Origin of the sequence: Pedobacter sp. L105 (assembly GCF_009765875.1) — a bacterium.
Taxonomy (GTDB): Bacteria; Bacteroidota; Bacteroidia; order Sphingobacteriales; family Sphingobacteriaceae; genus Pedobacter.
Genome location: NZ_LMUP01000004.1, coordinates 524,056 through 639,398, shown reverse-complemented (window position 1 = coordinate 639,398; position 115,343 = coordinate 524,056). Strand labels below are relative to the sequence as shown.

At 40.5% G+C, this 115,343-nt stretch carries 105 protein-coding genes and 2 tRNA genes (1 of these 107 running past the window's edge); 63 read left to right on the top strand and 44 right to left on the bottom strand.

All coding sequences use genetic code 11. The features are described from left to right. Positions 1-303, bottom strand: partial view of a type I restriction enzyme HsdR N-terminal domain-containing protein gene (locus tag GSQ84_RS07930; RefSeq protein WP_158796708.1) — the 5' portion only. Its footprint begins 159 nt before the window's first position; 303 of the gene's 462 nt are visible here — the first part of the coding sequence; the start codon lies at positions 301-303; the stop codon falls past the left edge of the window. Positions 304-359: 56 nt separating this feature from the next. On the opposite strand from GSQ84_RS07930, the gene holA reads away from it, so the two are divergent. Together holA and GSQ84_RS07920 are read left to right on the top strand one after the other, a co-directional pair. Next, positions 360-1,385 carry a DNA polymerase III subunit delta gene (holA, locus tag GSQ84_RS07925; protein ID WP_158796707.1) on the top strand — a complete coding sequence of 342 codons (1,026 nt, stop codon included), beginning with the start codon at positions 360-362 and terminating at the stop codon, positions 1,383-1,385. A gap of 13 nt (positions 1,386-1,398) precedes the next feature. Continuing rightward, complete coding sequence (locus tag GSQ84_RS07920; protein ID WP_158796706.1) at positions 1,399-1,803, top strand: EVE domain-containing protein; 405 nt, start codon at positions 1,399-1,401, stop codon at positions 1,801-1,803. A gap of 9 nt (positions 1,804-1,812) precedes the next feature. Here GSQ84_RS07920 and GSQ84_RS07915 read toward each other — a convergent pair whose 3' ends face one another. Next, the gene (locus tag GSQ84_RS07915) at positions 1,813-2,334 is read right to left on the bottom strand and encodes an acyl-CoA thioesterase (protein ID WP_158796705.1); all 522 of its coding nucleotides are present in this window, start codon (positions 2,332-2,334) and stop codon (positions 1,813-1,815) included. Positions 2,335-2,416: 82 nt separating this feature from the next. Between GSQ84_RS07915 and GSQ84_RS07910 the strand changes: the two genes are divergently transcribed. Next, on the top strand, positions 2,417-3,907 hold the full coding sequence (locus GSQ84_RS07910; protein WP_158796704.1) for an alpha-amylase: 1,491 nt from the start codon (positions 2,417-2,419) through the stop codon (positions 3,905-3,907). 1 nt (position 3,908) lies between these two features. Here the strand turns inward: GSQ84_RS07910 and GSQ84_RS07905 are convergent, their stop codons facing one another. Both GSQ84_RS07905 and GSQ84_RS07900 read right to left on the bottom strand, forming a co-directional pair. After that, positions 3,909-5,126, bottom strand: a complete 1,218-nt coding sequence (locus tag GSQ84_RS07905; protein WP_254070806.1) for a DUF5103 domain-containing protein — start codon at positions 5,124-5,126, stop codon at positions 3,909-3,911. Between the two features lie 48 nt (positions 5,127-5,174). Further along, the gene (locus tag GSQ84_RS07900; RefSeq protein ID WP_158796702.1) at positions 5,175-7,091 is read right to left on the bottom strand and encodes an ABC-F family ATP-binding cassette domain-containing protein; all 1,917 of its coding nucleotides are present in this window, start codon (positions 7,089-7,091) and stop codon (positions 5,175-5,177) included. Between the two features lie 165 nt (positions 7,092-7,256). On the opposite strand from GSQ84_RS07900, the gene GSQ84_RS07895 reads away from it, so the two are divergent. Beyond that, a complete protein-coding gene (locus GSQ84_RS07895; protein WP_158796701.1) occupies positions 7,257-8,291 on the top strand; it encodes a quinone-dependent dihydroorotate dehydrogenase in 1,035 nt (344 codons plus the stop codon). A 76-nt stretch (positions 8,292-8,367) separates the two neighbouring features. On the opposite strand, the gene GSQ84_RS07890 is transcribed toward GSQ84_RS07895, so the two are convergent. The 3 genes from GSQ84_RS07890 to GSQ84_RS07880 form a co-directional block, all read right to left on the bottom strand. Then, positions 8,368-8,550 (bottom strand): spore protein, encoded by a 183-nt coding sequence (locus GSQ84_RS07890; protein WP_158796700.1) that lies wholly within the window; start codon positions 8,548-8,550, stop codon positions 8,368-8,370. 35 nt (positions 8,551-8,585) lie between these two features. Further along, a tRNA-Cys gene (locus GSQ84_RS07885) sits at positions 8,586-8,659 on the bottom strand. A 48-nt stretch (positions 8,660-8,707) separates the two neighbouring features. Further along, complete coding sequence (locus GSQ84_RS07880) at positions 8,708-9,457, bottom strand: RNA methyltransferase (protein WP_158796699.1); 750 nt, start codon at positions 9,455-9,457, stop codon at positions 8,708-8,710. Between GSQ84_RS07880 and GSQ84_RS07875 the strand changes: the two genes are divergently transcribed. After that, positions 9,448-11,802, top strand: coding sequence for a BamA/TamA family outer membrane protein (locus GSQ84_RS07875; RefSeq protein ID WP_158796698.1), 2,355 nt, complete (start codon positions 9,448-9,450; stop codon positions 11,800-11,802). The two genes, GSQ84_RS07880 and GSQ84_RS07875, sit on opposite strands and share 10 nt — an antisense overlap. Here GSQ84_RS07875 and GSQ84_RS07870 read toward each other — a convergent pair. The 3 genes from GSQ84_RS07870 to GSQ84_RS07860 are packed head-to-tail and all read right to left on the bottom strand — an operon-like array spanning position 11,799 to position 15,215. Further along, a complete protein-coding gene (locus tag GSQ84_RS07870) occupies positions 11,799-12,329 on the bottom strand; it encodes a hypothetical protein (protein ID WP_158796697.1) in 531 nt (176 codons plus the stop codon). The two genes, GSQ84_RS07875 and GSQ84_RS07870, sit on opposite strands and share 4 nt — an antisense overlap. A 40-nt stretch (positions 12,330-12,369) precedes the next feature. Further along, positions 12,370-14,697, bottom strand: coding sequence for a patatin-like phospholipase family protein (locus tag GSQ84_RS07865; RefSeq protein WP_254070805.1), 2,328 nt, complete (start codon positions 14,695-14,697; stop codon positions 12,370-12,372). Positions 14,698-14,720: 23 nt separating this feature from the next. Continuing rightward, entirely contained in the window at positions 14,721-15,215 is a 495-nt protein-coding gene (locus GSQ84_RS07860) for a TspO/MBR family protein (protein ID WP_158796696.1), read from the bottom strand. 96 nt (positions 15,216-15,311) lie between these two features. On the opposite strand from GSQ84_RS07860, the gene GSQ84_RS07855 reads away from it, so the two are divergent. Further along, positions 15,312-15,860 carry an acyl-CoA thioesterase gene (locus tag GSQ84_RS07855; RefSeq protein WP_158796695.1) on the top strand — a complete coding sequence of 183 codons (549 nt, stop codon included), beginning with the start codon at positions 15,312-15,314 and terminating at the stop codon, positions 15,858-15,860. Between the two features lie 300 nt (positions 15,861-16,160). On the opposite strand, the gene GSQ84_RS07850 is transcribed toward GSQ84_RS07855, so the two are convergent. Both GSQ84_RS07850 and GSQ84_RS07845 read right to left on the bottom strand, forming a co-directional pair. Next, positions 16,161-16,709, bottom strand: a complete 549-nt coding sequence (locus GSQ84_RS07850) for a hypothetical protein (RefSeq protein WP_158796694.1) — start codon at positions 16,707-16,709, stop codon at positions 16,161-16,163. A 437-nt stretch (positions 16,710-17,146) separates the two neighbouring features. Next, entirely contained in the window at positions 17,147-17,782 is a 636-nt protein-coding gene (locus GSQ84_RS07845; RefSeq protein ID WP_158796693.1) for a DUF4159 domain-containing protein, read from the bottom strand. Positions 17,783-17,940: 158 nt separating this feature from the next. On the opposite strand from GSQ84_RS07845, the gene GSQ84_RS07840 reads away from it, so the two are divergent. From GSQ84_RS07840 to GSQ84_RS07800, 9 genes are all read left to right on the top strand, one after another. Continuing rightward, a complete protein-coding gene (locus tag GSQ84_RS07840; protein ID WP_158796692.1) occupies positions 17,941-18,936 on the top strand; it encodes a MoxR family ATPase in 996 nt (331 codons plus the stop codon). Next, complete coding sequence (locus GSQ84_RS07835) at positions 18,933-19,820, top strand: DUF58 domain-containing protein (protein ID WP_254070804.1); 888 nt, start codon at positions 18,933-18,935, stop codon at positions 19,818-19,820. Before GSQ84_RS07840 ends, GSQ84_RS07835 begins: the two co-directional genes overlap by 4 nt. Position 19,821: 1 nt before the next feature. Then, a complete protein-coding gene (locus GSQ84_RS07830) occupies positions 19,822-21,231 on the top strand; it encodes a BatA domain-containing protein (RefSeq protein WP_158796691.1) in 1,410 nt (469 codons plus the stop codon). A gap of 5 nt (positions 21,232-21,236) precedes the next feature. Continuing rightward, the gene (locus GSQ84_RS07825) at positions 21,237-23,387 is read left to right on the top strand and encodes a DUF4175 family protein (RefSeq protein WP_158796690.1); all 2,151 of its coding nucleotides are present in this window, start codon (positions 21,237-21,239) and stop codon (positions 23,385-23,387) included. Between the two features lies 1 nt (position 23,388). After that, positions 23,389-25,170, top strand: coding sequence for a hypothetical protein (locus tag GSQ84_RS07820; RefSeq protein WP_158796689.1), 1,782 nt, complete (start codon positions 23,389-23,391; stop codon positions 25,168-25,170). Positions 25,171-25,223: 53 nt separating this feature from the next. Beyond that, positions 25,224-26,858 carry a TldD/PmbA family protein gene (locus tag GSQ84_RS07815; RefSeq protein WP_158796688.1) on the top strand — a complete coding sequence of 545 codons (1,635 nt, stop codon included), beginning with the start codon at positions 25,224-25,226 and terminating at the stop codon, positions 26,856-26,858. A 2-nt stretch (positions 26,859-26,860) separates the two neighbouring features. After that, a complete protein-coding gene (locus GSQ84_RS07810; protein ID WP_158796687.1) occupies positions 26,861-28,177 on the top strand; it encodes a TldD/PmbA family protein in 1,317 nt (438 codons plus the stop codon). Between the two features lie 75 nt (positions 28,178-28,252). Continuing rightward, the gene (locus tag GSQ84_RS07805; protein ID WP_158796686.1) at positions 28,253-29,890 is read left to right on the top strand and encodes a TldD/PmbA family protein; all 1,638 of its coding nucleotides are present in this window, start codon (positions 28,253-28,255) and stop codon (positions 29,888-29,890) included. Between the two features lie 5 nt (positions 29,891-29,895). Continuing rightward, complete coding sequence (locus GSQ84_RS07800; protein WP_216848894.1) at positions 29,896-31,233, top strand: TldD/PmbA family protein; 1,338 nt, start codon at positions 29,896-29,898, stop codon at positions 31,231-31,233. Positions 31,234-31,295: 62 nt separating this feature from the next. Here the strand turns inward: GSQ84_RS07800 and GSQ84_RS07795 are convergent, their stop codons facing one another. Next, complete coding sequence (locus GSQ84_RS07795) at positions 31,296-32,219, bottom strand: LysR family transcriptional regulator (protein WP_254070803.1); 924 nt, start codon at positions 32,217-32,219, stop codon at positions 31,296-31,298. Between the two features lie 130 nt (positions 32,220-32,349). On the opposite strand from GSQ84_RS07795, the gene GSQ84_RS07790 reads away from it, so the two are divergent. Then, positions 32,350-34,998, top strand: a complete 2,649-nt coding sequence (locus GSQ84_RS07790; RefSeq protein WP_158796685.1) for a TonB-dependent receptor — start codon at positions 32,350-32,352, stop codon at positions 34,996-34,998. A gap of 91 nt (positions 34,999-35,089) precedes the next feature. Here the strand turns inward: GSQ84_RS07790 and GSQ84_RS07785 are convergent, their stop codons facing one another. Then, the gene (locus GSQ84_RS07785; protein WP_158796684.1) at positions 35,090-36,043 is read right to left on the bottom strand and encodes a bifunctional helix-turn-helix transcriptional regulator/GNAT family N-acetyltransferase; all 954 of its coding nucleotides are present in this window, start codon (positions 36,041-36,043) and stop codon (positions 35,090-35,092) included. A gap of 75 nt (positions 36,044-36,118) precedes the next feature. Further along, entirely contained in the window at positions 36,119-36,904 is a 786-nt protein-coding gene (cysQ, locus tag GSQ84_RS07780) for a 3'(2'),5'-bisphosphate nucleotidase CysQ (protein WP_158796683.1), read from the bottom strand. A gap of 229 nt (positions 36,905-37,133) precedes the next feature. Between cysQ and GSQ84_RS07775 the strand changes: the two genes are divergently transcribed. The 10 genes from GSQ84_RS07775 (at position 37,134) to GSQ84_RS07730 (ending at position 56,221) form a co-directional block, all read left to right on the top strand. After that, the gene (locus tag GSQ84_RS07775) at positions 37,134-38,243 is read left to right on the top strand and encodes a substrate-binding domain-containing protein (RefSeq protein WP_158796682.1); all 1,110 of its coding nucleotides are present in this window, start codon (positions 37,134-37,136) and stop codon (positions 38,241-38,243) included. 701 nt (positions 38,244-38,944) lie between these two features. Beyond that, positions 38,945-41,941, top strand: coding sequence for a SusC/RagA family TonB-linked outer membrane protein (locus tag GSQ84_RS07770; protein WP_158796681.1), 2,997 nt, complete (start codon positions 38,945-38,947; stop codon positions 41,939-41,941). A 10-nt stretch (positions 41,942-41,951) separates the two neighbouring features. Next, entirely contained in the window at positions 41,952-43,466 is a 1,515-nt protein-coding gene (locus tag GSQ84_RS07765) for a RagB/SusD family nutrient uptake outer membrane protein (protein WP_158796680.1), read from the top strand. A 10-nt stretch (positions 43,467-43,476) separates the two neighbouring features. Next, positions 43,477-44,340 carry a PKD domain-containing protein gene (locus tag GSQ84_RS07760; RefSeq protein ID WP_158796679.1) on the top strand — a complete coding sequence of 288 codons (864 nt, stop codon included), beginning with the start codon at positions 43,477-43,479 and terminating at the stop codon, positions 44,338-44,340. A 5-nt stretch (positions 44,341-44,345) separates the two neighbouring features. Continuing rightward, complete coding sequence (locus GSQ84_RS07755) at positions 44,346-45,455, top strand: acyltransferase family protein (protein ID WP_158796678.1); 1,110 nt, start codon at positions 44,346-44,348, stop codon at positions 45,453-45,455. 4 nt (positions 45,456-45,459) lie between these two features. Continuing rightward, positions 45,460-47,079, top strand: coding sequence for a glycoside hydrolase family 31 protein (locus tag GSQ84_RS07750; RefSeq protein ID WP_158796677.1), 1,620 nt, complete (start codon positions 45,460-45,462; stop codon positions 47,077-47,079). 40 nt (positions 47,080-47,119) lie between these two features. Then, a complete protein-coding gene (locus GSQ84_RS07745; RefSeq protein ID WP_158796676.1) occupies positions 47,120-49,132 on the top strand; it encodes a hypothetical protein in 2,013 nt (670 codons plus the stop codon). A 35-nt stretch (positions 49,133-49,167) separates the two neighbouring features. After that, entirely contained in the window at positions 49,168-50,295 is a 1,128-nt protein-coding gene (locus GSQ84_RS07740; protein WP_254070802.1) for a phosphotransferase enzyme family protein, read from the top strand. Positions 50,296-50,487: 192 nt separating this feature from the next. After that, positions 50,488-54,084 (top strand): PAS domain S-box protein, encoded by a 3,597-nt coding sequence (locus tag GSQ84_RS07735; RefSeq protein WP_216848893.1) that lies wholly within the window; start codon positions 50,488-50,490, stop codon positions 54,082-54,084. 88 nt (positions 54,085-54,172) lie between these two features. Further along, entirely contained in the window at positions 54,173-56,221 is a 2,049-nt protein-coding gene (locus GSQ84_RS07730) for a M13 family metallopeptidase (RefSeq protein ID WP_158796675.1), read from the top strand. A 60-nt stretch (positions 56,222-56,281) separates the two neighbouring features. On the opposite strand, the gene GSQ84_RS07725 is transcribed toward GSQ84_RS07730, so the two are convergent. Beyond that, complete coding sequence (locus tag GSQ84_RS07725) at positions 56,282-56,692, bottom strand: nuclear transport factor 2 family protein (protein ID WP_158796674.1); 411 nt, start codon at positions 56,690-56,692, stop codon at positions 56,282-56,284. 16 nt (positions 56,693-56,708) lie between these two features. On the opposite strand from GSQ84_RS07725, the gene GSQ84_RS07720 reads away from it, so the two are divergent. Beyond that, on the top strand, positions 56,709-56,858 hold the full coding sequence (locus tag GSQ84_RS07720; protein WP_158796673.1) for a hypothetical protein: 150 nt from the start codon (positions 56,709-56,711) through the stop codon (positions 56,856-56,858). A gap of 128 nt (positions 56,859-56,986) precedes the next feature. Continuing rightward, entirely contained in the window at positions 56,987-57,142 is a 156-nt protein-coding gene (locus GSQ84_RS07715) for a hypothetical protein (protein WP_158796672.1), read from the top strand. On the opposite strand, the gene GSQ84_RS07710 is transcribed toward GSQ84_RS07715, so the two are convergent. Together GSQ84_RS07710 and GSQ84_RS07705 are read right to left on the bottom strand one after the other, a co-directional pair. Next, the gene (locus GSQ84_RS07710) at positions 57,125-57,619 is read right to left on the bottom strand and encodes a hypothetical protein (protein ID WP_158796671.1); all 495 of its coding nucleotides are present in this window, start codon (positions 57,617-57,619) and stop codon (positions 57,125-57,127) included. The two genes, GSQ84_RS07715 and GSQ84_RS07710, sit on opposite strands and share 18 nt — an antisense overlap. A gap of 120 nt (positions 57,620-57,739) precedes the next feature. Beyond that, the gene (locus GSQ84_RS07705; RefSeq protein ID WP_158796670.1) at positions 57,740-60,850 is read right to left on the bottom strand and encodes an AsmA family protein; all 3,111 of its coding nucleotides are present in this window, start codon (positions 60,848-60,850) and stop codon (positions 57,740-57,742) included. A gap of 705 nt (positions 60,851-61,555) precedes the next feature. Between GSQ84_RS07705 and GSQ84_RS07700 the strand changes: the two genes are divergently transcribed. Continuing rightward, entirely contained in the window at positions 61,556-61,765 is a 210-nt protein-coding gene (locus GSQ84_RS07700; RefSeq protein WP_158796669.1) for a hypothetical protein, read from the top strand. Positions 61,766-62,023: 258 nt separating this feature from the next. On the opposite strand, the gene GSQ84_RS07695 is transcribed toward GSQ84_RS07700, so the two are convergent. Then, positions 62,024-62,419, bottom strand: coding sequence for a MerC domain-containing protein (locus GSQ84_RS07695; protein ID WP_158796668.1), 396 nt, complete (start codon positions 62,417-62,419; stop codon positions 62,024-62,026). A 131-nt stretch (positions 62,420-62,550) separates the two neighbouring features. On the opposite strand from GSQ84_RS07695, the gene GSQ84_RS07690 reads away from it, so the two are divergent. Further along, on the top strand, positions 62,551-62,919 hold the full coding sequence (locus tag GSQ84_RS07690; protein ID WP_158796667.1) for a 6-carboxytetrahydropterin synthase: 369 nt from the start codon (positions 62,551-62,553) through the stop codon (positions 62,917-62,919). 18 nt (positions 62,920-62,937) lie between these two features. Further along, complete coding sequence (locus tag GSQ84_RS07685) at positions 62,938-63,336, top strand: hypothetical protein (protein ID WP_158796666.1); 399 nt, start codon at positions 62,938-62,940, stop codon at positions 63,334-63,336. Here the strand turns inward: GSQ84_RS07685 and GSQ84_RS07680 are convergent. Next, positions 63,324-63,908, bottom strand: coding sequence for a glycosyl hydrolase family 18 protein (locus tag GSQ84_RS07680; protein WP_158796665.1), 585 nt, complete (start codon positions 63,906-63,908; stop codon positions 63,324-63,326). The genes GSQ84_RS07685 and GSQ84_RS07680 overlap by 13 nt on opposite strands. 420 nt (positions 63,909-64,328) lie before the next feature. Here GSQ84_RS07680 and GSQ84_RS07675 point away from each other — a divergent pair, with 420 nt between their 5' ends. The 4 genes from GSQ84_RS07675 to GSQ84_RS07660 are packed head-to-tail and all read left to right on the top strand — an operon-like array spanning position 64,329 to position 66,840. After that, on the top strand, positions 64,329-64,745 hold the full coding sequence (locus GSQ84_RS07675; RefSeq protein WP_158796664.1) for a hypothetical protein: 417 nt from the start codon (positions 64,329-64,331) through the stop codon (positions 64,743-64,745). A 4-nt stretch (positions 64,746-64,749) separates the two neighbouring features. Continuing rightward, entirely contained in the window at positions 64,750-65,406 is a 657-nt protein-coding gene (locus GSQ84_RS07670) for a hypothetical protein (RefSeq protein ID WP_158796663.1), read from the top strand. Next, positions 65,390-66,193: a sensor histidine kinase gene (locus tag GSQ84_RS07665; RefSeq protein WP_158796662.1), complete on the top strand. Its 804-nt coding sequence runs from the start codon at positions 65,390-65,392 to the stop codon at positions 66,191-66,193. The genes GSQ84_RS07670 and GSQ84_RS07665 overlap by 17 nt, the downstream gene beginning before the upstream one ends. Then, entirely contained in the window at positions 66,193-66,840 is a 648-nt protein-coding gene (locus GSQ84_RS07660; protein WP_158796661.1) for a response regulator transcription factor, read from the top strand. The genes GSQ84_RS07665 and GSQ84_RS07660 overlap by 1 nt, the downstream gene beginning before the upstream one ends. A gap of 18 nt (positions 66,841-66,858) precedes the next feature. On the opposite strand, the gene GSQ84_RS07655 is transcribed toward GSQ84_RS07660, so the two are convergent. Then, positions 66,859-67,422, bottom strand: coding sequence for a Crp/Fnr family transcriptional regulator (locus GSQ84_RS07655; RefSeq protein ID WP_158796660.1), 564 nt, complete (start codon positions 67,420-67,422; stop codon positions 66,859-66,861). Positions 67,423-67,577: 155 nt separating this feature from the next. On the opposite strand from GSQ84_RS07655, the gene GSQ84_RS07650 reads away from it, so the two are divergent. Then, entirely contained in the window at positions 67,578-68,546 is a 969-nt protein-coding gene (locus GSQ84_RS07650) for a zinc-binding dehydrogenase (RefSeq protein WP_158796659.1), read from the top strand. A gap of 51 nt (positions 68,547-68,597) precedes the next feature. Here the strand turns inward: GSQ84_RS07650 and GSQ84_RS07645 are convergent, their stop codons facing one another. Further along, a complete protein-coding gene (locus GSQ84_RS07645; protein WP_158796658.1) occupies positions 68,598-70,085 on the bottom strand; it encodes a hypothetical protein in 1,488 nt (495 codons plus the stop codon). 294 nt (positions 70,086-70,379) lie between these two features. Between GSQ84_RS07645 and GSQ84_RS07640 the strand changes: the two genes are divergently transcribed. From GSQ84_RS07640 to GSQ84_RS07625, 4 genes are read left to right on the top strand one after another with little or no spacing between them, the layout of a single operon-like run. Further along, positions 70,380-71,222, top strand: a complete 843-nt coding sequence (locus GSQ84_RS07640) for a sialate O-acetylesterase (RefSeq protein WP_158796657.1) — start codon at positions 70,380-70,382, stop codon at positions 71,220-71,222. 8 nt (positions 71,223-71,230) lie between these two features. Continuing rightward, positions 71,231-71,806, top strand: a complete 576-nt coding sequence (locus tag GSQ84_RS07635; protein ID WP_158796656.1) for a Crp/Fnr family transcriptional regulator — start codon at positions 71,231-71,233, stop codon at positions 71,804-71,806. A 44-nt stretch (positions 71,807-71,850) separates the two neighbouring features. After that, on the top strand, positions 71,851-72,252 hold the full coding sequence (locus GSQ84_RS07630; RefSeq protein WP_158796655.1) for a 4-oxalocrotonate tautomerase: 402 nt from the start codon (positions 71,851-71,853) through the stop codon (positions 72,250-72,252). Between the two features lie 6 nt (positions 72,253-72,258). Beyond that, positions 72,259-72,795 carry a nuclear transport factor 2 family protein gene (locus GSQ84_RS07625; RefSeq protein ID WP_158796654.1) on the top strand — a complete coding sequence of 179 codons (537 nt, stop codon included), beginning with the start codon at positions 72,259-72,261 and terminating at the stop codon, positions 72,793-72,795. A gap of 81 nt (positions 72,796-72,876) precedes the next feature. Here the strand turns inward: GSQ84_RS07625 and GSQ84_RS07620 are convergent, their stop codons facing one another. After that, complete coding sequence (locus tag GSQ84_RS07620; RefSeq protein ID WP_158796653.1) at positions 72,877-73,818, bottom strand: ketopantoate reductase family protein; 942 nt, start codon at positions 73,816-73,818, stop codon at positions 72,877-72,879. 85 nt (positions 73,819-73,903) lie between these two features. On the opposite strand from GSQ84_RS07620, the gene GSQ84_RS07615 reads away from it, so the two are divergent. Then, the gene (locus GSQ84_RS07615; RefSeq protein ID WP_158796652.1) at positions 73,904-74,269 is read left to right on the top strand and encodes a helix-turn-helix domain-containing protein; all 366 of its coding nucleotides are present in this window, start codon (positions 73,904-73,906) and stop codon (positions 74,267-74,269) included. A 14-nt stretch (positions 74,270-74,283) separates the two neighbouring features. On the opposite strand, the gene GSQ84_RS07610 is transcribed toward GSQ84_RS07615, so the two are convergent. Then, the gene (locus tag GSQ84_RS07610) at positions 74,284-74,448 is read right to left on the bottom strand and encodes a hypothetical protein (protein WP_158796651.1); all 165 of its coding nucleotides are present in this window, start codon (positions 74,446-74,448) and stop codon (positions 74,284-74,286) included. 91 nt (positions 74,449-74,539) lie between these two features. On the opposite strand from GSQ84_RS07610, the gene GSQ84_RS07605 reads away from it, so the two are divergent. Next, complete coding sequence (locus tag GSQ84_RS07605; RefSeq protein ID WP_158796650.1) at positions 74,540-75,451, top strand: alpha/beta fold hydrolase; 912 nt, start codon at positions 74,540-74,542, stop codon at positions 75,449-75,451. Positions 75,452-75,457: 6 nt separating this feature from the next. Here the strand turns inward: GSQ84_RS07605 and GSQ84_RS07600 are convergent, their stop codons facing one another. Next, positions 75,458-76,639: a TlpA disulfide reductase family protein gene (locus GSQ84_RS07600; protein ID WP_158796649.1), complete on the bottom strand. Its 1,182-nt coding sequence runs from the start codon at positions 76,637-76,639 to the stop codon at positions 75,458-75,460. Positions 76,640-76,934: 295 nt separating this feature from the next. Here GSQ84_RS07600 and GSQ84_RS07595 point away from each other — a divergent pair, with 295 nt between their 5' ends. Beyond that, complete coding sequence (locus GSQ84_RS07595) at positions 76,935-78,134, top strand: serine hydrolase (RefSeq protein WP_158796648.1); 1,200 nt, start codon at positions 76,935-76,937, stop codon at positions 78,132-78,134. 151 nt (positions 78,135-78,285) lie between these two features. Here the strand turns inward: GSQ84_RS07595 and GSQ84_RS07590 are convergent, their stop codons facing one another. After that, complete coding sequence (locus GSQ84_RS07590; RefSeq protein WP_254070801.1) at positions 78,286-78,594, bottom strand: helix-turn-helix domain-containing protein; 309 nt, start codon at positions 78,592-78,594, stop codon at positions 78,286-78,288. A gap of 145 nt (positions 78,595-78,739) precedes the next feature. Between GSQ84_RS07590 and GSQ84_RS07585 the strand changes: the two genes are divergently transcribed. After that, a complete protein-coding gene (locus GSQ84_RS07585) occupies positions 78,740-79,483 on the top strand; it encodes an SDR family oxidoreductase (RefSeq protein WP_158796646.1) in 744 nt (247 codons plus the stop codon). Positions 79,484-79,701: 218 nt separating this feature from the next. Further along, on the top strand, positions 79,702-79,953 hold the full coding sequence (locus tag GSQ84_RS07580) for a hypothetical protein (RefSeq protein ID WP_158796645.1): 252 nt from the start codon (positions 79,702-79,704) through the stop codon (positions 79,951-79,953). 190 nt (positions 79,954-80,143) lie between these two features. Here GSQ84_RS07580 and GSQ84_RS07575 read toward each other — a convergent pair. The 5 genes from GSQ84_RS07575 to GSQ84_RS07555 all read right to left on the bottom strand — a co-directional run bounded on the left by GSQ84_RS07575 (position 80,144) and on the right by GSQ84_RS07555 (position 85,921). Next, positions 80,144-80,215, bottom strand: a tRNA-Arg gene (locus GSQ84_RS07575). A gap of 80 nt (positions 80,216-80,295) precedes the next feature. Continuing rightward, positions 80,296-80,823, bottom strand: coding sequence for a hypothetical protein (locus GSQ84_RS07570; protein WP_158796644.1), 528 nt, complete (start codon positions 80,821-80,823; stop codon positions 80,296-80,298). Positions 80,824-81,017: 194 nt separating this feature from the next. Then, on the bottom strand, positions 81,018-83,837 hold the full coding sequence (locus GSQ84_RS07565; RefSeq protein ID WP_158796643.1) for a lantibiotic dehydratase: 2,820 nt from the start codon (positions 83,835-83,837) through the stop codon (positions 81,018-81,020). Between the two features lie 71 nt (positions 83,838-83,908). Further along, entirely contained in the window at positions 83,909-84,781 is an 873-nt protein-coding gene (locus GSQ84_RS07560) for a sensor histidine kinase (protein ID WP_158796642.1), read from the bottom strand. Positions 84,782-85,201: 420 nt separating this feature from the next. Beyond that, positions 85,202-85,921 carry a LytTR family DNA-binding domain-containing protein gene (locus GSQ84_RS07555; protein ID WP_158796641.1) on the bottom strand — a complete coding sequence of 240 codons (720 nt, stop codon included), beginning with the start codon at positions 85,919-85,921 and terminating at the stop codon, positions 85,202-85,204. Between the two features lie 270 nt (positions 85,922-86,191). Between GSQ84_RS07555 and GSQ84_RS07550 the strand changes: the two genes are divergently transcribed. The 3 genes from GSQ84_RS07550 (at position 86,192) to GSQ84_RS07540 (ending at position 88,851) form a co-directional block, all read left to right on the top strand. Then, the gene (locus GSQ84_RS07550; protein WP_158796640.1) at positions 86,192-86,779 is read left to right on the top strand and encodes a TetR/AcrR family transcriptional regulator; all 588 of its coding nucleotides are present in this window, start codon (positions 86,192-86,194) and stop codon (positions 86,777-86,779) included. A gap of 122 nt (positions 86,780-86,901) precedes the next feature. Next, positions 86,902-88,275: a magnesium transporter gene (gene mgtE, locus GSQ84_RS07545; RefSeq protein ID WP_158796639.1), complete on the top strand. Its 1,374-nt coding sequence runs from the start codon at positions 86,902-86,904 to the stop codon at positions 88,273-88,275. Between the two features lie 75 nt (positions 88,276-88,350). Further along, complete coding sequence (locus GSQ84_RS07540) at positions 88,351-88,851, top strand: DinB family protein (RefSeq protein ID WP_158796638.1); 501 nt, start codon at positions 88,351-88,353, stop codon at positions 88,849-88,851. Between the two features lie 4 nt (positions 88,852-88,855). Here GSQ84_RS07540 and GSQ84_RS07535 read toward each other — a convergent pair whose 3' ends face one another. After that, positions 88,856-89,380 (bottom strand): YceI family protein, encoded by a 525-nt coding sequence (locus tag GSQ84_RS07535; RefSeq protein ID WP_158796637.1) that lies wholly within the window; start codon positions 89,378-89,380, stop codon positions 88,856-88,858. A gap of 531 nt (positions 89,381-89,911) precedes the next feature. Between GSQ84_RS07535 and GSQ84_RS28350 the strand changes: the two genes are divergently transcribed. Both GSQ84_RS28350 and GSQ84_RS07525 read left to right on the top strand, forming a co-directional pair. Then, positions 89,912-90,181 carry a nucleotidyltransferase domain-containing protein gene (locus tag GSQ84_RS28350; protein ID WP_174238649.1) on the top strand — a complete coding sequence of 90 codons (270 nt, stop codon included), beginning with the start codon at positions 89,912-89,914 and terminating at the stop codon, positions 90,179-90,181. Positions 90,182-90,222: 41 nt separating this feature from the next. Next, positions 90,223-90,483: a DUF86 domain-containing protein gene (locus tag GSQ84_RS07525; protein ID WP_216848891.1), complete on the top strand. Its 261-nt coding sequence runs from the start codon at positions 90,223-90,225 to the stop codon at positions 90,481-90,483. A 169-nt stretch (positions 90,484-90,652) separates the two neighbouring features. Here the strand turns inward: GSQ84_RS07525 and GSQ84_RS07520 are convergent, their stop codons facing one another. From GSQ84_RS07520 to ychF, 3 genes are all read right to left on the bottom strand, one after another. Beyond that, positions 90,653-91,318 (bottom strand): DUF6266 family protein, encoded by a 666-nt coding sequence (locus GSQ84_RS07520; protein ID WP_158796636.1) that lies wholly within the window; start codon positions 91,316-91,318, stop codon positions 90,653-90,655. Positions 91,319-91,320: 2 nt separating this feature from the next. Then, on the bottom strand, positions 91,321-91,968 hold the full coding sequence (locus tag GSQ84_RS07515) for a DUF6266 family protein (protein ID WP_158796635.1): 648 nt from the start codon (positions 91,966-91,968) through the stop codon (positions 91,321-91,323). 766 nt (positions 91,969-92,734) lie between these two features. Further along, a complete protein-coding gene (gene ychF, locus GSQ84_RS07510; RefSeq protein WP_158796634.1) occupies positions 92,735-93,829 on the bottom strand; it encodes a redox-regulated ATPase YchF in 1,095 nt (364 codons plus the stop codon). A 129-nt stretch (positions 93,830-93,958) separates the two neighbouring features. On the opposite strand from ychF, the gene GSQ84_RS07505 reads away from it, so the two are divergent. Beyond that, a complete protein-coding gene (locus tag GSQ84_RS07505) occupies positions 93,959-94,456 on the top strand; it encodes a DUF5362 family protein (protein ID WP_158796633.1) in 498 nt (165 codons plus the stop codon). A 17-nt stretch (positions 94,457-94,473) separates the two neighbouring features. Here GSQ84_RS07505 and GSQ84_RS07500 read toward each other — a convergent pair whose 3' ends face one another. Continuing rightward, a complete protein-coding gene (locus GSQ84_RS07500; RefSeq protein WP_158796632.1) occupies positions 94,474-95,166 on the bottom strand; it encodes a YgaP-like transmembrane domain in 693 nt (230 codons plus the stop codon). Further along, positions 95,166-95,411: a hypothetical protein gene (locus tag GSQ84_RS07495; protein WP_158796631.1), complete on the bottom strand. Its 246-nt coding sequence runs from the start codon at positions 95,409-95,411 to the stop codon at positions 95,166-95,168. Before GSQ84_RS07495 ends, GSQ84_RS07500 begins: the two co-directional genes overlap by 1 nt. Positions 95,412-95,631: 220 nt before the next feature. Between GSQ84_RS07495 and GSQ84_RS07490 the strand changes: the two genes are divergently transcribed. Both GSQ84_RS07490 and GSQ84_RS07485 read left to right on the top strand, forming a co-directional pair. Then, entirely contained in the window at positions 95,632-95,925 is a 294-nt protein-coding gene (locus tag GSQ84_RS07490; RefSeq protein WP_158796630.1) for a helix-turn-helix domain-containing protein, read from the top strand. Positions 95,926-95,928: 3 nt separating this feature from the next. Then, complete coding sequence (locus GSQ84_RS07485; protein WP_158796629.1) at positions 95,929-97,176, top strand: type II toxin-antitoxin system HipA family toxin; 1,248 nt, start codon at positions 95,929-95,931, stop codon at positions 97,174-97,176. 110 nt (positions 97,177-97,286) lie between these two features. On the opposite strand, the gene GSQ84_RS07480 is transcribed toward GSQ84_RS07485, so the two are convergent. The 6 genes from GSQ84_RS07480 to GSQ84_RS07455 form a co-directional block, all read right to left on the bottom strand. Further along, complete coding sequence (locus GSQ84_RS07480) at positions 97,287-100,439, bottom strand: efflux RND transporter permease subunit (RefSeq protein ID WP_158796628.1); 3,153 nt, start codon at positions 100,437-100,439, stop codon at positions 97,287-97,289. Positions 100,440-100,469: 30 nt separating this feature from the next. After that, a complete protein-coding gene (locus GSQ84_RS07475; protein WP_158796627.1) occupies positions 100,470-101,573 on the bottom strand; it encodes an efflux RND transporter periplasmic adaptor subunit in 1,104 nt (367 codons plus the stop codon). A gap of 7 nt (positions 101,574-101,580) precedes the next feature. Continuing rightward, entirely contained in the window at positions 101,581-102,873 is a 1,293-nt protein-coding gene (locus tag GSQ84_RS07470; protein WP_158796626.1) for a TolC family protein, read from the bottom strand. 114 nt (positions 102,874-102,987) lie between these two features. Further along, a complete protein-coding gene (locus GSQ84_RS07465) occupies positions 102,988-104,352 on the bottom strand; it encodes a HAMP domain-containing sensor histidine kinase (protein ID WP_158796625.1) in 1,365 nt (454 codons plus the stop codon). Further along, positions 104,353-105,084, bottom strand: coding sequence for a response regulator transcription factor (locus GSQ84_RS07460; RefSeq protein ID WP_371416354.1), 732 nt, complete (start codon positions 105,082-105,084; stop codon positions 104,353-104,355). Beyond that, the gene (locus GSQ84_RS07455; RefSeq protein WP_158796624.1) at positions 105,081-105,242 is read right to left on the bottom strand and encodes a twin-arginine translocase TatA/TatE family subunit; all 162 of its coding nucleotides are present in this window, start codon (positions 105,240-105,242) and stop codon (positions 105,081-105,083) included. The genes GSQ84_RS07460 and GSQ84_RS07455 overlap by 4 nt, the downstream gene beginning before the upstream one ends. Before the next feature lie 358 nt (positions 105,243-105,600). On the opposite strand from GSQ84_RS07455, the gene GSQ84_RS07450 reads away from it, so the two are divergent. The 8 genes from GSQ84_RS07450 (at position 105,601) to GSQ84_RS07420 (ending at position 112,734) form a co-directional block, all read left to right on the top strand. Further along, positions 105,601-106,044: a KTSC domain-containing protein gene (locus GSQ84_RS07450; RefSeq protein ID WP_158796623.1), complete on the top strand. Its 444-nt coding sequence runs from the start codon at positions 105,601-105,603 to the stop codon at positions 106,042-106,044. Positions 106,045-106,202: 158 nt separating this feature from the next. Next, positions 106,203-106,811 carry an alpha-ketoglutarate-dependent dioxygenase AlkB gene (locus GSQ84_RS07445; RefSeq protein WP_158796622.1) on the top strand — a complete coding sequence of 203 codons (609 nt, stop codon included), beginning with the start codon at positions 106,203-106,205 and terminating at the stop codon, positions 106,809-106,811. A gap of 77 nt (positions 106,812-106,888) precedes the next feature. Then, a complete protein-coding gene (locus tag GSQ84_RS07440; RefSeq protein ID WP_158796621.1) occupies positions 106,889-107,326 on the top strand; it encodes a DoxX family protein in 438 nt (145 codons plus the stop codon). 93 nt (positions 107,327-107,419) lie between these two features. Further along, positions 107,420-108,022, top strand: a complete 603-nt coding sequence (locus tag GSQ84_RS07435) for a hypothetical protein (RefSeq protein ID WP_158796620.1) — start codon at positions 107,420-107,422, stop codon at positions 108,020-108,022. Positions 108,023-108,101: 79 nt separating this feature from the next. Beyond that, complete coding sequence (locus tag GSQ84_RS07430) at positions 108,102-110,552, top strand: PIG-L family deacetylase (protein WP_158796619.1); 2,451 nt, start codon at positions 108,102-108,104, stop codon at positions 110,550-110,552. After that, positions 110,552-110,683 (top strand): hypothetical protein, encoded by a 132-nt coding sequence (locus GSQ84_RS28200; RefSeq protein ID WP_256377523.1) that lies wholly within the window; start codon positions 110,552-110,554, stop codon positions 110,681-110,683. The genes GSQ84_RS07430 and GSQ84_RS28200 overlap by 1 nt, the downstream gene beginning before the upstream one ends. Beyond that, positions 110,680-112,386, top strand: coding sequence for a sodium:solute symporter (locus GSQ84_RS07425; RefSeq protein ID WP_158796618.1), 1,707 nt, complete (start codon positions 110,680-110,682; stop codon positions 112,384-112,386). The genes GSQ84_RS28200 and GSQ84_RS07425 overlap by 4 nt, the downstream gene beginning before the upstream one ends. 129 nt (positions 112,387-112,515) lie before the next feature. After that, a complete protein-coding gene (locus tag GSQ84_RS07420; RefSeq protein WP_158796617.1) occupies positions 112,516-112,734 on the top strand; it encodes a hypothetical protein in 219 nt (72 codons plus the stop codon). Positions 112,735-112,924: 190 nt separating this feature from the next. Here GSQ84_RS07420 and GSQ84_RS07415 read toward each other — a convergent pair whose 3' ends face one another. After that, entirely contained in the window at positions 112,925-113,098 is a 174-nt protein-coding gene (locus GSQ84_RS07415; RefSeq protein ID WP_158796616.1) for a hypothetical protein, read from the bottom strand. Between the two features lie 242 nt (positions 113,099-113,340). On the opposite strand from GSQ84_RS07415, the gene GSQ84_RS07410 reads away from it, so the two are divergent. Further along, positions 113,341-114,597 (top strand): tyrosine-type recombinase/integrase, encoded by a 1,257-nt coding sequence (locus GSQ84_RS07410; protein ID WP_158796615.1) that lies wholly within the window; start codon positions 113,341-113,343, stop codon positions 114,595-114,597. Next, the coding region (locus GSQ84_RS07405; protein WP_216848890.1) for a tyrosine-type recombinase/integrase at positions 114,594-115,343 on the top strand (750 nt) is incomplete at its 3' end. The genes GSQ84_RS07410 and GSQ84_RS07405, both read left to right, overlap by 4 nt.

Sequence of the window (115,343 nt, the reverse complement as noted above, 5' to 3'; positions counted from 1 at the left end):
GATCTTAATGGCAGGAGCTTTACACTCAATCACCATAATTCTTTCTCCCAGATGATTAAAAATTACGATGTCTGTTCTTTTCTGGCGCTGGTTCAGGTTTAATCCCCCTTCAATCTGTATCAGCGATCGTGGGAATTTTTTCTCCAGAATGAGGTACTGGATGAAATGCTGCCTTACCCATTCTTCCGGTGTTAGCACCAGATGTTTTTTTCTCAGCTCATCAAAGATAAAATGCTGTTCTTCTTTCAGTGTAATTTTGAAAGGGTAGGGCGGTAGGTTTAATGCTGTGGGGGTAAAAGCCATTTGTGCAAAAATAACCTTTAATAATTAGTTTTTAGCGGTTACATTTGGATAATTATATGACTGCTTCCGATATTATAAAAGACCTCAAAGCTAAAAAGTTTAAGCCTGTTTACCTGCTGCATGGTGAAGAACCTTATTATATTGATCAGATCATCCATTACATGGAACAGCATGTACTGCGGGATGCAGAAAAAGGTTTTAACCAGACGGTATTGTATGGTAAGGATACCGATATGGCTACCCTTTTAAACGCTGCAAAGCGTTACCCGATGATGTCTGAATATCAGCTGATCGTAGTTAAGGAAGCGCAAGACCTGAAATGGTCTAAGGAAACTGAGGGCAGCAGTAAAGAGGCGGCATTTATCCAGAGCTATTTTGAAAATCCGCTGCCAAGTACGATACTGGTGCTGGGTTATAAATATGCCAATTTTGATAAGCGTAAAAAAATATTCAAATCGATTACCAAGAGTGGTCTTATCTTTCAGTCAGATCCGGTAAGGGATTATAAACTGGCACAGTGGATAGAAGACCTGGTTAGAGAAAAAGGGGCTAAGATTGCCCCGCAGGCTTCGGCATTGATGGCAGAATATCTGGGTGCCGACCTGTCCAAGATCTCTAATGAAATAGAAAAACTCCTGCTGAATATCAGTAAGGAAACCACGATTGATACCGATCTGGTACAAAGAAACATTGGGATCAGTAAAGAATACAATGTATTTGAATTACAGAAAGCATTGGCTGCAAGGAACGTGCTGAAGTCTAATCAGATCATTAATTACTTTGCGGATAATCCAAAGGCCAACCCTATGGTAATGGTGATGGCCAATTTAAACGCCTATTTTTCAAAGATCCTTAAATACCATTACCTGCAGAACAAACATGATGCAGCCAAAGAATTGGGGGTAAACCCTTACTTTGTGAAAGATTATGAAATGGCAGCACGTAATTATAGCTTGCCTAAAACATTTGATATCATCAGCCTGCTGAGAGAATATGACCTGAAAAGTAAAGGCGTAGACAGTACGGGAAATGTAACCGACGGAGAGTTGCTGAAAGAGCTGCTTTTTAAAATGATCCATTAATAAATAATATACAATGAACTATTTCTTAGTCAAGTCAGAACCTTTTAAATATAGCTGGGAACAATTTAATAAAGATGGGCGTACCTTTTGGGATGGCGTGCGCAATTACCAGGCCCGCAATAATATTAAACTAATGAAAGAAGGCGACCTGGTTCTTTTTTACCACAGTAACGAAGGTAAGAATGTAGTGGGCATTGCAAAGGTAGTAAGGGAGTTCTACCAGGACCCTACTACAGATGATGCCAATTGGGTAGTGGTAGACCTTTCACCTGTAGAAAGTCTTAAAAACCCGGTCAGCCTGGAGCAGATCAAAGCAGAAGATAGCCTGAAAGATATTTCACTGGTGAAACAGGGCAGGCTATCTGTGATGCAATTAAAAGCGACTGAGTTTGATAAAATTCTGGAAATGGGCAGCTAATAAGCTGCCTTAAGCCTTAAAGAAAAAGTCCTTTAGCTCAATAGCTTCATGGGCTTTCATTTTACCAGCTAAAATCAATCGAAGCTGTCTTCTTCTTAATGCACCGGCATACAATTCAATTTCATCTTCTGTTTCGGGAACCAGTTCAGGAACAGGGATGGTTTTGCCATTCGAGTCTAAAGCCACAAAAGTATAGTAGGCTTCATTGGACTTCTGACGGCTTCCTGAAGGAATATTTTCGGCCCATACATCCAGGCGAACTTCCACTGAGGTATGAAAAGCGCGTGTTACTTTAGCTTCAATCGTGATCACATCACCCAGTTTAATGGGATGTTGAAAAGAAACATTGTCAACAGATGCAGTTACCACAATTCTGTTGCAGTGTTTTTGTCCGGAAATTGCTGCGGCAATATCCATCCAGTGCAGCAATCTGCCCCCCATTAAATTATTCAGCGTATTGGTGTCGTTGGGTAATACCAATTCATTCATAATCGTGAATGAATGTTTAGGATTTTTAACTATTGTACTCATATTCCCTGCAAAAGTAAACAAAAACTAACAATCATGGTTATGCTATTACCTCCCTCAAAATAAAAGGTATTACACGAATTATATGGTTAATCAAACGCTCATCCAGTATTTCCACTGGTATTATCAAGACGAACAAAAATTATGGCAAAAAGTCTCTTCAGAGGCTGCAAGGCTGGGTGATTTAGGAATCAACAGGGTTTGGCTACCGCCAGCCTACAAATCAACAGAAGGTGCTAATTCGGTTGGTTACGACTGTTACGACCTTTTTGATCTGGGTGAATTTGATCAAAAGAATAGCATTCCTACTAAATACGGGACTAAAGAAGAATATTTGCAGGCTGTAAATGCCTTGCATGATCAGGATATCATGGTAGTGGCCGATATCGTTTTCAACCATAAAGCCGGAGCAGATGAACTGGAAAAAGTACCTGTTAGAAGGGTGAATCCTGATAACAGAAACGAATATACCTCGGATGTTTTTGAGATTGAAGCCTGGACAAAGTTTACTTTCCCTGGCAGGAAAGGTCAATACTCCGAATTTATCTGGGATAAAAGCTGTTTCACGGGTATCGACTGGGCAGAAGACTTACAGGAATCTGCTATATTCTCTATTCAAAATGAATATGGGGATGGCTGGGAAGATGTTCCTTCTGATGAAAACGGAAATTACGATTACCTGATGTACAATGATATCGAATTCAGGAATCCTGCTGTTCGTGATGAATTAAAAAGGTGGGGCGAATGGTATTACGAAACTATCAAAATGGGTGGTTTTCGGCTGGATGCTGTAAAACATATTCCGGTAAGATACCTTAACGAATGGCTCGATCACATGAGAAATAAGTTTGACCGCGATTTCTTTATTGTTGCAGAGAACTGGATATTGGATGATGTGGAAAAACTAAAAACTTATATCGATCAGACACAGGGAAGAATGCAGTTATTCGATTCTACGCTGCATCATAATTTTTTCCTTGCAGCAGCTCAGGGACATGAGTATGATATGACCCAGATCTTTGAAAATACGCTGGTACAGACTAATCCTGAGCTTACAGTAACTTTTGTAGATAACCATGATTCGCAGCCTTTGCAGTCGCTGGAAGGTTATGTAGATTTCTGGTTCCGCCCGCTGGCCTACTCGCTGATCCTCTTAAGGGAGCAAGGAGTTCCCTGTATTTTTTATGCCGATCTGTACGGGGCTAAGTATGTTGATAAAGATAAAGAAGGTAATGATGCAGACGTAGAGCTGATTGGTATGGATGGCTTGCCAGGAATGATTAAGGTAAGGAAAACTGCTTCCTATGGTTTTCAGCGTGATTATTTTGACCATCCAAATTGTATTGGATGGACCAGGGAAGGAGAGGATGATATGGAAAACTCGGGCCTTGCTGTGGTATTGAGCAATAGCGAAGAAGGATCTAAAAATATGGAAATAGGTAAAGGCCATGCCGGAAAGGTATTCATTGATTCGATGGGTAACAGGCAGGAAGAGGTTACCATTAATGAAGAAGGGTGGGCAGAATTCTTTTGTGCAGCAGGAAGTGTGTCTGTGTGGATAGTAAAAACAGCTTAATTTACTTCTTAGTTGTACTAACAATGTTATAACCAATCAGTTCATCCCAGCGTCCGCCAGGCTTTCGGTAATAAACGAAAGTCTGGTAGTCGTTTGTTGTTTCAAAAAATGAACCTTCAAATACTGTATTGTCAATTTTACCAGTGGTATTGTCTTTCCATACGTAGCGGAAATCGTAAACACCTTGTTTTAGATATAAACTGGCGTAGAATTTCTTTTTTGAAGTTTCAAAACTGAGTTTGTTTTCTTCGCTAAGCGTATAGTTGTTAAACCGGCCAACGACATAAACATCACCATTTGCACTTGGTGCAGCGGCGTTCAGTGTAAACTGTACATGCCCGTAATCGGTATCGGTATCATTGTTCAGGTTGTCTTCATTTCTGACAAAGAAAGCTCCATTATCATCCAGCTGTAAGGCATATTTGGAGCTATTGCCATTCTTATCTTCAAATAAGGTAATATGATTGGTGCTATCTGTAAATATATCCTGAACGTGGATGGCTTTATAACGCAGGTTACGGAAGTCAAATTTCCGATATTCATTTCCCCCCTTAAAATCGTTGCCATTGATCTCATTATAAATGAGCGAATTTGGCTGTACATAGGTTGGTTTGCTACTCAGCATAGCTGTAGAAGGGTCGCCATTCTGCATCACCAGCAGTTTTATATCTGTATAAGGATTTTGGATAGGCATGGTATGGGCAACCGTTACATTGATCTTCTGGTTGCTGAACCTTAGGCTGTTTTCGTTACTTGGAACTAATTCTGTACTGATATTCACCAGTTTATCGGTCACATAAAAACGCTGTGAACATACCGGTTTTTTCTGATCTCCCCGTTCATATATCTTTAACAGGTAATTGCCCGATATTTTTGGTTTAATCTGGTCGTTAGGAAGAGTAAGCTTGTAATGCGTGAACTTTTGCAGGGTCTTGGAAGAATAGGAATAATCAATCAGCCTGTCTTCATTGGTTCCATCAAGATAATCCAGCGTAGAGAGTTCGGAAGATTTCCAGTCGTAGGTGCAATGTTCAATGGTATACCAGTAATCTTTACTTCCGCCTTGTAAGTCATCGAAAGAAAAACTGAGCTGGTCGCCGGCCCCTAGGCCTATCACCGGTATTGATTGCTCTTTTTGTGTATTGTAACATTGCACAGTTTTAATGTTGTCACGATAGGTTTTGTTATCATAAACAAACTGCTGCTGTGCTTTTGCCATTTTCAGGCTCAATAAACACAAAAAGAGCAATACGCCGGATTTTATCATTTATTTACTTTCCATGTCCATAATTTCTGCTGCCAGCTCTTCCCATTTGTTCTGAGCGGTATCCAGCAGCTGCTTGGCTGTTACATACCTTTTGTTGGCATCGGCTAATTTAGCTTTATCGCCGTAAACCTTTTCATCTGCCATTTCGGTTTCTATTGCCTTAACGTCTTTATCCAGTAAAACAGTTTCCTGTTCTATTCGCTGTAATTGATCATTCAGTTTTTTTAATTGCTGCTGGCTATTTACCGTAACAGGTTTTTCTTCAACTTTAGGCTTTACTTCTTTTTCTGCTTTTACAGGAATACTTTTTTCTACGGGAATGATCCTTTTACTGTTCCAGATTTCGTATTCTGCATAAGTTCCAGGATAAACTTTGATCTGCTCTTCTTCAATGAACCAGATCTTATTGGCAACGTTATCCAGGAAGTACCTATCATGGGATACTGCAATGAAAGTTCCTTCAAACTGTTTTAAAGCTTGTATCAGGATATTCACCGACTGTATGTCAAGGTGATTCGTTGGCTCATCCAGGATTAGGAAGTTGGAGTCTGTGGTGAGTGATTTTGCCAGTGCAACCCTTGATTTTTCTCCTCCGGAAAGGACTTTGATCTTTTTGAATACATCATCTCCGGTGAACAGGAAACAGCCCAGGATAGAGCGTAATTCTGTATCGGTATGTTTGGGTGCAAAAGCCTGCAGTTCTTCCAGGATAGTATTGCCCAAATGCAGCGATTCGAGCTGATGCTGTGCAAAGAAGGTTGTGGTTACATTATGTCCTGTTTCGCAGGTTCCATCAAATTTTTCTACACCTGCAACCATTCTCAGTAAAGTTGATTTACCTTTACCATTGGCACCGATCAGTGCGATCTTATCGCCCTTTTCTATCACAGCTTCTGCATTTTCCAGAATGTCTATGTTAGGATATTTTTTAGTCGCATTTTCGATGCGGATTACGTGTCTGCCCGAAGGTTTAGTGAATTTGAAACTAAAGTTTACCGTAGGGTTATCATCATCAACATCATCAACACGTTCTAATTTATCCAGGGCTTTCATGCGCGATTGCGCCATTTTTGCTTTACTGGCTTTGGCTTTAAAACGCTCAATCAGTCTTTCTTCCTGTTTAATTTTAGCCTGCTGGTTTTTAAACTCTCCTTTTTGGATCTCTCCGCGAAGTGATTTTTCTTCCAGGTAGAAGGTGTAATTTCCTGCATAGGCAGTCAGTTTTCCTTTGCGGGATTCTACTGTACGGTTAACGATCTTATCCAGGAAATACCTGTCATGGGATACGATAACTATAGCACCTTCAAAACTTGCCAGATAAGTCTCCAGCCATTTGATGGAAGGTAAATCCATGTGGTTGGTAGGTTCATCCAGTAAAAGGATATCCGGGGTTTGCAATAATATTTTTGCGAGCATCACACGCATACGCCATCCTCCGGAGAAGGTATTTAGCGGACGGTGCTGATCTGCGGTACTGAAACCAAGACCAGCAAGGATCTCATTAGCTTTATATTCTATATTATATCCATCCAGCGCTTCAAACTCCTGCTGTTTATCGCTGAGTTTGTAGAGTACATCTTCAGAATAATCTGTTTCAATCTTTTTTAAGAGTTCTTCAATTTCATCATGTATTTTGTTCTGGCGCTCAAAAGCTTCCATGGCAACATGCAGAATGGTATGGTGAGATTCGTAAGAAAGTAAATCCTGGTTCAAGTAGCCAATTTTCAAGTCCTTAGACATAGAAATACTACCCGAAGAAGGTGCATATTCTCCTACAATTATTTTTAACAGGGTAGATTTTCCCGTTCCATTGGCACCAATAAGGCCAATTCTTTCTCCTGGTTTAATGTGCCAGTTCGCCTCGTCGTATAAAGCCCTGGAGCCAATTAGGAATGTTAAGTCGTTTATCGAAATCATGTGGGTGCAAAAATACAATTTTTAGGCGCATTTTGTTTGATTGAAAAGGGTTAAAGATCCAAATTTCTACGTTTCTATTACAAGATCATGTGTTTTCCGTTTCAAAAGAACACTTGCACTGTTATTTTCACAAATTAAATTTAAATAATCATTTATCTTCGCGGTATGTATCGTCTAATTAAACCCCTGTTTTTTCAGTTTGATCCCGAGAAAGTTCACTATTTTGTTGTTAGAAGACTGAAATGGTTTCATGAACATTTTCCATTGGGAAAGACCATCTTACGCAGTAGTTTTGATATCCATATCAAAGGGCTGGAACGTGAAGTGTTTGGTATAAAATTTAGAAATCCTGTAGGCCTTGCCGCTGGTTTTGACAAAAACGGAGAGTATATTGAAGCATTAAGCGACCTTGGGTTTGGATTTATTGAAGTGGGTACGGTTACCCCATTGCCTCAACCGGGTAATGATCTGCCAAGGATGTTCAGGCTTACTGAAGACAGCGCGCTGATCAACAGGATGGGCTTTAACAATAAAGGGGTAGATACGCTTGCTGAACGGCTAAGGGTACTCAAATTAAAAGACAAGAGCATTGTAGTTGGCGGAAACATCGGGAAGAACAAAAATACACCCAATGAAGAAGCTGTAAATGACTATGTAAAGTGTTTCGACCGCTTGTTTGATGTGGTAGATTATTTTGTGGTTAATGTGAGTTCTCCCAATACACCAGGCTTACGTGCCTTGCAGGAAAAGGAACCGCTTACCCTCTTGCTTAAAACATTGCAGGAGCGCAATAGTAAAAATGGGATTTCAAGGCCAATCTTATTAAAAATTGCACCGGATCTGACCAATGAGCAATTGGACGATATTGTAGATATTGTAAAAGAAACAGGAATTGCCGGAGTAATTGCAACTAATACCACGATCAGCAGGGATGGTTTGTATTCACCTTCTGATCTGGTTAAAGAAACAGGCGGGTTAAGTGGAAAACCTTTAACGCTTCGTTCTACAGAGGTAATCCGTTATTTATCACAGAAATCAAATAAAGCTTTTCCTATTATCGGAGTAGGAGGGATTCATTCTCCGCAGGATGCCAAAGATAAACTGGAAGCGGGTGCTTCACTAGTGCAACTGTATACCGGTTTTATTTATGAAGGACCAGGGCTCGTTAAAAGAATCTGTAAAGCGTTGGTTGAAAAATAAGCTCAGCTCCAGAGGACATAAAAAAACCTTTCAGGATATTCCTGAAAGGTTTTTTTATGTGTTTAACTTTTAGAACTTATGCTCTTAAAGCTGCAGTCAATTGATCTAATAACAAGTTATTTTTAGCTAACTGATCATTTTTAGACTGTTTAGAACGGCTTCCCAATTCAATGTTTGTAGCTAGTTTCAACGTTTTAATTTCTAAACGTGAAGTAACGTGATTTTTTCTGTCTTTTCTTTTTAATCTGGTAACTGCCATGGTCTTAACCTTTATTTTTTTAATTTATATAAATCTGGAGGTCGAGAGCGGATTCGAACCGCTGTACGAGGTTTTGCAGACCTCTGCCTAGCCACTCGGCCACTCGACCTGTTGAAATTCAGGCTGCAAAAATAGCAATTAATAGTTGATATGCAATTTATTTCTTAAAATTTCTGCTAATGTCTGCACAAAATATAGCTGCGGATACCGCAACGTTCAATGATTCAGCAAGTCCCACCCGCGGAATAGTTACAGGGCGGTCAATCAGCGCCACCACTTCTGGGCTTACTCCCTGTCCTTCGTTACCCAAAACAACCAGGCCTTCGGTTCCCCATTCCGTTTCGTAAAGGCTGTTTCCGTCTAACATCGCTCCAAATACAGGCAGGCCGGCTTCTTTGAGGAAAAGCGGGAGGTCATGGTAACTTACATTTACCCGGCATAGTGAACCCATCGTTGCCTGAACGGTTTTGGGATTATATACTTCAACAGTATGGTTGGAGCAGATCACGTTTTTAAAGCCAAACCAATCGGCCGTCCTGATCATTGTACCCAGGTTCCCCGGATCCTGAACGCCATCCAGTACAAGGGAAAATGTGTTTTTCAGGGTGCTTTTATCAAACAGCGTATCAGCTGGTATGCTCACCAGGGCAAGAATACCCTGCGGGGCTTGTAAAGTACTTATCTTCTCCAATTCGGCACTGGTTACTTCAAATAACTTTATATTTGCTGGTAATTTAGATAGTAAAGATTGATATTGATCCAGAAAATATATACTTTGGATCTGATATGGTGAGGGGACAAATTCTAAAATTGATTTTATTCCTTCAATTATAAATATCCCATGCTCTTTACGGTACTTTTTTTGATGTAATGATTTTATAAAACCTATCTGAGACTTTGAAAGCATATTCTATTGATAAAAATAAATTCCCGTTTCCTGCAATATTACTATTTATTATCCTTTTTGTTACCGCTTGTTCTTCTACAAAATTAATTGATAAAAATCAGGCGATCGTAAAAAGTATAAAAATAGACAGCATTCCATCCAAATACAATGAAGAGGCTTACACCTATATTCAAAAGGATATCCGCCCTGCTCCCAAGCTGGGGATTATGGTTGGCCTTTACGATATGTTTTATACCCTGTTTAAAACAAAGTCTGTAGGTAAGCCTGCCCCTTTAATGGATAGTACGCTGGTCGAAATTTCCCGCGCCCAGGTAGAAAAATACCTGATGAGCAAGGGGTATTTTATGGCAAGGGTGCAGACGGAGATTAACATTAAGAAACAGCGTGCTAAAGTGGTTTATAAAGCAAGTCCGGGCCCTGCGTTTTTTATCGCTAAGATCAACTATAAGATTCCGGATACAGTATTGAGTAAGCTTTATGATGTCAAAAAAGTAGATTTCACCCATTTGCATGTAGGAATGCAGTATGATGATGATTCGCTTTCATATGAAAGAGACCAGGTTTATGCCATGATGAAAGGGGCCGGATATTATGATTTTTCCAGGCCTTATGTAAGGTTCACCGTAGATTCGGCCCTGCACAACAGCAAGACGAATGTGGTGCTTTTAATAGACAATCCGGAGAATGGAAAACATCAGAAATATACTATCGGTCAGACCAATATATTGATTGCTCCAAACAGTAATGGTTTTCCTGATTCTATTAGATTGAACCCCAGAACGGTAAGGGGGATCAGGTATACTGATCTTTCAAAACGTTACCGAAGGGCTCCTATCGTACGTTATGATTTTTTAAAACAGGGTGAAACCTATGATGTTATCAAAGAGAACCTAACCTACGACCGTTTGTATGAGCTGAACGTTTTCAAAAATGTGAAGCTCGAGTATTCGAAAAATAAGGACACGGCCAATGTACTGGACCCTATTATTCAGCTTACGCCACAAAAACGTATGAGCAACAGGGTGGAGGGGGAGATTCCTTTTAATGCAGGTACGGTAGGTTTTACCGTTGGTGATACTTATGTAGACAATAATATTTTTCATGGATCAGAACGTTTCGAATTTCAGGTAAAAGGAGGGCTGCAATCCAGGATAGGCTCCGGTGCTTTCTTCAGTGATATCTATCAGCGGGATTTTTCCGTGAGCGGAACGCTCTCTGTGCCACGTTTGATGGTACCTTTTGATATCCCCCTGATGGGAAAGAATGGGATGCCTGCTACGATATTCTCCAGCAGTTATGTTTTTTCCCTGCAGCAGAATATCTTTGTCCGAAGGGTGTACCTGAACTCAATTACTTACCAGTGGTATGAAACTAAATCTAAAGTGCACTCCTTTACTCCTTTAAATTTGGAGTATCGTTTTGGCGGTCTTTTGCTAGATACCACTACAGCATATGGAAAAGGTATTGTTGCCGATAACTCTTATAATCTTAAATTGCTGGCCAGAAAAGATATCACCCTGGGCATGAAGTACGCCTATACAGTAAACGCAGATAAACTATTGTCTACTAAAGATTTTGTTTACTTCAGGGGAGATATTGATATCGCTGGTAATATGCTTCAGGCAGCTTCTAAACTGATTGGCGAAAATCAATACCCCGGAACATTTTTGGGTTTGCCTTTTAATCAGTACGTAAGGCCCGAGGTTGATGTGAGATGGTATAATAATTTAGGGCTTAACAGGCAATTCGTAGCCCATCTTAACACAGGAGTGGGTTATGCCTATGGAAATTCAACCGCTATTCCATTTGAAAAGCTATTTTATGCAGGAGGATCTACTGGCATCAGGGCCTGGCAGGCAAGAACATTAGGGCCAGGAAACTATAATCGTGGTAATTCTGTCACTTCACAAGCAGCCCGGGAAACTTTATACGGTATTGACCAGCTGGGTGAAATGCATATTGAAGCTAACCTTGAATACCGCTTTAGACTGATAGATAACTTCTTTGGCTCTAAACTCAATGGAGCTACTTTCCTTGATGCAGGTAACGTATGGAATATTTCTCCCCATAACCCTCAGCCGGAAACCTATTTCAATTTTAAGAATATTGGTAACCAGATTGGAGTGGGAACAGGATTTGGTTTAAGGTATGATCTCCAGTATTTTATATTCCGTTTTGATGTGGGTATTAAACTCAGGGATCCTCAGTTCGATCCTTCCCAGCAATGGGTAATCACCAAGCTGTTTAGCGGAGGGAAAGAATTTAAAAGTGATTATGAACTGAAAAATAGCCCTGACAGTTATCACTTTTTTCAGTATAACTTTGGAATTGGATTGCCTTTCTAAAATGCCTTTTTCAGGTTATCAAATATAGTTTCAAAAAAGGTGGATAAGTTTAGACCATTGCTGTGGTTAAAATAAACATAGACCAGCAGAATGATTACTATGATAATAATTAGTCTTCTGAAGGCAAAAGCAAGGAAAATCAGGATTAAAGGGAACAATACCAGCCACATGCTATTGATGGTATATGGGTTAAGGGTGCCATCTTTTTTGTATACATATAGCAATTTACTGTGCGTACCCTTGTCGTTTTCATGTTTCACATAAACAAAGGATGATTTATCCAGCTGCATCGGTAGATTGCCCACGCCATCATTAAACTTAATGTGCTGGGTAAAGCCGCTTATGGTAAAAGTATAGACACCATTGATGTTTTCCATGGGTTCACCCAATGAATCGGCCGCAATAATGGCCAGTTTACTGTTCTTCAGCAGGCCTTCCTTAACCAGGAAGTTGTTGATGTTGGCGTTCTGTGCAAAAGCAGAACTGGAGATCAGTAAGAATAATAAACAGTAGTAAATCGTTTTCATCGGGTTTTTTGTCATTTATCCTTCTATTTTTTTGTCTGATTTATTCTATAGAACGTTTATTATAAATCAGATATCCCAAATGTAGCAAAATGCCGTTTCTTTTTATGTGGTCGTCATATAAATTATAACTCACGCTGATAGGGCCTAAAGGGGTATGGTAAACCAGTCCTGCTGTACCTGCATAGAGGTAATGGTTAAATACCGGGGAGTTCTTTACATCCTGGAACCCCATCTGGGTAATTTCCTGGTAAGGCATAAACAGGTAGCCTTCTATTCTCAGGTCGATATTCCTTCTTAGTTTAAAGACGTTCTTTAATCCCCCTGCCAGGTAACTGCTTGCCCTGAATTTTTCCAGGAAGATAGATCTGCTGTCCTGCAGCGGATAAAATGCCGGAGAAGCAAGAAGGGTAGAATAGTAATTGGAAAATAGCGGCTCATTTGAAATCACACCTTCTATCAGGTAGCCCAGCGTGTAATTTCCCTGATGTAAGAAATAGTTATCATCACTTATTTTGATGCTCTCCCAGTGCCGGAATTTCCGGATCACCTCGATGTTATCTGCCTGAACAGAACCAGGGCTTTCCCTTGAAATATTTCCCGGTGTATAGTTCTCTTTACCGGTAAAATAATTGACTGCAAACAGGAAGTTCCTTCCCCGGCTGGCATACTGTTTGGCATTTAAGGTGTTCTGCTCAAAAGCAAGGGTAGATCTTAGTCCGTTGAAGACCGTTTTGTCCAGTACATCACCTGTGTTAAAGGTGTTGTTAGGACTATAATTGTCTTCATTATTGATAAATGAAGTACCCAGGGTGATCCTCGTGTTCCGGTTCAGGGGGATGCCTCCTTTTAATTCAATTTTTCTGTCCGACTGTTCAATATAGGTGGGGTGCGGATCTTCAATAAAGATCTTGCTGGTATTGTAGTAATCAAAGTGATTGTAGGTCATTTCTCCGGCCAGGAAAAAAGGTAATTTAGAGGGGAAATCAACGCGGCCATTCAGCTGCGCTGACTCATAAAAACGGCCGGAATAAAAATCAGTGCCAAACGTATAGGCTTTGCGGTCCAGGTAATTGTATTGAATCCCAAGGTAAGCAGTACTGATTGGCCTGCTGGCAATAACCCCGCCCAGGTCTACTTTAAAACTTCTTTTGGGCTGGGCTACAATTTCGAAGGTATAACTGTCAGATGCAGGATTATAGGATATTTTTGGATAGACGGTTTCGAAGGTTTCATCTGCCACGAGTTTATAATATCCCTGACGGATATCTGCGAGGTCGAATGTAGGTTTGTCCCTTTTGAACAGACGTTCGATATAACGTTTCTGCTCATTGTTCACCCCGGTTACAATCACCTGGTTGAAGATCAGCTGCGGTTTTTTGTTGTTAAATTTGTTCCTTCTGAGGGCAAGTTCTTCTGCACTTTCCCTTCGGTGTACTGCTTTAAGTATCTGTGGCATTTCTGCCATTGTTGCATCATAGCCCTGTTTAATCAGGTCTGCAACAGGATAAAAATTGCTGGCGCTATATTCCTGCAGGTTAGGCTGAATATATATCCCGTCTTTTCCCACCAGGGTAGAATCCGACCGGGACAATAACATAAACATCATTAGTTTATTGACCAGCTGTTCATCGCCGTTTTTAGGGTATTCTTTAAAATTTTTGGATGATACATTTACGCCGATCAGGTAATCGGGTTTAAACTCCTTTTTCATCACATCTGCCGGGAAATTATTATACAAACCTCCGTCAAATACGTATTTGTTGTCTAATTTAATGGGTCTGTAAACCAGCGGAACAGTCATGGTTGCCCGTACAGCTTCTGCCAGGCTGCCGCTTTTTACCGTGATGCTGGTTTGTGAAAAAACGTCAGAAACCATGCAGCGGTAGGGTACAAAAAGATTGTCGAAGTTATCTTTTGCAATGGCTGAAGCTTGTGAAAGGAGTTCAAGCAGGGCGAAATTCAATGGTATGTCATTTACCAGGTTACCCCTGATGCTCATTTTCCATGCCGTATCAATCGCAATTTTGGCGCTAAGCATAGAGGCATTCACATCTGTTTTTTGAAAGTAAAAACTATAGTCGCTTTTATAACGCCCATTTACCCAATCCTGAAAGTCGGTAGTCAATGCTATTTTTTCTATTTGTTCGGGAGAATAACCCGCAGCATACAGCGCACCTACAATTCCACCCATGGAAGTGCCGGTAATGTAGTCTATAGGGATGTGATTCTCTTCCAGTGCTTTGAGTGTGCCGATATGGGATAATCCCTTTGCCCCTCCGCCGCTAAGCACTAAACCTACTTTCTGGGCATTTGCCTGAAAAGCCCAGCAGCAGAGGATGAAGACAAGTAATTTCTTTGACAGGATCACTTTCCTAAATTACCTATTTTCTTTTAGACCTGATTTAAAATAAAAATATTATAAGTCAGGAAAGTAGCAAAACTTACCCACAGGAAATAAGGAACAAAGAGCAATCCTGCGGTTTTATCAATTTTATAGAACACGGTACCGTTAATCAGGATCACCACCAAAAGGGCACAAATCTCTATCAGGGCAGCGCCGATGAGGTGTTTGTAAAAGAATAAGAACGACCAGCCCAGGTTAAGGATTAACTGAATGAAATAAATCGCTATCGTTCCCGGGAGATGATTGATCTGATCTTTTTTCTTCCAGACCAGGTAGGCCGCTATTCCGATCATTACAAATAAAGTTGACCATACCGGCCCAAATAACCAGTTAGGCGGATTAAAGGAAGGTTTATGAATACCTGGATACCAGGTATGTACAGATTGTACGGTAATCAGTCCACCAGCAGCTGCGAAGATCATTGGAACCAAAATGTTAATTAGAAAAGGGAAGAATTGAAAACGTGTTTTATCGCTGCTCATGTAGCTGTAATTATGCTTGTGCAGGCTCAATAATCATGCCTTTCAAATTTGCCTGCCACATAAAAAAAGCTAAATTAGCGACCTAATCCTTTCTCCATGTTAGATTTTAAGCCCGTTGGCAATTCGCAGATCACATTGACAGAACTGATGATCCCTTCTTATTCAAATTTTGGCGGAAAGATACATGGAGGGCATATCCTGAGCCTGATGGATAAGGTAGCTTATGTATGTGCAGCAAAACATTCTGATGGATATTGTATCACGGCTTCAATTGATGTAGTTAATTTCCTGGCCCCGGTAGAAGTAGGGGAGCTGGTTTCTTTGATGGCTTCGGTCAATTATGTAGGGAATACTTCTATGATCATTGGTATCAGGGTAGTTTCTGAAAACCTGAAAACACATGTGGTTAAACATACCAATACCAGTTATTTTACCATGGTGGCTATAGGGGATGACCATAAGCCGAAGCAGGTTCCAGGGTTAATTTTAAAAAGTCAGGATGATATCAGGCGTTTTTCTCAGGCACTAAATAGGAAAGAGTTAAAGAACACTTATAAGAAGGACGAGGCTATGATTAAGAATATCTATGACAGGGATAGCTTTTTGCAGATTTTGCAGCATGAACGCTGTAAAATTGAGCTGTAGGTTTGTATAAAAAAAAGCCCTTTTTAAGGGGCTTTTATTGAGACTTTGCCCAGAATTTTGTCCTGCCCCTTATGGCTCCTCAGAGTATTATCCTGTCTCCCTTGTTAATGTTTGTTAAATGAAATAAAAAGCCCCCGATTAAGGGGCTTTTTATTGAGACGTGACCAGATTTTTGTCCTGCTTTTTAAAGCTCCCCAGAGTATTACCCTGTCTCTTGTTCTAGTGCAAATGTAGATAAAAGTTTTTAATTAAGAAATAAAAAAGAAAAAATATTTTTAAATATGTTTTTAATATTTGTTTTTATGTCGTAAAAGTATCTATTAGCTTGATCTTTCCATTGATTTTCCTACTTAAAGTTGAACTTCCGTCCATATTTATTCTTATCTGATATTCACCTTCAGCAAAATAAAAATCATCTTTTCTGATTGCTGTAATAACGGTTACTTCATATCTATTTAAAACAAGGTAATGGTATTCTGCAACAATATTTAAATTTAATCCCTTTTGATGTTTTAGAGTTAAAATAATTCTTTGGTTTCTCATAGATGCCCAAAAATTCACAAAAGAAAAACTTCGAACCTTGATCGAATAAAAAATCAAATGTCTCGCAGCTGCTATAATTAAATTTTTAACAACATCCGGTTCAATACCTTCCCGTTTACCATATTCGTCTCCATGTCTTTCCCTGTGATAATAGTGTTTGTTAAACCAGATGTCAAACTCGATATTTTCTGCACTTGTAAATACCTTCCTTGCAGTATCTGAGCATTTATTTGTTGTGAAAGCCAATGAATCAATTGCTGCAATTTCTCCTATAATTTCATTGGTAATTCTTCTCCTTTTACCCATTATAATATTTGTTACTTTAATTCATCTTGCTGTGTAATTGAAGTTATTCTTCTGTAAGTGGAATTTAGACAGCTAATACGTATTAATGTTTCAAATATAAATTTTAATGTAACTAAAAGTATAATATTATTTTGATTATTACCAAATAGTGTAATTTTGTAAAAAAATGGTTAATTGGCAGGTGTCAGTTATAACGGCTGTTATTAGCTTATAGAAATTGGTAATTAAACTGACTGAATTTTTAAATTGACGACAGCAAGCCGATTAATTGCAAGTAGCTCACCTGATCGTATTGCGCTTCATTTGCGCTATTTCTGCGCTTATAGTGCGCTATTTTCCAGTTAAGGCGTATGATAAGCGCTTTAATAGCCCATGATAAGCGCAGGTGTTCAAAGTAAACAACTAATGTGCTCCCTTTTATTAGCCCGAAATAAATATTAAATAGAGTTTTTTACGCCCATGGCGTAAAGAATAATGTTCACCCCAAATTTGGTGTTGTCCTGCGCCAGGAAACGTTTGTTCCTGAAATCATAGTCCCATTCGCAACCATAATCTTTATTGCTGTACAATACGCCAATGCGGTTATCCACTTCAATCGCTTTCAGATAATCATGAACAAGATCGTCTCCCCATCCGTTCAATTCAAAAGAAGTAGTAGGAGGCCCTTTCTCAAAGCTGAAAAATGAATTATATATAGGGTGGTTATTAGGGATCTTTTTCATGGCGTGAGGGCCAAATAGCGCATCCATTTGCGCCTCAAAAGATTTAGAGAATAAGCCGTCGATATCATGGTTACAATCGTCTACAAATACAAATCCACCGTTCTCTACGTATTTCTTGAAATTGGCACCTTCCTGCTTGCTGAACTGAACGAGTTTATGTCCGCTTAAATAGCAAAACGGATAATTAAAAATGTCTAAACTGCTCAATTCGATCACTTTTTCTTCGGGATCAAAGGGGATAGTCGTATATTCCAGTAATGAATTAAGGATGTTAGCAGGCATACGCTGATCAGTATCCCAATCGCCAGAATTGTATTTTAAACGCGCAAAAGTGAATTTAGCCTTTAACATTTCACTAAAATACTGCTTAATTGAATATAATCACAGGTAATTCGGGCACTATGATGTAATTTTTTCGATATCTGGCAATATTCTGAGATTTCTATATTTATTTCCTCTTATATTGAGAAAGATTTAACCCGAATTGGCAAATAATTAAATATAATATCTTGGAGATTTCACAAAATAACGTAGAAACGCTGGTGTCTAAGCTTTCACTGCTGAAAAAGGAAATACAAAAAATAATTGTTGGCCAGGATGTAGTTATAGAAGAGATGCTCATTGCTTTAATGGCCGGTGGTCATTGTTTACTGGAAGGAGTGCCCGGATTGGCAAAAACATTAATGGTACGCAGCCTGTCCCAGGCATTGGATTTATCCTTCAGAAGGATACAATTTACGCCCGACCTAATGCCGACGGATATCCTGGGTACAGAAATCCTGGAAGAAGACCATGTTACCGGAAAGCGCTTTTTTAAATTTAACAGGGGGCCAATCTTTGCCAATATCATTCTTGCTGATGAAATTAACCGGACGCCGCCTAAAACCCAGTCAGCTTTGCTGGAAGCGATGCAGGAGTTTGAAGTTACCTATGGCGGCCAGACTTATTCGCTGGATAAACCTTTTTTTATTCTTGCAACCCAGAATCCTATTGAGCAGGCAGGTACATATCCGCTTCCCGAAGCACAGCTAGACCGCTTTCTGTTATTTGTGAAGATCGGATATCCTTCAGCAGAAGAAGAGGTAAGGGTATTGAGCAGCACTACAGGAGCAAAAAAGGCGAAAATAGAAGCTATCATTGGTGCAGAAGATATCCAGCAATTGCAGGCTTTGGTACGTGAAGTAAGCATCAGTGAAGAAATGGTGACTTACGTAAGCCAGCTAATCAGGGCAACGCGTCCGGAAACTACAGCTTATCCTTATATCAAAGAATGGGTAAGATGGGGTGCAGGACCCAGAGCAGGACAGGCACTGATTCTGACGGCTAAAGCAAGGGCGTTGTTCCATGGCCGTTATGCAGTGATCGCAGAAGATATCCATACGATGGCATACCCTGTTTTAAGACATCGTATACTGATGAATTTTAAAGCAGAAGCCGAACAGGTTACATCCGACCGTGTTACACAGGAACTGATCACTTTAGTAGAGAGACCAAACTGGAAATGAGTAAACTACTTGATCCGAAAATATTAATGGCAATAAAAGATCTTTCACTGGCGGCGAAAACTACCATTGAAGGGTTAATGAATGGAATTAATAAAAGTACGGTCAAGGGTCCGGGTATGGAATTTAGTCAATATCGGAGTTACCAGCCCGGAGACGACCTGCGGCTGCTCGACTGGAAGATGTTCGCCCGGTCGGACAGGTATTATATCAGGGAGTCTGAAGTAGATACCAATATTGCTATCCGCTTGATTGTTGACGCCAGTGCTTCCATGAATCATCAGGACGGCAATTTTAAAAAAATAGATTACGCCCGTTACCTGGCTGCATCTTTGGCTTATCTTGGTAATCTACAGGCTGATGCTATAGGATTAAATATTTTAAAGGAAAATGAGATCTTTTCCCTGCCGGCCAAACAGGATTACCAGCATCTTTCACGCTTGTTTTTTCAGCTGGAACAGATCCAGCCGGGAGGCGTGTTTACTAATGCAGATCAGTACAAGCAGTTTTATGGCGGTTCACAAAAAAGGGAACTGATCATTTTTATTACCGACCTCTATGAAACGGAAGAAGAAATTTTTGAACTGCTTAGTCAGTTTAATGCCCTGAAACACGAAGTGATTGTATTCCATATTATGGGAAGAAATGAGCTGGAACTGGACTTTAAGGGATATTCTACTTTTGAAGACCTGGAAACGGGAGTTACGATAGAAGTAGACCAGGCGGGGACAAGAAAAGCTTACCTGGCCAATTTAAACAGTTACCTGGAAAAGGTGAAAACCAGGGCGCTGGACAAAAGAATATTTTACAGACTATTATGCATGGACGAGCCTTTAGACCTGGCTATCCGTGATTTTTTGAATCAAAGAAAGAAATTAAGAATATAACGTGCTCCAATTTTTATATCCCTTAGGTTTATTGGCTGCTGCCGGACTCATTGTTCCTGTGGTGATCCACCTATGGAACATAAAAAATGGTAAAACCCTGAAAGTAGGAAGTATATCCTTATTGGGCGATCCATCTAATCAGCGGTCCCGGAATTTCAGGGTGAGCGACTGGCCTTTGTTACTATTGCGGATACTCCTGATCCTGTTTATTGCTTTTCTATTGGCGTCCCCTTTGTTCAGTTCCAGACATGCTGCTGCGGAAAAGGCGGGATGGGTGTTGGTAGAAAAACAGCGGTTCCATGAACTTTGGCCGGCGCATAAGAAAGAGTTTGATTCTCTACGCCAAAAGGGTTACGAGCTCAGGGATTTTAATACTGGTTTTTCTAAACTGGACTGGAAAGATACAGCAACCGTTTTTTCTGTTCCTGTTCCACTTTCTTATTTTGCACTGATCAGGCAGTTAAATACGGCATTGGCTCCGGGAACTTCAGTTTATTTATATACCGGTAATCGCCTGAACAGATTTGAAGGGACACAACCTTTTACAGCGCTTCACTTAAAATGGAAGACTATTCCTGAAAAAACAGGAGAGCTAACTTGGCTTGCAGCAACTTACAAGCTAAATAAAGGTGGTGTAAGGAAAGTCACAGCATATTCTTCTGCAACTGGCGACAGCTATAAAACAGAAGATATTAAAGAAGCTACCGATACCAATAAATTGCAAGTGTTGATCTTTGATGCGCATCAATCTGTTGATGAGGGATACCTCAAAGCAGCTATCCATGCCATAGCAGATTTTACACAACGGGATATTCAGATTAAGAATATCAATTCGTTGGCGCAGGTTACAAAATCGGCCAGTCTTCTTTTCTGGCTTTCTGACCAGGAATTAAGTCCTGATCAGTTTAAAAACCTGCCATCGGGTATTTCATTTTTCAATTATGCCGGTAAAAAAGCAGAGAAAGTAAAATCTGTTTTGCAGTACCCATCCGGAACAACAGCCGCAGATTTATACCAGCGTACAAAATTTGACGGACAGTTGCGGCAAGCTATTTGGATGGACGGTTTTGGACAACCGTTGCTTAGCCTGAGTTCTTCGGCACATCTTAAACACTATCAGTTTTACAGCAGGTTTAACCAAAACTGGACTAACCTGGTTTGGACCAATGGTTTGGTGATGGCTTTACTGCCAATTGTTATTCCGCATCAGGAAGCTGAATTTGGGTTCCCGGCAGATAATAGGTCTGTCAGGGCGGTTAATGTTATTCCGCATCCAACTTATGAAAACAAAACTGCCGGCTCCTATTTCTATGAGCAAAAATCATTATCAAGTTGGTTTTGGTGGCTGGTGCTCATCCTGTTTTTTGCAGAAAGGTTCATTACTTACAGAAAATTAGAGAGAAAAGTATGACGGGCATGGAGGGAAAACAATGGCTGGAGGAATTAAGGAAAAGATGGGTGATATTTTCTTTTGGAAAAGTATTGGTTTTATCGCTGGCTTCTGCCCTGATTATTGCGGCTTTGCTGTTTCACTTTTTCCAATGGGGAATCATTGGATTTGTAGTGCCTTTTATTGTTGTTTTCTCCTTTTTATCCCTGCGCAGCAAATATTGGGAGATATCCATCACTGCAGCATCCAGATTTGCAGATCTACATTTTCCTGAAGTAGAAGAAAGTAGTGGATTACTCTTAAAACCAGCTGAAACCTTATCTTTTCTGGAGCAGCTGCAATTACAAAAAGTAAATCGGGTATTGCCCTTGCAAAAGCAACCTGCAGGTCCTCTGCAACAAATGAAGGTGCCGCTGATTTTTCTGCTGGCAGGTGCAGCGATCAGCTTTTTTGTCTTTAAACTTCCACATACCTATTTTTCTCCGGCACCAGAAACAGCCCTTACTATAAATACAGGTACTAAGGTGAAAGAGGTAATTCCTTTGCAGATTTCGTCTTTTAAAGTAGAGATCACTCCACCATCCTATACCGGGAAGCCAACCAGGACACAAAAACAGTTTACTATTCTTGCAGAAACAGGATCAAGTGTGAAATGGGAAATTCATACTTCGCAACCTCTGGGAAAATTGAGTTTGCTTTTAAATGATAACGAATCACTTTCGCTGAAACCCTTAAATGCAGAAAAAACATCCTGGACCTTAGCTAAGGTGATGCTTATACCGGGTTTCTACCAGGTTGTACTGGATGGCAAGAAGTCTGATTTTTACCAAATTGAAATTATATCCGATCAGCCGGTGGCGATAAAAATAACCAGGCCTGCACAGCACAGTACCATTGATGTGGGGCAGCCTCAGCAGCTTAATCTGGGGGTATTGCTAAATGATGATTACGGAATTTCTGATGCCTATTTGTCGGCAACCATGGCAAGTGGTAAGGGCGAGGCAGTGAGTTTCAAAGAAAAGAAAATTGCCTTTAACATAGCTTTTAATCATCAAAAACAGGTGAAACTAGACAAGCTGATCCCGCTGAAGGAACTCGGGATGAAACCGGGGGATGAATTGTATTTTTATGTGAATGCCACTGATAACCACGGACAGCAAAGCCGTTCGGATATGTACATTCTTTCTATTCAGGATACTACTGAATTGATGAGCCTGACGGGTATCGATAATGGGGTAAATCTCGTACCTGAATATTTCAGGAGTGAGCGCCAGCTGATTATGGATACAGAAAAGCTCTTAAAGGAAAAATCTACTTTAACAGAGACAGAATTTAAAAACCGGAGTAATGACCTGGGGATCGACCAGAAGATGCTGCGTTTGCGTTATGGTAAATTCCTGGGTGAAGAAACGGAAGCGAATATTGGTGGCGGTCATGAAGATCCGAAAAGTGAATTTGCCGAACATGGACATGACGACCATGCAGAAGGGGCAAAGTTTGGCGATATGCAATCCACTATGGAGCAGTATGCACATAAACATGACAATGCCGAGGATGCAACGTTTTTTGAACCACAGCTTAAAGCACAGCTAAAGGCTACCTTAACCGAAATGTGGAAAGCTGAATTGCAATTGAGAACATATTTTCCACAGGAGGCATTACCGTTTGAGTATAAGGCCCTGCGTTTGTTGAAAGACCTGCAGCAAAAATCAAGGGCTTATGTGGCTAAAACAACCTTTAAAACCAGTCCGCTGAAAATGGAAAAAAGACTGACCGGGGAACTGACAGATATTAAGATCATCACGACTAAAAGTGATTTCAGCGGCGATGGAAATTCACAGGTTAAAATGGAGCAGGCTATCGGGTTACTGGAAAGGATGAAAGACGGACAGTCCAGGACCCCGGCAGAAATGAGCTTACTTTTAGCCGGAGAAAAACAGCTGATGGATGGGGCGGCAATTGCTCCAGGTGCTTATTTACCCGGTTTAAAAGCAATTAAAAAAATTATTGGTGCCGGTCAGTCTGGAAAAGTGAACTCTGTTGATCTTGCCCTGGCAGAAAAGGGAATGAATGCCCTGCTTGGAAAAAAAGAGGTTAGCCCTGCCAGCGAAACGGCACACTCTTCTTCGGCACTGAGCCGCTCTTATTTTAACCAGTTAAAACGCTCAATGCCATAAGATGGAAAAAAACTACCCAATGATCATTGCTGCGGCCATTCTGTTACTTTTTCTGCTGTATAAAGAAGTGAAAAGGGTAAATCGGGACAGGCTTTTTTTACGCTTGTTAGCTGTTGTGCTGGCTGTTGGTGCTTTGATTTGTTTGGCTTTTCCTATAAAATATAAAGTTCAGCGGAATACTGATCCGCATGCATTGCGGCTGCTGAGCGAAGGTGCAGATATGAGCTTGTTAAAAGATTCAGCTTATTTTACAACAGATAGCAGTGTTTTACTGGCCGGTGGAAAACATATTAAATATATTCCTGATCTGGCTTATTATCTGCAAACCCATCAGGATGTTAACCGTATTCAGGTAAATGGATATGGTTTGCAATCAGAAGAACTGAAAGGTTTGGCAGGTATTACATACGATTTTCGTCCCGCACCTTCGCCGGAAGGTGTAATCTCGTGCTCCTGGCAGCAAGTGCTTAAACAGACTACCGTGCTTTCCGTTCAGGGTATGTATAACAATACCAGTGAAAAACCGGTAAAGCTTGTTTTAGAAGGACTGGGCTCAAAACTAGATTCTGTTACCATTATGGCACATCGTCAGGATCGTTTTTCCCTGAAAGGTCAGGCTAATCAGTTGGGAAAGATGGTTTATGGTTTAAAGGTGTTTAGTGGTGCTGATATTTTACACCAGGAAAATATCCCCTTCCAGGTAGCCCCTTCAGTTAAACCCAGGTTACTGATTTTATCATCTTTTCCTGATTTTGAATATAAATTCTTGAAGAACTGGTTATATGAAAATAAATACCCGGTGGTTTACCGAACCAGGATTAGTAAAGATAAGTTTAGCACCGATCAGCTCAATACACCGGTTGTAAACGCTGCGGATCTCAATACCGGAATGCTGGGTAAGTTTGATCTGGTGATTGCAGATGATCAGGAACTTTCTGCTTTAAGCCCGGCTGCTGTAAGCAGTTTGCGCACTGCAGTAAGCCAGGGCTTAGGATTGCTGATCAGGATGAATGATGTAAAAGCCTTGTCTGTATTTGCAAAACCATATAAATTATATGAAACGGCAGATAGCGGAGCGAAGTCATTTACTCCTGTTTTGGCTGGAGAGATAGCCGCAATGCATGCCATTCCCGGTTCTCCATCTTTTTATATTCAGCCCCAGTCTGCAGAGCAGTCCCTGGTTAAGGATCAGGGAGGTAAAGTTTTGCTGAGTTCAGCGTTATATGGAAATGGTAAACTTGCTGTTTCTGTCATCGCCTCTACCTATAACTGGAAATTATCGGGTGTTTCATCAGATTACACCCAATTCTGGTCGGCCGTAATCGGTACAGTAACCAGAAAAGATGAATCGAACAGCAACTGGACGGTGTTCCCGGCGTTCCCCGTGGTTGGTGAAGAGACTAGGGTGAATGAAGAAACCACTACTGCAAATGCAATTCCAAAACTAACTGTTAATCAGCAAACATTAAGTCCTGTGCAGCACTTGTCACTGCCCTTTGTTTGGAGAGGGACATTCTGGCCGGAACATACGGGATGGAACGAACTGAAAATAGATAATCATCCTGCGGATTACTTTTTTGTTTATGTGCATCAGGATTGGGAGTCGCTTAAGCAGCAGGAACGATTGCTGGAAAATCTTAATTATTCAAAAAAATCAGCTGCTGTAAAAGAAAATAGTGGAATTCAATCAGAAATGATTGAAAAAGAGCTTTCTCAATGGTGGTTTTTTGCGATTTTCCTTCTTTCTGCTGCATATATCTGGTTTGAAACCAAAATGTTATAAAACAATTGCATAAAAACAATTAAATTGTAACACCTAAACTAAAAACCAACATTTTGAAAAGAAAAGACTTTATTTACCTCTCAGGAATGGGGATTGGAGCGCTGATGCTTCAGGACCTTGCCGCTTTAGGCAATTCAATTGATCCTTTACAGGCACTTGATGGTGTTGATGTAAAGATAAAAAAAGAATTAGCAGACGCTGCTTTGAATGCTGCCCGTGCAAAAGGGGCAACCTATTCGGATATCCGCATTGGCAGGTACCTTAACCAATTTATCTCTACACGCGAAAAAAGGGTGCAGGGAGTGGTTAATACCGAATCTTATGGCGTTGGCATTCGCGTAATTGCCAATGGATGCTGGGGTTTTGCCGCTACGAACATCGTAACCAAAGAGGCGGTGGCAAAAGCTGCAGAACAAGCGGTTGCAGTGGCTAAAGCTAATGCTAAGATTCAGGGAGAATCAGTACAACTGGCGGCCCAGAAAGGTTACGGCGAAGTAAGCTGGAAGGCACCCATAGAAATTAATACTTTCGGCGTCCCGGTAAAGGAAAAAGTAGATCTGCTGTTAAACGTAAATGATATCGCCCTGCAGAATGGTGCAAGTTTTGTCAATTCCGTACTATTTGCAGTAAATGAGCAGAAGTATTTTGCTTCTACAGATGGTTCTTATATCGATCAGGATATCCACAGGATCTATCCTACTTTTACAGTAACCAAAATAGACCGCGCTTCAGGCAAATTCCAAACGGTAAATGCACTGAGCTCCCCTATGGGTATGGGGTATGAGTACCTAAGCCCGCGTCCTGAAGATAAAGTTCCGGGAATAGTTACCCGTTACAAAAACAGGTATGATATATTGGAAGATGTTAAATCTGCAGCCAAAAATGCAGAGCTGAAAATAAAAGCCAAATCGGTAGAGCCTGGAAAATATGATCTGGTTCTGGATCCTTCCCATTTATGGTTAACCATCCATGAATCTGTTGGTCACCCTACAGAGCTGGACAGGGTATTGGGTTATGAGGCTAACTATGCAGGTACCAGTTTCCTTACACTGGATAAATGGAAAACCGGGAAGTTCAACTTTGGAGATAAACTGGTAAATATCGTAGCCGATAAAACACAGGTAGGTTCACTGGGAGCAGTAGGTTATGACGATGAGGGTGTGCAATGCGGTAAATGGGACCTGATTAAAGACGGTATATTAGTCAATTATCAGGCTATTCGTGATCAGGCACATATTATCGGGTTGGAACATTCTCAGGGCTGCTGTTATGCTCAGGGCTGGGATGATGTACAGTTTCAGCGCATGGCAAATGTATCGCTGCAGCCGGGTAAAGCCAAGCTAAGTGTAGACGATATGATCAAGAATGTAGAGAAGGGAATTTATATTATTGGTAACGGCAGTTTTTCTATTGACCAGCAACGCTATAATTTTCAGTTCGGCGGTCAGCTGTTCTACGAGATCAAAGAAGGTAAAATTGTAGGTATGCTGAATGATGTTGCTTATCAGTCCAACACTCAGGAATTCTGGAATTCATGTAATGCGATTTGTGATGAAAGCGATTACCGTTTGGGCGGTGCTTTTAACGATGGAAAAGGGCAGCCGTCACAGAGTAATGCAGTTTCGCATGGCAGTTCTACTGCACGTTTTAATGGGGTAAATGTTATTAACACAGCTAGAAAGATCTAATCATGTCAATACTAACTAAAGAAGAAGCTCAGGCTATATTAAAAAAAGTAATTGGTTTTTCTAAAGCCGATCAATGTGAGGTAACGTTATCAGGAACAAGCGGTGGCAATATCCGTTATGCGCGTAATGCGGTATCCACCGCAGGTGAGATCAGTAATATGAGTTTGGCAGTAAGTTCCTCTTTCGGTAAAAAAACCGGAACGGCAACGGTCAATGAATTCGATGATGTATCCCTGGAAAAAGTAGTGCGGAGGGCAGAAGAACTCGCTCAGCTTTCTCCGGAAAACCCTGAATTTATGCCTGCTTTAGAAGGTCAAACCTTTGAAGAGGCAATTACCTATAATGCCGAAACTGCGGCAATGACACCCGATACCAGGGCAGAAATGGTGCTTAAAAGCCTTACTGTAGCCAAAGAAGCCAAACTGGAAGCTGCGGGTTTCCTTGAAAATTCAAATGGTTTCAGGGCGCTAATGAATTCAAAAGGTTTATTTGCCTATAATAAAAGTACAAATGTTGCTTTCTCTGTAACCGTAAGGAACCATGAAGGTACAGGTTCGGGTTATGTTGATCAGTCTTTTAATAATCTTAATAAACTGGATACGCTGGCGCAAAGTAAAATTGCCGCGATGAAAGCCGTAGGATCTGTGGGGGCTAAAGCGATTGAACCAGGAAAGTATACAGTTATCCTGGAGCCATTGGCAGCGAGTGATATGATCAATAATATGTTCCGTGGTTTTGATGCCAGAAGTGCCGATGAAGGAAGAAGTTTTATGAGTAAAAAAGGTGGCGGTACCCGCCTCGGTGAACAGCTTTTTAACGAGCAGGTGACCATTTACTCTGATCCAATGAATCCTGATTTACCGTCTTCTACCTGGAACAACGATGGTTTACCAGTGAAAAAAACCGTTTGGGTAGACAAAGGCGTAGTGAAAAATTTGAGTTACTCCCGCTATTGGGCAAAGGAAAAAGGTGTTGCCCCACTGCCCTTTAGCAGAAGCATGATCATTGAAGGCGGAACACAGTCGCTCGAAGAGCTGATCAAAAGCACTGAGAAAGGTATTTTAGTGACCCGCTTCTGGTATATCCGTTCTGTAGATCCGCAAACGCTGCTGCTGACAGGTTTAACCCGTGATGGTACTTTTTATATTGAAAACGGCGAAATTAAATTCCCGGTGAAGAATTTCCGCTTTAATGAAAGCCCTGTGATCATGCTGAACAACGTAGAAGCATTGGGAAAACCGGTTAGATCTGGTGACCTGCTGATTCCGCCAATGAAAATCAGGGATTTTACCTTTACATCGCTCTCAGATGCAGTATAAAATTCTTCGTTAACAATAAAATTTCTGCGTTTAATTGGTATATTTAGGAACCTAACAACCTAAATCGATTAACTCTTGAAACGCAGAAATTTTATTTACTTAACTGGTATGGGGGCGGCTGCGGCCATGCTTCCGGCAATTCCAGTATGGGGCAATGAGATCCCTATTGAACAATCCCTTGAATATGTAGATCCCGCAGTAAAAAAAATGTTGTCGGATGTGGCACTCAATGCCGCCCGCAGTAAAGGGGCTACCTATACAGACGTCCGCATTGGCAGGTACTTGAACCAGTATGTGGTCACCCGTGAAGATAAGGTAGAGAACCTGGTCAATACCGAATCCTATGGTATCGGTATCAGGGTGATTGCCAATGGCAGCTGGGGTTTCGCCGCAACCGATAAAATGGATAAGGATGGGATTGCCAAAGCAGCAGAGCTGGCGGTAGCTATTGCCAAAGAAAACTCCAGGCTGCTGACCTCTCCTGTTCAGCTGGCAGAACAGAAGGGATATGGTGAAGTTTCCTGGAAAGCGCCTATTGAGAAGAATGCTTTTGAAGTACCTATTAAGGACAAGGCCGATCTCCTGCTTTCTGTAAATGCTGCGGCTATGGCCGGAGGTGCAGATTATGTAAATTCTATTCTTTTCATGGTCAATGAACAGAAGTATTTCGCTTCTACAGATAATTCTTATATCGATCAGGATATACATAGAATATGGCCTACGTTTTTCATCACTAAAATCAATAAGGAAACGGGTAAATTTGAAACCCGTAATTCACTGAGTGCCCCTATGGGTATGGGATATGAATATTTGGATGCCAAACCTGAACATAAGATCCAGACCGCTATGGGCGTGTTGTACAAAGGACGGTATGATATGGTGGAAGATGCCAAACAGGGTGCCGTTCAGGTAGCTGAAAAGTTGAAAGCCAAATCGGTTGAACCTGGTAAATACGATCTTGTACTGGATCCGTCACACTTATGGTTAACGATTCATGAGTCTTGTGGTCACCCGACAGAGCTCGACCGTGTACTGGGCTACGAAGCTAATTTTGCAGGAACCAGTTTCCTTACCCTGGATAAATGGGAATCTAAAAAGTTCAATTATGGCAGTAAAGAGGTCGATATTGTAGCCGATAAAACCCAGGTAGGTTCATTGGGAGCAGTAGGATACGATGACGAGGGGGTGAAGTGTGGTAAATGGGATATCATTAAAGATGGTATTTTGGTTAATTATCAGGCCATCCGCGATCAGGCACATATCATCGGATTAGACCATTCTCAGGGCTGCTGTTATGCTGATAACTGGAGCAGTGTACAATTCCAGCGTATGGCGAATATTTCCCTGCAACCAGGTAAAAAACCGTTGACTATTGCTGATCAGATCAAAAATGTTGACAAGGGGATTTATATTGTTGGCGATGGCTCTTTTTCAATCGACCAGCAGCGTTATAATTTTCAGTTTGGCGGACAGCTGTTCTACGAAATTAGCAAGGGAAAAATTGTAGGCATGTTAAAAGATGTGGCTTACCAGTCGAATACCCAGGAGTTCTGGAATTCCTGTTCGGCAGTTTGTGACGAGCGTGATTACCGTTTAGGAGGATCTTTCTTTGATGGAAAAGGTCAGCCGATGCAGTCGAGCGCAGTTTCCCACGGTTCGGCCACCGCGCGTTTTAATGGAGTTAATGTGATCAACACTGGTAGAAAAATCTGATAATTATGCCAATACTAACTAAAGAACAAGCCAAAGTAATTTTAACTAAAGTACTAGGCTACTCAAAAGCAGACGAATGTACTGTATATATCAGCGGTTCGGATGGCGGTAATATCCGTTATGCCCGCAATTCTGTAAACACCAGCGGTGCTGTGAGTACCACCACTTTACAGGTCACTTCTGCCTTCGGCAAAAAATCTGGTGTAGCCACAATCAACGAATATGATGATGCTTCGCTCGAAAAAGTAGTAAAAAGATCGGAAGAGCTGGCTAAGCTGGCCCCGGAAAATCCTGAATATATGACATTGCTTGGCCCGCAGACCTATGGTCCGCAATCACCGGCATTTTCTGAAATTACTGCAGCTGTTGGTCCTAAAGAAAGGGCAGATGCAGTAGCGCAGAGTTTGGCAGTGTCTAAGGAAAATAAGCTGAATGCGGCTGGTTTCCTTGAAAACAGCGCCAGTTATAGTGCGCTGATGAACAGCAAGGGGTTATTTGCTTATGATACTTCGACAGATGTTGCTTTTAATATTACCATGCGCACTTCAGACGGTAAAGGTTCTGGATACGCTACCCGTGGGTATAATGATTTCAGTAAGCTGAATGCGAAACATGATACAGAGATTGCGGCTAAAAAAGCATTGTCATCTGTTACTGCCAAGGCAATTGAACCCGGAAAGTATACCGTTATTTTGGAACCTACGGCAGTTGCGGTAATGTTGGAAAACATGTTTTTTGACCTGGATGCACGTCAGGCTGATGAAGGAAGAAGTTTTATGAGTAAGCCCGGCGGAAAAACCCGTTTGGGAGAGCAGCTGGTTGATGAACGCGTCAATATTTATTCAGATCCATGGAGTCCGGAATTGCCTGGTTCAGCATGGGCTGGTGATGGCCGTCCTCAGGAAAAAATCGACTGGATAGAGAATGGAAAGGTTAAAAACATGTATACTTCCCGCTATTGGGCAGCTAAAACAGGTATTAAACCAATACCCAACCCAGGTAGTATCATTATGAAAGGTGGTACCAAAACACTGGAAGAACTGATCAAAGGAACAGAAAAGGGAATTTTAGTTACCCGTTTGTGGTATATCCGTTCGGTTGATCCACAAACATTGTTGTTAACAGGTTTAACCAGGGATGGTACATTTTATATAGAGAACGGTGAAATCAAGTTTCCGGTAAAGAATTTCCGCTTCAATGAAAGCCCGGTGATCATGCTGAATAACCTGGATGAAATGGGAAAAGCAGAAAGGACGGTTAGCGCAGAATCTAATCAGAATTATTTGCTTCCTCCGTTGAAGATCAGGGACTTTACTTTTACTTCGTTGTCTGACGCGGTTTAAGAACGATTTTTACAGCGCCTGTCTTTTTTAAGGCAGGCGCTTTTTTTACTTTATAATAATTACTACATCACCTTTCTGATCAGTTCCTTAATCACCTTGATTTCCTCTGCATACTGACTCTTTTTTCTGGTGGCAAAATACAGCGTGTTTTCTAAAACCGGGCTCCCTTCCCAAATCACTTTTACCTGTTCTTCCTCAATTTCCTTTTTGCCTAAGTGATTAGGGATAACGGCAAGCCCTGTTCCGCCGCTTAAACAACGGACAATAGAATTCAGGTTAGGGACAATATAATTTGGCCTGAAATCTGGATATTTATTAAAATTCAGCTGCCAGAACCGGCGCAGATGTTCCATATCTCCCGTCGTTCCATACCATTTATGTTTTTTCAGCCATTCCACCAATTCGTTCCGGTCTCCTTTTTCGAGCAGCTGGTTAAACTCCGTTTGGTCAACATTGATCCCGCCAAGCAGTACAATTCGTTCAGAAGAAAAAGCTTCATGTTCAATATTGGTTGTAGTGCCGGTTTGAGGAGTAATGATCAGATCGAGGATCCCTTTATCCAGGTTTTCCAGCATTTCCGGGTATTCCCCAAACTGGATGATCAGGTTAAATGGAAGAGAAGAAACATAAGGTTCCAGCGTGATCTGGAAGGTTTCAAAACACATACCAACACTGATGGTAGGGGTGTGTTTTTCGGTGCTCTTCTGGAAGTTTTTTTCGGCTTCTTCTAATTTTCCTAATGCTTCTATAATGAAATTATAAAACACCTTGCCTTTTTCAGTAGGCACCATTTTCCTGCCTGTACGATCAAATAATTTATAACCTACATAACTTTCCAGTGAACTCAGGTGTAAACTTACCCCCGGCTGGGAGATGAATAGTGATTCCGCTGCACCTGTCAGGGTTCCAGTTTTGTATATTGCCTTAAACGTTCGGTACCATTCTAAATTAACCATATTTCTGTGTCCTGATACAAAGTTAATCATTTAACAGGCTTAACTTAAAAACCGGATATGTAGAATAATCGGGGTTTGATTTTCTATTTAGTAAATTTAATTTTAGTTGATATATAAATTGCACAAGTTTCGGCATTTTTGGAGAATCACGTTAATAATTTTGAAGACAAACGCTTTATTGATTTTATTGGCAGTGCTAAGTATCTTTTATCATTCTGAAGCCTATGCCCAGAATCGTATTCAGCTGCTTGGTACGGTAAAAGATACCACAAAAGTTGGTATCCCCAGTGCCAGTATCCGCCTCATAGCAGGTAAGGATACTTTAAATACCACAACAGATTCTGCCGGCAGGTTTAGGTTTACCGATTTTAAGGGCGATACTTTTCTGCTGATGGTGCGCAGTATAGGTTATCTTCCCTATTATAAAAACTATACCATTAAAACGGGGCATGAGTTATTGCAGCTGCCTTTAGTTACCTTACAGGCAGACCCGCTGCAATTAAAAGAAGTGCGTATTAAGGGGAAAATATTGCCTGTACGTGTGATGCAGGATACAGTGGAGTATAACGCTTCATCTTATGCCATTCACGATCAGGACAGGGTGGAAGATCTCCTTAAACAATTGCCGGGAATGGTTATAGATAAGGATGGCAACGTGACCGCATCAGGAAAACCACTGACCAAAATCCGGGTTAACGGGAAAGATTTTTTTACTGGAAATGTGAAAGAATTTATTTCCCGCCTGCCCGCCGGACTGGTAGATAAGATCCAGGTAGTGGATGATTATGGAGATGAGGCAAATTTTACGGGTATAAAAGAAGGGGAGCCCCAGAAATTACTGAACGTGGTGCTGAAATCTAATAAGAATAGTGGCACGTTTGGTAATGTTAGTGCAAATGCAGGAACCAGCGATCGTTATGGTTTATCATTTAGTGATTATGTGTGGAAAAACACAAAACAAATAGGAATAAATGGAAATGGTACCAATTTAAATAATGGTACCGGAATGAACACCAATGTCAATACGGGGGTAAATTATCGTGATAAGTTTGGGAAAAAGCTGGTTTTAAGTGGTGGCTATAACTTCGGTTATGACCATAGTGCTAATGCATATCAGAACTACAGAGAAACTATCAGTTCCATGGGAACACTTTATACCCAATCCAGCAGTGAGAGTGTCAACAAGGTGAATAACCATAACCTCTACCTGGGTATGCAATCGCAGGATAAGGATGATTTTATGCGGGGAAATATTACTGGTACACTTATAGGCACGGTAGGTAATAGTATCTACGATTCCCAGCAAAGCGGACTAATCAGGCAGAATTTAAATTCAATTAACCATTCTGATACACATGTTCCTGTCATTGATGCAGATTTTAATTTAAGCCATAAGCTCAAGAAAAAAGGCAGATTGATTTCAATGACTGTAAAAGCCAATTCGGGTAAAAATCATAATAGCAATGATTCGAATAACCAGATCGGCTATTTTAATCCGACTACTGGTGAACCGCTCAAAGATTCGCTATTGAATCAGCTGGTAGACAGCCGTAACCGTAACCTTAGCTTAAATGCTGTTTTTACCTATACAGAACCGCTGGGAAATCTGAAAGATTCACTGATAAAAAAACATTTAGATCTTAGCTATAATTTTTCATTTAACCATAATAGCACCGGACTGGAAACCTCCGCTATCGATAACAATGGTTTAACGAGCCGGATAGATTCGCTGAGCAACAGGTATAGCTCAGCATTTATCCAGCATACGCTGGGTGCAACTTATCGTTATGATACCAAAAAACTGAATTACAGCTTAGGCATCAATGCACAACCCTATCTGCTTACGGGTGGTTATGATGGGCAATCTGCTAAAATTAACCGTCCTGGTTTTACGCTGTTCCCTGTGGCGCGGCTAAACTTTATACCTTCCAAAGCCAATGTCTTCAGCTTTTATTATACTGAAAACACCGTTAGGCCTAATCTTAGCCAGCTGCAGCCCGTACCTAATACTCAAAACCTGCAGAATGTGGTCATTGGAAACCCTGATTTAAAAGCAGCTTTAAACCATATCATTAACTTAAGCTATCGCCATGTGAATACGGGCAATGGAAGTGCTTTGCAGCTTGGAATTGGCGGTAGTGCTACACAAAATAAAGTAGTAAGCAACACCATCCTTATTCCTGATACGCTCAATGGCTTAAAACAGCAAACGCGTTATCAAAATACGAACGGGAATTATGGAACCAATGGTAACTATTTATGGACTTTACCTCTCGATAAAAACAAATATACTATCCAGGTGAGAGGAATACTTGGTTATGACCACCGGGTATCTTTTTCGGACGGGATGAAGAATTTTTCCAACGGGGTTAACATTAACCAGTCTGCCGGACTGAAGATCAGCCAGAAATGGGTGACGTTGAATACAGAGTTGAATTATAGCTACGTAGACAATAGCTATTCCCTGGCCTCCACAACCCCTAATAGAATACAGACCTGGGTTGTAAGTGGCGATACAAGGTTTTTTATTACTGGCAGTTTAAGAGTTTCTGCAACGGCTGTAAAGACAGTGAATTCAGGCTATAGCCTGCCTGGTGCCAATACTTTAATCCTTGGAGGGAATGTTGAAAAAATGTTCCTGAAAAGTAAGCAGATCAGTTTAAAGTTTGAGGCAAATGATGTGCTGAACCAAACGAATAACCTTAACCGTACGATTTCCGACAACACCATTTCAGAAAGCAGAAGCAATCAGATCAGCAGGTATTTTATACTGAGCTTTAGCTGGAGACCAGAAAATTTTGATTTCTGACAATACCATTTCAGAAAGCAGAAGTAACCAGATCAGCAGGTATTTCATGCTGATCTGGTTACTGAAGGCTGGAAAATTTTGGTGGCAAAAGCTAAAGGATCTCTAATTCCATTTGAATGTTACAGCGCTCATAAGGTGTGGCACGCCCTGCTATTTTCTTGAAACCTAATTTATGGTATAAGTTAATTGCAGGTTTTAAAATGGTATTGCTTTCCAGGTACAATTTAGTTGCGCCTGCTTGTTTTGCCTGCTGAATAATTGCCTGCCCTAACAACCAGCCGATATTCTTACCCTGCGCTTTTGGCGAAACCGCCATTTTTGCCAGTTCAAAATCATAGTCGGGATCATTCATCTTTACCAGGGCGCATACACCTACAGGTTCATTATGGTACAGCGCCACCAGGATATAACCGCCATTTTTAAGAATATACCCTTCAGGATTGTCCAGCGCTTTATAATCCGTTTCTTCCATCTTAAAATAAGCAGAGATCCATTCCTCATTGAGGGCTTTAAAAGCGTCCTGGTATTTAGGCTGATAGGCTACGGTATTCACATTTTCACTTTCCCTTTTTTTGCGCTGTTCTTTAACCCTGAGCAGCAGGGATTTTTGCTCTAAAACAAACTCCCATTCTTTAATAGCTTCCCATAGGTTGTTGGTGGTTTGTTCGGCGATCTGATCCATGGCACTGCCCAGGTCAATATACTGGTCCTGAATTTTTACTGTAACCTCATTTCCTTTTTTGGAAAGACTAACCATATTCCTTCTGCCGTCTGTTTTGTCTTTTTTTTCTTTAACAAAGCCATGTTTAGACATTTCGCTGATGATCTTACTTACCGAAGGATGAGAATGCCCGATTTCTTTGGCAATGGCAGTAATGGTTTTTTCCTCTCCCTGCGATAACACATAAAATACAGGAAACCATTTTGGCTGGAGGCCGATGCCGTAGAATTGATAAATGTTAGCTGCGTCTTCCGTAATTTTTTCTGTTAGCATCCGCAGGCGACTGCCGATAGCTATTTTTCCTACCTGATCAAAGAAATCCATTGTCGATTATGTAATTAGTTACGCAAATATATCTGGTAAATTTCAACTCCGCAATCTTATAGTGAAATCTGATATTTATCTGACTTTACATAAAAATCCGCTGTTGAGTAAAGAAGGTTTATTATAGGGGAAAGGTGCTCCTTCAGGTGTGGTCATGATAGCTCCGCTAGAGGTAGCAATGGCTTCTCCGGCAGCAGTATCCCATTCCATAGTTGGCCCATGCCGCGAATAAATATGCGCTTTACCTTCGGCAATCAGGCAAAATTTAAGCGAACTTCCTGCGGTGATCGTTTCTACTACAGGATATTTTAAAAGTAAAGCGGTATCTTCTGCTGAGGCATGCGATCTGCTGCCGGCAGCAATCCATTTTTCGGCAGTGGTATCTGCGTGTATTTGTTTTTTATCGCCATTGGCAGATTCTTTCCAGCTTCCGATAGCAGAACCTCCATAATAGAGGTCTCCCGAAACAGGAACATAGATGATGCCGAGCACTGGGGTGTGCTGATGGATTAGCGCGATGTTCACGGTAAATTCGCCATTGTGTTTAATAAACTCTTTGGTACCATCTAATGGATCTACGCACCAATAATATTCCCAGTCTTTTCTAACTGCATAAGGAATGTCTTTGCCCTCTTCAGAAATTATTGGGATGTGAGGGGTCAATCGTGTCAATGCCTCAAAGATCAATTCATGGGCAAGTCTGTCGGCGAGTGTAAGCGGCGACTGGTCTGCCTTTTGGGTCAGCAGCATTTCTTCCTGCGGTGCATGGTATACTGTAAGGATGGCTTTGCCAGCTTCTTTGGCTATATCCAATAATTTTTCTAAGTCAATAGGAGGAAGGGTATGGAAGTTAAACGTCATTTTTATTGATTATTAATTGATAAGCTCAGGCATCTTCTTTTCCTGGTTGCTAAAATAAGACACTTTTAACCTAAACGTCGTTTCAGGCTGGTCTATATTTATAGCTGGTTGATATCATTCTAAGAAGGATAAGAAATTAGCCATCTTTTTTATCTTACTTCGCCATACAAATTAATAAATTGAGAATGTTTACTAATTTAGCTTTTGTGCTGTAATGCTTAACCCTGATATGAAGAAATCTCCATTTGGAAATGAAAAGAACAAAGTTATACGTATAAAAGATATAGCACTAAAAGCACAGGTTTCTGCCGGAACAGTAGATCGGGTAATACATAACCGCGGACGGGTGGCAGAAGATGTGAAAGAACGGGTACTAAAGATCATTAAAGATTTGAATTATGAACCAAATCTGATGGCAAGGATGCTGGGTTCCAAAAAGCAATATCATTTCGCGGCTTTATTTCCGGATCACCATTATGATGCCTACTGGCTGGCACCTAAATCGGGCATAGAAAAAGCAGAACAGGATCTAAAACAATATGGGGTAGTAGTGGAACAATTTGTCTTTGATCCCCACGATGCGGCAGCTTATAAAAAGAAAGCAGAGGAACTTACACAAAAAAATCCTGACGGCATTTTATTATCACCTATCTACTATAAAGAGACATTACCGTTTTTTAAGAAATGGAGTGCGGCTAAAATACCCTTTGTATTGTTTAATACGCAGATAGCCGAGTTCGACCCTTTAAGTTATATCGGACAGGATTCTTACCAAAGTGGTTTGCTGGCAGCCAAGCTGGTGCACCATGGACAGCCATTACCTTGCTCAATTTTGATTGCTCATATTGATGAGAAAATCAGCAATGCGCAGCATTTGGTTAGAAAAGAGCTGGGCTTCAGGAATTACTTTACCCAGCATAACCTGGATCACCAGTACAAAATTTTAAGGGTAGAATTAAAAAGATCAAGCCAATCTGAATTTATTAAAAAACTGGATCATGTTATTGAACATACGATCGATCTGAAACAGATTTTTGTAACTACCTCTCAGGCTTATGATATTGCCAAATACCTGGAGCAAAAACATATTAGCCATATCAAATTGATTGGTTATGACCTGATCCCGCCAAACCTGCATTATTTAAGCAACGGCGCAATCAGCTTTCTGATCAATCAAAACCCAAAAGGACAGGGTTATTGGGGAATTAACCTTTTATCAGACTACCTGGTTTTTAAAAAAGAAGTCCCAATGATTAAATACCTGCCTTTGGATATCGTCACTCAGGAAAACTTAAATTACTTTTTAGACGAAAAGGATCAGGTTTTTATTGACATCTAATCCATTTCTCTGCTTCGCTTTTATGTTTTGATCAGGGTTGTACCAGTCCGGTATGGTGCTTTTTTTATCTTAATTTTTCTTGCCTTCCATATTTTCGGTTGTGCCTTTAATTAAAATATGTGTTCGTACACATCGTGTATGTTTGCTTTATTCCTTTGTTTATTCATTTGAAAAATCCTTTTAGCTAATAAATGAAGCCATCTTTTACTAAATCGAATATTTTCTCTTCCATTTCTCCCTTCATCCTTTGAAAGAACTTGTTATTCGCACGTTTATTCAAAATTTATAAACATTTTCGTGATTTAAATTGATTTATCTTAATAAAAACGGCTTTTAAAAATGGTTTTTATAATAATTGATCAAATGTGTAGAAATATCTCGATATGTGTGCGCACACGCAAAATAAATTTATATATTTGATTTACTGCTCTACCTGTACTTTATGCTTTGTCTTTTTCGATTAATGCATATTAAATTTTGATTGAGCCGATCTGTATGACTTTTTATTCTTACAGAGTTTGAGATAAGGTCTGTTGATCTTGGGTAAATATGACTACGTATTACAGTATAAATCCAATTCAGCATAAAATATATCAGTTAGCACTCTCTAAAACCAATATATAAGAAACCTAAACCTGTTTACAAAAGCAATGAGCAAGCTAATGTGAGCTTTCATATATTCTTTAAAACTAAAAATCCGTATGAAAAAACTTTTACTCATTTTTTTCTTTTTCGCCAGCTGTTATAGCCTTTATGCCCAGGACAGGGTGTTGAAGGGTAAAGTGGTTTCATCAGTAGATGGAGGACCGCTTCCTGGTGTTATTGTATCTGTTAAGGGTACAACAAAACAGGCTGCTTCGGGCCCTGATGGTTTATTTTCGATAAGCATTCCAAAAGGGGCCTTAACTTTAGAGATCCGCTCCATTGGATATCGAACCAGGGAGATCCCGGTAGATCAGACAACTGCAAACCTTAGCATTAGTTTGGTGGAAGATAACCAGCAGCTCGGGGAAGTAGTAGTTACAGGATACACCAATCAAAAGAAAAGCGACCTGACCAGCGCAATTACGGTAGTGTCTGCAGAGAAATTAAAAGATGTGACCAGCAACGACGTAGGGGCAATGCTCCAGGGTAAAGTTGCAGGTTTGCAAGTAGTTAATTCATCTGGCGTACCGGGTGCTGCTTCGGAGATCAGGCTAAGGGGAATTTCTTCTGTGAATGCTTCTCAAAGCCCGTTGTTTGTGGTTGATGGTGTGATTGGCGGGAATTATGATCCCAACGATGTGGAAAGCATTACCGTATTGAAAGATGCAGGTGCCACCGCTATCTACGGTTCGCAGGCAAATGCGGGGGTAATTATTGTCACCACAAAAAAAGCGAAGGACAATAAAACACATTTCGAGTTTAAATCTAATGGTGGTGTAAGAGCCCCTGATTTTGGCGAGATGACCATGATGAACACCAGTCAGCTGTATGAATATCAGAAAGGCCTTTACCGCGATTATGTGCCGGGAGCGGATGATAACTCTTACGTAGTTGATATCCTTAAATTTCATAATGAGCGTCCTGCGTCTATTCTGAATACCAATACCAACTGGTTAACCACCATGTTTAAACCTGAACCCGTACAGAATTATTATTTTTCTGCTTCCGGCAGAACCGAAAAAAACGATTATTATTTCGGTGCTACTTATTATGATGAAAAAGGAACGTTCCTGAATACAGATTACAAACGTATTAACCTGAGGGCCAATTCAACTTATCATTTTACGGATAAGATCACCATGACCAATAATATCAATATAAGCGGTACCATGGGGCACTCTTATGATTACAATGATATTTATTATGCTTACCTGAACTTACCCTGGGATAATCCTTATGGTGCTAACAAAACCCCATTATATGTTGATGGCAATTCAACCTTTAAATGGTGGTCGAGGGATAGCGTAAATCCAATCAATACTATCCAAAATTCAGATCATCCCTATAAAAACTTCGATGTAAACTATGATTTGGGTTTAGACTTACCAATCACCCCATGGTTATCATTTAATACCTCCAACCGTTTATCGGCGAATTACTCGGATAACTCCACTTTTTATAGTCCTCTTGCAGCAGGTACTTATCATGGCACAGGTTATTTGAATAACCAGAGTATCTTAAACTATGGGGGGGTATCCAATGATCTATTCAAGTTCAATTTCCAGCTGGGTGATCATGCCATCAGTGGTTTAGCCGGTATGGCTTTCCAGGGCAACAGGTCGCAATATACCGGAGCTGCCGGTAAAGGTTTACCTGAAGGACTGGATGTCCTGAATGTGGTTTCCAATACGCAGGCTGTAAACGGATACTATGAAGATGCAAAACTGATCTCTTACCTGTCGCAGGTAAACTATAGCTACAAAAGCCGTTACTTCCTGACAGGCTCTTTCAGGATCGATGGATCGTCTGCATTTCCTCCGGGCAACCGCTTTGCGAAGTTCCCTTCAGTATCTGGTGCATGGCTGATCAGTAAAGAGGATTTCTTAAAAGACAGCAGGATCATCGATAATTTAAAACTGCGCTTAAGTTATGGTGTAACCGGAAGTCAGGATATTGGTGCAGGAAGATATTTAGGCCTGTATTCATTATCAAGTCAGTACAATTCTGTGGTAGCGGCAACACCATCACAGCTGGCTAGTCCCAATTTAACCTGGGAAAGTAAATACCAGACCAATGCCGGTTTTGATATAGGCTTATTTAAACGGGTAACTTTAACTGTTGATGCTTACCATAATGTGACCAAAAACCTATTGCTGCAAGTTTCTCAGCCTTTATCTGTAGGGTTTGAAACGCGTTGGGAGAATACAGGACATGTAGTGAACAATGGTCTGGAGATCGGGTTAAATACTACGAACATCAAAACCACAAATTTCCAGTGGAGCACTGATTTTAATATCAACTTTAATAGCAATAAACTTGAAGATTTTCCAAGCCCTATTATCAAAACAGGTTCATGGAGTGTTTCCCAGATCTACCGCAATGGTGGAAACCTGTATGAATTTTACCTGCCAAAATGGTTGGGTGTTAATTCACAGACAGGCGCCCCTCAGTGGGAGGTAGTCACCACAGGTGCTAACGGAAAGGTAACCCGCACAGCAACTTCAAATTATGCCGACGCAACGGCCCAGGAAGTTGGATCTGCATTGCCGAAATTCCAGGGCGGTTTTAACAACGAGTTTAAATACAAGAACTTCTCCCTGCGCGTGAATGCTTATTATATCTACGGAAATAAAGTATACAGCAATGACCTTACTTTTGTGATGAATGATGGTCATGAGCCCTACCAAAACCAGATCGTAGCACCAAAAGGTACTGTGTACTGGACCAAACCAGGTGATATTGCTACAGAGCCAAGCCCTCAGAATGCAGCCAATTCTACTGATGCTTCTTCAAGGTATATCAAAAATGGCAGCTACCTGAATATCCGTAATATCAGCTTTGGTTATTCATTGCCAAAAGCGGTGGTTAAAAAATGGAGAATGGATGATGTGAGTTTGGCTTTAGGTGTTGATAACGTACACACCTTTACCAGTTTTGTTGGCCAGGATCCGCAAACAACCATCACTCCCGGAACTTATGCCACACCCGGTGTGTCGGATTTTAAGTATCCCAATAACCGCCAGTATATTTTGTCTATTAACGTAAGATTTTAAGACTGAGATCATGAAACACAAACTACTCCTCATATCGGGTTTATTTGCATTGTCGCTTGCCGGCTGTAAATTAGACTCAAATCCTACCGATTCGGTAACTACTGCCTCTTTAACCAGCACTTCAGATGGTTTACTCAATGCCGTAAATGGCGCCTATTCCTTGTTTAAAGACCATGTGGCCTTTAACGGAACCAGTGATGATAACAACATGTACCTGCGACAATATTACCAGATGTCTGATTTTGCAGGCGACGATATTGTATGTGCACAGGTAACTACAGATCCTTTATTTTTAAGTTTTTCACTGGAGCATTCCCCAGCACAAACCAATGCACGTTATTTCTGGTTTATCTCCTATAAGATCATCAATGACTGTAATACTGTAATTGAACTGGGAGAGAAACAGGCTAATCCAAGTGTAGCTACACAACAGCTGATAGGTGAATGTTATTTCCTGCGTGCATTCTGCCATTTTAACCTGGCGCGTTTATTTGCAAAACCTTATACTGTTGATCCCTCAGCTCCGGGGGTAATATTGAGGACCTCATCAACAGATAATCCTCAAAAAGCAAGGGCTACTGTAAAAGAGGTCTATGAGTCTGTAACGGCAGATGCTACTAAAGCAGCAACGTTAATGAACCAGTCGCGCGGTGTAAACTATGCCACTAAAGAAGCTGCATGGGCGTTATTGTCAAGAGTAGCCTTGTACCAGGAAGATAATGACAATGCAATCAGCTGGGCTACCAAAGTGATCAGCTCCGGGAAATTCACAGAATCTTCTGCAACTGCTTTTCCAACGCTTTTTGCCAATGCTGCATCCAATCCGGAAACTATTTTCTGTATCGCCTTTACTACGTTGGATGATTACGGAAAGTTTGGTTCTATCGCTTCGCAACTGTACTCTAATGGCAACTCAGGATGGGGAGAAGAATATGCTTCTGTACCCTTGCGTACACTTTATGCGCAGCACCCCGAAGATGTTCGTACCTCTTATATTGTTCCTTTAAAAGATTCTACTGGCACCATCCAACAGAAGAATGGTATCGATATCTATTACATTACTAAATTCTCAGGACAGGGAGGAAGCCCTACGCTAAGCTCCCCGGTGATGTTCCGCCTGTCGGAAATGTACCTGAACAGGGCAGAGGCCGAAGCCAAGCTTGGTCAGACTGGTGCAGCACTGGCCGATGTAGATATGATCAGGAAAAACAGGGGGCTGGAAAATTTCTTGTATAACGGGGCAGTACCGAATAATTCTACAGGTTTAAATACCGTTTTGCAGGAAAGAAGACTGGAACTGGCTTTTGAAGGACATCGCACTTATGATGTATACCGCAATAAGCAAAATATGGACAGAACTTATTGGGGATATCATTTAGCGGGATTAAAGGAAACAGATATTGACCTGAGTACTTTACCTGTTAATTATGCCAATATGATTATCCCTTATACCAGCACTAAAATTATTTATTACCTGCCGGTAGATGAAATCCTGTCCAATAGTTTAGCTACGCAAAACCCTTAATTGATCAGCCATGAAAGAATTTAAATACATAAAGGGTCTTTTATTGTTCGCAGCATTGCTGACGATGAACTCCTGTAAAAAGAACAATGATGTTGATGTTAATGATGTCTATTTTTCTGTCCTGAGCACCGGTTATACGGTTACTTTTACCAATGCGACAAAAGATGCAAAATCATACCGATGGGATTTCGGTGACAAGACCAGCTCTACCGATGCCAATCCGGTACACGTGTACCAAACCAAAGGTAAGTTTGTCGCTACTTTATATGTTACGCAGAACAGCGGGACTACCATTAGCGGCTCTACCATTGTAAACGTGTCCAAGAGCTCACCAATTAAACTGGATGACAGTTCACTGGCCGATTGGGATACGATATCTACCGTTGTGGTTTCTACTGCCAAAGGCGGTATTGTAAAAAAAGCAAAATTTGATTACGATAGCCAGAATGTGTATATCTATATGGAGATTGCCACAACCGTTAATGCGGGAAATATTTTTGATTTTTACCTGGATACTGATAACAGTGCAACTACAGGCCTGCTTACGGGTGATATCCCGGGAGGAGGTTACGATTACCTGCTGGAAGGGCCTTTATTGTCTACAGCCAATGGTTTGGTACAGTATCTGCATACCGGCGGACAAGCTGATTTTGCCTTTTCACCGCAGTCTATACCCGAATATTATAAACTTGGTACTGTAGTAGAAGCAAATGGAATAGTGAAATTTGAGATGGCACTGGTACGTAGCAAAATAGGTGGCTTAACCGGTAAAGGATTGTCTTTCGGGATCATTGTGAGCGATAGCGGATATAACCCGCTGGGCCAGATGCCGGATGCAGGCTCAAATGCGATTAAATTAAATATTAGTCAATAATCCCTATGGAATCAACTCCTGTTAGCGGTAACCGCCTGATCTCTCTGGATGTAATGCGTGGTCTGATCATGATCTTACTGGCCGGCGAAAGCTGCCTGGTGTATGTTGCGCTGAAAGATATGCATTTTGGGATTGCTGCTGATGTGGTGATCGACCAGTTTTTTCATCATCCATGGCATGGTCTGCACTTCTGGGATTTGGTGCAGCCTGCCTTTATGCTCATGGCCGGATCTGCGATGTACATTTCCTATGTTTCGAAAAGTAAGAAAGGAATTAGCTGGGAGCAGAATTTTAAACATATCCTGATCCGTTCGTTAAAACTGTTTTTACTGGGGACTGGTTTACATTGTATCTATGCAGGTAAAATGGTATGGGAACTATGGAATGTGTTAACCCAGCTTTCTGTGACCAGTATTATAGCCTATCTAATTATCAAAAGATCCTTTTGGTTTCAACTGGGTTTTTCCCTGGCGCTGCTGGTGTTTACCGATGTATTATACCGCACGGTGCTGATGCCTGGTTTTGACCAGCCTTATGCCGAGTTTCACAACTTTGGCGCCTGGATAGATACAGTGTTAATGGGTAAGATCAATACCGACGGATGGGTGGCTATCAATATTATTCCAACGGCTGCACATACCATCTGGGGAGTGCTTGCAGGAAAATTGCTGATCTCCCCTTTCCCTGCCACTAAGAAAATCACTTATCTGGTTATCGCCGGCCTGGCAGGACTGGCACTGGGTTTTGGTCTCGATCTAACTCATATCACCCCAATTATCAAAAGGATCAGTACCAGTTCATTTGCACTGGCTTCCGGAGGATGGGTATTGCTGATGATGGCTTTCCTGTACTGGCTGGTTGATGTAAAACAGGTAAACAAATATGCATGGGTTTGTATAGTGGTAGGGATGAATGCGATTTTCATGTATATCTTTTTTGAAACAGTGGGCAGTCAGTGGTTCAATGGGGCAGTTGGGATTTTTATAAAAGGAATATTCGGCTTTGCCGGTATCCATGGTCCGGTAACGGCTTTACTGTCTGCATTGGTTACCCTTTTTGCCGAGTGGTCTATCTGCTACTGGTTATATAAACACAAATTGTTTATCAAAATATAATTAAATGATAAAATATTGGTACTGTGCAATACTGTTGATAAGTGTTAACCTCTGTATCTCCGCACAAGAGAAAGTAACTATAACATCGAAGGCTATACCTTTGGAAAATGGAGAAAAGTGGTTTGGAGGTACAGTGGACGATGGTTCAAAGATGCCTTTTGAAAATGGCTATTCCTTTAATCTTTACGGGAACAATAAAGACAACCAGGCCGCTCCTTTATTGTTATCGAACAAAGGCAGGTACGTATGGAGCAATCAGCCTTTTGAATTTACATTTAAAGACAATCAGCTGTTGATTACCCATGCTTTAGGAGAAGTGATCCTGGAAAAAGCCGGAAATTCATTGGCAGAGGCTTTTAAAGCAGTGAGCCGGAGTCAATTTGCCGCCAGCGGTAAAATGCCGGATACTTTATTGTTTACTCAACCTCAGTATAATACCTGGATAGAGCTGGTCTACAACCAGAACCAGACAGATATTCTAAAATATGCGCACCAGATTATTGACCATGGTTTTGTTCCCGGGGTACTCATGATCGATGATAACTGGGCCGATCATTATGGGAAGTTCAGTTTTAGAAAAGACAGGTTTCCTGATGCACAAAAAATGATTGCAGAACTCCATCAGCTGGGTTTTAAGGTCATGATCTGGGTGAGCCCATTTATCAGTCCTGATACGCAGGTGTTCAGGGAGTTGCTGGCACAGAAACTTCTTTTGTTAGATAAAAAAGGTAATAATGAATTAACATGGCAAACTGCCACAGAACCGGCTATTATCACCTGGTGGAATGGCTATAGCGCCGAAATGGATTTTACTAATCCCGATGCCGTAAAGTGGTACCATGCACAATTACAATACATGGCAGATACTTATGGAGTAGACGGATTTAAGTTTGACGCGGGGGATGTAGAGTTTTACCCTGAAAACGCCATCACCTTTAAAAAAGCTACCCCAAATGAACAATGTGAACTATGGGGACAGTTTGCAGGCTGTTATCCATTAAATGAATACCGTGCCATGTGGAAAAGAGGGGGGCAGCCGCTGGCAGAAAGGTTAAGGGATAAAAAACACAATTGGGCAGATCTGCAAAAGCTAATTCCTAATGCCATGAGTGCCGGTCTGTTAGGCTATCAGTTTACCTGCCCGGATATGATTGGCGGAGGGGAATACGGCTCATTTATTGGCTTGAATAAGCTCGATCAGGAATTGCTGGTCCGCTCTGCACAATGTGCCGCTTTAATGCCTATGATGCAGTTTTCTGTAGCTCCCTGGCGGGTGCTGGACAGCATCCATCTGCAGGCTGTGAAAAAGGCAGTAGCGATACGGTTGAAATATACACCCTACCTGCTTACTGTAGTTAAAAGTTCTGCACGGAGTGGTGAGCCGGTTGCGAGAAGCCTGGAATATGAATTTCCAAATCAAGGATATGAGGAGATCAAAGATCAGTTTATGCTGGGCAGCAGATACATGGTTGCACCTATGCTGGCTAAAGGCAGCAGCCGTAAAGTAATATTTCCAAAAGGAAAATGGAAAGATCAGGAAGGACATGTGTTTAAAGGGCCGCTGCTGAAACAAGTAGCTGTTCCATTGGCTGATTTATTGGTCTATGAAAAAATCAGCAATTAAGATTTTAATGTTGCTCTCCAAATTCAATAACAATAAAACTATGAGGTTCTATTCTAAAAGACAATTTTTACTACTGTGTATCATCATTGGATCAATTCAAGGCTATGCCCAGATGAGTTATCCCGGGCTAAAACCCGGTGCAGCTGCGATCAAAAAAAGCGGTAACCAGATTGATATAGAGAACAGTGTATTGAGGTTAAGCTTTCAGGTGAACAATGGTAAAATAACTGCCGGCAGCTTTGAAGATAAGGAAGGGCATCAGCAAGTAGCCTTACGCCAGGCGCCGCTTTTTGAATTGACATTAGCAGGAGGAAAAGTGATCAGTTCCAACGATTTCACCCTGGTTCAAACGCCGGAAATAATAAGTATAAACGGAGAGCCAAACAGTGAAGTTGAAGCGAGCAAAAAGGACGGTAAAAAATATAGTGCCGATCTGGAGAATACCAGGTTAGGCTTAAAAATACACTGGGAAGCCAGTTTGCATAACGGAGCTAATTATATCAGACAGCTGTTCACCTTTATGCCAAATGATTCGGTGAAGATTTTAAAGATTACATTGATTAAACTGCCTGCTGCGGGGATAAAAATAGAAGGTACCGTTGATGGCTCACCTTTGGTATATCACAATCTGTTTTTCTCAGTAGAACATCCCATGAGCCAGACGCTGGCAGGTAAAAGTTTTATCACTGCCTATTTACCTCGTTTGGAAGCTATTCATGCCGGTGCGCCTCTTAGCCTGTCTTCAGTTTGGGGTACTACTCCAGCAGGACAGTTGCGCAGGGGATTTTTATATTATGTAGAAAATGAACGCGCCCATCCTTATCGCCAGGTACTGCATTATAATTCCTGGTTCGACCTTTCATGGCAAGACAGGAAGATGAATGAAAAAGATTGTCTGGACAGGATACAGGTATTCAAAGATAGCCTTATTGATAAAAGGAACGTGAAAATGGATGCTTTCCTGTTCGATGACGGATGGGATGATAACAAAACATTATGGCAATTCAATTCAGGCTTTCCTGATGGATTTAGCAAAATGACAGCTGCAGCAAAGGCTGCCGGTGCAGGTATTGGTGTCTGGATCTCGCCATGGGGCGGATATGATGATCCTAAAATTCAGCGCCTGGCTTTTGGTAAAAAACAAAGCCCTCCATTTGAAACCAATGAGAATGGCTTTTCCCTAACAGGTCCTGTTTATAACCGGCGGTTCAGGGAAGTGACCACATCATTTATTAAAAATTACAATGTGTCTATGTTTAAATTTGATGGTGTAGGCGCAGGCAATGGGGCAAGTGGTGCCAGTATCACTTATCAAAAAGACATAGAAGCTTTTTTAAAACTGATTACAGCATTAAGAACTGAAAAACCAGATCTTTATTTAAGTTTAACTGTGGGCACCTGGCCTTCGGTATACTGGCTGAATTATGGAGATGCCATCTGGCGTGCCGGTGAGGATACCGGACTGGCTGGTGATGGGCCAAAAAGACAGCAATGGATCACCTATAAAGATGCACAAGCCTATCAGAATATTGTAAAACGCGGGCCTTTGTTCCCTTTAAACGCAATCATGTACCATGGGATCTGTATAGCAGAAAATGGCTTGCCGGGTAAACTGGAAATGGATAACAAGAATATTGCCGATGAGATCTGGGCCTTTTTTGGTACCGGAACAGGTTTGCAGGAACTATATGTGAATCCTCATTTGCTCAATACCGCCGACTGGGATTGTCTCAAAAAAGCCGCCAATTGGTCTAAAGCCCACAAAAAAGCCCTGGCTGATATTCACTGGGTAGGTGGCAACCCGGTAAAAGGAGAAGTATATGGTTATGCAGGATGGGCAGATCAAAAAGGGGTAATGACTTTACGTAACCCTACCGGTCTCGCAAAAACGTTTACAGTAAATGTGAAACAAGCCCTGGATATTCCGGGAAGTTTAACAGATAATTACCAGTTCTTTGATGCCAGGGGTGGTGACAAAGTATATAAAGGGCGTTCATTCCAGGTAAAACTTGCCCCTTATGAGGTAAAAGTAATGGATGCAAAAACTCTATAAATTAAATTAGCACAAAATAAATATCAGGTTATCGGATGGATAGGAATAAGGAAACAATGGTCTATAATTTTTCAAACATTATTGCACATTTTAATATCGGGGGAGATGTTACCGGAGTAGAACCTTTTGGCTCAGGCCATATTAATGATACTTTTTTAGTCAAAACGACTTCTGCAGATGGTATTGATTACCTGCTTCAAAAAATAAACAATTATGTTTTTAAAGATGTGGAAGGCCTGATGAACAACATGGTTTATGTAACCAGCCATCTAAAAAGTAAAATTGCCGGACTAGGGGGAGATCCTGAGAAGGAAGTACTTACACTGGTGAAATGTAAAAATGAAAAATACTATTTTGAAGATGAGCAAGGTGATTTCTGGCGAATGACGAATTTCTTAAAAGATACCAGGAGTTATGACCTGGTGACTTCACCGAAGCAGGCTTATCAGGGCGGTGTAGCCTTTGGTGAGTTTCAATACCTGCTGTCAGATCTTCATCCGGGTTTGCTGATTGATACCATTCCCGATTTCCTCAATATGGAACATAGGCTGAATAATCTGCATAAAGCGATAACCAGTGATGCCGCAGACAGGAAGAAAACAGTGCTGCCAGAACTGGATTTTTTACTGAGCAGGGCGGATGCCATGACGGAAATTGTACAGCTGGGTAAAGCAGGGGTATTACCGTTGCGCATCACCCATAACGATACCAAGTTTAACAATATCCTGCTGGATAAGGACAACAATATCCAGTGTGTAATTGATCTGGATACCGTTATGCCCGGTTATGTGGCTTATGATTTTGGGGATGCCATACGCAGTATTATTAACACTGCTGTAGAAGATGAAAGAGACCTCGATGCCATCCAGCTCAATATTCCCCTGTTTACAGAATTTACTAAAGGATATTTAAGCCAGACCATTTCCTTTTTAACAGAACAGGAACTAAAATCGCTGGTTAAAGGGGTATTACTTTTGCCCTATATGCAGTCTGTCCGCTTTTTAACAGATTATCTGGATGGTGATGTATATTATAAAATCCATTTTCCTGAACATAATTTACAGCGTACCCTGGCACAAATGCAACTGCTTAAAATGCTGGAATTAAAAAAAGAAACGCTTCAGGAAATTGTAGAGACAGAATGGTTCAGCCTCAAAAAATAACGGAATTATTGGCCGATAAAAGCGGTTTCTATTGGCCAATGAAACGAATTAGCTGAATGATGGGCAGCTAATACAAAGAGGTATATCCTGAATAATGAATGAATTGAACACCCCATCTTCATCAGAGTTTTTCTAACTTTCAACTGTAGGGCCGGTGGCTAACCAACCGGCGTTATCACTACCGCGCTGAACGTGAAGAAAATCCCTGTCCCTGAAAACGAAAGAAAACGCCTGGCGGCGCTTCGCAATTATGCTATTTTAGATTCACCAGGTGAAGGTGAATTTGACCGTATAACGCAACTGGCTTCGCTGATCTGTGATATGCCTATCTCACTCCTGTCTTTTATTGATGAAGACCGCCAGTGGTTTAAATCAAAGGTTGGGATGGATCAGATTGAAACGCCGAGGCAATTGACTTTATGCCAGTTTACCATAGCAGATGCCGCGTTTATTGAGATCGAGGACGTTAGGCTTGATCGGCGGTTTATGGATAACGACTTGTTCATCACCAATCCCGGTGTTCGTTTTTATGCTGGTTACCCACTCATTGATCCTAATGGTTATGCCCTTGGCACTTTATGTGTGGTTGACCTGAAACCTAATAAATTAACTGATAACCAAAAAAAAGCCATGCAGCTGCTGACCCAGGAAGTGATTGCACTGGTGGTAGAAAGGCGGCAGAAAGAGGAGCTGAAACATTTTGAACAGCTGTTTAACCTGTCGAACGACCTGATCTGCATTACCGATTCTCATGGATATTTCAAAAAGGTAAACCCTGCTTTTGAGCGGATACTGGGCTGGGATACGGAATCTTTTTTACATGCCACCATCTTCGATCTGGTACATCCCGATGATCATGAAAATACACAGCTGGAGCTGCTGCGCTTAGCCGCAGGACAACATACCGTTAATTCCGTTCATCGCTGTAAAACCAGGTCCAACCAATATAAAACCCTGCAATGGACCGTAACGCCTGAAATTTCTACGGGTTTTCTTTTCGCCATTGGCAGGGATATTACAGAAGAAACTTTAAAGGAAAAACAGCTCGCGATCAGCGAAGAAAAGCTGAGTGCCTTTTTTGAAAACTCACAGGGGCTAATGTGCACGCACGACCTGAGAGGGAGGTTTCTGACCTTCAACCATTCGGGGGCTGATATGCTGGGTTATACGCAGGAAGAAATGCTAAAATTGACACTGTTTGATCTGGTTACGGAAGACAGGGCCGATGAATTGACTGATTACCTGAACGGCTTACACGAAACCGGCCACCTCAAAGGGCAAATGATATTGAGAAATAAAGATGGCTCTACCAGGGTCTGGACATTTAACAATGTGCTGGCACGTCATTCCGACAGCAGTGCTTATGTAATCTGTAATGCCATAGATGTTGATGAGCGTTATCAGCTGATCAACGACCTTAAGCGTACCAAAGAAATGCTTGAAGACACTAACAAGGTAGCCAGGGTAGGCGGATGGGAGCTTGATCTCAGAACAGAGAAATTATACTGGACAGCTGTTACCAGAGAAATCCACGGTATTGGTTTGGATGTTAAGCTGGATAAGGATACTGCCATTGAATTTTACAAAGAAGGGGAAACCCGTGAGGTGGTTAGTAAAGTTGTAGCGCTGGCCATAGAAAAAGGAATACCCTTTGATCTGGAATTGCAGATCATCAACCAGGTGGGAGAAGAAGTGTGGGTAAGGGTGATTGGTCAATCAGAAATGATAAACGGGGAGTGCAAAAGAATATTTGGCACTTTTCAGGATATCAATGAGAAGAAAACTGCCGAAATGGAAATTATTGCTTCCAGGAAATTAATGGGCGACATTTTACATGCGGCTTCGGAGGTGAGTATTATTGCCACTGATCTTCAGGGCTATATCACCTCTTTTAATAGCGGAGCGGAAAGGTTATTGGGGTATTCAGCAAAGGAAATCATTGGTAAACAGCGGGTAGGAATTTTTCATTTACCTGAGGAAATGGCCCAGCTGGCCAGGGAATTTACCATCCGCAGTGAAGAGGAAGGCAGGGGTACATTGTATGCTTCGCGGTTAGATCATGTAGATTCAGACCGCAGGGAATTTACCTATATCAGAAAAGATGGTACCCAGCGACTGGTTTCCCTGATCGGTACAGCTATTCGGGATGCTAAAAACGAAATCACAGGTTACCTGGGTATAGCTGTCGACATTACAGAAAGAAAAAGCATAGAAAATGCATTGATTACAGCGAAAGAGCAGGCCGAGCAGGCCAGCATTGCTAAATCTGAATTTCTGGCGAATATGAGTCACGAGATCCGTACTCCCTTAAACGGAGTGATCGGATTTACAGATCTGGTTTTAAAAACCCAATTGAATGAAACACAGGCGCAATATCTTTCTATCGTTAATCAGTCAGCTAATACGCTATTGGGTATCATCAACGATATCCTTGATTTTTCAAAAATTGAGGCAGGTAAACTGGAACTGGAGATTGAGAAATTTGATCTTTATGAGATGGCCTGTCAGGCTACAGATATTATCACGTATACGGTACAGAGCAAAGGCTTAGAGATGCTGTTAAATATCTCATCCGGTCTTCCGCGGTTTATCTGGTCTGATGCAGTACGTCTGAAACAGATCCTGATCAACCTGCTGGGCAATGCAGCCAAGTTTACCGAAAGCGGGGAGATAGAATTGAAAATTGATGTACTGACATCCGAAACCGGGTACAGCACGCTGCGCTTTGGCGTGCGCGACACCGGTATTGGTATTCACTTGGATAAACAGAGCAAAATATTTGAGGCGTTTACCCAGGAAGATGGTTCTGTTACTAAAAAATATGGGGGAACTGGATTGGGGTTAACCATTTCCAATAAACTGCTAGGCCTCATGGGCAGCCAGCTTCAGTTAAAAAGCAAACCCGGAGCAGGAAGCTTGTTTTATTTTGATGTAGACTTTAAATCAGAACAGGGAGAAGTAATTGAGTGGGGAGATATCAATCTTATCAAAAATATACTGGTGGTAGATGATAATGAAAACAATAGATTTATCCTCAACCAGATGCTACTGTTAAAAAATATCAAATCCACGGAAGCTAAAAATGGATTTGATGTGCTGAAAAAAATGGCCGCGGGCGAACACTATGATGTGATCCTGATGGATTATCAGATGCCTTATATGGATGGTCTGGATACCACCAGAAGAATAAGGGAGAACTTCTATCCCACTGCCGAAGAACAGCCAATAGTATTGTTGTTTAGCTCTCCTGAAGATGAGGAGGTGATCAAAGCCTGTGAAGAATTACAGGTTTATCATCGTCTGGTAAAACCGGTTAAAATACAGGACATTTATAATGTCTTGTCAAAAATATATAAAAAGAAAGATCAATTGCCGGCTGCACCGGTTAACACCCCTGCTGTGGAGCTTAAAACACCTTCCTTAACCATTCTGATTGCAGAAGATAACCTGGTGAATATGTTACTGGCAAAAACTGTGATCAGGCGGATCATTCCAAATGCATTTTTACTGGAGGCCTTCAATGGCAGGGAAGCCCTGGAGTACTGTGAAGCGAAATTTCCCGACTTAATTTTCATGGATATCCAGATGCCCGATATGAACGGTTATGAAGCCACCATGAGAATACGGGCGCTGGAAAACATGAGCCATGTACCTATCATTGCATTAACTGCGGGTAACCTGTCGAGTGAAAAAGACAGGTGCCTGGATGCCGGTATGGATGATATTATTACCAAACCTTTTCTGGAAGAAACGATGTCTAAGGTGCTTCATAAATGGGTAACCTTATGATAAAGCTTTCTTCGCAATTAATAAAAGTTAAAGAAATACAGATGAATGAAAATTACATTATTTTTATCGTCTAACTAAATGATAACGAATGAAATTTAATATTTTGATATGGCTTGCAGTTCCCGCTATACTGGCGGCAGGCTGTAAAGGCAAATCGCAGCCATCAGCTGATGATGTTCCAAAACGTACTGTATTTTTTGATAAAACAGGTATGGATACCACGGTTAAACCGGGAGACGATTTTTTTAAATATGTTAACGGCAACTGGACAAAAAGGACAAAAATACCTGGCAGTGAAATGGGATGGGGTTCATTTTATTCGCTGAACGACGATAATGTTAAAAATCTTCATCACCTGCTGGATGGTTTAAAGAACGAGAACAATAACAAGGGAAGTAAAGAACAAAAGATCGGTGATCTGTATGCCAGTGGCATGGATACCATAGCGATTGACAAAAAAGGAGATGCGCCTGTAAAATCTATACTCGCTAAAATTGAAACACTAAAAGATTTAAAAGACATCGTTAATTTTTGTGCCGATGGTTTTAAAGATGGAGACGGTTACCTGCTGGGATTTACTGTTGAACCTGATGACCGCAACAGCACCAAAAATATGGTGAAATTTAGCCAGACAGGATTAGGATTGCCTAATCGTGATTATTATTTTAAAACGGATTCAGCTTCGGTAAAAATAAGGACAGAATATGTAAAATACATCGCAAAGCTATTTACGCTTACTGGTGTTGACGAAAAAACGGCAGCTAAAAATGCGGCTGATATCTTAAAGCTCGAAACCGCTATTGCCCAATCACATGCTACGCCTGTGGAACTGCGCGACCCGGTTAAGAATTACCACAAAATTGCAGTTACAGCTATACAGAAAGATGCCAAGGATATAGATTTTAATGCTGTTTTTAGCCGTATGGGCTTCAAAACAGATACAATATTGGTAGGGCAGCCTAAATATTTTATTGCCCTGGCCGGATTGTTAAAATCTCAGCCGGTTGATAACTGGAAAACTAAGCTGCAGTTTATGGTTTTAAACAGACATGCCAAATACCTGAGCAAGCCGTTTGAAGAAGCAAGTTTTGATTTTTACGGCAAAACTTTAAATGGACAAAAAGAGCAGAAGCCACGCTGGAAACGTATTACGGAAGAAGTAGACGGAAGTCTTGGTGAATTATTAGGCCAGTTGTATGTAGATAAGTATTTCACCGCTGACGCGAAGAAAAGAATGCTCGACCTGGTGAATAACCTGCAAAGCGTTTATAAAGACCGTATCGAAAAGCTGGACTGGATGAGTGCCGATACGAAAAAGAAAGCGATTGAAAAATTGGCTGCCTTCACCAAAAAAATCGGTTACCCCGATAAATGGAAATCTTATGATGATGTAACGGTCAATAAGGATACTTACTACGATAACATGCAGGCTATTGCTCAGCATGACTATCGTGAAAGTCTTAAAAAGATTGATCAGGCTGTGGATAAAGCCGAATGGGGAATGACGCCGCCTACCGTAAATGCTTACTACAATCCAAGTTTTAATGAGATTGTATTTCCGGCCGGTATTTTGCAGTTTCCGTTTTTTGACAAGGACGCAGATGATGCCATTAATTACGGGGCTATCGGCGCAGTAATTGGTCACGAAATGACACATGGATTTGATGATCAGGGCAGCCAGTATGATAAAAATGGCAATATGAAAGAATGGTGGTCGCCCGCCGATGTAACCAAATTTAAAGGCAAAACAACCGGAATAGCAAAACAATACGATCAGTATACCGTACTGAATGATTTGCATGTAAACGGTAACCTGACGATGGGAGAGAATATCGCAGACAATGGCGGTGTGGCCATTGCCTACCAGGCATTTAAAAACACACCAGAAGGTAAAAGTGATCAAAAGATTGACGGTTTTACACCGGATCAACGTTTCTTCCTTTCTTTTGCGCAGATCTACAGAATTAAATATACTGAAGCCGGCACCCGAATGCTGATTGGTGTTGACCCACATTCCCCGGAGAAATATCGTGTAAACGGCTCTGTATCGAATACAGATGCCTGGTATAAAGCTTTTGATATCAAGCCAGGTGATAAACTCTATAAACCTGTAAGTGAAAGGGTACAGATCTGGTAATTTTCAATAAAGGGTGAAATCATTTGGTTTCACCCTTTTCATAAAGCGCTCTGCTAAATCCTATAAATACCTGTCTTCTTCTTTAATGGCAAGATCGTTGATGCTGGCAAACCTCTTTTGCATTAATCCATTTTCATCGAACTCCCAATTCTCATTTCCATAAGCACGGAACCATTCACCCTTTTCATTATGGTATTCATATTCAAATCTTACGGCAATTCTGTTGTCTGTAAAAGCCCAAAGTTCTTTCTTTAGTTTGTAATCCAGTTCTTTTTTCCACTTGCCGGTTAAAAACTGAATAGCCTCTGCTCTGCCATGAATAAACTGGTCGCGGTTGCGCCATTCTGTATCAATGGTATAAGCTAATGCAATTCTTTCCGGGTCGCGGCTATTCCATGCATCTTCTGCCAGCTGTACTTTTTTTGTTGCGGTTTCGAAATTGAACGGTGGTAAAGGAAGTCTCTGTTCCATGATCTCTATAAATTATTTGATAGATCAAAGATATTTTATTTATGCTTTAACCGGTGGTCAGGCCATTGTTATGTTTTATAAAGGGCAGAGCGATGAGATTCCTGATGAAGTTAAAAAAGAAAACCCAGTAAAGGCAATGTTAATGATGCGGAACACCCCAGCGTAAATTAAACTGGGAAACCTGCAATTGGCGAAGGTTTGTTATTTTGTTTTTATTTTAATGAAATAAAAATATTCTTTAAAGAATATTAAGGTGTTTATTCTATATTTGTACTTCTTGTAAATTGTACTGATATGAAAACTACATCAAAAAAGAAAATCAAAGAAATAGGAAAATTACTAGGTGTTAATTTTACTGTAGACAAAACTCTAAGCAAGTATGCTAAGATAGTTCCAGAGAAAATGGAAGAGAGCAATGAAAGTATAGGAAACTCAGTTTTCAACTTCTAGTTTTTTTACCCAATTCTTTTTACTCTTCCTTTCGAATAAGAAGGCATCATAGTTTGTCCCTTGCAAAAAGGGATAAACTATATATTTTTTATTTACCATCTGCAGTCCGCTAATTACAAATGTTTCACTGATATCATTGTAAGCATGGTTGATGGCCATTTGATACAGTCGTGTCTTTACTGCGGTGTCACCTTTTAGAAAGATCTTTTTTTCAGGATAGTTTTCACTAAATGCATGGGCCGCACTTCCAATTGTACCTAAAATTTTGTTCCTATCTCCATTTTTCGATAGTGTAATAAAATCAACATTACCATTTTCTTTAATTGTGCCCAGGGATAAATTATAAATCTGATCATTATTGGAGAAAGGATGAAAATGAATGAGTTTATTCAAATTGCCCTTTGTGCCATTACTTAAAAATAGATAATCTAGCCGGTCTGGAGATATGGAAATATCAGCATATTTGTCATAGTTCATTCTCAAAAGTAATTAAGATTATACTAAAACAAAATAAATTACTTAAATAATTTAATATTTATTTTTAAAGATGTTATTTGTAGGCTTAGGGTTAACATTTATTTTCTGATGATGTTTCGTTTAAAGGTCTTTATTCTCTGTCTCATCCAGTTTCCCCTCTTTGTTTCTCTTTAATGCTACTATTGGTTTCTCCTGTGTTCCGGTAATGCTCAAAGGAATACCAATAATTCCAAATGGCGGCAAGCCCAGTCGTCCGCTTAGGTTTAATCGCCCGTCAAAACTTACCTGGCCTTCAAAACGTGGTCTGAAACCTGCTACGCGCATTTTGAACCTTTCAATCGTAATGATATTGTTGTTAATGGTAGTTTTGATATTCACTTCAGAAAGATCAGGATTGGATAAGCTATCCCGTTTGGTAGCACGACTTACTGCATTCATCACCTGAAATCCGCTTAGACTGATCTTTTTAAGTGAGAGTACACCACCACCTTTTAAAGAAGGGAAAACAGGGAACATATCCTGGTTCAGCCTGCCGGATAACTGATAATCCAGCCCAACAACACCTTTTACTTTGGACGCTGAAGTAGCTAAGTCCCTGAACAGTTTAATTTGCTTATAGGCTTTGGAAATGTCAAATTCCTTTGCAGTTAAATGCGCATCGAAACTGGCCGACCTAGTACTTAAACTCTTATAATTGGCATCCATGTTTACCTGTGCATCAATTAAATTGAAGCCTGTTTGCTGAAGTGCTAAAGTACCATTGTTGAGGATTAAAGTGCCTTTTGCATGTTTAAGTTCCAGGCCGCTATAGTACACTTTACCAACATTGGCAGATACCGTTACATTCAGGTTGCCCGGAATCAGGATCACTCCGCTACCTGCAGCCGGGGCAGTTGCTGTGGCTGTTGAATCATGGTAAACCATAAATTCATTGACGAATAATTTTTTACCCTGCAGGTTGAAATTTCCAGTCAGTTTTGCTTTTGAAGACAAGGCATAGTTAATCACATTCCCCAGATAACCATTCATTACCACATCAGATTTTCCATAACTGGCATCAAACTTTTCAAACTTCATTTTATCCTGAATAAAGGTGAAAATGCCACTCTTAATCAGGAATGATTTTGGAAAAAGATCAGTAGACAGCGTAAGGTCATTGATCAGCATCTTACCCTTGTTGTTCAGTCTATTATATTTACCACTGGTGGCATCGCTCTGCAATCCTTTAAAAGTTACATCGGTATAGACAGATCCTTTTACATTATATCCCTTTATAGCAAAAAGACGGTACATTTTACCTACATCAATCCGGCCTTTTGAAGTCACGTCATAAGATACGTTGTCAAAGTTTTTAAGGTCGGCTTTCAGTACAAAAGGCTGTCCGTCCAGCTGAAAGGAAATGGGTTTGATAAAAAGCTGGGTACCCTTTAACTGACCGTTGCTGTTAACCAGTGTTCCATCGATCACGATCTTTTCTAAAGGCTGATCGAAATGGGAAGTTTTGATACGTCCATTCATCAGTTTAATTGTAGCCTGCGTTACCGGAAAAAGCTTCTTCGCTTTATCATACCCACCTTTACTTTGTACATCGAGGTTCAGGTTTCCATTTAAATCCAGTCCTTTCAGCGGATAAAAGTTTTTAATCTCTGCCAGGTTGATCATTGATTTTAATTGTACATCAATAGGGGTGCTGCCTGAGGTTTTAAGTTTGGCAAAACCCCTGATGTAATTGGATAAAGCCTGTACATTTAAATCGGAGATGTCCAGTTCTGTATTTTTATAATTACCGTCGTTATTGTGTCCATTGAGGTTAAAACTAATCTTGTCGATGGCAGCAGGCAGTGAACCATATTTAATATATCCGTTGGTCAGCGAAGAGGTTAAAGTAAAAATAGGTATCGTAGCAATAACAGTGTCTACTTGCCTGATCCCACTGTGTACTATTTTTTTCGTGTATTTGCCGTCCGCTTTTAAGTTGAGTGTATACTGTCCCCTCAGCTGTGCCATACTGAATATTTTCCCCCATTTGTCCAGATCAATATCAGCACGTGTTTTGATATAGATTTCAGGTTCTTTTAACCCCTTGAGTTTAATTACTGAACTGACATAACTCTTACCCATATTAAAATACAGGCTGTCCATATTGATGGATAAGCTATCCATATTTAAGCTGGGTAACCTGGTTTGAAGGTTAAGGAATAAATGGCTGATAGGCTGCGGGGCCTTTGGATTAGAGATCGAACCGTCGCGTATCTTCATGTTAAACGCGAGCGTTGGCATGATGTTCTGTTTTGCCAGATATTTTCCAATCAGGGAAGCATTGATTTCTGCATAACCTTTAATATTCGTTTTTTCCATACGGGCTACAATATCCGGAGGCAGGGCTGTGAAAATATTGTGCAAATCGGTTTCTTTGGCAGATGTTTTAAAGTTGATATCATAACCATCTTTGATAAAAGAAAACCTTCCTGTAAACCGGATAGGGAGGGAATTGATCTTCAGGTCGTTCTCATTGAACATCAGGTCCAGTGAATTGGTATTGATCTTGGTAACCAGTCTGGCGTTTATCTTCTTATTTAGCAGATAAGGTGTTTTGTTATAATACACGTCTACCGACTCTACCTGAAGCAAGCTCTCCAGATCAAAAATCGCTTTGCTCAGATCACCTTTTCCAGAATAGTTTAAGCCTTTGGCGCTAAACAATAGGGGGACAGAATGATCGTCATAAACCAGGTCACTTTTATTGATAAATATGCCTTCAATCTTAATCGCAGTTGAGCTGCTGTCCTTTTTTGATGGGGCATTTGCGGCGCTCTGATAGATATTGTAATTCGCATTTCCTTTTTCATCTACCAGCACATGGATCTTTGCCTGATCGATAAAGACCTGGTCGATCTTTACCTGCTCGGAAAAAATGGTGCTTAAATTTACACGGAAAGCGAGGTCTTTACTATACAGCAGGGTGTCTTTCTCAAATGGTGCAGAACCTTTGAGCGTAAAATCATGCAGTGTAAGGGTGAGTGAGGGGAAATGGGTAAAGAAAGATAATTTGCTGCTTTCGAAGCTGGCCTTTCCTTTAATATTTCTATTTATCGCCTGATTGATCTCCCTGGAAATCGTCCCCGGGAAAAGATAAGGTCCTGTTAATAACAGCAGGATTACAAAGGCAATGATAATTCCGGTGATTTTGAGCGCTTTTTTCAAGGTGTTGATAGGATTGAAGATCTGCAAAGATAAATCTTTAGGTCATAAATCTGTTTGAACAAAGATCGTTCTTGAATAAGATGGTGATAATCGTATAAATATGCCCAATTCCTGCATGATAGTTCAGAGCTAAAGATGACAGATAATGGCTAGGATATTACCCTAACCCTTCCGGTTAAAAAACCTGATTTTGAGATTCCTGGAGTTGAGTTAATTCCAAATGATTAGCTATAAATTAATTTTTATTTTTTTATACCATTGAGCTAAGGTGAATAACTATTCACTGTGATATAAATTTCATTTATTATCTAATTTAGAATAATTAAGTTCTTATTTTGAAATAAATGGGATTTTTAATTGGGAATTCTTTGAGTTTTCATCGGTATTGCTTATTATGAACCGTTTAAAGAAAACAATATGAATTATTAACTGGAAGCTTTTTTGATTTAAAAGTATAAATAAATTAAAAAAAGAAAACAATTAATAGCGAATTGGAGTATTGTAAAATATCAGATTAAAAGACCATAATTGAGTTATGCTACAGGAAGACATCGTTTTACACGTCCTATTATTTACACCAATACGATATAGATGCCTTCCAGAAAAGATGAACTAAGAATGATAATAATAACACAGAAATTAAAAAAGCTTAAATATACAATGGCAATAAAATAATGGATTAAGAAAACCCTATTGCTATGATTTACGTATAAACTTATACAACCAAAAGCTATGAAAATTTTTAAAAACTGGCACCTGGTAAAGGTGCGTATGATCCCGATGCATTCTATATCATCATATTACTTCAATAAAGTGCGCGAAGAGCATTCAGATGAAGAAAGCTGCTTGTTAAAAAGAGGATTTGAAGATGGGTATGCACAGTCGTTGATGGATGGCGGTGTCTCTCCCAAAGATCTTCCCAAGGGTAAAAGAGAACAATAGGGCAAAGTCGTTTTGATATAGCGAGAAAAATTTTAAACGTTAACTGGTTTATGCTGTTTAGAACTTTTTCCTGTCTGTTATGCTTTTTTTACGGGGAATAGCGAGATTGTCATCGTGTGTTTATACCTGCTATCACTTATCGCCTTTAATATTATTAGATAAAGGGACAAGATTCGTTGTGGAGTTGCTGAAAATCAATAATTTCTGTTTAAAATCCTAAAAACGCAATTGTGGCGTCATCCCCACAAACCGAGAGGGTCAGTGATGGTACCCGGGGCCATGTTTACATACCCGGTTATAGTTCCAGTTGATCAAATGGGCTGCAGCAATGGTAAAACCTCCCAGTGGAACAATGATAGCTTCCGCATTTTTGAAGACAAAATGGCCTGCAGCAATTAAAATAAATCCCGAGATCAGCACTACTACAGGCAATACTTTTTTATGGATCGGATACGAAGAAGCTAACGCAGAAATACCTACTGCCAGGGAAAGGCAGATCATAAAAATTTCCACCCATTTATTGGCTAAAAACTCAAGGCCTAGTAAGGGCAGTGCGGTAATAATCAATGGTAGTGCAGCACAATGTATGGCACATGCAATAGAAGCAACCATGCCCAGGTGATCCAACCTTTCGGATTTAGGAAGTAATTTCATTCCGCAAATATATAAGCAACAGTGTTGCTTTTGATTGTCTGTTTGTTATTATGACTAACAAATTATTATTAATAATAGCCTGTGGCCGATCGTGAACGGTGCTTCTGTTCCAGTTTATATTATATTGCGCTATGATTTATATTACCCGGAGGATAAAATTTACAGCGGTTCACCAGATGCATTTTAAAACCCAGTCTAAATGGTACGGGCATGATTATGAGCTTTTTGTTACGCTAAAAGGAAATATCAATCCGGAAAATGGCTACCTGCTGGACTTAAAAATCCTGAGTCAGCTGCTCGAAGAAAAACTGGTTCAAAAGATCAGTTTTAAAAATCTGAATACCGAGGTTGATTTTTTGTTAGGGAAAGTGATCTCGCTCGAAATGCTGACGCTGGAAATCTTTAAACTGATCAAGCCCGGCTTGCTGGAGATCAATGCCTCTCTGCATAAAGTAAGGCTGGTTGCCGGCAGTGATGAAGCTTGGTGCATCGACGAATAAAAGTATATCGGAAATAGAATGGCCTATAATAAAAGGGGTCAAACAAGCCATCATTATAAAAGGAGCATCTTCTGCTTTACCTGTTCTTTTGTATGTTTATGGAGGGCCCGGAACGCCAGATATATCAAAGGAGCCAGGCTAAGTTTATTGAAGTTATGGCCCGCAATTATAGCTAACGATATCAGTCTTTTATTCGGCGGACAATATATCCCGTTATATCTGTTCCAGGGTAAACATGACCGGCAGGCCTTTCCTGCTCAGGCACAGCAGTATGGCAAAAATCTGATTGCTCCGGTCATGAATTTTTACACCTTTGGTGATGTTGCCCGTTTTCCACATCTGGAATCCCATCGGCATTTTCTGAAAATTATCATAGCAGATATTACAGGCGATTTTGGTAAATTTTATTGGACATAACAGGAACTGCTAAGCTCGTCTCCATAAGCCATTGTATTTTGCCAGTCGAGCTCATTACCCACGTTTTCCAGTATAGACTGATCAAGTGTTGGCCAGTAGGCCGCTACCGAGATCCGGGAAACATACCGGCCATTTGAGTTAGTGGTATCGATAGGACCAAGTACGGCGCGAAATTCCCTGATCAGCCTGATAAAAGTGCACGCGGATACATTCCCGTTCATGCCTGATTCCAGGTCGATATCAACACCGTTAAGGCCCCAATCGCCATCTATGATCTCCCGCTTAAAATTCCTGACGAAAGCGGGAATGTTGACATCGTTCCAGGGTGCTGAAGGAGAATCTGTCAGGCACATCAAAACCTCTGTCCCCTGGTTCTGCAATTGTTTAGCCCATCTGATCTGCTTTTGTTTTGTATATTCTTTATACAAATAATTTATATTGATAGCTCCCTCCCTGGTCGGGTTAGCTACAAAAAGGGTCACTTTGTTGTTTTCGCCCAGTGTCTCGCTGGGGAAAATTCCTGAAGGCTGATAGCTCATCCAGTATCCGTTGAACATTTTATTGGTATTCATATCAATTATTTTTAGGGCGTTAAAATTATAAGATTGACTGTGGATCTAAATTAAGGCAATAGTAGTCTGTTTATAAGCGCATTAGTACGCATTGTAAAAGATGCGTATTAATACTTCTTTTAATTTTATAACTCATTGTTATTAATGTCTGGTTTAAGTTTTTCTTTATTCTGACAGAAGAATAACCTGTTGAATTTTGTGTAACTTTATGTGTATGTATATCTACTTATGATGTAAAATGCGTATTTCTACGTACAAAAATTTCTGCGTCCGACTTTATATTTGTGATAGAACATGTCCCCAGGAAGGGATTGTTTTAAATCCTGTATCTAAATTATTTATTCACCTAAAGTAATCAACATGGAAAACCACCCTTTAAAATTTTATCAGTTGGCGTATCAGATTTCTGATATTAATAACATGATACTTAGTAATGACGGAATCGACTATTTCGTTTTTTCTTTTTATTCTGCGGAGCCGGGCTTGCCGTTACAGCTTGTCGCCTATGCAAGAACCAATAATGGAGGTGTACTTAGTTACAGCGCTGAAATTAATCTTTTAGCTGCTCATGGCCACAGTGTACTGGAAGTAAATGGTCCTGTTATCATGAGCAACAACTTTATTCCTATCGAAGCCGTGAAAGACCTGATTGATTATCCCAATAACCGGGGTGTTGGTTACGTGGTTTTCACTCCGGTTTTAAACGACAATAAACATGTTTATTACGATTTGGCCTCACATAAATTAACAGAAGTAGGAGAAATAAAAACTCCTGGCGATTCTACCAATCCATCCCCACCGGCAACGATGACCGTTTCAAGTCCTTACCTGGTATAAATGCATGCGTAATTTTATACAATTAATGCTCGACTGGTCGGAAGTTTGGGCTTTGCTGATTCCTATCGGTTTTATCCGTAAACAGCCGTTATTGTATAAACCGGTTGTTTACTATGTATGGATTGCATTGCTCATTAATCTGTTAATAGACTTTACCTGGAAATTCAGGACACAGTTCCCCGTCGCTTTTAATTCAAATAACTATCTATATAATCTGCACTCAATTGTACGGCTCTTTTTGTTCAGCGCTTTTTTCATTAGTTTGAAACAACCTTTTCTGGAAAAAGTGAAAAAGGCCGTACCATTGTTTTTTGATGTTTTTCTGATTGTCAACTTTGGATGGTATGAAAATTTCTTCAATTACCGGTTCTTCAGCAGCAGGCTATTGGCTGTAGAGGCTTTTATACTGCTGTTCTATACCCTGCAATATTATCTGTTTAAGATCAAACAAAATGTAGAAGTGGACATATTCACACCTGATTTTTGGATCGTTACCGGATTGGGTATATACATGACCATTAATTTTTTCATTTTTTTGCTATACAACGAACTCACTATTCGTTTGCAGGAATTTGCCATTAGCCTGTGGAATGTTCATAATATTTCATACATCATATTTAATTTATTTTTATCTAAAGCCTTTTATGAATCCGCCAAATAATGATATTCGGCTTTTATTAGTTGGCGGTATTGCCGCTATGTTAATGCTGTTTATAAGTATTCTGCTTATTTTTATTTTTACACAGCGTAAAAAACTGCAGTATCAGACATCCCTTAATGTACTGCAGGAGGTGCAGCGCGATCAATTAATCGAAGCAGCTGTACGTAGTGAAGAAACAGAACGTCATCGCATTGCGGAAGAGCTGCACGATGAAGTAGGGGCCTTATTATCCTCTTCAAAATTACATTTCCGAAGCCTTAAAATAAGCGGGGCCGACGAATACAATCAATTGTTATATACAAAGGGCAATGAACTACTGGAAGATGCCATCAATAAAGTAAGAGGTATTTCCCATGCGCTTCATTCTTATATTTTGCAGGAGTTTGGACTAAATGAAGCCATTAAACATTTTACAGAAAAAATTGCGCAGCGCTCGGTGATGAATATCACGACTGATCTGGATTATAGCTACAATACGCAGGTACCGCAGAAAGATGTAAGCATTTACCGGATTATCCAGGAGCTGTTTAACAATGTTTTAAAACATGCCGGCGCAGATCAGATCCGTATTGGCTCGGTCTATTCAGACCACCTGTTAAAACTGACTATTTCCCATAATGGAAAAGGCTTAACGCAGCCCGATTTTGAAGACCTGAGGTACAAAAACGAAGGGTTGGGTCTTAAAAATATTCAAAACAGGATTAACCTGTTAAAGGGAAATATTGAATTTTTTATGAATGCAGAAGGTTATCATATTGATATTAACATTCCTATAATAAATGAGTAATGGAAAAGATAAAAATTGCCATAGCTGATGATTATGCCATCTTTCGTGAAGGGTTAAAGGTTGGTTTAAAACCCGATAAGAACCTGCAGGTTGTATTGGAAGCCGGAAATGGGGAAGAATTAATTGCCGGACTGGAGAAACAACCCGTGGATGTGATCCTGATGGACCTGAAAATGCCCGTTATGGATGGTATAGAAGCAACCCGGGAAGTGAAAAAAAGATTTGAATCGATTAAGGTGTTAGCGGTAACGATGTACGATGATGATAAGTTCATAATCCATCTGATGGAAAGCGGGGCGAACGGGTATTTATTAAAAAATACCGAACCCGAAGAAATACGCGCAGCCATCCATACCGTGCATGGAAATGGTTATTATTTTAATGACATTGTGAATAAGGCCTTATTGAAAAAGCTGGTTCTCAAAGGAAATATAAAACCTTCCTTCAATCAGCAAATAGAATTTACGGAACGCGACCTGGAAGTGTTAAAATTGATATGCAATGAAAAAACTGCGGTTGAAATTGGTAAAGAGATATTTCTGAGTCCCCGTTCTGTAGAAGGTATCCGGCAGCGGTTGATTGAAAAGATTGGTGTGCGCAATACCGCAGGCCTGGTGATGTTTGCGGTTAAAAATGGAATTGTATAATTGTTATAATATCGCGGGTTATTTTCTGATTCTGCTTAAAGTTTCGCGGGAAACACCAAGATAAGAAGCAATTGTCCTTAATGGTAAGCGGGCAAGTAATGTGGGGTATGTTTCAATGAAGTGGTGATATTTTTCTTCTGCTGTGGAACTTATATTTAAATAAATTCTTTGTTGACTGGCATCATAACTTCTGGCAAGAAGTTTATCAATAAGCTTCTGTAAATTTGGTATTTTTATTAAGAGCAGATCGAGGTTTTCCTTTGATATCAAAATTACTTCAGTGTCTTCAAGCGCATCAATGTTACTTTTTGCCGGTTCGCCCGTATTGTAACTTTCATTATCGTTTACCCACCAGTTTTCTACCGCGAAGCGAAGTATGTGTTCGTTGCCATCGTTACTAATGCGATAAGAGCGAAGGCAGCCTTTCAAGACAAAACAACTATATTTGCAAACATCTCCCTCGTGGAGAACAAATTGCCTTTTCCTGATTTTTCTATAGATATGCGCTTTTCGCAACATTTCTATTTCGTCAGCAGTCAACTTTATCTGGTTGGTAATATAGTTTATAAAGACTTCAAACATTTCTTCAAATTTAGTTATAAAAATCAATTTACATATCGCTGGCTATAGTAGGTCGAAAACCTGAAAAACCAGTGATAAATATCACCGAAAACTGGTGTCAAATCTCCTTGGCATAACGTTCCGATATTGGTCACCTTCGTAGAAAAAAGACAATTATGCTTATAACGCAAATAAAAGCTATTACTGTAAATGAGTCTGATGAGCACCGTCTCGCCATTAGAACTGTTGATCTTGTTCCTGCCTTGCAAGGTGAGATTACAATCCGTGTTACTGCAATTTCACTAAACCGTGGAGAAACCAGGAGGGCATTAACTACCAGCGTAACCGGAACCCGTCCTGGCTGGGATTTTTCGGGAATAGTTGAAGATACGAATGGTGTAGCAGGTGCGCCTTCCATAGGAACCCGTGTTGTTGGTCTGCTGGCAGTCGGATCATGGTGCGAGCGGGTACATGCTCCATTAAGTTCAATTTCAGTCATTCCGGAGGGGATTACTAATGCACAGGCGGTTTGCCTTCCACTGGCGGGTTTAACGGCACTGCATGCCATACGTAAGGGCGGTTTTCTTCTCGGTAAAAAGGTATTGATTAATGGAGCAAGCGGAGGAGTGGGTCAAATGGCCATTCAGCTGGCATCTGCCGCTGGTGCAGTGGTGTATTCACATATCAGGCAGGCAAATCAAAAGATCTTGGTGGCAGGGGCAAGCACAGGGGCCGTTATCATTGGAGATTCACTCGATGAAGCAAAACAATACGGTCCTTTTGATTTTATCCTTGATTCTTTAGGTGGGGCGGCTTTATCAGCTGCCCTGGGTATGCTTAAGAAAAATGGGACATGTATTACTATCGGTGCTTCTGAAAGTTCATCTGTAACTTTTGACAGTAACGTATTATTCTTTAGCTCGCCGGGTGCATCTTTGAGATCAATGGTCGTATTTGACGAGATTTCTGCTGCCGGATCAATGGCTGACGATCTTGCGCTTTTGCTGAATTTGGTGAAACAAGGTAAATTAAAAATAAATATTGGTGCAGAAGCAAATTGGACGGAAATCGCAACTGTTGCCAAAGCACTAATAGACCGTGAATTTACCGGGAAGGCAGTTCTTCATTTACCACAGCTGTCGTAAACACCTTGGAATTTTCCTAAAAACAAAAATCGCATGAAAGTAATCAACAGATTACCACCTGAAAAAATCACTTAGTTTATATTGATTTGACAGGCTCAAGACCGGCACGTCATCGTTAAAAGTAAATTTAAATAAAGGACACAATTTAACTTCTTTAAAATTGATCGGTTCGCCCCTGATCATGTACCGTTCTACCTGTGCGGGAACAGTTTCTTTGGGAAGATAGGTTGCGGCTGCGGCATAAAAGTCTTCAAGAGTAAGCGGGTTATACCCTTCAGAAGTTCTTGCGGCTTGTACTTTTTTCAATAATTGGAGCAGCATATCCCTCAAAGCAAACTTGCCGCCAGAAGCTAATTGTATCTGGTTATCCAGATAAAAAGCATATAAAGCTCCCCTTCTATAGGGGAGTTTTCTGTAAGCCGGATCTTTCCAGAAATTTGGAGGAATAGAATCATTAGGCACAGCTTTTATATTACTGCTATAATGTAGGTTCAGGATTCGATCATTAAAAAACTTGATTAGGGTATCCTGGGTAAAGATCCCGGAATGGTAGAGATTAGCAAGGCAAACGTAATCGTTAAAACCCTCTGCAAACCACTGATGGTCAGCTTTGCTCTGGTCAAGCAATAATTTGCTGCCGATCCAGGTATGTGAGGTTTCGTGCGCAACGATCTCTTTGTCCCAGGTATCAAACTTTCCAAAGTATTTCATAATGAAACCGTCACCGATATTAATCCCGCCGGCAAAAGGTCTATGCGCTGACTGCAGCTGTGCCAGGTATAAAAAGTAACCTGAATGATCGTCATCTTTCCAATAATTTTTAATGGAAGGAAAGTATTGCCTGAAGTAAGGCACAAGTTCAGCGCTGATGTTGTTTAAGCTATCTCCCTTAGTGGTCACACTATAATAAGAGGCACCTCCTACACTAAGATTTTCAATCTGGATGTTTTTACCTGCTGCGATCAGAAACTGACCACTTTTCTCTTTGGGAATAAAGCACATCTGGCCGGGTTTAGCTTTTGGCGACCATGAAAAGAAAACCGGTGTGGCTGCACTTAATCCATGCAATAATATGCCGGTTTGTTTCGCCAGATGATGTTCGGGATTCATCATAAAGACGGCTGGGGTCAGGTATAAATTATTTGGCGTAATAACCGGCCTGAACAATTCCATCGTAATGGCTTTTTCCTTATTGTCGGTATTAACGCGTCCGTTGATCCGGTAGGTCAGGTAGTGTAAACCGTTCTTTTTATGAATGACAATTACCCTGCTTCTGTTACTGTCGATCTTTAACTGATCTCCTGCACTTCCCTTTAAATTACTCACTACCGAAAATAAACTGCTTTGTCCGCCGAAACCTGGTTTCCCAAAGGTAAATGCTGTGCTGTCTGATGTGGAGGGTGTATAAATTAATCTGACATCTATATAAGATGATGTGCCATTCCAGGTGAGATCGTAATTGAGCTGAGCCTCCTGTGCCTGAACCTTACCGGACAAAAATGCAGCTAAGGCAATCAAGGTGAAAAGATAGTTTTTCATATTGAACGGTTGAAAATCAAGTACGATTAAAATTTAGTTATTGATTGAACCTAACATGGGTCATTTAATGCGTCAAAGATAAAATATAGAATTATTTATTACATAAAAGTTTTTTTTAATTCCTTTGTAGTGTAAATTGGTACATTTATGTTGGATTAAGATAGGAATCAAGAATTATATTATACTTGTTCGCCCGAGTTAGCCTTTATTAAAATCTTGATTTTTTTGAGCGGAGTGCATTAGTGATTAACCAATTTTGATTTATATAATTCAAGAGATTTTTTAATATTTAGTATGATCAATTCCTTTTTAATGATAGGCCAGTCAAATATGGCGGGCCGCGGATATTTGAAAGATGTTAAGCAAATTTATGACGAGCAGATCAAAATGCAGGTGAATGGACGCTGGCAAACAATGATGGAACCGGTCAACTTAGACAGGCCTGTATCGGGTGTCGGACTGGCTGCGTCTTTTGCTGGAGCCTGGCGGTTGAAAAACGATAATGAGCAGATCGGATTAATCCCCTGTGCCGATGGCGGAACCAGTCTTGACGACTGGGCTGTAGACGGGGTGCTTTTTGAAAATGCAATATTTCAGGCGAAACTTGCCCAAAGGACAAGCATACTGAGCGGAATTTTATGGCATCAGGGAGAAAATGACAGCTTTGGTGGTCGTTCCGACCTTTATTTTGATAAATTGAGAGTTATCGTTGATTCCATTCGCAGAGAGCTGAATGCTCCTGATATTCCTTTTATTGCCGGCGGTCTCGGGGATTATTTACCCAGTGGCCGGTATGGCAAATATTTTGCAGAATATAACCTGGTCAATCAGGAATTGATAAGATTTGCCAGAGAAACTCCGAATTGCTATTTCGTAACGGCAACCGGCCTGACGGCTAATGCCGACTGCATTCATTTTGATGCAGTTTCACAGCGAAAATTCGGTATCCGTTATTTCGAAGCGTTCCAGGAAAAGAAAAGCATTCCCGATCCGGTTAATAATGAAACGGAGCTGGTCAATATCATTCAGGACAGACCCTTAACAAATGCTGAAAAGGCGACATTGTCAGAAATCAGTTTTGCGAGAGGCGAAATCTCAGTTAATGAACTTGAGCGGCAGTTAGCTGATAATTTATAAACAACCTTATGGAATCATTGCTAGCTTTATTCACTGACAAATTGGGCCTGACTACCGGTCACTACGAAGCGTTCAGTACACGGCTGAAGACAAAGAACATCAAGAAAAATGAGCACTTAATCCGTGAGGGCTCAGTTTGTGACTTTATCGGATTTGTAGCTTCAGGAACCCTTCGTTCTTATGTGATGAATGACAAAGATGAGTTTAACAACGATTTTTATTTCGACAATGATCCGGTTAGCGCTTACACAAGTTTTCTTACACGATTGCCCACCAATTGTAATATACAAGCGCTAACTAACAGCACGGTTTATTATATCAGTTTTGATAAACTCAATGATCTGGTTGCTCAGGACAGCAATTTTCTTAAACTCGGTAAATACATCTCAGATTCCTTCTTCATCAGAAAATGCAAGCGGGAAACTTCTTTTTTAAGGTATTCGGCAGCTGAAAGACTCGACGGTCTTTCTGAAATATTTCCTGGAATCGAACAGCGGGTATCACAATACCATATCGCCTCTTACTTAGGCGTCAAGCCCGAATCCCTGAGCCGCATAAAACTCTTAACATACATCAATAAATAAGGGCAATAATAGATTGAACTTCGCAATCATTAAACCCATTGAGTATGCCCATCATTGAATTAAAGGTAAGCGGCCAGGAAGATGCCGCCCTGGCTAAAAAATTGGCTAAAGAAATTGGCCGTCTGACAAAAGACGTTTTAGGAAAAAAACCGGAGGTTACTGTAGTCACCATATCCTTCCTGCCAGATCATCTCTGGTTTGTAGATTCCCAATCACTGGCCGAATTAAAAACAAAAAGTTTCCATTTGACTATCAAAATATCAGATTCCACTAATCTGAAGATCGATAAAGCAAATTACATTGATAGCGTACACAAATCCCTGGCTGCTATTCTCGGCACGATCCATCCGGTTAGTTATACGGCTATTCAGGAAATGAAAGCGGATGCGTATGGATATAATGGATTAACGATAGAACATAAATATATCCATAACCAGAAGAAGTGAGCTGCCATGAAAACTACAAAACTACTTTTATTCATTTCAGTGATCTCGCTGCAGCAGGTGCGTGCACAGCAGGCTGCAGATCATAAAAAGGAGATCAGGAACATCATCGATAGCTATAGCCGAAGCGTCATTCAAAAAGACTCTGCTACATTTTATGATCTCTTCAACTCCGGCACAGTTACCTGGTGCGCGGCACTGAAAGACAGGTCTCAGGCAAAAGAACTTGAAAAAAGGGGCGCAGCGAAAGTGCGAAGTAATTATTTTTCCAGTACTTACAAAGGATTTTTCAGGTCTCTGTTCCGGTATGTCTCAACTGAAGATAAGTTTGACAATATCCGCATTGTTGAAGACGGAACCGTTGCAACTGTAACGATGGATTACAGTTTCTGGGCAGATCACAAAATGACCAATTGGGGCGGTAAATATCTAACACTGATCAAAAAAGACGGGAAGTGGAAGATCACCAGTGTCATTTATTCTTTGGAGCTTTCAGAATATTTTGAACAGCCTGCACTCAAGGATAGGCAAACAGTATCCTTTTAGGACTTATATATGGCTGAAAGTATCCTGGATCCCGTTTAAAAAATGCTTCGCAATACAGAAATACCTATCAATTGACGGTTTTTAAATTAGTTTGTCTTTAGCTGCATCCAATAGCGGCGTAACGATGCCAAGCCGGTGGCTTTCCTCAAGGACGTCCTTAAACATCCTGTTAAGTTCTTCCGGATTGGCGTGCCCGTCAATAGCAGCTTGAAAAGCGGTGTTGCCCAGCATCTCGCTCAAGGCTTTTGCTACTGCCGCTTCTGGCTGGCTAAAGAAAGTTAGCTCGGGGTGATCTTCAATGACTACACCGCGGGCCGAGAGCACAGGCATGATCTCCCGAACTACACGAACCGCTTTCTCCATACTTTGGTCTTTATTCTTATAAACATCTCTTCGCGGCGTTCCGGCACGGAGCTGTTCGGCGGTTACAGCAGCACTTACAGCAAAATGCACCCAAAGCCATTCGCGGAAATTACGGTGCTCCCCAAATGTAAAGCCCGCATCAGTAAATACTTTACGGGTACTGAGTTCGCGCCCGGTAGGTTCTGTGCCAAAAGTGCCGAACTCCAGTTTGGGAAACAGCGCTCCAAAGAGTTTGCCGTTTGGTTGAAATCCGCCGCCTGCTGCCGGGAAGCCCCAGGCCAGTTGATCTTGCGGAAGATCAGCAGTAGCTATTTGCGGGTCTTCCCAAAAATTATTCAATATCAATATTGTCGCCCGGCTCGTCCTTGTTGACAGAAAATTCACAACTTCGCTCAAGCGATAATGCGGTACACTAACAATGATCATGTCATAATCGTGATCTGCAGGCAGATCCTCACGCATGTGAATGTTCCAGTCCTGCCTGATAAACTGATCCTGCTCATCCTTCCTGCGCAGGTCGTAGATGTTCAATTTTACATCCGGGCCCAGCTGTGCCGCCCTTCCGGGTCTGACGTAGAAATCAACTTTATTTCCCGCACCTTCCAGCGCCCACCCGTAAAGTGTTGCGATTACGCCTCTGCCAAACATCAGTATTTTCATTTCTTTTAGATATGGCACAAAAATACGATAGCTTTGTCCAACTGTATCATAAGCAGTAGTATACTAAAGTATAGCAACCAAAAATATGATTAAGGATATAAAGGCTGCATTGGATTCCAAATCGTGTGAGACGGAACGGGGATTAGCATTTCTTGATGTCTTAAATGTGGTGTCGGGAAAATGGAAAATGGTATTGATCTGTATTATACAGCAGGACAAGCTGCGTTTTAGCGTCATTCAAAAACTGATACCCGAAATTAGCCCGCGCATGTTGTCCCGGGAATTAAAGGAACTGGAGCTGAATGGTATCGTTAAAAGAACGATGTATGATACTAAACCAGTTACTATCGAATATAGCATCACCGATTCTGCAAAAGAACTGGTGCCTATCATTATGGAAATGGTTGCCTGGGGTGTCGGTCACCGGCAAAAGAATATCATTAGAAAATAATACACCGGCACAGGTTATTCATCTTTTACCACCTGCTCAAATTTCTTCAGCTTATTCCATTTCTGCGTGATCCTGTTCGATAACGGTTTGAGGTTTTTTAAGCAATTCATCACGACTCTGTTGGGCATATCGTAATAGAGATCGTCATAAACAGTACCCATCGTTTCCTGTCCATTCATTTGACCATTATTATGGTTTAAAAATATAAATGAAATATATTAAACATTAATGTTTTATATTTGTAATTATAAGACATTAATGATTTATGACATGGAAAAACACAATCAGTACTCAGACGAATCTTTAGTTGGTTCAATGGAAGATTTTAGCAACAAATATGCTATGGTTAATAACGTTAACATCCACTATGTGGAAGGAGGTCAAGGTACTCCGCTGATCCTGCTTTCCGGATGGCCTCAAAACTGGTATTCTTTTCATCGCATTATGCCGCAACTGGCTAAAAAATATGAGGTGATCGCGGTAGATTACAGGGGGATGGGAACAAGCGGTAAACCAGAAGATGGGTACGACAAAAAGACACTGGCGAGAGACATCTACGAGTTAATAAAATACCTCGGCTATGAGAAAGTGTACATTGCAGGTCATGATATCGGGGCGATGGTTGCCTATAGTTTTGCTGCCAATTACCCTGCTGCGACCATCAAATTAATATTAATGGATGCGACACATCCATCAGAAATGATGTTAAAGATGCCGATGATACCTGCAAAAGGAACTTTCACTGAAAAGATGAATCCTCAGGCACCTTACGGGTTCTGGATGTCCTTCAACCAGGTGAAAGGTTTACCGGAACAGTTATTAGAAGACCGTTTCTATCTATTGCAAGACTGGCTTTATAACTATGTGATGATCGATCCCAGCGCGATGGAGCCTTTTGAAAGACAGGTTTACGCCGCAGCTTATAATAATGCCGATGCGATCCGTGCAAGTAACGGGTGGTACCAAACGTTTACGCAGGATATTGAAGATGAATCTGCCTACGGCCCGCTGGAAATGCCAGTGTTGGGTATTGGCGGTAATATCGGTGGAAAAACACTTAAAATGTCCCTTTCTAAAAAGGCGCCGAATTTAAAAACGGTAGAACTGGAAAACTGTGGACATTTCATTTTGGAGGAAAAACCAGCAGAAGTTCTTGACCTCATGATAGATTTTTTAGGCTAATCCAGACTATAGATTTTTTTCTATGAACGGAGTAATTTTTTGAACATTTAAATCGCCAGAATATATGACCTGTCCAGCCTTATCGATCAAAACGACCTTTGGAAAAGCCGCAATTCCATAGTTCGCATTTACAAGTTTATCATCTCCCCATAAGACTGTATAATTTACTTGATTTTTATTGATGAACGACTTGATTGATTCGTCACTGTCCTCCGTGTTAATTGCAAAAATTTGGAAGGTATCAGCAGTATAACGTTTACTGAGATCATTCAATTCCGAGACAGCCTCGATGCAATGACCACAGTTTTTTATCCAGAATTCCAGTAAGATTAAACGACCGCGGTATTTTGATAAGGTCTCTTGTGAACCATTTGAATAGTTTTTCAGACTTAATTCAGGAGCGATTGTGCCGGGTTTTAAAATCGTAATCGAACTTTTCTTTTCTGGATGGTATGAATTTAAATAACTCGAGTAGTACCATGAAGTTTCTTCGGGAGGTGGTGGATTAATATGGATTTTTGTAAAATCAGTACGATTTAAGTCTGCACTGCCCCTGGTATTTTGAAGCATTATAACGGGTAATAATGTCGACTCGTCGACTATTAATTTATTATAAAATGTTAATTCCTTAGTGGTTGCCGTAAATCCAGTACCTAAATAGTTTGGGAGTTTGTTATGTGACTCAAACGTCAGCATATAAAATTTTTTTTTATTGATCAGGGTATCACTTAGTCCTTTTACTATACTCGTATCTGTAATAATCAAGGGCAGTACATTCCGCAGCGTTATAATGGAATTGTATAAAGCTGTTTGACCTTCGAAACTTGATTTCTGAAGTTTGGTTGTGCTGATCGTTTTCTTTCTGATATCACCCTTCAGTAGCGATGTATTATTAAAAATTGAGAATTCATCGGCGGTTTTATATTGGTATTTAAAACCAACCAAATCATTTTCTCTCCCAAAATCAACATACATTACCCCTCCGGATTTTAAATGATAATTTTCGGAAGGATAGGAGAATTCCTGAGTGTACTGGTAGCTGATTGTTGTCAATGACTTTAATTCCCTGGCCACCTTCTCAAATAATCTGATGTAATCGGGATTTCCTTTTGTTTCGCCATAACCAGGCATGCAAAAGTTCATGAAGATCAACACAAATAAAAAGAGAAAACTAAACTTTTTAAGCATAAAATATTCTATTTGACTTGTAGGATTAGCGGTGAAGATAAGTAAAGTTTTAATGCGTTCGTTTTTTGATACTTAGAATACAGATGCATGCAAAAAAGATATACTTTATGCACCGAACGCTAATGATAATAACCATAAAATAATTGTAAAGTATTTGTTTGGTCCTGCTGATAAAGTTTCCGTTATAAAGAATATTTTTATTAATATAGCCTAAGTAACCGACAAGATGAATGAATTCTATAGCGGGATTCTAACTAAAGATTTTTATAAGCAATACATTTAAAATCCTGTTATCATGAAAAGAAGTATTTATTTTATAATTGGAACCCTGGTATTGTGCTTTTGTAGACAGCCTGCTATAGGCCAATCCAGATTTGATTCACTCACCACGTCATTACAGGAAATTATCAAAAAAGAGAGATTACCTGGGATGTCAGTTGTTTTGGTAAATGCGAATCGCATCGTTTATGAACGCAATTTTGGCTATGCTGATGTTGTGAGAAAAATCAATTATACATCATCCTCCATACAGAGTATTGGTTCTGTAAGCAAAACATTCATTGCTATCGCGCTGATGAAAGCAATTGAGCTGGGATATTTCAATTTAGAAACCGATATCAATACCATTCTTCCTTTTAAAGTATTGAACTCAAAATATCCAGAAAATATAATTACGGTAAGGGAGTTGGCTAATCATTCCTCCAGCATCCTTGACAATCCTGATATTTATCCCAACACTATTCAATTTGATGAAGGATTTGCGCCATATGACACTACCGCCTACAAGCTATTACAAAACCTTGGCTATCGAAAAAAGGTGAGCGACACTCCTCTTAAAATATTCCTGAAAGACTATCTTTCGGTTAATGGAAAATATTACTACCCAAATAACTTTGGTAGTATTGCACCAGGTGGTTCATCGCATTACAGCAATATCGCATCGGCACTTGCAGCGTATCTGATCGAAGTCAAATCCGGCATGAGCTATGCTGAATTCACGGAAAAATATATCTTAAAACCACTTAAAATGTACAATTCAGGATGGTTCCTGAATGCCAAAAAATTAGATCAATATGCCAAACCGTATTATGATCTGGTATCATCATTTCCATTCTATCATAGTGTTACTTATCCAGACGGTGGGCTCAGATCAAATACGGCTGATTTGAGCAAATATATAATTGCCCTGATCAAGGGCTACAATGGCGACCAAAGCTTATTGAGTAGTCAATCATACCAAACAATGTTCAGTCCACAATTTTCCAAAGAGCACCCGCCTGAAGGTATTAGTTTGTTGCACCGGAACAGAGGGATATTCTGGAATCTCTATACTGACGGCACGATCGGTCATGACGGCGATGATCCCGGTGTGAGCTCCTTTCTGTTCTTCAATACTAAGACAGGCCAGGGAGGCGTATTTTTGTGTGATAAATATTTAGCAGACAAAACTCAAATCATCAACTTACTTGTGCGGGCTACTAATTCCCGATTATAAAACAGTTTAAAATTACTGGATATTTTTTTCTGTAAACAAATATTGCATTGTAATACTGTTGTTTTAGTAGATTGTCGTGTAGGAATGCCCCTAAGCTCCACTGATTTTATAAAGATGATAAGGACGCATGCTCTTCATCTTACAGTCAATCCTATTTACCAATAATTACCTTACGGTGCTGTATTCCCCATTCTGCCAGGTTGCTGATGATAGTCTGTAACGTCATGCCATATTCTGTTAATTGATATTGAACAGATATAGGCTGTGTATCTAGTACAGTCCGCTTTACCAGTTTGTTGATCTCCAGCTCCTTTAATTCTTTACTCAACATTTTGTTTGATATTCCTTGTACATCATTCAAAATATCAGAAAATCTTCTTTTGCTATAATAGCAAATGGAAGAAATGATGGAGACTTTCCATTTTCCGTTCAACACGTCCATCGCATCGTGAACGGCCATAATTTCTGTTTTGTGCCCTGATTGGCATTCATATTCTGTCATAAGTTACTTGGTTACCCAAAAGTTACTGTTACTTTTCGTTACAAAGTAACCTAAATTAATTTACCTATTCTAACTTTGCGTCATAAACATTTAAAATCTAATCATGGACTTTACAAATAAGAACGTCGTTATCACAGGTGGAACTACCGGAATAGGCTTAGCAACAGCAAAAGCATTTATCAGCGCAGGAGCAAACGTTTGGATTACGGGTAGAAATGCCGGCAATCTGCAAAAAGCAAGCGCAGAAATAAACAATCCGAAATTGTTTACTGTCGTATCAGACACTTCAAAACTCGAAGAGATTTCGATCCTGGAAAAGGCAGTTGCAGACAGTGGAAACAAATTAGATGTCCTTTTTCTGAATGCGGGAATTGCGACCTTCGAGCCAATAGAAAAAGTTACTGAGGCAAATTTCGACGCACAATTCAACACCAACGTCAAAGGGCATTTTTTCACATTGCAAAAATTACTTCCCTACCTGGCAGACGGGGCAGCAGTAGTGTTCACATCTTCAACGGTTGCCACAGCTTCAAATTCAGGAGCCAGCGTATATTCTGCAACTAAAGGAGCGTTGAATAAAATTGCCCAAATTGCAGCAAACGAATTGGCGGGAAGAAAAATTCGAGTAAACATCGTTAGCCCAGGACCTATTTTAACCCCTGGTTTAGAAAACGCGGTACCCGCAGAAGCAAAAGATTTCTTGGCTGGTGCTACTGCGTTGCAACGGATAGGTGATCCTGATGAAGTTGCAAAAACCGTGTTGTTCCTGGCTTCTGATGCCGCAAGTTTTATTACAGGAACAGAGATCGTTGTGGATGGTGGTTACCTTAATTACGCAACGAAATAACCTGTAACTTCATTTTTACCACAAAAACCACCTTAGAAGGCAAAATAAGGAATATCAAGAGTAGGTTTTATGGTGTCCCGAAGAGTCAGATGTCGAACACTTTTATAGAGAATTGTAATAATATTTAGCTTTTAGAAGGCCATAAAATTTGGTTAATCCGAAAACCTTTTAGGATAATTGGCATAATTATCGTATATTCATATAATTACAAAATTCTTATGATAAGAGAAATTAGTGAATTAAAAAACGTAGCTTCTTCAGCAATATTACGTCTTAGAGGGAGAACTTTAAAATCAGGTCAGCCATTTATGATCAATACCAATGACCTTCCTAAAAACCAGTGCTATCTGGAATTTCCAGATCGTAAAATTCAATTGGTGAGGGCCGTGTGGTTCGGAAACAATCAAGGGAATGGAATATATTCAATTGCAATTTTTCCTACTGAAAATATTGACTACCAAGTTGGTTGATCAAACTGTATACGTTTGTTTAGGAATGTTTTACTGTTAGAAAACATGGTTTAGTAGTTTGTCCCTTAAGGGTGACGCTACGGGATTCGAACACAAAAACCGTCTCAAATTACAAAATAAGGCACATCAAAAATATGCTTAAAAACAAAAGTGCCTTTAAATATATTTAAAGGCACTTTCAATCTTTATGTGTCCCCGAAGGGATTCGAACCCCCATCGTTGGTACCGGAAACCAAAATTCTATCCATTGAACTACGGAGACAGTTCGGCGAAGATAGGAATTCAAATGCTGAATCCCATATTTAATCAATAAATTAAAAATTAGAAATATCCTGTGTTTGTTTAATGCTTACCCAGATTTCCCGTCAGTGAAAGGATTTCAAAAGTATAGGTAAGCTGTGATTTGTTTTTCTGAAAACACTGTAGTGCATCCCACAGGCTGTTAAACTTAGAGGGCTGTAAATGATTTCTCACATCCCTGCAGAAAGCCACCACACCATGATCTTTCCACTCATTGCTGCTGGAAGAGAGTTCTACAAATGGAACAGACTCTCCTTTAGATAAAAGCGTTATTTTAAAACTATCCAGAATATCGATTAGTAACCGGAAATTTGACTCGCTGTCCCGGTACAGATCGGGGTACAAGCCATCCAAATGAATATGATCGATATTTGCTTCCAGTGTCGTGACCTGCTGAATAAAGGCTAACCTTATTTTGTCTGCCGAAGGATCGGGGGTGGACAACTCTGTTTGCAGCAGCTTTACTGTTTGGAGTGCCTGTGCCATTGACTTTCTTGACTCCTCATTATCTGCTTTCAGATAATTCTTATGTGCCAATTGGAAGCGTTCAATGGCTTCTAAGCTTGACATCAATAATGATGGAGCGTTAAAATAATTTTTGATCAAAGGTTTCATAAATCATCTTTAGCGTGCAAAAACCGGCTAAATATTTAATATAACCGACAATGCAATGTTACCACTTTGTAAAAATAGTAATTTTGTTGAATCTCAAGCTTATTTTGCAAATTAATTTTAGAAATTCAGCTGATTGACTTCTTTGGCTTTTATTCTTTTTTTTGCTGTTGTCTGCCTATTTTCATCTTTAACTTTCTGGTCAGATAATGGTACATGACCATTTCGTGGATGCGCTGGTCGTCACTGAAAAGCCTGTTGGTGTGCATATGGAAAAGATCAGATAAAAGCGTGTTTTTTTCCTCTGGCAGACTGGCGTTTAAAACATTCAAAAAGCTTTGTGCAGTTTGGGAGAGTTTTTTTTTCTGCGATTTGTTCAAATGCATTCTGGCGCTATCAATGCTGAAATCTTTGTATACCTGGTTGATTTTTTTAAACCCTTCCGTAGAGATCTTCATTTCTTCAATAAAATAGCCGGCCATATTTTCTGCAAAAAACAGCTGTTCATGAATACTGTATCCGGCTGCTTCGCAAACGTTTTCCAGCAAGCTCAGGGAAAAGTTATACAGCCAGTTAACCGCAGCAGGTTTCCTGATCAGGTTAAGCACCAGTTTACTGTCTACACCAAAACATTTTTCTACCAATTCTATTCTTGAAGGTCCGTAGCGCTCATTTTCCCGGCGGTAAGTTTTAAGTTGCATATCGGCAATGATGCCGATCCTAACATAGGGTTCCAGCAGGGTGGAAAGACAGGAAATAAATGCGCTAATGTCTGTAATGCTTGTTAAGCGAAGTCTTAACCTGATATGGTAGGAAGGGTCGTTATAACGGATAAAAAACCAGTTTTTCAACTTTTTTCTTAGCGGAATAAGGTATTTTTCCAATAGATAAAGCAGGATAAAATCACTCTTTGAAGGATGGCAATAGATTTCAAAATAGAGCCACTCAGCTCCGGGTAAATAGGTATCCGTAACTTTTTTATGATCACTGCCCTTTAGGGGATAAGCCTGGTACAATTGATTCTCATGTTCCAGGTTCACAATAAATTCAGCTACATAACCTTGATGGTTTTCGTCATTTACCAAAGGACGATCAGGAATGAAGGCCTCTTCAATATACAGTCCAGTTTTATTTCTGCAGAATAACAGGAAAGAACGTAAATCTTCTTCCGCATCCGGATTAAAAATAAGTGTCTGATCTGCAAAACCACACTTGAAAAGCTTATTTAGTTGAATATCAATCAACCAGCGCTTTAAGGTAGAATAGGAGAGGTCTGTATTTGTTTCCATGCAGACAGCTTTTGGAACCAGCCATTTTTCTGCAGAGAGGACAACGTGTTTGTACTGTATTCTTTGATAATGTGAAAGGCCTGGAAACACATCTACTATGTTGATGCCTATGTTGGAATTTAGGTTCTGGTGCTGAAGATCTGAGAGAAAACGATAAATGGCCAGGTCAGACCTTGCATAATTGTATGCCGATGCTAATTTTGGAACCAGGCGTTTACCATATTTTACCGAATGGAGGATGATTTCGTCACCCTTCACACTCACCATTACATCATTTGGATCCAATACCTGCTCACTTTCCGGCCAGCTTAAAATGGGAAGTTCACAATTGTATATAGATTTTCTCCGGTTGATATTATCCGTATTCTTCTCAATCTGATAAGCGATATCAAAGAACATCACTCCCGGATTGGCATAACGTTCCAGGTCTGCATACTGTATTCCCATCTGTGTGATCTCATCACTAGCCATAGAAAACCTTCCTAAGAGAGAATTGGCTGTTGAGCCGCCAATCTGTTCAATGATCAGGTGCTCATCCGTGTATTGCAACATCACACTCATCGTATTGGCTACAGGGATTTTATTGAGGAGCGTACTGTCTTTAAAATCAATAAGCTGTACAATTTGATGCTGCACCATTTCATTTAAAATGAACTGATATAATGGAGAATATTTGAGGTTTCTAATGGCCGTTTCTGATTCCTTCCTGAATATTTTTAAATCTTGTACCAACTGATCTTCTTCTTTATCATGCGCCAGTGATTTGTAACCAATACCAATTTCCGGGTCCATAACAACCAATAAAGGGACTTCTTTATTGTCAAATCTTTTGATAAAGTTTTCCATGAAATCTTTTAATGCCGGATTACCGCTAACAAAGCTGTGTTTACACAGAAAATCTGTCACTTCGATTAATACCTGGAGATTTTTTTCAGACAAATGACCGTTTATCCTGCTGCGTTCGGCAATGATATAATCATTTTTCTTTTCGGCAGAGGGATAGGCGATCCTGCTGAAGTAGTCTGTGCCAATAATATTAGGTTGAAAATCAGTGAGCAGCAGCTGAAGGCCAATCAGCTGTTCCAGCAGGAAATTTGTAATAGCACGGCTTAATCTATAATTGTCCTGTAAGAAGGTCTGTAGCTCTTTTAAAGTACGTTTAGAAAGGCAAAAATCCAGGGTGGCCATTGTTGTATCTTCAATCTCTACAGCAGATAGTTCAAAAGATCCGTCAGCGATATTCACAAAACGTAATTCATCCCCGCAGCGGTAAGAAGTTGTATTCGAACGGAAGTAATTTGCGTGGAGGCTCAGCCATCTTGGGTCAAGGCTTACATTTTCTTTTTCCTGCCAGTTGGCGAAACGGTGTTCTATAGTTTTTTTTTGTAAAACGATAGGATCTGTATGGTTCTCCCTGCTCACAGGCACAAGAGTGAATGCTGCAAAATTACCATAAGGAGTAGCCCTGAACCTCGCCCGGTTAAAATACTTCCAGATGGTAAACCTGATTTTAGGTTCTGCAAGCTGCAGCTCTTCATAAGCTAAGTTTTTAATCACTTCAAAAAAGACGGGGGATGATTCATGAATGTACCCTTTAAGTTCATTCCATACTGTTTCCAGTTCTTCGTTAATAGAAAATATTGGCGTACGGCAAATGCCTTGCGCGGAGAGAGTTAACTTCATAAATCTATATTATGTGTAATAACATATATATTACTTAATAAAGATACTTTTTTAGCGTTAATGTTTAATTGTTATAGATATATTTTTATATCGACTTTAAATATATCTCCATCCTGACCGTAGTCGAAATGATACTTATCTTTATAAAACTGTTCCAGCCTTGAGCGCATATTGGTTAATCCTGTATGGTGACTTTTGATTTTGTTGTCCTGAGAGGGTAGGTTCCTGGTCTGCAATAACACATATTCCTGTGTAGCTTCTACATTAATTTCTGCCGGATGATTGCCGTCCAGTAGGTTGCCATGTTTAAAAACATTTTCTGCCAGCGTGAGCAATATAATGGGAATAATGGTGGCCTGGTCATTCTCCAGGTTTTGTTTGAATTTGATATTCAGTGTTCGGTTATAACGTAGCTGATTTAACCCAATGATATTTTCTACCTGGTCTATCTCTTTATTGAGTAATATAGATTGACTATTGTTATCGAGTGCGAAACTCATAATTGAGGATAATCTCATCACAGCTTCATCTGCTTCTTCAGGTTTTTTCTTAGCGGCGTATTTAATGAAACTTAAGGTGTTGAACAGCAGGTGAGGATTGATTTGGGCTCTCAGGAAATCCTGTTCTGCACGAAGGACTTCGTTTTGGAGTTTTTCATTTTCTATGGCTTGGGTAAGTGTTTTTTCTTTCTTACGGACGTAATTGATTAAAAAATAGTAACCTGTTCCATATAAAACGAAATATGTGCCTCTATAAATTGAGGTTGGTACGTATTGATAATTTAGTAATTTTTCTTGTGAAGAGTCGTGATACAGGTATTTATTTAAAAGGAAAGTTATGAATAAAGATATTATAGTATATACAAAAATTTCTAAAACTACGAAGAGAGGGATACGCCAAAGGTTAACTGTGAAGTTTGCGGACGAATAGTTAAGGAGAAACAAAGAGTGAAAATAAAAGATACTGATATTAATAATATAGAATAATAGATAATGTATGAATGGGCGAAATCCAGACATATATCCTACAATACTAACTTCATAAATAATGAAAACCATCCAACAAATAATGTGGATAAAAAGGGCTTTTTTGAGCTTTAAAGGGCCTTTGTATAATATTTTAACCATGTAATATAATAAAGGTGCGAGCCTTTTTTTTCTGGGATAACATTGGGCGTCATTTAAAAAACCATTGTTATGAAATTAACCAGAAAAAACCTCAAACTAACAAAGAAAACTCTGTTTTCTTTTGGGAAGAAATTAAATGTTCAAAGTTTTGTTCCAACAGGTGATCCCAGTGGTACAACAATTACAACTACGAACACAGGTCAATCACTATTCTAATTCTCCAGAAGTATTATGATTTTAAGGCCTCAAAGTGTGTTTCTTCAAAAACTCAAGAAACACACTTTTATACTTCTCCCCAACCTGATAACTCTGTCCATTGGCCAACCTCGCTATATTCCCATCTACGCGATCCAGATAATTCAATGAAATAATAATCGATTTATTAATCCTAAAAAATATATCTTTTGATTGCAGCATATCCTCCATTGCTTTAAGACCGATATAAGTGATTTCATGTCCTGTAGTGGTATGGATCATAATATAATTTAACATGGCTTCAATGTAAACGATATCACTATACTTTATTTTGATATAACTACTTTTCTGTCCGCCTTTAATAAACAAAAACTGATGTTCATCTTTTTGTAAACGGATAATGTCCTGAAACTTATTGGTCAGGTCTTCTATCTTTTGCCGGAAAGAAAGATAACTCACAGGTTTAAGCAGGTATCCGTCTGCTTTGGCTTCAAACGCTTCGGGGGCATACTCCCGATAAGCTGTTACATAAACCAGGAAATGGCAGTAATTATTCAGTATCTCTGCGGCATCAATTCCATTCAGTACAGACATGCTGATATCGGAAAATATAATGTCAGCATGACCAGTTTCCTGGAGATAAGCAATCGCCTGTTTGGCATCCGGAAAACTTTGCATCAGGGTTAGATGAGGTACCTGACCAATCAACTCTCCCAGCTCTTCAATAGCGTGCGGTTCATCATCGATTACAATACAGCTCATTGTCATACAGATATTCGTTAAATAAGAAAAAGTTTAATTTGGTGGTGTAAATATACAGCCATTATTGCAAAATGCAGATTTTTACCCTAAAAATTGCGTTTTCATATAATATTTTACCCCTTTCATATAAGGTTTTTTCACTCTCATGGGTTGTGTGATAACTTGATATCATTAAATAACCAAATATAAACCGATCATGCCATCATCAATATTCGCTTTTTGATAGCTCAACTGATGGCGGATCACCATGAAAAAAAACAATATATGCTTATGAAAAACAAGGGAAAAACAAAAAGGAAGCTATTAGATGCCGTTGGTGAAATTATTAAAAAGGAAGGATTTTCCTGCTTAGGTGTTAACAAAATAGCCAAGCTATCCGGTGTTTCAAAAATCCTGATTTATCGCTATTTTGGAAGTTTTGACCAGCTGATCAGAACATACATCATGGAAAAGGATTTTTGGATGAACTATTCAACTGAAGATCTGGATAAAGAATGTAACCTTTTTTCTATGCGTGATACGCTCAACAAATTACTCAGCGAGCAGTTTGTGCTGTTTTATAACCATTGTGAAATGCAGGCCATCCTGTTAGGCGAACTGTCAAACCATAATGAACTGGCCAAAACCATTTCTGATGACCGTATGCAAAACAGGTACCTGCATGCAGACAAAAAGAAGAACCCTGCGGTATATACTACTTATGTAGATGTTATTTCTACTTTGCTCGTGGCAGGCACAGACCATCTTATTTTTGGAGGTCAAAAAGTGAATGCCCTGGACATTGAGGATGATGATTCTGGCCGTAAGGAAGAGCTCCTGCAGTCTATTGAACAGATTGTTGACTGGACTTTTCAATAATCTTTTAAGCCGCTGAAATTCTCTTTTATTTTGTTCTTTATGTAATGCGTTTTCGGAAATAAAACATCACTTTTGCAATCTTGTAAAAGCAATTTATCGATGTAAAAATAAAAGCGTTATTTATGGAAGAAAAGGTTATTGAAGAGGTTATCGAATTAATTGAGCGTAACATTGAAGGCGAATTAAAAGATTATTTAGATGCACTCAATATCTCGGATGTAGAACATCTGATTGATGATCTTCCCCAATACGCTGTTACTTTTATCGATACCTTATCTGTAAAAAGAGCGGTTAATGTTTTCAGGATCCTGGATTTTCCAACCCAGGAAAAGATCATTAAAAAACTTCCCGGAGAAAAGCTTGCTGAGCTGATCAACCTGCTCCCTCCCGATGACAGGACCTCGCTGTTCTCGGAACTCAAAGGAGACGCTGTAAAAAAACTCATTATATTATTACCGGCAAAAGATAGGGTAGAAGCCCTGTCTTTGCTAGGTTATAAAGAAGATAGCGTTGGTCGTTTAATGACGCCAGATTATATCGCTGTTAAAAAAGACTGGACCGTTAAACACGTTCTGGATCATATCCGCCGTTACGGCAAAGACTCTGAAACGATTGATGTAATCTATGTCATAGACGAAAATGGCGTCTTGCTGGATGACATACGGATCAGGGAAATCCTGCTGGCCAATCCCGAAGTACCCATTGTTGAATTGACCGATAACAGGTCTATCGCACTCAATGCAAACGATCCGCAGGAAGAAGCGATCAATGTGTTCAGAATGAACAACAGGGTTGCCCTGCCGGTAACCGACGATAGTAATGTATTACTCGGTATTGTCACCGTAGATGATATTCTATGGATAGCCAATGAGGAATATACCGAGGATATGCATAAAATAGGGGGTACCCAGGCACTGGATGAACCCTATCTGGATATGCCCATCTTTGGCCTGTTTAAAAGACGTATCGGCTGGCTGGTGGTACTTTTTCTGGGAGAAATGCTAACTGCTACCGCAATGGCGCATTTTGAAGCAGATATTGCAAAAGCTGTGGTATTGGCAATGTTTGTCCCGCTGATTATTTCCAGTGGGGGTAACAGTGGTTCACAAGCTTCTACTTTAATTATACAGGCAATGGCACTGGGAGAAATTACTATAGGCGACTGGTGGCGGGTGATGCGCAGGGAATTGATCTCAGGTTTGCTGCTAGGCCTGGTGCTGGGCACCATTGGTTTCATCAGGATCTTTGCATGGACATTGTTTTCCAATATGTACGGCCCTCACTGGATGTTAATTGGCATTACCGTAGGCGTTGCATTGGTAGGCGTAGTTTTATGGGGTTCCCTTGCAGGTTCTATGCTGCCGTTATTGCTTAAAAAACTAGGTGCCGATCCGGCAACTTCATCGGCCCCTTTTGTGGCCACCCTGGTAGACGTAACAGGACTGATCATTTATTTTTCCGTAGCGGTGATGTTCCTTACGGGAGTGCTGCTGTAAAGGCTAAATTTTTATTATTCTAAATTTTGATAATACTATAATATTTTTTGATTTTTATAGGTAAAATATAACGCTATGTACAGAAGGATTGAAGATTTCACTAAGGAGTGGAAAGAGGAGCAAGGTTACACCGTAAAGATGTTTTCTATGGTCACTGAAGAAACCAAATCGATCAGGGTCAGTGAAAATGTCCGCAGTCTTGAACGTCTGGCATGGCATATTACACATACCTTAACTGAAATGGGTTCTGCCGCCGGATTGTTTGATCAGGATGCCCTTAAAGATGAACCCATTCCGTCAACCTTTGCCGAAATCATCCCTGTATACCAGAAATACGCAGAATTGCTGGGAAAAGCGGTGGTTAGCCGCTGGACTGATTCTTCACTCGAAGATATGCTGGATATGTACGGACAGCAATGGAAAAGAGGTAAACTATTGTCTATCCTTATCGGTCATGAATCTCATCACAGAAGCCAAATGAGCACTATTATGCGTGTAGTAGGTTTACCTGTTCCAGGTATCTACGGCCCTTCTAAAGAAGAGTGGGAATCAATGGGAATGGCTGCGATGGAATAAATCATCAGGATTTGGTTACTGGTACTGTTAATTCGATGTCTACATGATCTGGTGTGCCATTTCTGTCAATACCAAAATCTTTAGGGATCACTTTAAAAGTACCTTTAAATATGCCCTGCGTTTCTTTATCCTCAAAGGTAAAATGAATTGTAGCCGGTTTGGTCACACCCTTCATGGTCAGCTTACCAACGGCATCAAAAGCATCGGCATTTTTTGTTACTGATGTAGCTACAAATCGGATAGTTGCATATTTATCGGCCCCTAAAGCATCTTTAGCATGGTCGTTTTTTAAGAAAAACCCGGTTGCAACAGTGCCTGCGTCTATAGATGCAGCTATTTTTGCCTGTTCCGGATGTTTTTTGTCGAACTGTATATCAGCTTTCAAGCCCGAAAAGGTGCCGTTTATTCTTCCACTGGTAAATTTTACCTGTGATTCATTGTCTTTTATTTTCCAGTTACCTGTAAAAATAGCAAAAGCTGAGAGGCAGATGAGGGCTGTGATCAGTGCGGGAAATATGTTCTTTTTCATAACGTAGGATTTAGCAAACCTGACTTGGATAGCAGGTTCGCTTAGGTTACGAATGCCTGGGCAATAAGGTTGCCAAAGTGTAAGGTTGTTCAGGCGCTTTCCAATTGATCTCTTGTTTCAGCCGGGGGCTGTGAGAATGGAAATCACAACATGTGATATCCAATTATAGAGAGAACAAGTATAAGTCTTAATGTTTTTACAGGGCAAATATTAATATGAACTTCGGAATAGTTGCCTCTGAATATATTTCATCTGCTTATATAGCTAGTAAAAATGAGCTTGCCTTAAATGAAGTCTATCAAAGGTGGGACGGGCTTATCCCTGGACCTACTGATCCGGGGCTTTTTGTTTATTGCTCTTAAACGGAGAAGTAGTCTTAATCCTGCACACTTAAAAATAACCGCAAGGAACTTGAAATTAGTTTTAGTCAGAAATAGAATCGATGCACTTTATAAGAATTCAATTAGAAATAACGTATTTTTGTGCAGAGATCTTAAACGTATGAATCTGCTAGAAAAATATTAAAATGATATACAACTGCTTTGTATTAAATATAATGTGGATCAATTGTACGCATTTGGCTCAGTGCTCACTGATCAGTTTAAAGATTCTAGCGATATTGATCTAATTGTCAATTTTGATAAGATTAAAATTAATGACTACGCTAACAATTATTATAATCTGAAATTTTCTCTGGAGGATATCTTTAAACGGCCTGTTGATCTATTGGAGGAAAAGGCACTGAAAAATCCTTACTTTAAAAGGTCATTGGAAAAACAGCGAAAGTTAGTATATGGATGAAAAAATACAAGTTTGGCTTTATGACATGCTAAACGCAATTGTTGAAATTGAAAGTTTTTTTTGAAGAAGACACTGTTGAATTTGAAATATACGAACGGGATGGGAAAACAAAAAGAGCTGTGGAACGTAATATTGAGATCATTGGTGAAGCCATGAATCGTATACTTCAAGTCGAACCAGATATATCATTAAGCAATACAAGGCAAATGGTGAACACTCGTAATAGAATCATACACGGATATGATACGGTCTCCGATGAAATCATTTGGTCTATCTTTTTTTCAGCATCTTCCTCTTCTTAAGTCGGAAATTGAAGGTATATTAGGTGAATAATAATCAATTTAACCTAATTCATTTATGATTAAGGGCGAAATCTACACCGACGCTGTGCGTGATATCACCCTTAATCTTGAAGATACGACAACATAGATTGCGCTAAAAATGATCTTTCCGTAAATAAACCTTCATTTGTTAAATCATTTTTAGCATACCCAAATACGTTGTCTCTGAGACCAATTTCCCATCCGCGGAAATAAAAAATAACCAGCTAAAGATCTCGTGTCCCACCAATGACGGCTGACGTTTAACAGGATAAATATAACCAAGCGAACTCCTTTGCACATCATAACTTATTCTAAAATTTCCACGTGTTGCATTGTAAAAAATTACAACAGCCTCGTCATCCAGCTGAGTAGTTTTTTTAGGAAAAGGATTAAGCTCCCATTTTACTTTCAGATCTCCGTTTTCATCCTCGATAAATACGGCATTCCATCCTTTCTGTGTTGAATTAAGCGGACGGCTAAATTTTACCTTACTCAAATCTATACTAAAGTTAGGAAATGTACCTGTAACGGCATTCAGCATATGATAAGAAGTAGCAAAATTAAAAGCAGTCATGTTCTCTTTTTTCCGAAGCTGGTATCCTCTTTTTATAATATCATTCCCAGAAAATTCCAAAAACTGGCTGACTATCTTGAAAAGACCATTTTGCTGTGCCACCTTCTCGGGTACTTTTTTATTTTTTCTTGTTGATGGAACTTCTTTTATGATGTTTAGCCCTCTCCAGGTACTCAGTACCACTGTTCCTACTTTTCCGCTGATATCCCCAATAATAGGGGCTTTCGTTCTGATTCCCATAATTACCAGGTTAATTGTCCAAGATAAATACTATTTGATACGCTGCTGCGGTCATTGGCGATGAATGAAATATAGATTTCTGCTACATAACCATGTTCAACACCACTTAGTGCTAACAAATCTTTACCAATATATCTTTGTGCACCGCCTATATGGGATTCTCCTGAGTTTAACTCCGGGAAATAAGCCAACAACATGATCTGATCGCTATAATGTACAGCTTTAATATTGGTTTCAGGATTCCAGGTAAAGACGAACCCAAATTCATTTACTGTAACTGTTACATCTCTTGGTGCAGGCATTTCCCCTTTACTCACCAGTAATCTAGGGAAATCAATTTTGCGTTCAGGATATACGCCGGTTAATGCTGTTGCCCGCATATAACGTACCATAGAATTGTGCTGGTTCATCCTGTCCTTTTTTGCCTGAATTGCATAACCAGCTTTAGCGAAGTTTTCAATTGATTTGATGAATGCAGCGGTGATCGCCGTATCCATACATACCGATAGCTGACCTGGCGTAAGTGGCTTGTCGCTCTTTTTGTTTTTTTGCTTTGCTGTGGTTGGCGCGCCGTTGGGTTGCTGACTATAAGTAACGCCGCCTACTGTTCCTGAATAGCCCGTTGCCGGGCCGCTTACTACATTTGCCATTTTTTTGATAATTTAGGTTTATAATTAATTATTTGTTTATTTAACAATTCAATTACGCCTCTTTAAATTATCTGGTGATCATCTTAATGCGAATACCGGCAAATTATAATTCAGCGTAGGATTAATACATTCATAAATACAGTCGGATCTTTAATAAATAGTGTTCCAATAAAATTAAATATTATTTTAAATAAATACAATAATTGTTGAAAAATATAATTAAATTACATTCCTTGTCTCCTTTTTAATTCCATCCCCAAATACTTATTTACTTTTTGCCGGACCCTGGTCGGGAACGATTCGGAAACGGATGCAGAGAAAGTTTTCCAGAAGCTTTGATTTATTCCTGTTGAAGTCCTACCACCTGTACCCTAAATATACCCGAAAAGTACTCCAACTATACCCCATGTATACCCATAGGGGTATACATGGGGTATAGATGGAGTACGGATAAGGTACAGATGGGGTATACATGGTAGGGCTGCAATAAAGCTACATTTAGGCTTCAACAGGATTTTCTACAAACCCGTTTCCGAACCGTTTCCGAACCGTTTCCGACTGTAACCCGGGTGGTACCCAATTCATGTGCTTGAAATAAATGCAATTGATAAACGGATGTTATTTTTCAGCAGGGGATTGCTGTTCGAGCGCAAGATAGCGTTCTCATTATCAGATAACAAAACTATAATACGAATGTTTTTATCGTTTTCAAAAAACATTGAATAACTGCGGTTTACCAGATAGGCAAACCGCAGTTCAATATGAATTATACGTTGAAACGGAAGTGCATGATATCACCATCCTCTACCACATAGGTTTTACCTTCAACATTTAGTTTTCCTGCGTCTTTACAAGCGTTCTCAGAACCTAAAGTTACAAAGTCGATATACTTGATCACCTCTGCGCGGATAAATCCTTTTTCGAAGTCTGTATGGATCACACCGGCAGCCTGCGGAGCAGTAAAACCTTTGGTAATAGTCCATGACCTTACTTCCTGTACACCAGCAGTGAAATAGGTATACAAATCCAATAAGCGGTAGGCCGCAAGGATCAGTTTATTTACTCCCGATTCTTCCAGTCCAAGGTCAGATAAAAACTCCTGACGCTCTTCATAGCTTTCCAGTTCGGCAATTTCAGATTCTATTTTAGCAGAGATAATTAACACTTCTGCATTTTCACCTTTTACGGCCTCTTTAACTTTGTCAACGTAGGCATTACCGTTAATCACGGAATTCTCATCTACATTACATACATACATTACTGGTTTCTGTGTTAAAAGTCCCAGTCCTTCAATAAACTCGAAGTCTTCTTGTTCCAGTGCTGCAGAACGTACCGATTTTCCGCTTTCCAGGTGAGGTTTGATCACACTCAGAATTTCGAAAGTCCGTTTTGCTTCTTTATCTGTTTTAGCCAGTTTCTCTACTTTCTGAATGCGTTTTTCAACCGTATCCAGATCTTTCAGCTGTAATTCTGTATCGATGATCTCTTTATCGCGGATAGGATCAACAGAACCGTCTACGTGGATCACATTGCCGTCGTCAAAACAACGCAGTACATGAATGATAGCATTGGTAGCTCTGATGTTTCCCAGGAACTGGTTGCCCAGTCCTTCACCTTTTGATGCGCCTTTTACCAAACCGGCAATATCAACGATCTCAATCGTATTCGGTACTACACGGTTAGGCTTTACCAGCTCAGCAAGCTTGTTCAGTCTTTCGTCAGGTACGGTAATTACACCGATATTAGGTTCAATCGTGCAAAAAGGAAAATTAGCTGCCTGAGCTTTTGCGTTTGATAAACAGTTAAATAAGGTAGATTTTCCAACATTTGGTAAACCAACTATACCACATTGTAATGCCATGAATGATTATTTTCTTTATTTGCCGCAAAGGTATCAAATTTTTTAAATCATGGAGGGAATAAACTTGCGCTTCAGCCAAATATTCTTTATGTTTAAAAACTAAAAAAATAATTTTAACAGCACAATATCATGGACGACTTTGAAGAAATAAAACCGGATTTTCAGCAGGAAGAAGAAGAGGTGGAAGCCTTATATATTTCTGAAGATGTGCGCAGTTATCTCTATGAGACAGCTAAATGGACCAAGTTTTTGTCTATTGTAGGGTTTATATTTTCTGCCTTAACCGCTTTAACAGCGTTTGGTGCTAATGCTTTTTTAAGCACTATCGCTGCGGCAAGTCCTGATAGCCCTTTGTTAAAAGTTGGTGCAGCAGGCATTACCATTGTTTATTTATTGCTGGCCGTGATACAATTTTACCCGAGTTTTCAGTTGTATAAATTTTCTACAGCCGCTAACCAGGCCATCTTATTTGGAGAACAGGCAACTTTAAGCGAAGCCATGAGCAAGTTAAAGTCTTTCTTTAAATTCTGGGGCATCTTAACGATAGCTTTTATCGCTTTCTACTTAATGATGATGATTTTTGTAGTAGTCGCAGGAGTAGCTGTAGCAGGACACGGGGCAGCATAAGCTACCCCGCTATGATATTAAAATGAACGTTTAGGACTTTCTATCTGGTCTTTAAACGTATTGATTTCTTTGCTTAGGAGCAATTCAAAATAAGGTGTTAATAACCTGCCTACACCAATGCCCAAACCGCCGGCAGGTGGATGGTAGGAAAGCACAATTTTGAGTGTTGTACCCCGGCCATCGGCAGTTTCATCAAATTCTACCCTTCCTGTATGTTTAATCGCAGAATCTGAAGTAGCACTCCAGCCAATTAAATGTCCGGGTTCATCTTTTACAATTTCTGCTTTCCAGTCTATTGGGAGCAGGTTGCCCAGTACCTTTGTTTTCCAGTGTGACAAATGCTCGTCGATCATCTTCACATCCAGCAGGCGGTTAAGACTTACCGGAAGGTTATTCAGGTTTCGCCAATAGCTGTATACTTCTTTCGCAGGCCTATCAATGATATATTCACCGCGGATATTAATAGCCTGTGCTTTTTTACTGTCTATACCCAGCTGGTCATAAACCAAACAATGCCCGGTAAAACCTCTGTAGGTTAAATATGCCCCATATAGGAAACGGGGTTTTAAAGGATTCTGAAATTTGCTCATCAGTACTGCTCCGGCAAAGACGGAAACAAAACGTTCTGTCAGGCCTACATTCTCTATATGCTCTTTTTCTATAGAGAACTTACCGGAGCGTAATTTCATATGTGTTTCAGGTGCTTCCATTATTGCTGTTCTTGTTCAATTTCGTGGCCAATTGCATCTACCTCTTCCTGGCTCAGTTCACCCCAAAGCTGGTCCCACTTGCCATTGTCAAATCTTACCTGGGTAATCTGGTCATCGCCCACCTTGCAGATAAAATATTCTACGCCATCGCTCGTTTCATCAGGCTGTACAGTGATATTTTTGTTTTCTCCATCCAGCTGAACGCTGATGTCAAATCCCGGGTTGTTTTCTTCTAAATCTGCCATGTTTTCTAGGTTTATAAATAGGTAACAGCTCAAAAGGCAGAGTGTTTTAGCTTATCGCCAATTGATGTCTAAATCCCTGAATTTAAGGTTTTGTTTAAAGCTTAAAATTGGCCAAAGCTGCCTTTGTAGGGATAATTATGATTTCAATATTGTAAGGTTCAGTAATTGATGCTGTATATTATCTGCATTTTTATTATTTTTGCTCTTAATATACAGCGCCATGAAAAGCAAAAAACATATCATTTTTCCTAAGCATCAGAAAATCCTGGATGTTTTAGGAGAGAACATCAGGCTGGCAAGAAAAAGAAGGAAGTTTACTGCTTTACAGGTTTCAGAGCGTGCAGGTATAGACAGAGGTACCCTCTCGAACATTGAGAAGGGTAGCCCCAGCGTATCCCTGGGGGCATATTTCAATGTGCTCAGGGTATTGAACCTTCAGGATGATGTGTATAAAATAGCGGCAGATGATCTATTTGGTAGGAAACTTCAGGATCTTAAGTTATTGGGTAAATAAGTGATGGCAGCGGATAAAACGGACATCTGGGTATATGCGCATTGGGTTGGAATGGAGCTGCCTAAAATCATAGGAATTCTTTCTGCCCATCATGGCAAAGGAAGAAAAACGTTCAGCTTTGAATATAGTGCCGAGTGGATTGATAGTGAGGAACAGTTTTTACTGGATCCGGATATTGAGTGGTATTCTGGAATCCAGTTTCCAAATGGCAAAGAAAATTTTGACGTGTTCATAGATTCAATGCCTGATACATGGGGCCGCACATTGATGAAAAGACAGGCCGCACAACGGGCTGCAGAGCGTGGGACAGTTTCTCCGAATTTGTATGAGCTCAATTTTTTATTGGGTGTAAATGATGAAGGAAGAATGGGCGCTTTACGTTTTAAGCTTGATCCTGAAGAACCTTTTTTGAATAATGAACCTGATCATCGTACTCCTCCCTGGACAAGTATCCGGGAGCTGCAGCATGCTGCAAAAATGCTGGAAAACAATTCGGGCAGCAAAGATTCAGAAAAATGGCTTAACCTGTTGTTATCTCCGGGCTCCTCGTTGGGAGGAGCGAGGTCTAAGGCTAATATCCTGGATCATAACGGAGAGCTGTGGATCGCCAAGTTTCCCTCTAAAAATGATACGATCAATAAAGCTGCATGGGAATATCTTGCTTATGAACTTGCCTTGAAAACCGGTATAGAAATGTCGGAATGCCGGATAGAAAAAATCCACGGGCCGCATGATACTTTTTTCACCAGAAGGTTTGATCGTAAAAGTAAAGAACGTATACATTTTTCTTCTGCTATGACCATGACAGGTCATAATGAAGATACGATCAAAGAAGAAAATGTAGGTTATCTGGATCTGGCAGAGTTTATACAGTTTAGAGGAGCTGCTATAGAAAAAGATTTACATCAGCTCTGGCGAAGGATTATATTTAATATATCGATATCCAATACAGATGATCACCTGCGCAATCATGGATTTTTATTGAGCGATAAGGGGTGGGTATTATCACCCGCATTTGACATCAATCCTTCTATTGATAAAAATGGTCTTGCTTTAAATATAGATGCCAATAATAATGCACTGAGTTATGATTTGGCAAAAAGTGTTGGAGAATATTTTAAGCTTGATGACAAGCAAATGGACAAGATTATTGAAGAGGTCCGGTCGGCCGTGAATAGCTGGGAAAAAGTGGCCAAAAGGATTGGTATCCCTAGGGCTGAAAGGGAATTAATGGCCGGAGCTTTTAAATAAAAAAGGGGCTCCAATTCGCGGAGCCCCTTTTAGTGCCTGACCATTGTGCTTCAAAGATCTGCCAATCCTTTTGCACGGGTGCAAACACAACCCTAACCAACTGAAAGCTATTAGACGTTTCCAGTTTCTCTTGACAGATCTCTTGTATCAACAATATGATCTGCTTTTTTACGATATGCCCAGTAAAATACAATGGGATAAACAAAAAGACTAAATATGGTATTGGTGATCAGTCCCCCGATCACTACGATAGCCAGTGGTTTTGATGCTTCAGAACCGATACCGGTTGATAAAGCTGCTGGCATTAAACCGATTGCAGCCATCATTGCGGTCATGATTACAGGACGCAGACGGGTAGCGATACCATCCCTCAGCGCATCTATAAATGTCCAGCTTGGATGAAACTTCAGGTCGGCAATATTGGTTTTAAACCTGGTTAACAGGATTACCCCGTTCTGCACGCAGATACCGAATAAGGCAATGAAACCGATACCTGCCGAGATGTTGAAGTTAACCCCTGAGATCAGTAAGGCTAAAATACCGCCCACCATTGCAAAAGGAACATTATTCAATACCAGCAGTGAATCTTTGATGTTTCCGAACAGTACAAAAAGGATAAAGAAGATCAGCAATAAACTGATCGGCACTGCCTGTGATAACCTGGCTGTTGCCCTTTGCTGATTCTCGAAATCTCCTGCCCATTGTAATTTATAAGCTTTAGGTAATTTGATCGCAGCATTTACTTTAGCCTGTGCTTCAGCAATGGTACTACCCATATCCCTTCCCCTGATGGAGAACTTGATAGCTCCATAACGTTTATGTGCATCGCGGTAAATGATACTCGGACCGGTTACTTTTTTGATCGTCGAGATTTCGCTTAACGGAACCTTGGCACCAGAAATACTTTGTATCCTCAGTGCACCTATAGATTCTTCACTTTGTCTGAAAGAATCCGGATACCTGATCCTCAGGTCGAACTTACGTTCACCTTCAAAGATCTGGGTAGCGGCCTTTCCACCGATAGCCATCTCAATCACTGCATTGGCGTCGTCAGTTCTTACACCGTAGAGTGCCATTTTAGTCTGATCAAGATCGATCTGTAGTTCCGGCTGACCTAAGTTGCGCAGGATACCTAAATCTTCGATACCGTTTACTGTTTTCAGGATGTTCTGGATTTTCTCTTCCTCCTTCTCGATATAATCATAGTTGTCTCCAAACATCTTCACCACGATAGATCCTTTCACCCCTGATACGGCTTCTTCCACGTTATCCGAGATCGGCTGGGAGAAGTTTAAGCTCACACCCGGAAAACCTTTCAGTTTATCCTGCATGCGGTCTATCAGTTGTTCTTTGGTTTCCTTACGTTTCCACTCATCTTTTGGATAAATGTCTACCAGGAACTCCATATTGTAAAAACCTGTGGCATCTGTTCCATCATTCGGTCTTCCTGTTTGTGAAACTACCTGTTTCACCTCATCAAAATGAAGGAAGATCTTCCGCATCTCATTGGATACCTTTTTGGTTTCATCCAGTGAAATACTCAAAGGTGCACTTGCCCTTACATAGATAGACCCTTCATCCAGTGAGGGCAGGAATTCTGTTCCGAGGAACTTAAAGCTGAATAAACCTACTATCAGGATAACCATGGCGGAAATAAACACCACCTGACGTGCTTTGAAAGCACCGTTATAAATTTTAAGCGTTCCGTTGGTAATAGCCCTCAGGAAGAAATTATGTTTTTCTTTTACATCCTTTTTCAACAATACACTTGCCAGGGCAGGTACCAGTGTAAAAGTAAGGATCAGGGCACCCAGTAAGGCAAAACTCAAGGTCCAGGCCAAGGGCGAGAACATTTTACCTTCTACCTTTTCAAAAGTGAAAATTGGCAGTAAACCAGTTACAATGATCAGTTTGGCGAAAAAGATACCTTTACCGTTTTCCATGCAGGCACGTTTAATAATACCGAGTTTACTCAGTTTATTAAATTTCTCCATTCCGTCCTGTTCGGCACGATGGTCGAGGGCTACAAAGATACCCTCTACCATCACCACGGCCCCGTCTATGATGATACCAAAGTCAATCGCCCCCATCGATAATAAGTTGGCAGACATTCCCTTTAATTTCAAACAGATAAAGGCGAAGAGCAGTGCCAGCGGGATAATGATGGAAACAATAACAGTAGTTCTCCAGTCGGCCATAAACAGGAATACAATCACCGTAACGAAGATAATCCCCTCCATCATGTTATGCATTACTGTATGGATAGCAAAGTTTACCAGGTTCTCCCTGTCATAGAAAGTACTGATCTTTGTATCTGAAGGCAGGATATTGTCATTGATATCCGCAATTTTTTCTTTTAGTCGTTTCAGTACTTCACTCGGGTTTTCACCTTTGCGCATCACCACGATGCCCTCAACTACGTCGGGGTCATTATCGCGGCCCACCTGTCCCAGGCGGGGCAGTGCACTTTCGGTTACGTCGCCAATGGTTTTAACAAAGATCGGGGTTCCGTTAACATTGTCTACAATCACATTTTTGATCTCGTCGATATTGTTCAATACACCGATACCACGTACCACATAAGCTTGTCCGCCTTGTACAATAACATCACCGCCTACGTTGATATTACTTTTAGAAACGGCATCGAAAATCTGCGTAGCGGTAACACCGTATTGGATAGATTTCTGCGGGTCTACAGTAATCTGGTAGGTTTTTACTTCCCCTCCAAAACTCACTACATCGGCTATGCCGGGTACAGAAAGCAATTCGCGCTGTACTACCCAGTCTTGCAGGGTTTTTAATTCCCTTACAGATTTTTTATCACTTTTCAATGTATAACGGAAAATCTCTCCCGTTGGTCCGTATGGAGGTTCAACTCCCGGATTTACACCTGCCGGCAGATCTGCATCGCCGATATGGTTGTTTACCTGTACCCTTGCAAAGGCATAATCTACATCGTCTTCAAAGGTGATCTTAACAATGGATAAACCGAATAGGGAAGAAGAACGGATACTGGTTCTTTTCTCGGTAGGGTTCATCGCTATTTCGAGCGGTCTGGTTACAAATCGTTCTACTTCCTCGGCACTACGTCCCGGCCATTGGGTAATGATCGTGATGTTGGTATTGGTTACATCGGGAAATGCTTCAATGGTGGTATTCTTGAAGCTGAGGTAGCCTGCCAGGATCATAATGAGCGTGGCAAAGAATATGAAGTATTTATTTTTTAAGGCAAAACCTATGATCGTCTTAATGAATTTATTCATTATAATGGGTTTAATCTGATGTCCTGAAAATTAGTCTTTAAGGCTTTCGTAAAGGAATACCTGTTTCGAAGCAACAATACGGTCGCCTGCTTTTAGTCCATTACTGATATAGGCTCTGTCACCAGACTTCCTTTCGATCGTTACTTCCTGTATCCGTACTTTTTTTACCGGATCAAGCAGCAGCACATAATTTTTATTTTCATCGAAAACAATATTATTGGCATTGATGGAAGGCAGGTCGTTAGACGATTTGGCAGCGATCTGTACCGTTGCCAGCATTCCTGGTTTTAACAGGTAACCCGGGTTGGCGATACTCACACGTGCATTCATCACCTTGCTGTCTGCATCAAGGATATTGTAGATCTTATCAATTTTACCGGTAAAGGTTTTATCAGGGTAAGAAAGGATAGAGATTTTTACTGCATCTCCCTGCTGAATGCTGGAGATATCTGATTCATAGATATTGATCACCGCCCATACGGTAGACAAATCAGCTACAGTAAACAAGCTCTGGCTGTTATCTGGTCTCAGCTGCATATTGCTGTTCACATTTTTCTCAATTACAAATCCCGAGATCGGTGTTTTCAGTGTATAACTTCCTGTAGTGCTTCCGCCGTTTAAGTTGAGCACTGCGGTAGTACGTTTATTTTCTGCTTCTTTTACCAGCAAATCATTTTTAGCAATTTCCAGGTCCCTTGCAGAAGACAAACCACTGTTATACATGTCCTGTGCTACTTTTAAAGCTCTGGTTGCATTTCTAAGGTCGGCAGAAGAACTGATGGCTTCTTTATCAAAATTGGCCATTTCGGCACTGCCCATCACGGCCAGTACCTGTCCTTTGGATACTTTATCGCCTAATTTTACAGGAACGCTGCGTACGTTTCCGCTCACCATAGGGAATATTCTTGCAGTGGCATCTTCATTAGGAGCTATCTTGGCAGAGAAGCTTAAATCGGTTTCACTATTTGGGTTTTTTACAGTATCAACTAATAGTCTTTTCAACAGGGAATCTGTAACGGCGAATTTTTCTTCTTTTGGCGCTTCTTTCGGGTGTTCTGAACAGCCCTGTAATAGGAAAACAGCCGTCAGGATGCTGAGCGTAAGCTTACTGAAGTTTTTGATTTGGGTTTGCATGTGTCTATTATTTGAAAATTGTGGAACCAGTAACATAGTTGATTTCTTCTTTGGAGTTCATACGCTGATATCTCATATCATTCATCTGAAGTGTGTTTGTTCTGTAAGAGTCGTAGAAATCCATAAACTCGATTAAGCTCAGGTTTCTGCTCTTAAAGTTTTTGATAACTTCACTGATCAGCTTGTCAAAGTCTGAATTGAAATTCTTATCGAAGCCATTGTAGAGATTTTCCGTTCTTAAAGCCGATTTATAGCTGTTATTCACTTCATTCTCCAGGGTGGCTTCCTGTTGGTTCAACAAGGTTTTTCCCGCATCAATAGCAATTTTTGCTTTTTTAATTTCTCCCTGGTTTCTGTTAAACAGGGGCAATGGAATGCTTAATCCCAAACCGGTATAATTCATTGGGTAACTTCCCTGTAAATCATAGGTTAAGGAGAACTGTACATCCGGAACTGCCATAGCTCTCTGCAGTTTCAGGTTCTTTTCTGCATAAACGATCCCCGTTTGGGTCAGTTTAAGGTCGGCACGGTTGTTTCGTGCAGAATCCAGCAGGTTGATATATACTGTTTTATCTAATTGGTAGTTTTGTTCTTCTATCGGGTCCATCACCAATACAAGGGCAGCATCAGGTTTGATATTGGTGAGCAATTTAAGGTCGGTCTCCATATCTTCGATGCTGTTCTCCAGGTTATTGTATTCCGTTTGCAGGCTATATACCAGCGATTTGATCCTGATGATATCTTTCGCGGCAATATTACCTGCTTTTAGCTGATCTTCTGAAGCGGATAACAATTTCTGAAGGGAATTAATCTGCTGCTGATACAATTTAGCACTTTGCTGGGCATAATAAGTTTTGTAAAAATTGGATCTCAAATTGTATCTCAGCGTGCGCATCAGGTCAAAATACTGGTACTCTGCCAGTTTTACGCCAGCTTGTGCTACCTGAATATTCTTATTCCTTTTTCCTGCCAGTTTAACCAGCTGAGAAATGGAAGCCTGGTATTCTCCGTTTTGTTTGGAGGTTTCAAAAAATCTTTTAGTATTCTGGTTGTAGAGCTGCGTTTCTGCACTCAATTGTGGGTTATCAAACAGTTTCGCTGTAATGATATCCGCACGCGCCTGGTCAGTTTGATAATTCTGCGCAATTAACTGGTAATTGTTTTGAAGAAAAAGTTTTTCTGCCTGGGGGAGGGTAATCTGGAGGGTGTCAGCAGCAGACTGGGCTGCAACATTTTCTGTGATACCTAGCAGGGCGAAACAGAGGAATAGCTTGTAAATTTTCGGTTTTGGGATAGTCATTTATACATTGTTTTAAGGCAAAACTAATTGGGATCTAATTAAAAATTAATTGAAATCTAACTCAAATCTAATTTGGGAAAATTAAAGCTAAATTAAATGGAAATTAAAAACTAGTTAAAATGAATGAAAATGAACATGGAAGGACGTTCCAGAGCCATTTGGAGAGGATACGGTGATGGTTCCGTCGAAAAGGGAAATGATCTTGTGGGCCATATAAAGGCCCATTCCGTTACCGGCATGTTCAAATTTTCCCGATGAGCTGTAAAAAGGTTTAAATATCTGGTCTACTTTATCTTCAGATATGCCTACACCCTGATCGCTGATATTTAATGTTACTCCCTTATCGGTTAATTCTAAGACGCAGCTCACTTGCTGGTTGTCGGAGAATTTAAAAGCATTGCCAATGATGTTATCCAATGCAATTTGAAGGAGCGTAGGATTGGCTTTTATGATCAGGGCAGAATCGTCGGTAAGCGGCAGGTTTTTCATCTCTACCGTGAGTTTGTTCTTTCCTTTTCTTTCGTTCCATTCAGCCTGCAGCTGCCAGATGAGATCGTCTATACGGATGTCTTCTGCCAGGGAGGAGCTGTACTCCAGGTCGGCCTGGGCAAGGTTCATCAAAGCAGTGATGATGTTACCCAGTTTTTCTGCATCTTCCAGTACAGAATGCAGTGCTTTTTCATAATCTTCGCTTTTGCGCACTTTAGACAGGGCAATTTCTGCACCGATCACCATCCTGGTTACGGGTGTCCTCAGCTCATGTGAAGCATTGGCCACAAATGTTTTCTGGAGGATGAAGGAATGTTCCAGGTGTTCCATCAATTTATTGAAATTCTGGGAGAGGAGGAAGATCTCATCTTTATTAGAACCTTCTTCCACCCGAAAGTGGAGGTTGCTGGATTTGATCATTTTTACCTGATCGATAAATACATTGAGTGGTGATAATATCCTTTTGGCGATAAATCTGCCGGAGAGGAGCAGGCCAAGAAAGATCACTACAAATACTACCGACATTACTTTGAGCAGTTTGAGCAGTCTGCTTTGGGTGCCATAATCTATGGCTGAAGCCAGGATCACAAAAGCGCCCTGGTTGTCTTTATAATAGATACCTACCACTTGCCTGTCGCCTTCAACAAACTGAAGCCTGCCCTGCTGCCTTACCAGATTAATGGTTTCGCTGCCCCAGAACTGCTGGTCGTCGCCAATAAAAGCGGCGCTGTTACGCTCGTTGTAAATGCGGATTACTTCGCCTTTTAATTTCACCAGGTACTCCGCCCTAACTTTATTCAGTGCATCACTTGGAATTTCGTCGGCTTTAAGATAAAGCTTGGCGGTAACCATGGTGCGGTCTGTGAGGCGCTCAAAAAATTCTGATTCCAGTACTTTCTGGAACGTGAAATAGATGACGCACAGCACGCACAGCATGGTCAGGGTGCTGACCAGGGTGAAGTATATCGCCAGGCGATCTTTTATCTTCATTTACTTCATGATATAACCCATGCCAATTTTGGTATGGATCAGTTTTCGTTCAAAACCTTTTTCGATCTTATTCCGGAGAAAGTTTACGTAAACATCAATTACGTTGGTTCCGGTATCAAAACTGATGTCCCATGCATTTTCTGCAATATACTGGCGGGATAAAAGCCTGTTTGGGTTTTTAAGGAACACTTCTAATAAAGTAAATTCTTTGGCTGTCAGTAGGATGTCTTTACCGGCACGTTTAACGGTTTTGCTGTAAGTATCCAGAACAACATCTTCAAAAGTCAATACATTTTTTTGCTGACCGGAAGCGGGCTGATGCCTTCTCATCATGGCCTCGATCCGGGCAAGGAGTTCCTTAAAATGAAAGGGTTTCACCAGGTAATCATCGGCTCCTGAATTTAAGCCCAGCACTTTATCGTCTACCGAACCCAGTGCAGTAAGCATCAGAACAGGAATATCCTTGTTGGTTTCCCTGAGCTGTCGGCATACTTCTATGCCATTCATTCCGGGCATCATCACGTCAAGAATGACCAGGTCAAACTTTTCTTCCTGAAAGGCATATAAAGCCATAATCCCGTCAGGAATAGTGGTTACGGTGTAGTTGTGCTCTTCCAGACCGGCTTTGATCAGGCTGGCTATTTTGACATCATCTTCTGCTAATCCTATCTTAAACATTTCCAGGTTTTGGTTAGTTGAGTCGCAAAGGTAACTATCTATTTCCAAACTCATCCAATTCCGTCTTTACCATCTTTAAACTCTTTAATACCCTGGCCTAAGCCTTTCATCAGTTCAGGGATTTTTTTGCCTCCGAAAAGAAGCAGGACAACAACCAGGATGACCAGTATCTCGGGAGTGCCGAGTGCGCCAAGGATGATCGAATTTAGCATAATTAAAATTATCAGTTGGTTAGAAATGTTTGTGTTACAAAGCTAAATCGGGCTGGTTAAAGACCAATTAAAACCTTATTAAAAACCGATTAAATAACAATGAGAAAAGCTTAATGTGAGTTCTACAGAGTTTTTACCTGGCTCTGCATTCGTGTTAACTGGTTTAAAGTTTATTCATTTAGTGAAAAATTATCAGGAGAATTCATCAGTTTACAACAGCTTAATTTATTGTAACTGAAAGCTTAATGTAAATTTGTTTTTAAAAAGTGTACCTTTGCAAAAATTGTTTGGCTGACAAATTGATTGGAACTGCCATTCAGCCTGTTAGTTATAGCTATTATTGCCCTTTAAATACATTATGAAGAAGATTGCTGATTATAGAAAGTTGTTAGGTGTACAGAAGAACACTGAACTTAAAGAGATGAAAACCATCTATAGAAATTTCATGAAGGAATTTCACCCCGATAAATTTCAGGAAGATGAAGCCAGATTAGCTGCTGAAGCGAAAAGTAAGGAAATCATTGAGGCTTACCATTTCCTGGTAAGTATTGCTCCTGAAACATTAGCTATCTCTATTGAACAATACACCAATACTACTGGTACCTGCGGTATCACTGATTATAACTGGGCAGGCTTAGTGCTGACGGTTCATTTTTCTGACGGCAGTGGTTATGAGTATTTTGAAGTGCCAAGAGCAGTTTATGTAAAACTGGTTAATGCAGATTCTCCAGGTAGATTTGCACGTCGGCATATCTTCACTTCTTTCCCTTACAGGAACATTGTAAAGCTGGAAACAGCCTAAGCAATTCATATATTTTTTATTTTAATAAAGCCTGCATCAGCTTAGTCATAACATTTTATGAGCTTAAGCTGTTGCAGGTTTTTGTTTTTGATAACAGATATACTCCATAAAATTCAATAATATGCCGGATTAACCGTTAGAGGTAAAAGGATGTTAATATGCAACACTTAACTTACGGTGATAAAGTGAATGTTTTGCCCCATCAGGGCGAGACCTTGTTTTATCATGACTTTTTTTCTGCCGCAGCCAGCGATAGTTACCTGGCCCGTTTAAAGGAGGAGACCCCCTGGATACAGGAACCTATAATCATGTTTGGTAAAACCCTAATGCAACCACGCCTGACCGCATTTTATGGTGATCCGGGAATGGAGTACAGTTATTCCGGCATTCAAATGAAAGCGAGGAACTGGACGGATACGCTGCTGCAGATCAAAGAAAAGGTAGAAGCGAAGTGTGATACTGTTTTTAATGTATGCCTGCTGAATTATTACCGCGATGGTAAAGATCATATGGGCTGGCACCGCGATAATGAACGTTCGCTGGGTCAGGTTCCTGTAATTGCTTCGCTGAGTTTTGGCGGAACAAGGATTTTTCAGTTTAGAAGATATGAGGAAAAGATGCCTGTGCTTTCATTGGAGCTGGAGCATGGCAGTTTGGTATTGATGAAGGGCGAAACCCAGCGTTACTGGGAGCACCGTGTTACTAAAACCAGTGTTCAGGTAGCGCCAAGGATCAATTTAACTTTCAGATCAGTAAAAATGACTTAAAAGCCCTTCTTTAGGGTAAGACATTTAAATTATTATCTTTATGGCTCAAATCGAATGTAAACCTTTGTCATTGCGTCATGAAAAGATTATTTAATACGAATTACAGTCACCGCAGTCTGGATATTGCACTGCTGATTTTAAGGATTAGTATTGCGGCATTAATGCTTACGCATGGGAGTGAAAAAATCTATTTGCTCACTGCCGGTGGCGGAGTAACCTTTCCTGATCCGTTGGGGGTAAGTCCTACCGTTTCACTGATGTTGGTGATATTTGCAGAAGTTTTCTGCTCTATGTGTGTTCTGGTTGGTTTTGCCACGCGACTGGCCGTATTACCGCTGATCTTTAATATGCTGATCATTATCTTTGTGGTAATGGGCCATGCAGGGCTGGAGAAACAGGAAGCCGGATTACATTATTTACTGGTTTATGTGGTGTTGTTACTAGCTGGAAGCGGAGCGTTTAGTATAGACCGAATCATCAGCCGAAAGTCTGCACGCAGAAGAAGAGGTTATTAAAAAAACAAAAATGAATCTGCCATGCTCTTAAAGAGCTGAAAATTACTGAAGAGATCATGATAGCTTCATCACCTATAAAAAAATATACACCTAATGAAAAAGATAGTATCGATATGTTTTGCAGCAATCATTTTATGGGGTTGCGGGGTTAACAAACAGGCACAGCAGATCAAAGCGCTGGAAAAGTGCAAATATAAAGTTGTATCGGCCACCAATATTTCTGTGGCAGGTACAGATGTGAAAAAGATAATGAACAACCAGAGTTTCAACCTGGGCAGTTTGCCCGCTCTGGCTTTTGGCTTGCTGAGAAGGGATGTGCCTTTACATGCCACTCTGAATATGGAAGTAACCAATCCTTCCAATAATGACGCTTCGGTAAATCAGTTTGAATATAAGGTTCTGATCAATGATGTGGAACTGGCCAATGGTTTTCTGGATCAGCAGGTGAGCATTGCCCCGGGACAGTCGGTAGTAGTACCTTTGGACGTGAATGCCAATGTTTACCAGTTTATCAATAACGCCAAAGTAATGGCAGAGATTGCAGATTTTCTGCGTGCCGGCAAGAGCGGCGGACCAGAAAAAACAGGGTTGATCACGTTGAAGGTGAGACCAAGTTTTATGCTGGGCGGTGTACTGATCAAGTATCCGGGATTTATCACGATCAACAAAGAAGTAAGCAGTAAAATACTGCTATAGTCAATTTATAGTATTGTTACAACCGATATAGCGCAAGGAGCGGGTATTTTTAATTATTTTAGGCGACTAATTTTGCTGTATGAAGTATCGTTTAACTCTCCTCTCTGGTTTATTTATCGTAGTTCCGTTTTTTCTTCAGGCTCAGGCTACTGTGCAGCTAAATGCTGCAGAGATCAGGCAGGGGCTTGCCAGCCTCAATGTGGCAGGCAGTGTGCTGTATATTGCAGCCCATCCTGATGACGAAAATACCCGTCTGCTGGCTTACCTTTCAAAGGAAAAGAATGTGCGTACAGGTTACCTGTCGCTCACCAGGGGTGATGGCGGACAAAATTTAATCGGTACAGAACAGGCAGAGCTGCTCGGATTGATCCGTACACAAGAGCTGCTTGCAGCCAGACATATTGATGGTGCCGAACAGTTTTTTAGCAGGGCCAATGATTTTGGCTTTTCGAAAACTTCTGCAGAAAGTTTTACCATCTGGGGTAAAGAGCAGATCCTTTCGGATGTAGTTTGGATGATCCGGAAGTTTCAGCCGGATGTAATCATTACCCGTTTTCCCGAAGATGCACGTGCCGGACACGGCCACCACCAGGCATCGGCTATTTTAGCCAGGGAAGCTTTTTATGCCGCCGCAGATCCCAAACGTTTTCCTGAACAGCTGCAATATGTAAAAGTATGGCAGGCGAAACGTATCGTTTGGAATACTTTCAATTTTGAAACTACAAATACTACGTCCGATGATCAGCTGAAGCTGGATGTTGGCGGATATAATCCCTTGCTGGGAGAGAGTTACGGAGAGATTGCCGCATTAAGCCGTTCCAATCATAGAACACAGGGATTTGGAAGTGCAAGACAACGTGGTTCTGTAATCGAATATTTTAGCCCGGTAGGTGGAGAGGCAGCACACAAAGATCTTTTTGAAGGGGTAAATTTAAAACTGGACAGAAATCCTGGTACCGAAAAAGCACAAGCCTTACTGAATAAAATTATTGCAGGTTATGATGCAGCTGATCCCTCGAAATCTGTAGCTGCTTTGCTTCAGTTGAAAGAAGAAGTTAAAAACGTGCCTTTTAAACATGAGAAACTCGATGAGCTGATTCTTGCCTGTGCAGGAATATGGCTGGAAACAACCGCTCCGGAACCTGCGTATGCGTTAAATGATTCTATACCGGTAATGATCAGCGCCATATCGCGCGTGAGCGCTGGCTTTCCGCTAAAGATCACTTTGCAGGAATTACATAGTACTCATATTACGGAACTGCTCCCTGATCAGTTAGTAACAGAGAGCAGAACCATCAGCACCAATTCCATTGGGATTACACAGCCTTACTGGCTGCTGAAAAAACATCCGATAGGCAGTTATATGATTGATTCTCTAAACCATCTGGGTATGCCAGAAGCACCTGCACCACATGCAGGAGTATTCAGGATTAGTTTTGGCAGTCAGTTTATTGATGTAACACGTCCGATAGTTTATAAGCATACAGATGCGGCAAAAGGAGAGCTGTACCAGCCCCTGGTTGTTGCACCTTCGATAACGGCTACGATCGCAGAAAAAGCTTATGTCTTCACCAATAATACACCAAAGAAAATTACCGTTCAGCTACAGAGTTTTAAGAATAATATTGAAGGAACACTGGTTGCAAAGGTTCCTGAAGGATGGAAAGTTAACCCTGAAAGGCTCACCTTCGGGCTTCCCCACAAAGGGCATGAAAGAAATATAGAGTTTACGGTTACACCTGCTGGCGATGTTTCTGGTGGCGATTTATCAATGGAGGTAACCGTTGATGGAGCTACTTATCACCAGGGACTGAAGGTGATAAGTTACGACCATATCCCTACGCAAACCTTGTTTCCTTTTGCAGAAGCAAAGGTAGAAAGGGTAGACCTGAAGTTTGCGGGAATGAATGTAGGTTATATCGCCGGAGCAGGAGACCTGATTCCGGAGTCGCTGATGCAGATTGGCTACCAGGTAACCCGTCTAACGGAAAAGCAGGTAATCAGCGGAGATCTTTCTGGCTTCGATGCGATCATTACTGGTGTAAGGTTATACAATATCAATGACCATATAGCGGCTATGCAGCCAAAACTGATGGCTTATGTAAAAAATGGCGGTACTTTGGTAGAGCAGTACAATGTGAATGCCCCGCTGATCATCAATGATCTTGGGCCTTATCCTTTCCAGCTTACACGCAATGACAGGGTAACGGATGAAAATGCTAAAGTAGATTTCCTTGTTCCTGGTAATCAGGTATTAAATTATCCGAATAAAATTACCAGTAAGGATTTCGACGGCTGGATCCAGGAGCGCGGTTTATATTTCGCCAGCAGCATCGATTCGCATTACGCAGCCGTATTAGGTATGCATGATGTTGGCGAAGAAAACAGCAAGGGTTCTTTGCTGGTAACGGATTATGGTAAAGGTAAATTTGTATATACCTCCCTGTCCTTTTTCAGGGAATTGCCTGCAGGTGTGCCCGGAGCATACCGTTTGTTTGTGAATTTACTGGCTAAAAAACCCGCCAAATAATGGAACCGCAGCAGCCCAACCGCGAATTGCCGCCTTTTGTGAAAAGCTGGAAACAGTTTTACAGGCTGTTAGTGGCATGGCTGGTTTTCCTGATCGTGATCTTTTATCTTTTTACCAAATATTTTGAATGAGTAGTGCAGACTGGGGTGTTTTAATTTTTACGCTGATAGCGATCATTACTTACGGCGTTTATAAAAGTCGCGGTGCCCAGAATATTGAGGGCTACCTGCTGGGTAACCAGTCGCTGCCCTGGTATAGTGTATGTCTTTCTGTGATGGCTACACAGGCCAGTGCGATCACTTTTTTAGCGGCGCCCGGCCTGGCTTATTCTTCCGGAATGAGTTTCGTACAGTTTTATTTCGGCCTCCCGCTGGCCATGATTGTCCTGTGCATCACCTTTGTGCCTATTTTTCACCGCTTAAAAGTATATACTGCTTATGAATACCTGGAACAGCGTTTTGATCTGAATACGCGGGCACTGACTGCCTTTTTATTTTTGATACAAAGGGGCTTGTCTACCGGGATTACTATTTATGCGCCTTCAATTATTTTGTCGACCATTTTAAATATCAATACCACCTATACAACTTTGTGTATTGGCAGTATCGTGGTAGCATATACCGTTTACGGAGGTACCAAAGCCGTTTCTTACACCCAGATGCTGCAGATGAGCATTATTTTTTTAGGGCTGTTTGCAGCAGGGGTAATGGTGGTCCATTTGCTGCCATCAAATATTGGTTTTGTGAAAGCCATCAGCATAGCCGGCAAAATGGGACGTACCAATGCGATAGATTTTAAGTTCGACTGGAAAAATCCTTATACGGTGTGGAGTGGCCTGATTGGCGGTTTCTTTTTACAGTTATCCTATTTTGGAACAGACCAGAGCCAGGTAGGCCGTTATTTAACAGGTTCATCCGTGAGCCAGAGCCGGCTGGGATTGTTGATGAACGGACTGGTTAAGATACCAATGCAGTTCCTGATCCTGCTGATTGGAGTGCTTGTTTTCACGTTTTACCAGTACAACCGGCCGCCTATTTTTTTTAATAGTTTTGAGTTAAATAAGCTGGAAAAAAGCAGTTATAACCCGCAGCTGACAGTTCTGAAAAAGGAGTATGAGCAGGTGTTTACAGCTAAGCAATTAGAGATAAATAAATTAAACAATGCTTTAGAAGCAAAGGATAAACAGGGTATTGATCAGCAGCGGACAGCTTTGCAGCAGGCAGATGAACATACCAAAGCTATCCGTACCAAGGTGACCGATCTGATGCAGCAAAATGATAAGGGTGCCGATATCAATGATAACAATTATATTTTTCTGAGTTTCGTTACCCGGTATCTGCCAAAGGGACTGATCGGGTTGCTGGTAGCCATTATCTTTTTAGCTTCGATGGGCTCAACGGCAAGCGCCTTGAATTCTCTGGCTTCTACCAGTGTGATTGATATTTATAAGCGCCTGATCAATAAGGAGGCGAGTGATGAAAAGTATTTGAAAGCCTCTCGCTGGTCTACCGTCATCTGGGGTACTGTCTGCATTGTAATGGCTTTATATGCCAGTAAAATTGGAAACTTGCTCGAAGCAGTGAACATCCTGGGTTCTTATATTTATGGAACTATCCTTGGGGTGTTTCTGGTGGCGTTTTATATTAAACAAATAGAGGGGAAGGCGGTGTTTTACGCTGCGCTCCTTACTGAGATCATTGTTTGTATCTGCGGATACCAAAAGGTGGTTGCTTATTTATGGCTTAACCTGATCGGATGTGTGCTTGTAGTAGGCATAGCGCTATTACTGCAGCAATTTTTTAGGAAGAAGGCCCTCAAGCCTGCCATTCAATAAGTGGTTTCTGTGCTCAGATCAAACCTTTTAACCAGATAAGTGTTAATTGATTGACTTATCAGTAAACAAATTTGGAGTAATGTGCCTTTGCGTGCATTATGAAGATTATTCACACTTAAGCTAATCATTATGAAAAAGTTAAATTTATTCTTCGGATTACTAATCGTAGCGGCTTCTTTTCAGGCCTGTCATAGCCCGGAAGCACGTGGTGCTAAAGATGATTCTTTAGCCAAAGATTCTACTAAAACAGATAGTACTGCCAGCAAGACAGATACCACTGCCGGTAAAACAGACACTACTAAAACTATGGGTACTAAACCTGATAGTACTGCCAGTCCAAAGAAATAGGATAGCCTAATCAATTTTTTGATGAAGCTGTTCTTCATGAGGGGGTATGTAAACTGTAATAGTTAGCATACCCTTTTTTGTGATTGATTCTATGCAGGCCTTCGCCTCTTGAAGTAGCAATTTGCGGCTTCAAGTAAGAATCGTAAAATAATTTATTCAATTTCCAGTTTTTTCATAATTCTTTAAAATATTAGGCGCCCTTTCTTTTAAAACCTATTGCTGTACGTGGTTTTTCCTGCTCTTCCATAAATTTGTTTAAATAGGTAAATAGAACTTCGATCTTCTGATCTTGTTTTCCAAGTCTTTTTTCAACCTGCTCTACCAATAAGGATACATCTTTATGCAGTAATAGGGTTTCCCTCAATTTTATAAAGACTTCTATAATCCTAATACTAATCTGAATTGCTTTTTCATTTTTCAATATATTGGAGAGCATGAGTACACCATGTTCTGTTTATGTAAGCTAAAAGATTATGTAAACTCTTTTCAAGAAGTGGCCTTATTGGCCATTTATGCTTGTGTTTTTTACATAACGAGTTTACATAATATTCTCCGTTTTAATGCTAGTGGGTAATGTCGCCCCGTTAACTAATATGGAGAATTATCATGTTTAAACGATTTAGAAATTACGATCAGCTTGTCGCAGCTGCAATGGTCAAATTCATCGCTCTATCTTACAGTCCCACTTCCGTTAAGAAGTATTGTGAAGTATGGCGTCAGGTTGGCATTTATATGTCAACAAACGGCATACAAGTTTATACTGCTACAGTGGGCTTGCAGTTCATATCCGAACATGTGGGGTATGAGGATCAAAGTAAACTTCCAAGAGGTAAAAGAGATCTGATTCGCGGAATAAATGCTTTATCAGACTTTGCCGAAACAGGAGAAATCAGGAAAAGCAAGAGCAGGACATATCCAATATCTCTTGAAGGTCCTATCGGAACGGTTATGACTACCTATATTCTTTACAGGAAAAAACTGTTTTCCTTAGCAAAGGATACGGTCCAGACTTATTATTCCTACTTATCCGTTTTTCTGGCATTCCTTAACACTCGGGAAATTATATCATTCGCTTTGTTCAACAAGGGCCTTATTCTGGACTTCATGAACAGTTTGGGTGAATATTCGCCGACAACCAGGCACCTAATTCTTTTGAAAATGAGCCAATTTGTAAGCTATCTGTATGACCAGCAAATATTGACAGCCGATCTCTCCAGAATTGCAAAAGATAAGTTCGTGTATCAACCTAAACTGCCTTCTTTTTATTCTGCCGAAGAGGTCAATCAGATTGTAGCAAGTATAGATCGTGCAAACCCATGCGGCAAACGCGATTATGCAATGTTGCTGCTCGTTTCAAGGTTAGGACTGAGAAGTTCGGATGTTGTTAACCTGAAGTTTGACAACATACTTTGGGAAAGACAACTGATATCTATTAACCAGACCAAGACGAAACAGTTACTTGAACTGCCTTTGTTTGCCGAAGTTGGGAATGCCATTGTTGACTACCTTAAATCCGGCCGACCGAAATCTGACCTTCCATTTATATTTCTGCGTTTACTGGCGCCTTTTGATAGCCTAGATTCTGGAGCTTTAAATGGAATGATAAAGAAGTACATGAACCGCTCAGGTATTAACTATGATGAGCGGCAGCATGGTCCTCATTCACTGCGGCATAGCCTGGCAACCAGTCTGCTGAAAAATGAGACCTCCCTGCCCGTTATCTCTGGAATACTCGGGCATAAACGCACGGAAAGTACCATGAATTACCTCCGGGTAGATATCACTTCCTTAAAAAAGTGCGCACTTGAAGTTCCACCGGTTGTTGGGAACTGTACAGTGGAAGGAAAGGAGGATACGCTATGAAAATGCAGGGTATCTATACGCCTTATATTGAACAGTACCTGGAGTTCAAACGTAACCTGGGCTTTAAGCTAAGGGATGTAGAATATATATTCGGACAGTTCGATAAGCTAACTACTATACGTAATGAAAAAACGCCAGGCATTACAAAAGAGTTGTCAGATGCCTGGTGCGAAAAACGTCCTAATGAATCTTCAGGAACCAGACATGTCAGAATCTCGATAGTAGCTGTCTTTGCCAGGTTCTTATGCGACAGAGATATCACTTGTTATATTCCTGAAATTCCGGTGAGAAGCAAATACTTTACTCCGTACATCTTTACAAAAGAACAGATTCTACAGATCATTGCCGCTAGTGATGGATACATCCCTACTAAAATAACCGGTACGGGAGCTCATGAAATGATCCCGGCATTATTCCGCTTACTTTACGGAACCGGGGTGCGTCTTGGTGAAGCACTTGCTCTGGCCGATAAGGACGTAAATACAGCTGAGAAACATGTTATAATCAGGGCAAGTAAAAATGGAATGGAACGTATAGTTCCCGTCTCTGGCTCACTGGCTGAAGTTTGCGATCGATATAGAAAGACAAGAAAAGGCAGCCAGATAAGCTCAGGACTCTTCTTTACAAAGGATGACGGTAGTCCTTGTGGCCAGCATACTGTATATACGTTTTTTCGGGATGCCCTATGGAAAATAGGAATACCTCACCGGGGCAGAGGGCTAGGGCCACGTGTGCATGACCTGAGG

What these genes read in the sequence shown, in the direction of transcription:
- holA (WP_158796707.1), top strand. Translation starts at nt 360, where the DNA reads ATGACTGCTTCCGATATTATAAAAGACCTCAAAGCTAAAAAGTTTAAG.
- GSQ84_RS07920 (WP_158796706.1), top strand. Translation starts at nt 1,399, where the DNA reads ATGAACTATTTCTTAGTCAAGTCAGAACCTTTTAAATATAGCTGGGAA.
- GSQ84_RS07915 (WP_158796705.1), bottom strand. Translation starts at nt 2,334, where the DNA reads ATGAGTACAATAGTTAAAAATCCTAAACATTCATTCACGATTATGAAT.
- GSQ84_RS07910 (WP_158796704.1), top strand. Translation starts at nt 2,417, where the DNA reads ATGGTTAATCAAACGCTCATCCAGTATTTCCACTGGTATTATCAAGAC.
- GSQ84_RS07905 (WP_254070806.1), bottom strand. Translation starts at nt 5,126, where the DNA reads ATGGCAAAAGCACAGCAGCAGTTTGTTTATGATAACAAAACCTATCGT.
- GSQ84_RS07900 (WP_158796702.1), bottom strand. Translation starts at nt 7,091, where the DNA reads ATGATTTCGATAAACGACTTAACATTCCTAATTGGCTCCAGGGCTTTA.
- GSQ84_RS07895 (WP_158796701.1), top strand. Translation starts at nt 7,257, where the DNA reads ATGTATCGTCTAATTAAACCCCTGTTTTTTCAGTTTGATCCCGAGAAA.
- GSQ84_RS07890 (WP_158796700.1), bottom strand. Translation starts at nt 8,550, where the DNA reads ATGGCAGTTACCAGATTAAAAAGAAAAGACAGAAAAAATCACGTTACT.
- GSQ84_RS07880 (WP_158796699.1), bottom strand. Translation starts at nt 9,457, where the DNA reads ATGCTTTCAAAGTCTCAGATAGGTTTTATAAAATCATTACATCAAAAA.
- GSQ84_RS07870 (WP_158796697.1), bottom strand. Translation starts at nt 12,329, where the DNA reads ATGAAAACGATTTACTACTGTTTATTATTCTTACTGATCTCCAGTTCT.
- GSQ84_RS07860 (WP_158796696.1), bottom strand. Translation starts at nt 15,215, where the DNA reads ATGAGCAGCGATAAAACACGTTTTCAATTCTTCCCTTTTCTAATTAAC.
- GSQ84_RS07855 (WP_158796695.1), top strand. Translation starts at nt 15,312, where the DNA reads ATGTTAGATTTTAAGCCCGTTGGCAATTCGCAGATCACATTGACAGAA.
- GSQ84_RS07850 (WP_158796694.1), bottom strand. Translation starts at nt 16,709, where the DNA reads ATGGGTAAAAGGAGAAGAATTACCAATGAAATTATAGGAGAAATTGCA.
- GSQ84_RS07845 (WP_158796693.1), bottom strand. Translation starts at nt 17,782, where the DNA reads ATGTTAAAGGCTAAATTCACTTTTGCGCGTTTAAAATACAATTCTGGC.
- GSQ84_RS07835 (WP_254070804.1), top strand. Translation starts at nt 18,933, where the DNA reads ATGAGTAAACTACTTGATCCGAAAATATTAATGGCAATAAAAGATCTT.
- GSQ84_RS07825 (WP_158796690.1), top strand. Translation starts at nt 21,237, where the DNA reads ATGGAGGGAAAACAATGGCTGGAGGAATTAAGGAAAAGATGGGTGATA.
- GSQ84_RS07820 (WP_158796689.1), top strand. Translation starts at nt 23,389, where the DNA reads ATGGAAAAAAACTACCCAATGATCATTGCTGCGGCCATTCTGTTACTT.
- GSQ84_RS07810 (WP_158796687.1), top strand. Translation starts at nt 26,861, where the DNA reads ATGTCAATACTAACTAAAGAAGAAGCTCAGGCTATATTAAAAAAAGTA.
- GSQ84_RS07800 (WP_216848894.1), top strand. Translation starts at nt 29,896, where the DNA reads ATGCCAATACTAACTAAAGAACAAGCCAAAGTAATTTTAACTAAAGTA.
- GSQ84_RS07795 (WP_254070803.1), bottom strand. Translation starts at nt 32,219, where the DNA reads ATGATTAACTTTGTATCAGGACACAGAAATATGGTTAATTTAGAATGG.
- GSQ84_RS07785 (WP_158796684.1), bottom strand. Translation starts at nt 36,043, where the DNA reads ATGGATTTCTTTGATCAGGTAGGAAAAATAGCTATCGGCAGTCGCCTG.
- cysQ (WP_158796683.1), bottom strand. Translation starts at nt 36,904, where the DNA reads ATGACGTTTAACTTCCATACCCTTCCTCCTATTGACTTAGAAAAATTA.
- GSQ84_RS07775 (WP_158796682.1), top strand. Translation starts at nt 37,134, where the DNA reads ATGAAGAAATCTCCATTTGGAAATGAAAAGAACAAAGTTATACGTATA.
- GSQ84_RS07770 (WP_158796681.1), top strand. Translation starts at nt 38,945, where the DNA reads ATGAAAAAACTTTTACTCATTTTTTTCTTTTTCGCCAGCTGTTATAGC.
- GSQ84_RS07765 (WP_158796680.1), top strand. Translation starts at nt 41,952, where the DNA reads ATGAAACACAAACTACTCCTCATATCGGGTTTATTTGCATTGTCGCTT.
- GSQ84_RS07760 (WP_158796679.1), top strand. Translation starts at nt 43,477, where the DNA reads ATGAAAGAATTTAAATACATAAAGGGTCTTTTATTGTTCGCAGCATTG.
- GSQ84_RS07755 (WP_158796678.1), top strand. Translation starts at nt 44,346, where the DNA reads ATGGAATCAACTCCTGTTAGCGGTAACCGCCTGATCTCTCTGGATGTA.
- GSQ84_RS07750 (WP_158796677.1), top strand. Translation starts at nt 45,460, where the DNA reads ATGATAAAATATTGGTACTGTGCAATACTGTTGATAAGTGTTAACCTC.
- GSQ84_RS07745 (WP_158796676.1), top strand. Translation starts at nt 47,120, where the DNA reads ATGAGGTTCTATTCTAAAAGACAATTTTTACTACTGTGTATCATCATT.
- GSQ84_RS07740 (WP_254070802.1), top strand. Translation starts at nt 49,168, where the DNA reads ATGGATAGGAATAAGGAAACAATGGTCTATAATTTTTCAAACATTATT.
- GSQ84_RS07730 (WP_158796675.1), top strand. Translation starts at nt 54,173, where the DNA reads ATGAAATTTAATATTTTGATATGGCTTGCAGTTCCCGCTATACTGGCG.
- GSQ84_RS07725 (WP_158796674.1), bottom strand. Translation starts at nt 56,692, where the DNA reads ATGGAACAGAGACTTCCTTTACCACCGTTCAATTTCGAAACCGCAACA.
- GSQ84_RS07715 (WP_158796672.1), top strand. Translation starts at nt 56,987, where the DNA reads ATGAAAACTACATCAAAAAAGAAAATCAAAGAAATAGGAAAATTACTA.
- GSQ84_RS07710 (WP_158796671.1), bottom strand. Translation starts at nt 57,619, where the DNA reads ATGAACTATGACAAATATGCTGATATTTCCATATCTCCAGACCGGCTA.
- GSQ84_RS07700 (WP_158796669.1), top strand. Translation starts at nt 61,556, where the DNA reads ATGAAAATTTTTAAAAACTGGCACCTGGTAAAGGTGCGTATGATCCCG.
- GSQ84_RS07695 (WP_158796668.1), bottom strand. Translation starts at nt 62,419, where the DNA reads ATGAAATTACTTCCTAAATCCGAAAGGTTGGATCACCTGGGCATGGTT.
- GSQ84_RS07690 (WP_158796667.1), top strand. Translation starts at nt 62,551, where the DNA reads ATGATTTATATTACCCGGAGGATAAAATTTACAGCGGTTCACCAGATG.
- GSQ84_RS07685 (WP_158796666.1), top strand. Translation starts at nt 62,938, where the DNA reads ATGGCCTATAATAAAAGGGGTCAAACAAGCCATCATTATAAAAGGAGC.
- GSQ84_RS07680 (WP_158796665.1), bottom strand. Translation starts at nt 63,908, where the DNA reads ATGAATACCAATAAAATGTTCAACGGATACTGGATGAGCTATCAGCCT.
- GSQ84_RS07675 (WP_158796664.1), top strand. Translation starts at nt 64,329, where the DNA reads ATGATACTTAGTAATGACGGAATCGACTATTTCGTTTTTTCTTTTTAT.
- GSQ84_RS07670 (WP_158796663.1), top strand. Translation starts at nt 64,750, where the DNA reads ATGCGTAATTTTATACAATTAATGCTCGACTGGTCGGAAGTTTGGGCT.
- GSQ84_RS07665 (WP_158796662.1), top strand. Translation starts at nt 65,390, where the DNA reads ATGAATCCGCCAAATAATGATATTCGGCTTTTATTAGTTGGCGGTATT.
- GSQ84_RS07660 (WP_158796661.1), top strand. Translation starts at nt 66,193, where the DNA reads ATGGAAAAGATAAAAATTGCCATAGCTGATGATTATGCCATCTTTCGT.
- GSQ84_RS07655 (WP_158796660.1), bottom strand. Translation starts at nt 67,422, where the DNA reads ATGTTTGAAGTCTTTATAAACTATATTACCAACCAGATAAAGTTGACT.
- GSQ84_RS07650 (WP_158796659.1), top strand. Translation starts at nt 67,578, where the DNA reads ATGCTTATAACGCAAATAAAAGCTATTACTGTAAATGAGTCTGATGAG.
- GSQ84_RS07645 (WP_158796658.1), bottom strand. Translation starts at nt 70,085, where the DNA reads ATGAAAAACTATCTTTTCACCTTGATTGCCTTAGCTGCATTTTTGTCC.
- GSQ84_RS07640 (WP_158796657.1), top strand. Translation starts at nt 70,380, where the DNA reads ATGATCAATTCCTTTTTAATGATAGGCCAGTCAAATATGGCGGGCCGC.
- GSQ84_RS07635 (WP_158796656.1), top strand. Translation starts at nt 71,231, where the DNA reads ATGGAATCATTGCTAGCTTTATTCACTGACAAATTGGGCCTGACTACC.
- GSQ84_RS07630 (WP_158796655.1), top strand. Translation starts at nt 71,851, where the DNA reads ATGCCCATCATTGAATTAAAGGTAAGCGGCCAGGAAGATGCCGCCCTG.
- GSQ84_RS07625 (WP_158796654.1), top strand. Translation starts at nt 72,259, where the DNA reads ATGAAAACTACAAAACTACTTTTATTCATTTCAGTGATCTCGCTGCAG.
- GSQ84_RS07620 (WP_158796653.1), bottom strand. Translation starts at nt 73,818, where the DNA reads ATGAAAATACTGATGTTTGGCAGAGGCGTAATCGCAACACTTTACGGG.
- GSQ84_RS07615 (WP_158796652.1), top strand. Translation starts at nt 73,904, where the DNA reads ATGATTAAGGATATAAAGGCTGCATTGGATTCCAAATCGTGTGAGACG.
- GSQ84_RS07610 (WP_158796651.1), bottom strand. Translation starts at nt 74,448, where the DNA reads ATGAATGGACAGGAAACGATGGGTACTGTTTATGACGATCTCTATTAC.
- GSQ84_RS07605 (WP_158796650.1), top strand. Translation starts at nt 74,540, where the DNA reads ATGGAAAAACACAATCAGTACTCAGACGAATCTTTAGTTGGTTCAATG.
- GSQ84_RS07600 (WP_158796649.1), bottom strand. Translation starts at nt 76,639, where the DNA reads ATGCTTAAAAAGTTTAGTTTTCTCTTTTTATTTGTGTTGATCTTCATG.
- GSQ84_RS07595 (WP_158796648.1), top strand. Translation starts at nt 76,935, where the DNA reads ATGAAAAGAAGTATTTATTTTATAATTGGAACCCTGGTATTGTGCTTT.
- GSQ84_RS07590 (WP_254070801.1), bottom strand. Translation starts at nt 78,594, where the DNA reads ATGGCCGTTCACGATGCGATGGACGTGTTGAACGGAAAATGGAAAGTC.
- GSQ84_RS07585 (WP_158796646.1), top strand. Translation starts at nt 78,740, where the DNA reads ATGGACTTTACAAATAAGAACGTCGTTATCACAGGTGGAACTACCGGA.
- GSQ84_RS07580 (WP_158796645.1), top strand. Translation starts at nt 79,702, where the DNA reads ATGATAAGAGAAATTAGTGAATTAAAAAACGTAGCTTCTTCAGCAATA.
- GSQ84_RS07570 (WP_158796644.1), bottom strand. Translation starts at nt 80,823, where the DNA reads ATGTCAAGCTTAGAAGCCATTGAACGCTTCCAATTGGCACATAAGAAT.
- GSQ84_RS07565 (WP_158796643.1), bottom strand. Translation starts at nt 83,837, where the DNA reads ATGAAGTTAACTCTCTCCGCGCAAGGCATTTGCCGTACGCCAATATTT.
- GSQ84_RS07555 (WP_158796641.1), bottom strand. Translation starts at nt 85,921, where the DNA reads ATGAGCTGTATTGTAATCGATGATGAACCGCACGCTATTGAAGAGCTG.
- GSQ84_RS07550 (WP_158796640.1), top strand. Translation starts at nt 86,192, where the DNA reads ATGAAAAACAAGGGAAAAACAAAAAGGAAGCTATTAGATGCCGTTGGT.
- mgtE (WP_158796639.1), top strand. Translation starts at nt 86,902, where the DNA reads ATGGAAGAAAAGGTTATTGAAGAGGTTATCGAATTAATTGAGCGTAAC.
- GSQ84_RS07540 (WP_158796638.1), top strand. Translation starts at nt 88,351, where the DNA reads ATGTACAGAAGGATTGAAGATTTCACTAAGGAGTGGAAAGAGGAGCAA.
- GSQ84_RS07535 (WP_158796637.1), bottom strand. Translation starts at nt 89,380, where the DNA reads ATGAAAAAGAACATATTTCCCGCACTGATCACAGCCCTCATCTGCCTC.
- GSQ84_RS07520 (WP_158796636.1), bottom strand. Translation starts at nt 91,318, where the DNA reads ATGGGAATCAGAACGAAAGCCCCTATTATTGGGGATATCAGCGGAAAA.
- GSQ84_RS07515 (WP_158796635.1), bottom strand. Translation starts at nt 91,968, where the DNA reads ATGGCAAATGTAGTAAGCGGCCCGGCAACGGGCTATTCAGGAACAGTA.
- ychF (WP_158796634.1), bottom strand. Translation starts at nt 93,829, where the DNA reads ATGGCATTACAATGTGGTATAGTTGGTTTACCAAATGTTGGAAAATCT.
- GSQ84_RS07505 (WP_158796633.1), top strand. Translation starts at nt 93,959, where the DNA reads ATGGACGACTTTGAAGAAATAAAACCGGATTTTCAGCAGGAAGAAGAA.
- GSQ84_RS07500 (WP_158796632.1), bottom strand. Translation starts at nt 95,166, where the DNA reads ATGGAAGCACCTGAAACACATATGAAATTACGCTCCGGTAAGTTCTCT.
- GSQ84_RS07495 (WP_158796631.1), bottom strand. Translation starts at nt 95,411, where the DNA reads ATGGCAGATTTAGAAGAAAACAACCCGGGATTTGACATCAGCGTTCAG.
- GSQ84_RS07490 (WP_158796630.1), top strand. Translation starts at nt 95,632, where the DNA reads ATGAAAAGCAAAAAACATATCATTTTTCCTAAGCATCAGAAAATCCTG.
- GSQ84_RS07485 (WP_158796629.1), top strand. Translation starts at nt 95,929, where the DNA reads ATGGCAGCGGATAAAACGGACATCTGGGTATATGCGCATTGGGTTGGA.
- GSQ84_RS07480 (WP_158796628.1), bottom strand. Translation starts at nt 100,439, where the DNA reads ATGAATAAATTCATTAAGACGATCATAGGTTTTGCCTTAAAAAATAAA.
- GSQ84_RS07475 (WP_158796627.1), bottom strand. Translation starts at nt 101,573, where the DNA reads ATGCAAACCCAAATCAAAAACTTCAGTAAGCTTACGCTCAGCATCCTG.
- GSQ84_RS07470 (WP_158796626.1), bottom strand. Translation starts at nt 102,873, where the DNA reads ATGACTATCCCAAAACCGAAAATTTACAAGCTATTCCTCTGTTTCGCC.
- GSQ84_RS07465 (WP_158796625.1), bottom strand. Translation starts at nt 104,352, where the DNA reads ATGAAGATAAAAGATCGCCTGGCGATATACTTCACCCTGGTCAGCACC.
- GSQ84_RS07460 (WP_371416354.1), bottom strand. Translation starts at nt 105,084, where the DNA reads ATGAGTTTGGAAATAGATAGTTACCTTTGCGACTCAACTAACCAAAAC.
- GSQ84_RS07455 (WP_158796624.1), bottom strand. Translation starts at nt 105,242, where the DNA reads ATGCTAAATTCGATCATCCTTGGCGCACTCGGCACTCCCGAGATACTG.
- GSQ84_RS07450 (WP_158796623.1), top strand. Translation starts at nt 105,601, where the DNA reads ATGAAGAAGATTGCTGATTATAGAAAGTTGTTAGGTGTACAGAAGAAC.
- GSQ84_RS07445 (WP_158796622.1), top strand. Translation starts at nt 106,203, where the DNA reads ATGCAACACTTAACTTACGGTGATAAAGTGAATGTTTTGCCCCATCAG.
- GSQ84_RS07440 (WP_158796621.1), top strand. Translation starts at nt 106,889, where the DNA reads ATGAAAAGATTATTTAATACGAATTACAGTCACCGCAGTCTGGATATT.
- GSQ84_RS07435 (WP_158796620.1), top strand. Translation starts at nt 107,420, where the DNA reads ATGAAAAAGATAGTATCGATATGTTTTGCAGCAATCATTTTATGGGGT.
- GSQ84_RS07430 (WP_158796619.1), top strand. Translation starts at nt 108,102, where the DNA reads ATGAAGTATCGTTTAACTCTCCTCTCTGGTTTATTTATCGTAGTTCCG.
- GSQ84_RS28200 (WP_256377523.1), top strand. Translation starts at nt 110,552, where the DNA reads ATGGAACCGCAGCAGCCCAACCGCGAATTGCCGCCTTTTGTGAAAAGC.
- GSQ84_RS07425 (WP_158796618.1), top strand. Translation starts at nt 110,680, where the DNA reads ATGAGTAGTGCAGACTGGGGTGTTTTAATTTTTACGCTGATAGCGATC.
- GSQ84_RS07420 (WP_158796617.1), top strand. Translation starts at nt 112,516, where the DNA reads ATGAAAAAGTTAAATTTATTCTTCGGATTACTAATCGTAGCGGCTTCT.
- GSQ84_RS07410 (WP_158796615.1), top strand. Translation starts at nt 113,341, where the DNA reads ATGTTTAAACGATTTAGAAATTACGATCAGCTTGTCGCAGCTGCAATG.